The 112,053-nt window shown below is 64.7% G+C and carries 109 protein-coding genes, 3 tRNA genes and 1 pseudogene (2 of these 113 running past the window's edge); 61 read left to right on the top strand and 52 right to left on the bottom strand.

Annotated features, from left to right (window positions below):
• From ACWCOP_RS00860 to ACWCOP_RS00850, 3 genes are all read right to left on the bottom strand, one after another.
• Nucleotides 1-856, bottom strand: the 5' portion of a protein-coding gene (locus ACWCOP_RS00860; RefSeq protein ID WP_478249328.1) for an AMP-binding protein. It extends 4,580 nt beyond the left edge of the window; 856 of the gene's 5,436 nt are visible here — the first part of the coding sequence; the start codon lies at nt 854-856; its stop codon lies beyond the left edge, outside the window.
• 408 nt (nt 857-1,264) lie between these two features.
• Nucleotides 1,265-1,507: a hypothetical protein gene (locus ACWCOP_RS00855; RefSeq protein ID WP_478249327.1), complete on the bottom strand. Its 243-nt coding sequence runs from the start codon at nt 1,505-1,507 to the stop codon at nt 1,265-1,267.
• Between the two features lie 50 nt (nt 1,508-1,557).
• Nucleotides 1,558-1,905, bottom strand: coding sequence for an HPF/RaiA family ribosome-associated protein (locus ACWCOP_RS00850; RefSeq protein WP_478249326.1), 348 nt, complete (start codon nt 1,903-1,905; stop codon nt 1,558-1,560).
• A gap of 506 nt (nt 1,906-2,411) precedes the next feature.
• On the opposite strand from ACWCOP_RS00850, the gene ACWCOP_RS00845 reads away from it, so the two are divergent.
• The 5 genes from ACWCOP_RS00845 (at nt 2,412) to ACWCOP_RS00825 (ending at nt 5,141) form a co-directional block, all read left to right on the top strand.
• On the top strand, nt 2,412-3,635 hold the full coding sequence (locus ACWCOP_RS00845) for a tyrosine-type recombinase/integrase (RefSeq protein WP_478249325.1): 1,224 nt from the start codon (nt 2,412-2,414) through the stop codon (nt 3,633-3,635).
• Complete coding sequence (locus ACWCOP_RS00840) at nt 3,628-4,272, top strand: hypothetical protein (protein ID WP_478249324.1); 645 nt, start codon at nt 3,628-3,630, stop codon at nt 4,270-4,272. The genes ACWCOP_RS00845 and ACWCOP_RS00840 overlap by 8 nt, the downstream gene beginning before the upstream one ends.
• 91 nt (nt 4,273-4,363) lie before the next feature.
• Nucleotides 4,364-4,558, top strand: coding sequence for a helix-turn-helix domain-containing protein (locus ACWCOP_RS00835; RefSeq protein WP_478249323.1), 195 nt, complete (start codon nt 4,364-4,366; stop codon nt 4,556-4,558).
• Between the two features lie 76 nt (nt 4,559-4,634).
• Complete coding sequence (locus tag ACWCOP_RS00830) at nt 4,635-4,826, top strand: hypothetical protein (protein ID WP_478249322.1); 192 nt, start codon at nt 4,635-4,637, stop codon at nt 4,824-4,826.
• Between the two features lie 3 nt (nt 4,827-4,829).
• On the top strand, nt 4,830-5,141 hold the full coding sequence (locus tag ACWCOP_RS00825) for a winged helix domain-containing protein (RefSeq protein ID WP_478249321.1): 312 nt from the start codon (nt 4,830-4,832) through the stop codon (nt 5,139-5,141).
• Between the two features lie 686 nt (nt 5,142-5,827).
• Here the strand turns inward: ACWCOP_RS00825 and ACWCOP_RS00820 are convergent.
• Both ACWCOP_RS00820 and ACWCOP_RS00815 read right to left on the bottom strand, forming a co-directional pair.
• Complete coding sequence (locus tag ACWCOP_RS00820) at nt 5,828-6,322, bottom strand: CC0125/CC1285 family lipoprotein (protein ID WP_478249320.1); 495 nt, start codon at nt 6,320-6,322, stop codon at nt 5,828-5,830.
• A gap of 665 nt (nt 6,323-6,987) precedes the next feature.
• Nucleotides 6,988-7,077, bottom strand: a tRNA-Ser gene (locus tag ACWCOP_RS00815).
• A 277-nt stretch (nt 7,078-7,354) separates the two neighbouring features.
• Between ACWCOP_RS00815 and ACWCOP_RS00810 the strand changes: the two genes are divergently transcribed.
• The 13 genes from ACWCOP_RS00810 (at nt 7,355) to ACWCOP_RS00750 (ending at nt 18,192) form a co-directional block, all read left to right on the top strand.
• On the top strand, nt 7,355-8,020 hold the full coding sequence (locus tag ACWCOP_RS00810; protein WP_478249319.1) for a 50S ribosomal protein L21: 666 nt from the start codon (nt 7,355-7,357) through the stop codon (nt 8,018-8,020).
• 33 nt (nt 8,021-8,053) lie between these two features.
• Complete coding sequence (gene rpmA / locus ACWCOP_RS00805; protein WP_478249318.1) at nt 8,054-8,323, top strand: 50S ribosomal protein L27; 270 nt, start codon at nt 8,054-8,056, stop codon at nt 8,321-8,323.
• 128 nt (nt 8,324-8,451) lie between these two features.
• Entirely contained in the window at nt 8,452-9,018 is a 567-nt protein-coding gene (locus tag ACWCOP_RS00800) for a GNAT family N-acetyltransferase (protein WP_478249317.1), read from the top strand.
• Between the two features lie 18 nt (nt 9,019-9,036).
• Complete coding sequence (obgE, locus tag ACWCOP_RS00795) at nt 9,037-10,098, top strand: GTPase ObgE (protein ID WP_478249316.1); 1,062 nt, start codon at nt 9,037-9,039, stop codon at nt 10,096-10,098.
• Nucleotides 10,095-11,219, top strand: a complete 1,125-nt coding sequence (gene proB / locus ACWCOP_RS00790) for a glutamate 5-kinase (protein ID WP_478249315.1) — start codon at nt 10,095-10,097, stop codon at nt 11,217-11,219. The genes obgE and proB overlap by 4 nt, the downstream gene beginning before the upstream one ends.
• A gap of 88 nt (nt 11,220-11,307) precedes the next feature.
• A complete protein-coding gene (locus tag ACWCOP_RS00785) occupies nt 11,308-11,862 on the top strand; it encodes a nicotinate-nucleotide adenylyltransferase (RefSeq protein WP_478250709.1) in 555 nt (184 codons plus the stop codon).
• Nucleotides 11,863-11,913: 51 nt separating this feature from the next.
• On the top strand, nt 11,914-12,909 hold the full coding sequence (gene egtD, locus ACWCOP_RS00780; RefSeq protein WP_478249314.1) for an L-histidine N(alpha)-methyltransferase: 996 nt from the start codon (nt 11,914-11,916) through the stop codon (nt 12,907-12,909).
• Between the two features lie 102 nt (nt 12,910-13,011).
• A complete protein-coding gene (gene rsfS, locus ACWCOP_RS00775) occupies nt 13,012-13,353 on the top strand; it encodes a ribosome silencing factor (protein WP_478250708.1) in 342 nt (113 codons plus the stop codon).
• 11 nt (nt 13,354-13,364) lie between these two features.
• The gene (locus tag ACWCOP_RS00770) at nt 13,365-13,838 is read left to right on the top strand and encodes a 23S rRNA (pseudouridine(1915)-N(3))-methyltransferase RlmH (protein WP_478249313.1); all 474 of its coding nucleotides are present in this window, start codon (nt 13,365-13,367) and stop codon (nt 13,836-13,838) included.
• Nucleotides 13,835-15,094, top strand: a complete 1,260-nt coding sequence (locus tag ACWCOP_RS00765) for a murein hydrolase activator EnvC family protein (RefSeq protein ID WP_478249312.1) — start codon at nt 13,835-13,837, stop codon at nt 15,092-15,094. The genes ACWCOP_RS00770 and ACWCOP_RS00765 overlap by 4 nt, the downstream gene beginning before the upstream one ends.
• Before the next feature lie 36 nt (nt 15,095-15,130).
• Nucleotides 15,131-16,435 (top strand): S41 family peptidase, encoded by a 1,305-nt coding sequence (locus tag ACWCOP_RS00760; protein ID WP_478249311.1) that lies wholly within the window; start codon nt 15,131-15,133, stop codon nt 16,433-16,435.
• Nucleotides 16,436-16,564: 129 nt separating this feature from the next.
• Entirely contained in the window at nt 16,565-17,677 is a 1,113-nt protein-coding gene (locus tag ACWCOP_RS00755) for a divergent polysaccharide deacetylase family protein (protein WP_478249310.1), read from the top strand.
• Nucleotides 17,674-18,192: an RNA pyrophosphohydrolase gene (locus ACWCOP_RS00750; RefSeq protein ID WP_478249309.1), complete on the top strand. Its 519-nt coding sequence runs from the start codon at nt 17,674-17,676 to the stop codon at nt 18,190-18,192. Before ACWCOP_RS00755 ends, ACWCOP_RS00750 begins: the two co-directional genes overlap by 4 nt.
• A 122-nt stretch (nt 18,193-18,314) precedes the next feature.
• Here the strand turns inward: ACWCOP_RS00750 and ACWCOP_RS00745 are convergent, their stop codons facing one another.
• The 6 genes from ACWCOP_RS00745 to ACWCOP_RS00720 form a co-directional block, all read right to left on the bottom strand.
• Entirely contained in the window at nt 18,315-18,716 is a 402-nt protein-coding gene (locus ACWCOP_RS00745) for a F0F1 ATP synthase subunit epsilon (RefSeq protein WP_478249308.1), read from the bottom strand.
• Between the two features lie 135 nt (nt 18,717-18,851).
• Nucleotides 18,852-20,291: a F0F1 ATP synthase subunit beta gene (gene atpD / locus ACWCOP_RS00740; RefSeq protein ID WP_478249307.1), complete on the bottom strand. Its 1,440-nt coding sequence runs from the start codon at nt 20,289-20,291 to the stop codon at nt 18,852-18,854.
• Between the two features lie 65 nt (nt 20,292-20,356).
• Nucleotides 20,357-21,244, bottom strand: coding sequence for a F0F1 ATP synthase subunit gamma (locus ACWCOP_RS00735; protein ID WP_478249306.1), 888 nt, complete (start codon nt 21,242-21,244; stop codon nt 20,357-20,359).
• 79 nt (nt 21,245-21,323) lie between these two features.
• On the bottom strand, nt 21,324-22,856 hold the full coding sequence (gene atpA, locus ACWCOP_RS00730; protein WP_478249305.1) for a F0F1 ATP synthase subunit alpha: 1,533 nt from the start codon (nt 22,854-22,856) through the stop codon (nt 21,324-21,326).
• Between the two features lie 3 nt (nt 22,857-22,859).
• On the bottom strand, nt 22,860-23,420 hold the full coding sequence (locus tag ACWCOP_RS00725; RefSeq protein ID WP_478249304.1) for a F0F1 ATP synthase subunit delta: 561 nt from the start codon (nt 23,418-23,420) through the stop codon (nt 22,860-22,862).
• Nucleotides 23,421-23,743: 323 nt separating this feature from the next.
• Nucleotides 23,744-25,924, bottom strand: coding sequence for a primosomal protein N' (locus tag ACWCOP_RS00720; RefSeq protein WP_478249303.1), 2,181 nt, complete (start codon nt 25,922-25,924; stop codon nt 23,744-23,746).
• Between the two features lie 136 nt (nt 25,925-26,060).
• Here ACWCOP_RS00720 and ACWCOP_RS00715 point away from each other — a divergent pair, with 136 nt between their 5' ends.
• The 4 genes from ACWCOP_RS00715 (at nt 26,061) to ACWCOP_RS00700 (ending at nt 28,842) form a co-directional block, all read left to right on the top strand.
• The gene (locus ACWCOP_RS00715) at nt 26,061-26,759 is read left to right on the top strand and encodes a DUF484 family protein (protein WP_478249302.1); all 699 of its coding nucleotides are present in this window, start codon (nt 26,061-26,063) and stop codon (nt 26,757-26,759) included.
• Nucleotides 26,744-27,661 (top strand): tyrosine recombinase XerC, encoded by a 918-nt coding sequence (locus ACWCOP_RS00710; RefSeq protein ID WP_478249301.1) that lies wholly within the window; start codon nt 26,744-26,746, stop codon nt 27,659-27,661. Before ACWCOP_RS00715 ends, ACWCOP_RS00710 begins: the two co-directional genes overlap by 16 nt.
• A 253-nt stretch (nt 27,662-27,914) precedes the next feature.
• On the top strand, nt 27,915-28,535 hold the full coding sequence (locus ACWCOP_RS00705) for a hypothetical protein (protein WP_478249300.1): 621 nt from the start codon (nt 27,915-27,917) through the stop codon (nt 28,533-28,535).
• 1 nt (nt 28,536) lies between these two features.
• Nucleotides 28,537-28,842: a winged helix-turn-helix domain-containing protein gene (locus ACWCOP_RS00700; protein WP_478249299.1), complete on the top strand. Its 306-nt coding sequence runs from the start codon at nt 28,537-28,539 to the stop codon at nt 28,840-28,842.
• On the opposite strand, the gene ACWCOP_RS00695 is transcribed toward ACWCOP_RS00700, so the two are convergent.
• Together ACWCOP_RS00695 and lpdA are read right to left on the bottom strand one after the other, a co-directional pair.
• On the bottom strand, nt 28,839-29,405 hold the full coding sequence (locus ACWCOP_RS00695; protein WP_478250707.1) for a GNAT family N-acetyltransferase: 567 nt from the start codon (nt 29,403-29,405) through the stop codon (nt 28,839-28,841). The genes ACWCOP_RS00700 and ACWCOP_RS00695 overlap by 4 nt on opposite strands.
• A 100-nt stretch (nt 29,406-29,505) precedes the next feature.
• Nucleotides 29,506-30,909 carry a dihydrolipoyl dehydrogenase gene (gene lpdA, locus ACWCOP_RS00690; protein ID WP_478249298.1) on the bottom strand — a complete coding sequence of 468 codons (1,404 nt, stop codon included), beginning with the start codon at nt 30,907-30,909 and terminating at the stop codon, nt 29,506-29,508.
• A gap of 248 nt (nt 30,910-31,157) precedes the next feature.
• Between lpdA and ACWCOP_RS00685 the strand changes: the two genes are divergently transcribed.
• Nucleotides 31,158-31,445, top strand: coding sequence for a hypothetical protein (locus ACWCOP_RS00685; protein ID WP_478249297.1), 288 nt, complete (start codon nt 31,158-31,160; stop codon nt 31,443-31,445).
• Here ACWCOP_RS00685 and ACWCOP_RS00680 read toward each other — a convergent pair whose 3' ends face one another.
• Nucleotides 31,446-31,892, bottom strand: a complete 447-nt coding sequence (locus ACWCOP_RS00680) for a hypothetical protein (RefSeq protein ID WP_478249296.1) — start codon at nt 31,890-31,892, stop codon at nt 31,446-31,448.
• 233 nt (nt 31,893-32,125) lie between these two features.
• Nucleotides 32,126-32,596, bottom strand: coding sequence for an Hsp20 family protein (locus ACWCOP_RS00675; RefSeq protein ID WP_478249295.1), 471 nt, complete (start codon nt 32,594-32,596; stop codon nt 32,126-32,128).
• A 319-nt stretch (nt 32,597-32,915) separates the two neighbouring features.
• On the opposite strand from ACWCOP_RS00675, the gene ACWCOP_RS00670 reads away from it, so the two are divergent.
• Nucleotides 32,916-33,848 carry a class I SAM-dependent methyltransferase gene (locus ACWCOP_RS00670; RefSeq protein ID WP_478249294.1) on the top strand — a complete coding sequence of 311 codons (933 nt, stop codon included), beginning with the start codon at nt 32,916-32,918 and terminating at the stop codon, nt 33,846-33,848.
• A gap of 374 nt (nt 33,849-34,222) precedes the next feature.
• On the top strand, nt 34,223-35,470 hold the full coding sequence (locus ACWCOP_RS00665; RefSeq protein ID WP_478249292.1) for a beta-barrel domain-containing protein: 1,248 nt from the start codon (nt 34,223-34,225) through the stop codon (nt 35,468-35,470).
• A 73-nt stretch (nt 35,471-35,543) separates the two neighbouring features.
• Here the strand turns inward: ACWCOP_RS00665 and ACWCOP_RS00660 are convergent, their stop codons facing one another.
• The 8 genes from ACWCOP_RS00660 to ACWCOP_RS00625 form a co-directional block, all read right to left on the bottom strand.
• A complete protein-coding gene (locus ACWCOP_RS00660) occupies nt 35,544-35,738 on the bottom strand; it encodes a hypothetical protein (RefSeq protein WP_478249290.1) in 195 nt (64 codons plus the stop codon).
• Nucleotides 35,739-36,068: 330 nt separating this feature from the next.
• On the bottom strand, nt 36,069-36,509 hold the full coding sequence (locus tag ACWCOP_RS00655; RefSeq protein WP_478249289.1) for a hypothetical protein: 441 nt from the start codon (nt 36,507-36,509) through the stop codon (nt 36,069-36,071).
• 37 nt (nt 36,510-36,546) lie between these two features.
• Nucleotides 36,547-36,846 carry a hypothetical protein gene (locus ACWCOP_RS00650; protein ID WP_478249288.1) on the bottom strand — a complete coding sequence of 100 codons (300 nt, stop codon included), beginning with the start codon at nt 36,844-36,846 and terminating at the stop codon, nt 36,547-36,549.
• Between the two features lie 248 nt (nt 36,847-37,094).
• On the bottom strand, nt 37,095-37,472 hold the full coding sequence (locus tag ACWCOP_RS00645; RefSeq protein WP_478249287.1) for a hypothetical protein: 378 nt from the start codon (nt 37,470-37,472) through the stop codon (nt 37,095-37,097).
• Between the two features lie 135 nt (nt 37,473-37,607).
• The gene (locus ACWCOP_RS00640; protein ID WP_478249286.1) at nt 37,608-38,060 is read right to left on the bottom strand and encodes a hypothetical protein; all 453 of its coding nucleotides are present in this window, start codon (nt 38,058-38,060) and stop codon (nt 37,608-37,610) included.
• Nucleotides 38,061-38,235: 175 nt separating this feature from the next.
• Complete coding sequence (locus ACWCOP_RS00635) at nt 38,236-38,790, bottom strand: hypothetical protein (RefSeq protein ID WP_478249285.1); 555 nt, start codon at nt 38,788-38,790, stop codon at nt 38,236-38,238.
• A 189-nt stretch (nt 38,791-38,979) separates the two neighbouring features.
• Nucleotides 38,980-39,147, bottom strand: a complete 168-nt coding sequence (locus tag ACWCOP_RS00630; RefSeq protein WP_478249284.1) for a hypothetical protein — start codon at nt 39,145-39,147, stop codon at nt 38,980-38,982.
• 551 nt (nt 39,148-39,698) lie between these two features.
• Nucleotides 39,699-39,896, bottom strand: a complete 198-nt coding sequence (locus tag ACWCOP_RS00625; protein ID WP_478249283.1) for a hypothetical protein — start codon at nt 39,894-39,896, stop codon at nt 39,699-39,701.
• Nucleotides 39,897-40,109: 213 nt separating this feature from the next.
• Between ACWCOP_RS00625 and ACWCOP_RS00620 the strand changes: the two genes are divergently transcribed.
• The 3 genes from ACWCOP_RS00620 (at nt 40,110) to ACWCOP_RS00610 (ending at nt 43,975) form a co-directional block, all read left to right on the top strand.
• A complete protein-coding gene (locus ACWCOP_RS00620) occupies nt 40,110-42,221 on the top strand; it encodes a peptidase domain-containing ABC transporter (protein ID WP_478249282.1) in 2,112 nt (703 codons plus the stop codon).
• 187 nt (nt 42,222-42,408) lie between these two features.
• On the top strand, nt 42,409-42,750 hold the full coding sequence (locus ACWCOP_RS00615) for a YciI family protein (protein WP_478249281.1): 342 nt from the start codon (nt 42,409-42,411) through the stop codon (nt 42,748-42,750).
• Nucleotides 42,740-43,975, top strand: a complete 1,236-nt coding sequence (locus ACWCOP_RS00610; RefSeq protein ID WP_478249280.1) for an RNA polymerase sigma factor — start codon at nt 42,740-42,742, stop codon at nt 43,973-43,975. Before ACWCOP_RS00615 ends, ACWCOP_RS00610 begins: the two co-directional genes overlap by 11 nt.
• Nucleotides 43,976-44,457: 482 nt before the next feature.
• On the opposite strand, the gene ACWCOP_RS00605 is transcribed toward ACWCOP_RS00610, so the two are convergent.
• Complete coding sequence (locus ACWCOP_RS00605; RefSeq protein WP_478249279.1) at nt 44,458-44,745, bottom strand: hypothetical protein; 288 nt, start codon at nt 44,743-44,745, stop codon at nt 44,458-44,460.
• Nucleotides 44,746-45,119: 374 nt separating this feature from the next.
• Between ACWCOP_RS00605 and ubiB the strand changes: the two genes are divergently transcribed.
• The 11 genes and pseudogenes from ubiB to ACWCOP_RS00550 all read left to right on the top strand — a co-directional run bounded on the left by ubiB (nt 45,120) and on the right by ACWCOP_RS00550 (nt 52,916).
• Nucleotides 45,120-46,661, top strand: coding sequence for a 2-polyprenylphenol 6-hydroxylase (gene ubiB, locus ACWCOP_RS00600; protein WP_478249278.1), 1,542 nt, complete (start codon nt 45,120-45,122; stop codon nt 46,659-46,661).
• A 76-nt stretch (nt 46,662-46,737) separates the two neighbouring features.
• Entirely contained in the window at nt 46,738-47,019 is a 282-nt protein-coding gene (locus ACWCOP_RS00595; protein WP_478249277.1) for an AbrB/MazE/SpoVT family DNA-binding domain-containing protein, read from the top strand.
• The gene (locus tag ACWCOP_RS00590; RefSeq protein WP_478249276.1) at nt 47,016-47,453 is read left to right on the top strand and encodes a type II toxin-antitoxin system death-on-curing family toxin; all 438 of its coding nucleotides are present in this window, start codon (nt 47,016-47,018) and stop codon (nt 47,451-47,453) included. The genes ACWCOP_RS00595 and ACWCOP_RS00590 overlap by 4 nt, the downstream gene beginning before the upstream one ends.
• A 66-nt stretch (nt 47,454-47,519) precedes the next feature.
• A pseudogene (gene coaBC, locus ACWCOP_RS00585) lies at nt 47,520-48,700 on the top strand (bifunctional phosphopantothenoylcysteine decarboxylase/phosphopantothenate--cysteine ligase CoaBC).
• A 93-nt stretch (nt 48,701-48,793) separates the two neighbouring features.
• On the top strand, nt 48,794-49,282 hold the full coding sequence (locus ACWCOP_RS00580) for a hypothetical protein (RefSeq protein ID WP_478249275.1): 489 nt from the start codon (nt 48,794-48,796) through the stop codon (nt 49,280-49,282).
• A 151-nt stretch (nt 49,283-49,433) separates the two neighbouring features.
• A complete protein-coding gene (dut, locus tag ACWCOP_RS00575; protein ID WP_478249274.1) occupies nt 49,434-49,883 on the top strand; it encodes a dUTP diphosphatase in 450 nt (149 codons plus the stop codon).
• Between the two features lie 21 nt (nt 49,884-49,904).
• Nucleotides 49,905-50,501: a DUF2244 domain-containing protein gene (locus tag ACWCOP_RS00570; protein ID WP_478249273.1), complete on the top strand. Its 597-nt coding sequence runs from the start codon at nt 49,905-49,907 to the stop codon at nt 50,499-50,501.
• 20 nt (nt 50,502-50,521) lie between these two features.
• Nucleotides 50,522-51,379 carry a methylated-DNA--[protein]-cysteine S-methyltransferase gene (locus ACWCOP_RS00565; RefSeq protein WP_478249271.1) on the top strand — a complete coding sequence of 286 codons (858 nt, stop codon included), beginning with the start codon at nt 50,522-50,524 and terminating at the stop codon, nt 51,377-51,379.
• Nucleotides 51,380-51,413: 34 nt separating this feature from the next.
• On the top strand, nt 51,414-51,965 hold the full coding sequence (locus ACWCOP_RS00560; protein WP_478249270.1) for a hypothetical protein: 552 nt from the start codon (nt 51,414-51,416) through the stop codon (nt 51,963-51,965).
• Nucleotides 51,966-52,009: 44 nt separating this feature from the next.
• On the top strand, nt 52,010-52,489 hold the full coding sequence (locus ACWCOP_RS00555) for a VOC family protein (protein WP_478249268.1): 480 nt from the start codon (nt 52,010-52,012) through the stop codon (nt 52,487-52,489).
• Nucleotides 52,490-52,610: 121 nt separating this feature from the next.
• On the top strand, nt 52,611-52,916 hold the full coding sequence (locus ACWCOP_RS00550) for a hypothetical protein (RefSeq protein WP_478249267.1): 306 nt from the start codon (nt 52,611-52,613) through the stop codon (nt 52,914-52,916).
• Between the two features lie 51 nt (nt 52,917-52,967).
• Here ACWCOP_RS00550 and dapB read toward each other — a convergent pair whose 3' ends face one another.
• The 3 genes from dapB to dnaK form a co-directional block, all read right to left on the bottom strand.
• Nucleotides 52,968-53,783 (bottom strand): 4-hydroxy-tetrahydrodipicolinate reductase, encoded by an 816-nt coding sequence (gene dapB / locus ACWCOP_RS00545; RefSeq protein ID WP_478249266.1) that lies wholly within the window; start codon nt 53,781-53,783, stop codon nt 52,968-52,970.
• A 100-nt stretch (nt 53,784-53,883) separates the two neighbouring features.
• On the bottom strand, nt 53,884-55,068 hold the full coding sequence (dnaJ, locus tag ACWCOP_RS00540) for a molecular chaperone DnaJ (protein WP_478249265.1): 1,185 nt from the start codon (nt 55,066-55,068) through the stop codon (nt 53,884-53,886).
• Nucleotides 55,069-55,362: 294 nt separating this feature from the next.
• Nucleotides 55,363-57,291 carry a molecular chaperone DnaK gene (gene dnaK, locus ACWCOP_RS00535; protein ID WP_478249263.1) on the bottom strand — a complete coding sequence of 643 codons (1,929 nt, stop codon included), beginning with the start codon at nt 57,289-57,291 and terminating at the stop codon, nt 55,363-55,365.
• Between the two features lie 282 nt (nt 57,292-57,573).
• On the opposite strand from dnaK, the gene ACWCOP_RS00530 reads away from it, so the two are divergent.
• The 3 genes from ACWCOP_RS00530 to ACWCOP_RS00520 all read left to right on the top strand — a co-directional run bounded on the left by ACWCOP_RS00530 (nt 57,574) and on the right by ACWCOP_RS00520 (nt 60,367).
• On the top strand, nt 57,574-58,206 hold the full coding sequence (locus ACWCOP_RS00530; protein ID WP_478249261.1) for an alpha-ketoglutarate-dependent dioxygenase AlkB family protein: 633 nt from the start codon (nt 57,574-57,576) through the stop codon (nt 58,204-58,206).
• A 106-nt stretch (nt 58,207-58,312) separates the two neighbouring features.
• Nucleotides 58,313-59,905, top strand: a complete 1,593-nt coding sequence (locus tag ACWCOP_RS00525) for a PAS domain-containing hybrid sensor histidine kinase/response regulator (RefSeq protein WP_478249260.1) — start codon at nt 58,313-58,315, stop codon at nt 59,903-59,905.
• A gap of 99 nt (nt 59,906-60,004) precedes the next feature.
• Complete coding sequence (locus tag ACWCOP_RS00520) at nt 60,005-60,367, top strand: YMGG-like glycine zipper-containing protein (RefSeq protein WP_478249258.1); 363 nt, start codon at nt 60,005-60,007, stop codon at nt 60,365-60,367.
• 81 nt (nt 60,368-60,448) lie between these two features.
• Here the strand turns inward: ACWCOP_RS00520 and grpE are convergent, their stop codons facing one another.
• Nucleotides 60,449-61,168 carry a nucleotide exchange factor GrpE gene (grpE, locus tag ACWCOP_RS00515; protein WP_478249257.1) on the bottom strand — a complete coding sequence of 240 codons (720 nt, stop codon included), beginning with the start codon at nt 61,166-61,168 and terminating at the stop codon, nt 60,449-60,451.
• A 40-nt stretch (nt 61,169-61,208) separates the two neighbouring features.
• Entirely contained in the window at nt 61,209-62,276 is a 1,068-nt protein-coding gene (hrcA, locus tag ACWCOP_RS00510) for a heat-inducible transcriptional repressor HrcA (RefSeq protein WP_478249256.1), read from the bottom strand.
• Between the two features lie 122 nt (nt 62,277-62,398).
• On the opposite strand from hrcA, the gene rph reads away from it, so the two are divergent.
• Nucleotides 62,399-63,115 (top strand): ribonuclease PH, encoded by a 717-nt coding sequence (gene rph, locus ACWCOP_RS00505; RefSeq protein WP_478249255.1) that lies wholly within the window; start codon nt 62,399-62,401, stop codon nt 63,113-63,115.
• 47 nt (nt 63,116-63,162) lie between these two features.
• On the opposite strand, the gene hslV is transcribed toward rph, so the two are convergent.
• Together hslV and ACWCOP_RS00495 are read right to left on the bottom strand one after the other, a co-directional pair.
• Entirely contained in the window at nt 63,163-63,714 is a 552-nt protein-coding gene (gene hslV, locus ACWCOP_RS00500; RefSeq protein ID WP_478249254.1) for an ATP-dependent protease subunit HslV, read from the bottom strand.
• A gap of 26 nt (nt 63,715-63,740) precedes the next feature.
• Nucleotides 63,741-64,724, bottom strand: coding sequence for a complex I NDUFA9 subunit family protein (locus ACWCOP_RS00495; protein ID WP_478249253.1), 984 nt, complete (start codon nt 64,722-64,724; stop codon nt 63,741-63,743).
• A 222-nt stretch (nt 64,725-64,946) separates the two neighbouring features.
• Here ACWCOP_RS00495 and ACWCOP_RS00490 point away from each other — a divergent pair.
• Nucleotides 64,947-65,033 (top strand) — tRNA-Leu (locus ACWCOP_RS00490).
• An 83-nt stretch (nt 65,034-65,116) separates the two neighbouring features.
• Nucleotides 65,117-66,307, top strand: coding sequence for a tyrosine-type recombinase/integrase (locus ACWCOP_RS00485; protein WP_478249252.1), 1,191 nt, complete (start codon nt 65,117-65,119; stop codon nt 66,305-66,307).
• Between the two features lie 17 nt (nt 66,308-66,324).
• Here the strand turns inward: ACWCOP_RS00485 and ACWCOP_RS00480 are convergent, their stop codons facing one another.
• From ACWCOP_RS00480 to ACWCOP_RS00430, 11 genes are all read right to left on the bottom strand, one after another.
• Nucleotides 66,325-68,169, bottom strand: a complete 1,845-nt coding sequence (locus ACWCOP_RS00480; RefSeq protein ID WP_478249250.1) for a DEAD/DEAH box helicase — start codon at nt 68,167-68,169, stop codon at nt 66,325-66,327.
• A 195-nt stretch (nt 68,170-68,364) separates the two neighbouring features.
• Nucleotides 68,365-68,754: a hypothetical protein gene (locus ACWCOP_RS00475; protein WP_478249249.1), complete on the bottom strand. Its 390-nt coding sequence runs from the start codon at nt 68,752-68,754 to the stop codon at nt 68,365-68,367.
• A gap of 113 nt (nt 68,755-68,867) precedes the next feature.
• A complete protein-coding gene (locus ACWCOP_RS00470) occupies nt 68,868-70,523 on the bottom strand; it encodes a primase-helicase family protein (protein WP_478249247.1) in 1,656 nt (551 codons plus the stop codon).
• Entirely contained in the window at nt 70,516-71,118 is a 603-nt protein-coding gene (locus ACWCOP_RS00465) for a hypothetical protein (protein WP_478249245.1), read from the bottom strand. Before ACWCOP_RS00465 ends, ACWCOP_RS00470 begins: the two co-directional genes overlap by 8 nt.
• A 113-nt stretch (nt 71,119-71,231) precedes the next feature.
• Complete coding sequence (locus ACWCOP_RS00460; protein WP_478249243.1) at nt 71,232-71,846, bottom strand: hypothetical protein; 615 nt, start codon at nt 71,844-71,846, stop codon at nt 71,232-71,234.
• A 12-nt stretch (nt 71,847-71,858) separates the two neighbouring features.
• A complete protein-coding gene (gene brxL, locus ACWCOP_RS00455) occupies nt 71,859-73,919 on the bottom strand; it encodes a BREX system Lon protease-like protein BrxL (protein ID WP_478249241.1) in 2,061 nt (686 codons plus the stop codon).
• Nucleotides 73,920-73,928: 9 nt separating this feature from the next.
• Nucleotides 73,929-76,439: a BREX-1 system phosphatase PglZ type A gene (gene pglZ / locus ACWCOP_RS00450; protein WP_478249240.1), complete on the bottom strand. Its 2,511-nt coding sequence runs from the start codon at nt 76,437-76,439 to the stop codon at nt 73,929-73,931.
• 3 nt (nt 76,440-76,442) lie between these two features.
• Nucleotides 76,443-79,955 (bottom strand): BREX-1 system adenine-specific DNA-methyltransferase PglX, encoded by a 3,513-nt coding sequence (gene pglX / locus ACWCOP_RS00445; RefSeq protein WP_478249238.1) that lies wholly within the window; start codon nt 79,953-79,955, stop codon nt 76,443-76,445.
• Nucleotides 79,956-83,495, bottom strand: a complete 3,540-nt coding sequence (gene brxC, locus ACWCOP_RS00440) for a BREX system P-loop protein BrxC (RefSeq protein WP_478250706.1) — start codon at nt 83,493-83,495, stop codon at nt 79,956-79,958.
• A 12-nt stretch (nt 83,496-83,507) separates the two neighbouring features.
• Nucleotides 83,508-84,119, bottom strand: coding sequence for a DUF1788 domain-containing protein (locus ACWCOP_RS00435; protein ID WP_478249237.1), 612 nt, complete (start codon nt 84,117-84,119; stop codon nt 83,508-83,510).
• Complete coding sequence (locus ACWCOP_RS00430) at nt 84,119-84,739, bottom strand: DUF1819 family protein (protein WP_478249235.1); 621 nt, start codon at nt 84,737-84,739, stop codon at nt 84,119-84,121. Before ACWCOP_RS00430 ends, ACWCOP_RS00435 begins: the two co-directional genes overlap by 1 nt.
• Before the next feature lie 298 nt (nt 84,740-85,037).
• Between ACWCOP_RS00430 and ACWCOP_RS00425 the strand changes: the two genes are divergently transcribed.
• The 6 genes from ACWCOP_RS00425 to ACWCOP_RS00400 all read left to right on the top strand — a co-directional run bounded on the left by ACWCOP_RS00425 (nt 85,038) and on the right by ACWCOP_RS00400 (nt 90,250).
• A tRNA-Leu gene (locus ACWCOP_RS00425) sits at nt 85,038-85,124 on the top strand.
• A 415-nt stretch (nt 85,125-85,539) separates the two neighbouring features.
• Nucleotides 85,540-85,785 (top strand): hypothetical protein, encoded by a 246-nt coding sequence (locus ACWCOP_RS00420; protein ID WP_478249233.1) that lies wholly within the window; start codon nt 85,540-85,542, stop codon nt 85,783-85,785.
• 33 nt (nt 85,786-85,818) lie between these two features.
• Nucleotides 85,819-87,108, top strand: a complete 1,290-nt coding sequence (locus ACWCOP_RS00415; RefSeq protein WP_478249232.1) for a cadherin domain-containing protein — start codon at nt 85,819-85,821, stop codon at nt 87,106-87,108.
• A 102-nt stretch (nt 87,109-87,210) separates the two neighbouring features.
• Nucleotides 87,211-87,933, top strand: coding sequence for a response regulator (locus tag ACWCOP_RS00410; protein ID WP_478249231.1), 723 nt, complete (start codon nt 87,211-87,213; stop codon nt 87,931-87,933).
• Nucleotides 87,930-89,303: an ATP-binding protein gene (locus ACWCOP_RS00405; RefSeq protein ID WP_478249229.1), complete on the top strand. Its 1,374-nt coding sequence runs from the start codon at nt 87,930-87,932 to the stop codon at nt 89,301-89,303. Before ACWCOP_RS00410 ends, ACWCOP_RS00405 begins: the two co-directional genes overlap by 4 nt.
• A 107-nt stretch (nt 89,304-89,410) precedes the next feature.
• Entirely contained in the window at nt 89,411-90,250 is an 840-nt protein-coding gene (locus tag ACWCOP_RS00400; protein WP_478249228.1) for a hypothetical protein, read from the top strand.
• A 408-nt stretch (nt 90,251-90,658) separates the two neighbouring features.
• Here the strand turns inward: ACWCOP_RS00400 and ACWCOP_RS00395 are convergent, their stop codons facing one another.
• The 3 genes from ACWCOP_RS00395 to ACWCOP_RS00385 are packed head-to-tail and all read right to left on the bottom strand — an operon-like array spanning nt 90,659 to nt 96,281.
• The gene (locus tag ACWCOP_RS00395) at nt 90,659-92,077 is read right to left on the bottom strand and encodes an efflux transporter outer membrane subunit (protein WP_478249227.1); all 1,419 of its coding nucleotides are present in this window, start codon (nt 92,075-92,077) and stop codon (nt 90,659-90,661) included.
• Nucleotides 92,074-95,178, bottom strand: a complete 3,105-nt coding sequence (locus tag ACWCOP_RS00390) for an efflux RND transporter permease subunit (protein WP_478249225.1) — start codon at nt 95,176-95,178, stop codon at nt 92,074-92,076. The genes ACWCOP_RS00395 and ACWCOP_RS00390 overlap by 4 nt, the downstream gene beginning before the upstream one ends.
• Complete coding sequence (locus tag ACWCOP_RS00385; RefSeq protein WP_478249224.1) at nt 95,178-96,281, bottom strand: efflux RND transporter periplasmic adaptor subunit; 1,104 nt, start codon at nt 96,279-96,281, stop codon at nt 95,178-95,180. The genes ACWCOP_RS00390 and ACWCOP_RS00385 overlap by 1 nt, the downstream gene beginning before the upstream one ends.
• A 199-nt stretch (nt 96,282-96,480) precedes the next feature.
• Here ACWCOP_RS00385 and ACWCOP_RS00380 point away from each other — a divergent pair, with 199 nt between their 5' ends.
• On the top strand, nt 96,481-97,209 hold the full coding sequence (locus tag ACWCOP_RS00380) for a metallophosphoesterase family protein (RefSeq protein WP_478249222.1): 729 nt from the start codon (nt 96,481-96,483) through the stop codon (nt 97,207-97,209).
• On the opposite strand, the gene ACWCOP_RS00375 is transcribed toward ACWCOP_RS00380, so the two are convergent.
• Nucleotides 97,201-97,689, bottom strand: a complete 489-nt coding sequence (locus tag ACWCOP_RS00375; RefSeq protein ID WP_478249221.1) for a hypothetical protein — start codon at nt 97,687-97,689, stop codon at nt 97,201-97,203. The two genes, ACWCOP_RS00380 and ACWCOP_RS00375, sit on opposite strands and share 9 nt — an antisense overlap.
• 95 nt (nt 97,690-97,784) lie before the next feature.
• Nucleotides 97,785-98,171, bottom strand: coding sequence for a hypothetical protein (locus ACWCOP_RS00370; protein ID WP_478249220.1), 387 nt, complete (start codon nt 98,169-98,171; stop codon nt 97,785-97,787).
• A 204-nt stretch (nt 98,172-98,375) separates the two neighbouring features.
• Between ACWCOP_RS00370 and ACWCOP_RS00365 the strand changes: the two genes are divergently transcribed.
• The 5 genes from ACWCOP_RS00365 to rpoN are packed head-to-tail and all read left to right on the top strand — an operon-like array spanning nt 98,376 to nt 102,634.
• Complete coding sequence (locus ACWCOP_RS00365; RefSeq protein ID WP_478249218.1) at nt 98,376-98,990, top strand: ribonuclease D; 615 nt, start codon at nt 98,376-98,378, stop codon at nt 98,988-98,990.
• Nucleotides 98,991-99,002: 12 nt separating this feature from the next.
• Nucleotides 99,003-99,674 (top strand): LPS export ABC transporter periplasmic protein LptC, encoded by a 672-nt coding sequence (gene lptC / locus ACWCOP_RS00360; RefSeq protein WP_478249217.1) that lies wholly within the window; start codon nt 99,003-99,005, stop codon nt 99,672-99,674.
• Between the two features lie 13 nt (nt 99,675-99,687).
• Nucleotides 99,688-100,320, top strand: a complete 633-nt coding sequence (locus tag ACWCOP_RS00355) for an LptA/OstA family protein (protein ID WP_478249216.1) — start codon at nt 99,688-99,690, stop codon at nt 100,318-100,320.
• 35 nt (nt 100,321-100,355) lie between these two features.
• Nucleotides 100,356-101,126: an LPS export ABC transporter ATP-binding protein gene (gene lptB, locus ACWCOP_RS00350; protein ID WP_478249214.1), complete on the top strand. Its 771-nt coding sequence runs from the start codon at nt 100,356-100,358 to the stop codon at nt 101,124-101,126.
• An 8-nt stretch (nt 101,127-101,134) separates the two neighbouring features.
• The gene (rpoN, locus tag ACWCOP_RS00345) at nt 101,135-102,634 is read left to right on the top strand and encodes an RNA polymerase factor sigma-54 (RefSeq protein WP_478249213.1); all 1,500 of its coding nucleotides are present in this window, start codon (nt 101,135-101,137) and stop codon (nt 102,632-102,634) included.
• A gap of 250 nt (nt 102,635-102,884) precedes the next feature.
• Here rpoN and queG read toward each other — a convergent pair whose 3' ends face one another.
• From queG to ACWCOP_RS00325, 4 genes are all read right to left on the bottom strand, one after another.
• Nucleotides 102,885-103,997, bottom strand: a complete 1,113-nt coding sequence (queG, locus tag ACWCOP_RS00340; RefSeq protein WP_478249211.1) for a tRNA epoxyqueuosine(34) reductase QueG — start codon at nt 103,995-103,997, stop codon at nt 102,885-102,887.
• A 3-nt stretch (nt 103,998-104,000) separates the two neighbouring features.
• Nucleotides 104,001-104,678: an FtsZ-binding protein FzlA gene (fzlA, locus tag ACWCOP_RS00335; protein ID WP_478249210.1), complete on the bottom strand. Its 678-nt coding sequence runs from the start codon at nt 104,676-104,678 to the stop codon at nt 104,001-104,003.
• Between the two features lie 243 nt (nt 104,679-104,921).
• Nucleotides 104,922-105,797, bottom strand: coding sequence for a dienelactone hydrolase family protein (locus ACWCOP_RS00330; protein WP_478249208.1), 876 nt, complete (start codon nt 105,795-105,797; stop codon nt 104,922-104,924).
• 95 nt (nt 105,798-105,892) lie between these two features.
• Nucleotides 105,893-106,675 carry a thioesterase family protein gene (locus tag ACWCOP_RS00325; protein ID WP_478249207.1) on the bottom strand — a complete coding sequence of 261 codons (783 nt, stop codon included), beginning with the start codon at nt 106,673-106,675 and terminating at the stop codon, nt 105,893-105,895.
• Nucleotides 106,676-106,829: 154 nt separating this feature from the next.
• Here ACWCOP_RS00325 and ACWCOP_RS00320 point away from each other — a divergent pair, with 154 nt between their 5' ends.
• A complete protein-coding gene (locus tag ACWCOP_RS00320; RefSeq protein WP_478249205.1) occupies nt 106,830-107,699 on the top strand; it encodes a LolA family protein in 870 nt (289 codons plus the stop codon).
• Between the two features lie 64 nt (nt 107,700-107,763).
• Here ACWCOP_RS00320 and ACWCOP_RS00315 read toward each other — a convergent pair whose 3' ends face one another.
• Nucleotides 107,764-108,564 carry an undecaprenyl-diphosphate phosphatase gene (locus ACWCOP_RS00315; protein ID WP_478249204.1) on the bottom strand — a complete coding sequence of 267 codons (801 nt, stop codon included), beginning with the start codon at nt 108,562-108,564 and terminating at the stop codon, nt 107,764-107,766.
• 102 nt (nt 108,565-108,666) lie between these two features.
• On the opposite strand from ACWCOP_RS00315, the gene ACWCOP_RS00310 reads away from it, so the two are divergent.
• The 3 genes from ACWCOP_RS00310 to ACWCOP_RS00300 form a co-directional block, all read left to right on the top strand.
• A complete protein-coding gene (locus ACWCOP_RS00310; RefSeq protein WP_478249201.1) occupies nt 108,667-109,689 on the top strand; it encodes a cation diffusion facilitator family transporter in 1,023 nt (340 codons plus the stop codon).
• A 167-nt stretch (nt 109,690-109,856) separates the two neighbouring features.
• A complete protein-coding gene (locus ACWCOP_RS00305; protein ID WP_478249200.1) occupies nt 109,857-111,608 on the top strand; it encodes an alanine/glycine:cation symporter family protein in 1,752 nt (583 codons plus the stop codon).
• Between the two features lie 142 nt (nt 111,609-111,750).
• On the top strand, nt 111,751-112,053 hold the start of the coding sequence (locus ACWCOP_RS00300; RefSeq protein ID WP_478250705.1) for an alanine/glycine:cation symporter family protein. 1,170 nt of this gene lie beyond the right edge of the window; only the first 303 of its 1,473 coding nucleotides appear in the window; its start codon is at nt 111,751-111,753; the stop codon falls past the right edge of the window.

Below are 112,053 nucleotides of genomic sequence, written 5' to 3'. Positions count from 1 at the left end.
CCACCCCGCGCATGACGTCGGAGCGCTCCACGGTGACTTCGCCGGCCAGCGTCTCGTCCACGGCGCGCCGGATATGGGCCGCATCCGCGTCGGTGACGCCCAGCGCCGGATCGTCCAGCGTGGCGTTCAGGATGGTGCGGGCCACGGACACGGCGATGAAATTGTCCAGCGCCGGATCGGTATAGCTGGGCTTGAACGCCACAAGCTGGGCGTTGCGATAGCTGCCGTCGGCGGTGACCACGACGCGCGCGCCGGCGTCGGCGATGCGGTCCGACAGCGTCTTGTCGCTGAAGCCGCCGAACACCGGCGTGTAGAGGATCCCCATCCGCTTGGCCGCTTCGGTCCAGAAGATCTGCTCGGGGATGTTGGGCATGTTCAGCGCGATGCGGTCGCCGGCCTTCAGGCCCAGCGCTTTAAGCGCTAAGGCGCATTTCGCGCTCTCCAACAGCAGGCGCTTGCGCGACACCTCGTAGGCGTCCACCGGACCGCCGCGCCCGTCATTGTCGGACATGTTCCAGCGATCGCCTTCAAAGATCAGCGCCGCCTCGTCGCCATGGCCGGCCAGCACGTGGCGGTCCACCTCGTTAAAGGCGGCGTTGGTGAGCCCGCCTTCAAACCAGCGAAAATTGGGCGGATCATCGCCGTTGAAAGCGCGGCCCCAGGGCTCGAAGCTTTCCGGCAGGTCCAGATCAACCGCCGCGCCCGTGCGCGCGTCCCAGCCTGTCCAGCCGTTTTTCGCTGCATCGAAATACGCCCAGACGCCGGCATCGCCCTGGTCGGGCAGAAGCCAGCACAGATTTCGCTTGGCCAGATCGCCATGAAAGCGGCCGGGATCGTCAAGGCAGGCCTCACGCATGGCGCGCCAGGCGTCGGCGTTGACGATCGCGTTGCGCTCAGGCCCACTCGGACTCGTGACTGGATTACTCAGAACGCCTCTCCCCTTGACGACACCGACGCGCCATAAAAACAGCCGGCCGCGTTCGTTGATGCAGACGCGATCCGGCTTGAAAAAGCGCCGATAACAAAACGTTAGCCGAGGAAAAGCGGCGCGTCCATGGACAGCAAAGGCGGCGCCTTAATTTTTTCTAGTCTATTGGCTTTACAGTTGTTTTGGTCGCCTTGCGCGCGCTGAACCGATCAATACCTGACCGCAAAGTCCCGCGCGCACGCGGTTTCGCCCCCGCCCGCCTTGACGCGAGCGGCGGGGGTTTGCGGGTCTCGGACGAAAATCCGGGCCGGCGGCGCGCCGTCGTTCAGCAAGCCTCTATCGGCGCCGGGGACGGCGTCCGGGCAGGCGGCGATCGCGGCGGGACTCGCCGGCGTCGGGGCCAAGGCCCACGCCAGTTCCCGCGCGCGTCTCCCCGGTGGAGCCGCCAAGATCAAAGCCGGGGCGATCCACCGCGTCCGCCTCGGGCGCGGTGGCGGGCAGCACGGTGCGGGCCGGGGGAGTCCCGGTCGCCTCGAGGGTCTCGGAAGTCTCTGGGGCCTTGGGAGTCTGATCGGTCATGATCGGGGTCCTGCCTGACAAGGTGAAGGGAAGCGGGGCTCGGCGCGCGGTCAGTGCTCGCCGGTACGGATGGTGTCGCCGCCCTTGGCGTGACTGAGCTTGCCCAGCGTCGTCTCCAGGGCGCGCTGCAGCTTCTTGGCGGCCTCGGTATAGGCGCCCTTCAGCGTTTCGGCCTCGGCGCTGACCGCTTCGGGCTGGCGCCCCTCCAGCCGCGCTTCAATGAGGCAGCGCTTGTCGTGCCCGCCCCCCTTGTCGGCGTTCTCGTCGCTAAGATGGACTTCAACGCGGGTGATGTGCTGGCTATAGCGGTCCAGCCGGTTATGGACCTCGTCGGAAACTTTGGTGGAGAGATCCTCCCCGCCGTCAATATTCTCGTCGGTGTTCACCTGGATTTGCATGAGCGGCTCCCTTTATCGACCCGCCGCCCAATGCGGAGAGCCCGAAGAGGGAGACAGCCGATCAATGTGTGACGCCGGCGGCCATGACAGGAGGGGAGGCCGGCCGGCGATGACTTGAACCGCGGCAGGCGTCGGCTCCAGACTCATGGACCGGTGCCAGTGCAAAGCCTGAACCCGGCGTTGGTTCCTGCGGACGCCCGCCGCTCAGGTCGGGCGGGAGAGTGAGCTTTGAACAGACTGGGGTGGGCGCCCGGCGCCGGGCGCAACGGGTTCAGCGCGGAGATCTCAAGGGGACATCGGCGTTTTGGAAAACCGCTGGCGGAGAGGGAGTCCGTCAAACCGGCATTTCTCCATTTCTCCTCGCGTCCAAAAAAGCTAAGCAATTAAAGGGATTTCCGGCTTTTCTGTCTCGACACGTCCCAGCGCATTCCCCATAATCGCAGTTCTTTGTTGGGGCAGTTATTAGGGCAGATGTTGGGGCAGACGCCCCGCGCGAGGCGGAAACGATGGCCGGAAGCCGGATGCTGAACAAGATGAGCGCGCGCACTGTCGCCGCGCTTATGCGCGAGGACGCCAAGCCTGGGCGCCATGGCGACGGGGGCGGGCTTTATCTCAGCGTCGGACCCGGTGGCGCGCGGCGCTGGGTGTTCCTGTTCCGCTGGCGCGGCAAGCTGAAGGAAATGGGTCTCGGCTCGGCGCGCGCGGTTTCGCTCGCCAAGGCGCGTGAGGGGGCCGCAGACGCGCGCGGCAAGGTCGCGGAGGGCGTGAACCCCATCGCGGCGAAACGCGCCTCCACGGCCATTCCTGAGTTCGGAGCGTTCGCGGCGGACGTGGTCGAAAGCCTCGCCCCGCAATGGCGCAACCCCAAACACCGCGAGCAATGGAAAGCGACGCTGGAGAACGATGCGGCGGCGCTGGCGCATATCAGCGTGGACCGGATCGAAACCGAGGACGTGCTGGGCGTGCTCAAACCCATCTGGAGCGATAAGCCGGAAACCGCCTCGCGGCTTCGCGGGCGGATCGAACGCGTTCTCGACGCGGCGAAGGCCAAGGGATACCGCGACGGCGAGAACCCGGCGCGCTGGAAAGGCCATCTGGCGAATCTGCTACCGGCGCGCCAGAAGCTAACGCGTGGTCATCACCCGGCCATGCCTTATGCCGACATGCCGGAGTTTCTGGACGCCTTAAAAAAGCGCGAGGGCGTATCGGCGCGCGCGCTGGAGTTCCTGATACTCACGGCGGCGCGGTCCGGCGAGGTGCGCGGCGCCCGCTGGGCTGAAATGGATCTTGAAAAACACGTCTGGACCGTTCCCGCCGAGCGGATGAAGGCGGGCAAGGTTCACCGCGTTCCGCTCACGGCCGAAGCCGTCGCCATTCTGGAGGCCATCAAGCCGCTGACAGGCGGCGAGGCGGAGGCGCTGGTGTTTCCTGGAACCAAGGGCAAGGCGCTGTCTGACATGTCACTTGCGGCCGTTCTGCGCCGGATGAAGATACCGGCGAGCACGGCCAGCGTTCATGGTTTCCGCTCCAGCTTCCGCGACTGGGCGGGCGAGGCGAGCACGTTCCCGCGCGAGCTTGCCGAAGCTGCGCTGGCGCACGCGGTTGGCGATGCGGTGGAGCGCGCATACCGACGCGGCGATGCGCTGGAGAAACGGCGGCGGATGATGGAGGCTTGGGCGCGAACGCTGAATCCTCGGCCGGCGAAAGTAGTGCAGATTTTCCATGGATAAGCGACTTCACTTCATACGCGGTCTCGTAGCGGCCAACCGACGCCGAGTAGAGGCAACAGGTGAAGTCGCAAGTTCGATGGACGAGGCTGTGGAATGGCTCGACCAAGAAAATCCGCTTGCATGGCTGGAGGCGGTTCTAATTGCTGCCGAGGCTCGTAGCGAAATTCCTGACTGGGCGGCAGAAATGGCGACCGCCTTTGCATTCGATGCTCTCAATAGTGGTTTTCTCGGCGCCAAAGGTCGATCTAATAATGTTTTGAAGGCTGATATAGCTGCAAACACCGCCATCGTCAGGCATGATGCGGTCAAAACAATAATTTATGGAAATACCAATAAAGACGAGGGATTTGGATTAAAGGGAAGCGCCTTCCGATTATATCGCTACCTCCAAATTAACGAAGCGAGCATGAATGAATTTGAGAGGGTCTTAGAGCGTGATCCGCTCAAGGTGGTTTCTCATGCTTTTCCTATCGCAGAGAGACTGCTTGCTGGCACCCCCGCCCAGGGCTCAATACGCGCCATAGAGGAAAGCTATCGATCTGTTGAAATCGATTTCAACGCTGTTGCAGCTAAGCTCCTCCCTCATAGAGCTGCGGCATATATGTTCGCTCTCGAACGAGCACGCCAAAAAGACTGATTTAATCGGGTTGTTCAGCTGCGTTTCATGCATTCTATAGAAGTCCTCCTGAAGCCGCTGAGACGTTCAGCGGCGGAGAGTGGAGGGCACTATGCCAGACACCGCCCAGCGCGCCGCGTACTCGGTTCTCGACGCGGCCAATTATCTCGGCGTCTCGCGCTCGCAGATTTATCGCCTGCTTGCTGACGGCTCGCTTGATAGCTTGAGAATCGGTTCGCGGCGCCTGATCCGGCGCGATGCGATGGACGCGCTTTTGGAGCGGTCCGCCGTGACCAATCAGCCCTGAAATCTTGAAGCCCCAGCGCTGTTTGCCGCAGCGCCAGGGCGTGTTCCGAACAAACGTTGCATGGAGGTCCAGAACGATGGCGACCCTACGCCAGCGCGCCCGTGCGCGCAATCATCACGACTTGCCACTATTCCGCTTCGCGGCGCGGCGAGACGCTACCCGCCGCATGTCCTATGCCGAGCGCTTCGTACGCTCTCGCATGCCGTTCCGCCCGGACGCGACCGTGAGGCTCTACGCCGCACTTGCGGGCCTAAAAGGGGAGGACTAGCCGATGAGCAAGACCATTTTCGCGACCTTTCCGCGCGAGCGCGAGCGCGGGCGCCCCGGCGTCCTGTTGACCGGCCGCGACGCCTGGGCGCTAGAGAAGCTGGCGCAGGCCGGGCCGAAGGGCGTTACGCCCATCACAACGCCTGGCCCGCGCTGGTCCGCCTATGTGTTCAATCTGCGCCGCCTCGGTTTCAATATCGAGACGCGGAACGAACGCCACGGGCCGCCCTTTGCGGGCACGCATGCACGCTATGTCTTGCACGAAGTCGTTTCCATCCGGGCGCTCGCGCCTTCCAGCGAGGGAGGCGGCGACTAGGCGACAAGGGGGCGGGCCATGCGCTCGCCCCCAGCGCCTGCCGTATCCTGACAGATGACAATTTCACAAAGCGGCTGGCCAAGCCGCGAGCCTCCGCACGCCCGGATTTATGCGAGCTGGTATCGCCTTCCGGCGTGGCGGAGCCTTTGCAGCCGGGGGCGGGATTTGGTCTGCCACGTCCTCGCCGCGTACCGCCCGGACAAGCTGAACGCCTTTCAGCTATCAGACGCGGACGCTGCGGCCATTCTGGGCTGTTCGCAGAACACCGCACGCGCCGTGGTGAAGGACTGTCTGGAGCGTGGCTGGTTTGTCCTGGAGCGGCGCGGCGCGTTCACCGGGCCGAAGGGCGCGCGGGGGCGGGTGGTCTCGCTCGCCCGCTATCCAACCGAGATAAGAAAGGCGGAGCCCCAGCGATACGAACAATGGCGCCCAAAGAAAAATTCAACGGCGCAGAATTTGCGGTTTACCGTCTCGCCCTATCCCGGAGAACGGCGCAAAAATTGAGCCGTACGGGGCGCAAATTCTGCGGAGCGCAGCGCGCGGCGGAATCCGCGCATGCGAGGCTGAAAAGATTAGGCGGGGCAGGGTTGGACACGCTGGAGCGCAAGAGAGGATGCGCGGCGATTCAACCCGCCTATAGTTAGGCGCGTGCCAAGCGCAGCGCGGCGCAAGTAATGCAGTGGGCGTCAATCTATGTCGAGGTGTTCCGGCGCAATCTCGTTCCAGACATCATCAACCGCCAACGTCATCGCCTGCTCTTGCGCACTCAAGGCCGCAAACTGCTGCGGTGCAAAAAACATTACACGCATTTCGGCTTCAGGCTTGCTCACAGTGGAAGTGGTGGGACCGGTGATGTTGCCGCGGGTGTTACAGGTGCTTCCAAAGCAATTGGTGGTTCCAGAATAATTGTAACCGCCAGTCGTAATTGTTTCTGACCGATATCCGCTCTCGTCAGTGAGTAGGGCGAAGTGACTGAAGCCTTGCTCCCTACCAATTTCAGCGGCCCGCAGGAAGATAAAATCTTCAATTTGGCCGAGGCGCGAGAAAGCGTTGCCGCTAGCGCGGATCTGGTAGACTTGCTGGCCAACTTGTCGGTGCTCTACGCCCCCGGCATACCCCATCTCGCCGTATGTTGTGCAGGAGGCCGCAAATAGTGCGGCACCGATAGCCAACCAGCGCATTAACCTACCCCCACTCTCTGTTCCTGAAAACTGGAGGAACGATTACATCTAGCAGGCGATTAAGCAACCCGCCGCAAGCGAAGCACGCCGCAAGCCGGTGGCCTAGCGGACCGCGAGAGCTTTATTGGTCCACAGCGCCGTACCGGTCACCCTGAAAGTGAGGTGCCTTGTGATAACCTGGTAACAACAGACGATGGAGAAAGGCTCTCCAACCTGAAAGAGCCGCAAGCTCGACCTTTCGTCTGCAATACTCACTGTAGAGCCGTTCTCGGCATTCTTCACAGAGCACTTCCTGATAGTCGTTTGCCAACTCCGCCTCCCTATCTCACACGGGGACAATAGCACACACCAGCGCGAGGGGCGGCGCGGCGTGGAGCCCTTGCGTAGCGCAGCGACGCGACGCCCCGGGCTGAATAGGCGTAGAGCATTAAATTCCCGCATCCCCAATTCAGGATATGGGCGGCGTGCGAATCTCTAGACGCTGGAAAGCAGAGACCGGCGCGCGGGTCCGCGCTTCATAAACGCCCTGATTTTTGATCCGGCCCGTGAGCGAGTTTCGGGAACACTACGCGCACGCGCGCGAGACGCTGTTAGGGCATTTGTTGGGGCTGGACTATAGGCTATACCCCTAGCACCTTGTCTTAAATAGCGCTTTTAGAAAGCGCTGGCGGAGAGGGAGGGATTCGAACCCTCGGAACGCTTGCACGCTCAACGGTTTTCGAGACCGCCCCGTTCGACCACTCCGGCACCTCTCCGAGCGGAAGCGCGGTGTTTGGCCCATCGCCGCGGTGAAATCAAGAGGCTGCGGCGCCCGTTTTCATCCAGGCCAGGGCGCCGGGCGCATTGACTCTGCGCGCCTCGTACGACTATATCGCGCGCTCTCGCCTGCGCCTGGATTGTTCCGGGCGGGGCGTTGACGTGTTCACAACGCCGGATCGTATGAGAACCGGCGAAGAAAAAGGGCTCCGGCCGGGTGGTCTTCTTTTAGAGGGCGCGCTCGCGAAACGGATCCGAAATGAAAAGGACAAGGCCATGTACGCGGTCATCAAAACCGGCGGCAAACAATATCGTGTCGCTTCCGGCGACGTTTTGCGGATCGAGAAACTCGACGCCGAAGCCGGGGATGTCGTCAGCTTTGACGAAGTCCTCATGGTCGGCGGCGAAGGCGACACCACCGTGGGCGCGCCCCTGGTGAGCGGCGCGGCGGTGACCGCCAACGTGCTCGACACCCGCAAAGACAAGAAGATCAAGGTCTTCAAGAAGCGCCGCCGTCAGAATTATCGCCGCAACAAGGGCCACCGCCAGTGGATTTCCGTGATCTCCATCGAAGAGATCCTGAAGCCCGGCGAGAAGTCCAAGCTGTCGGGCAAAGCCAAGACCGCGAAAACCGCCGAAGCCCCCGCTGAAGCTCCCAAGGCCGATGCGAAGGCCGAAAAGCCCGCCGCGAAGAAAGCCGCCGCCAAGCCGGCCGCCGCCAAGGCCGCCAAGTCTTCCGCGGCCGACGATCTGACCCAGCTGACCGGTGCGGGCCCCGCCTTCGCCGCCAAGCTGCACGACGCCGGCGTGACGAGCTTTGCTCAGATCGCCGCCTGGAACGAAGCCGAGATCGAGCGCCTCGACGGCGAGATCCCCGGTGTGAAGGCCAAAGCCGAAAATGGCGACTGGGTCGCTGAAGCCAAGAAACTCGCCGGCGAGTAAGGCCGCGCGCACCGAATCTGAAGGGAGAGCACCATGGCTCACAAAAAAGCAGGCGGTTCGTCGCGCAACGGCCGCGACAGTGCAGGCCGGCGCCTCGGCGTCAAGAAATCCGGCGGTCAGCACGTGATCCCGGGCAACATCATCATCCGCCAGCGCGGCACGAAGTATTATCCCGGCGACAATGTGGGCATGGGCAAGGATCACACCCTGTTCGCGCTCACCGAGGGCCGCGTCGCGTTTCGCAAGAGGAAAGACGACAAGACCTTCGTGTCCATCGCCCCGCTCGCCGAGGCTGCTGAATAGGGCGATCGCACGATAATGGTCGCCTCACCCTTCAAGGGGGCGATCCGGTCCGATCACGGACAGTCGAAGGGGAGACGGGTCGCCGTCTCCCCTTTTTCATGCCCCTTCCCGCCTGACAGGAGGCCGGGATGAACACGTTGAAGACTGAAACGCCCGCTCCCACGACGCCGCCCGACATCATTCAGACCGAACGCCTGACCCTGCGCCCGCTCGCGCTGGACGATGCGGGCTGGGTGAGCCGGGAAAGCGGGCGCTATGAGGTGGCCTCCAAGCTCGCTTTCGTGCCAAGCCCGAACCCGGCGCTGGCCGCTGAAATGTTCATCCTCACCGCGCGCGCCAATGAAGCCAATCGCGGCGATCTCTTCCGCGCCGTGATCGACAAGGCGACCGGAGAGGGCGCCGGCCTGGTCTCCGCCACAGTTCGCGGCGACGGGCGGCGCGAGCTCGGCTACTGGTACGCGCCATCCTTCTGGGGCAAGGGCTACGCCACCGAGGCCGGGCGCGCCCTTCTGAATGTGGCGATCGCCATGGGTGCGCAGAGCTTCCACGCCGGCTATTTCGCCCACAATCCCGCCTCGGCGCGCGTCCTGGAGAAGCTGGGCTTCTCCCATGACGGCGACGAGACCCCGCAATTTTGCACCGCCGCCATGAAGAGCCTGCCTCACAAGGGCATGGGGCTCGAAATCACGCCCTGAAGGGTCTAAAGCTCCTCCATGAAATTTCTTGATCAAGCCAAAGTCTTCATCAAATCCGGCCACGGCGGAGCGGGCAGCGTCTCGTTCCGGCGTGAAGCCTATGTGGAGTTCGGCGGGCCGGACGGCGGCGACGGCGGCAAGGGCGGCGATGTCTGGGCCGAGGCGGTGGACGGGCTGAACACCCTCATCGACTACCGCTATCAGCAGCACTTCAAGGCCGAGCGCGGCCTGCACGGGGCCGGGCGCAACCGCACCGGGCGCGATGGCGAACCCACCGTGCTGAAGGTGCCGGTGGGCACCCAGATCCTGGACGATGATCAGGAGACCGTGCTCGCCGACCTCACCGAGATCGGCCAGCGCGTTCTGTTGGCGGGCGGCGGGCGCGGCGGCAAGGGCAACGCCCACTTCAAGACCAGCCGCAATCAGGCGCCGCGCATCTCCCAGCCGGGCGAGGACGGCGAGGAGCGCTGGCTGTGGCTGCGGCTGAAGCTGATCGCCGACGCCGGGCTCATCGGTCTGCCCAATGCGGGCAAATCCACCTTCCTGGCGGCGGCCAGCCGCGCGCACCCGAAGATCGCAAGCTATCCCTTCACCACCCTGCATCCCAATCTGGGCGTGGTGGAGATGGGTGATTCAAACCGCTTCATCCTGGCCGACATTCCCGGCCTCATCGAAGGCGCCCATGAGGGCGCCGGCGTGGGTGACCGGTTCCTGGGCCATATCGAGCGCTGCGCCCTTCTGGTGCACCTTATCGACTCCACCGGCGAGGATCCGCTGGACGCCTACCGCATCGTGCGCGGAGAGCTGGACGCCTATGGCGCCGGGCTGGAGGACAAGACCGAGATCATCGCGCTGAACAAGACCGATGCAGCCGATCCCGAAACCGTCGAGGCGCTGGCCGCCGAGCTCGCCAAGCGCACCGGCTGCAAGATCTATCGCGTGTCCGGCGTCAGCGGCGACGGCGTGAAGCCGCTTCTGGGGCTGATCTGGGACGCCGTCGACGGACGGCGCAAGGCCGAAGCCGCCGCCCGCGACGCCGCCGAGGCGCAGGCGCGCGGCGAAACCAGCTGGACGCCGTGACTACGGCCGCTGCGGCGCTGACGCGCGCGCGGCGCGTCGTCGTCAAGCTGGGTTCGGCCCAGCTCATGGATGCGCGCACCGGCGCGCGCACCGACCGGTTCGACGCCCTGGCCGCCGACCTGGCCGGCCTCAGATCGGCTGGCCGCGACATCGTGCTGGTGAGCTCCGGCGCCGTGGCGCTGGGAAGGCCGCGCCTGGGGTTTTCAGCCAGCGAAAGCCTGTCGCTGGAGCAAAAACAAGCCTGCGCCGCCGCCGGACAGGCCAGGCTGATCCAGATGTGGGACGCGGCGCTGGCCCCCCATGGCCTGCCCGCGGCGCAGGCGCTGCTCAGCCCCGCCGACACCGAGCACAGGCCGCGCTGGCTGAACGCGCGCGCCACGCTGGAGACTTTGATTTCGCGCGGCGCGGTCCCGGTGATCAATGAGAATGACACAGTGGCGACCGAGGAATTGCGCTTTGGCGATAATGACCGCCTCGCCGCGCGCACCGCGCAGCTTGTAGGCGCCGACCTTCTGGTGCTGCTGTCCGATGTGGACGGTCTGTATACTGACGACCCGAAAAAGGCCGGCGCGGCCCATATACCCGACATTCCCGAAATCACGCGCCAGATCGAGGCCATGGCCGGTCCGGCCCGGGCCGACGGCGCGGGCACTGGCGGCATGGCCAGCAAGATCGCTGCGGCCAGGATCGCCGTGGGGTCAGGCTGCGCCATGATCATCGCGCGCGGCGATATGGATCACCCCCTGGCCGCCATCGCGGCGGGCGCGCCCGCAAGCCTGTTTCACGCCAGCGTGAGCCCGGAAAGCGCGCGGCGCGCCTTCATCACCGGATCGCTGGCCGCGTCAGGCCGGCTGATCCTGGACGCCGGCGCCCATGCGGCGGTGTTAACCGGAAAGAGCCTTCTGCCCGCAGGCGTCACCGCGGTGGAGGGACGGTTTCGCCGGGGCGAGGCGGTGGTTTTGGCGGGGCCGGACGGGCGCGTCTTCGCAGCCGGAATCGCCGGTTATGACGACCATGAGGCGCGCGCCATCGCCGGGCGCCACACAACGGAGATCGAGGCCGCGCTCGGCTATCGCCGCGGCGCCGCGCTGGTGCACGCCGGCGACGTCGTGCTCGACTGACCGCCCGACACGTTGATCGCACATCAAGGAGCCCCGCTTGGCCTTTTCCGGACGCCCCGCTTTCAAGACTGAAGCTCTCTGCCCGGGCATGACGGTGGGGCTTTATGGCGGCACGTTTGATCCGCCCCACGCCGGCCATGTTCATGTGGCCCGCAGCGCCATGAAACGGCTGGGGCTGAACCGTGTCTGGTGGCTGGCGAGCCCCGGTAATCCGTTCAAGGAGAATGCGCCCGCGCCGCTGGCCGAGCGCCTCGCTCTGATCGAAGCCGCCGCGCCCGAACCCCGCATGGTGGCCAGCGGGCTTGAGGCGCATCTGGCGTCCAGCCGCACGGTGGATGTGATCGCCTGGTTGCAGGCGCGCCATCCCGGCGTCTGCTTTGTCTGGATCATGGGCGCCGACGGGCTGGCCGAATTGCACCGCTGGCGCCGCTGGACCGAGATCGCCCGGCGCGTGCCGATCTGCGTGGTGTCGCGTCCGGGATCCGGGCTCGCAGCCCGCCTTTCGCCGGCGGCGCGGCGCATGGCGCGTCATCGCCTTTTGCCCAGCCGCGCGCGCGCCCTAACTGTCACGGTCCCAGGGTGGACTTATCTCACCGAGCCGTTACACCCTCACGCATCGCGTGAGATGCGCGGATCGCGTTAGGTCCGCCCCCCTTCGCCCCCTTTTCCGCCCCAGAAGCGAGCCCGATCTTTCATGAGTGAGACAGCCAGGACCGGCGCCGACGCGCTGGCCTTTTACGAAGACCTGCATCCGTCCGCCGGCGATTTCAAAACCGACGTGCTTGCCGGGCTGTCAAAGCCGCAAAAGGCGCTACAGCCGAAATACTTCTACGACAAGGCCGGCTCCGAGATCTTCGACCTCATCACAGAGGCGCCCGAATACTATGTCATGCGCACCGAGCTCGCCCTTCTGGACGAAATCGGGCCGCAATTGCGCGAACGCGCCGGACGCGGCGCGGTGGTGCTCGAGCCCGGCGCCGGATCAAGCCTTAAGATCCGCAAGCTGCTCGACGTGCTGGATGCGCCGGCCGCCTATGTGGGCATGGATATTTCCGGTGAGCATGTGCGCGAGGCCTGCGAGGCGATCGCCGCCGACCACCCCGGCCTGCCTGTGGGGGCGGTATGCCACGATTTCACTCGCGATCTTGATCTGAGCGCGCTGCCGCTTCCGGAAGGACGCCGGATCGCCTTCTTTCCCGGCTCCACCATCGGAAATTTTGAACTGATCGACGCGCTGGCGCTGCTGAAAACCCTGCGCGGCTGGCTGCGGCCGGGCGACGTGCTGCTTATCGGGGTCGATCTGAGAAAAGACAAGGAGACGCTGGAGGCGGCCTATGACGACGCCGGCGGCGCCACCGCGGACTTCAATTATAATCTGGTCAGCCGGATCAATCTGGAGCTGGACGGCGATCTCGACGTGTCAGGGCTGAAGTATCGGGCTCACTGGAACCCGTATCGCTCGCGCGTGGAAATGTATCTTCAGGCCATGCGCGACATGGCGTTCACGATCGCCGGGCGCGAATTCGTGATACGCGAGCACGAAACGATCCACACTGAAAACTCACATAAATTCACTGTGAGCACCTTCCAGGACCTGGCGGTTGCGGCCGGTTTCTCGCCCACCCATGTGTGGGTCAGCGACGCTGCGCCATTCTCCATTCACTGGCTCGAATATGGTGACAAAGCGTGATATGAGGACTTCTGGTTCAACAAGGGAGCTTGGACGCTGTCCATAGAACTCAATCGCCGCGACACTGACGCCGGCCCGGCCCTCGACGCCGAGCCTGAAAGCCTGATCGCGGCCGATGCGCTGGAAGAGCTTGTGCTCTCCACGCTCGACGATGACAAAGCCGAAGACGTCGTCGCCATCGACCTTCAGGGCAAATCCTCGATTTGTGACGTGATGGTCGTCGCCACCGGTCGGTCCAACCGGCATGTGGGCGCCATCGCCGACCACCTTGTGCGCAAGCTCAAGGAAGCTGGTCACGGCCGCGCGCGGGTCGAGGGTCTGCGGACATGCGACTGGGTGCTGATCGATGCGGGCGACGTGATCGTCCATGTCTTCCGCCCGGAAGTGCGCCAATTCTATGATCTGGAGAAGATGTGGTCGGTCGCTCCTGGCGGCGCGGCCTGATCTGACGCTTCGTGCGCTGTGAAATCCGCGCCGTGGGCCGGTTGAAGGCTGCTCCGGAGCGCGTCCTGGTCGATGACTGGCTTGCGCGGGCGACTGTTCTGGGTCGCTCCCACGGGCTCGGCCCGTTCACCGAGCGCGAAACCGATCCCCGAAGCCTCAAAGACAAGACCGCAGAGACGCGCGCCCTCATTGATGGGCTGTCGCCCGGCGCGCTGGTCGTGGCCATGGACGAAACCGGCAAGGGCTTCAGCTCCACCGCCTTCGCCGAGCTTCTGGCCAGCTCCCGCGACGACGGCGTGCGCGAGGCGGCGTTTCTGATCGGCGGCGCCGACGGCCATGCCCGCGAGCTCCTGCCCGGCGGCGTGCGGCTTTTAAGCTTTGGAAAGGCGACCTGGCCTCACATGCTGGCGCGGGCCATGCTCAGCGAACAGCTTTATCGTGCGGTCACGCTGATCGCCGGAACGCCTTACCACCGCGAGGGATGATGCTCGCCCTGCTCGCAGCCGCCCTTTTGAGCGCCCAAGAGCCGCCGCAGGCCGAGCGCCTCGACGATCTGGAAACCCAGGCTGAAGACCTGCGTGAGCAGGCGCGCGCCCGCTCGCTGGCGGCCGAGGCCGCCGAGGCTGAGATCGCAGAACTGCAGCGCCGCCTGGTGGAGGCCGGCGAACGGGTGCGGGCGCGCGAGGCCGAAGCCGACGCGGCGGCTGCGCGCATGGCCGGGCTGGAGGCCGAGGAGGCCGCCCTGGTGGGGCGCCTGACCCAAGACCGCGCCGGGCTGGCGCGCGTGCTGGCCGCCCTTCAACGCATCGAAATGGCCGACCCGCCCGCCCTCGCCGTGACGCCCGACGATGCGGCCGAAGCGGCGCGGGCGGCCGGATTGCTGGCGCAGATCGCGCCGCAGCTGCAGGCGCGGGCGGACGCGGTCAATCGCCGCCTGGCCGAGCTTGCCGGGCTGCGCGATGAGCTGGAGGTCCGGGGCGTCCAGCTCATCACCGCGCGCGACGCCCTTGCAACGACCCGCCGCGAAGTGACCCGCCTGATCGAGGAGCGGCGTGCGGCGCAGGCCACGCTGCGCGCCGAAGCCGACGATCTGTCCCGCCGGGCGGCGCGCATCGCGGCTGAAGCTGGCGACCTTCGTGAGCTTGTGACCGAAATCCGGCGCATGGCCGCCGTGTCGCCGCGCCCGGCGCCGCGCCCTGAGCAACCAGATCTGACGCCGGACCTGACACCGGAGGGCGCCGGCTCAATCCCGACGCCGCGGCCGCGCCCGGTTCCCTATGAGCCCGGGGTTCTGGTGGACGCCCAGCCACTGACCGAGCCGGCGCAGACCTTGCGTTTTGCGGATATGCGCGGCCGGCTGCGCCCGCCGGCGCGCGGCGATCTGGCGGTGAGCGCCGGCGATCGCGGACCTGACGGGCTGCGGCGCGACGGGATCTGGTTTGAGACCAGCCCCGGGGCCCAGGTCAGCGCGCCGTTTGACGGCGAAGTGGTCTATGCCGGCCCGTTTCAGGACTTTGAAGGCGTCTTGATGATCAACACGCCGGACGGATACACTCTGGTTCTTGGCGGGCTGGGCCTTCTTTTCGCCTCCGAAGGCCAGTCTCTTCTTATCGGTGAACCGGTGGGAGTCATGCCGGACCGTGCAAATCCGGCTCCGATGCTCTATCTGGAGATACGACGCAGTTCGCAAGACGCCGCCGACCCCGAGGACTGGCTCCGGCCCGAATTTCGCAGAGGCTGAGACGCAACGCCAAGGGCGTGACCAAGGATGAACCGCATGCGCTTACATATCCTCGCCTCCGCAGTGATTTTCGGCCTCGGCGCGGCGACCCTCGCCGTGTCGGCCAAGGGCGATGACGGCTCGCGCGAGCAGACCTTCCGTCAGCTCGACCTGTTCGCCGACGTTCTGACACGGATCGAATCCGATTATGTAACCGATCCCGACAAGGCCGAGCTCATCGAGAGCGCCATTGACGGCATGCTCCAGGCGCTCGACCCCCATTCAAGCTATCTCAGCCCGGACGATTTTCAGGACATGCAGGTGTCCACCCGCGGCGAATATGGCGGCGTCGGCATCGAGGTGACCATTCGCGATGAGATGATCACCATCATCTCCCCCATCGCAGACACGCCGGGCGAGCGCGCCGGACTGGAATCCGGCGACCGCATCATCGCGGTGGACGGCGAGAGCATGCTGGGCGCGGACATGAATGACGCGGTGGACCGCATGCGCGGCCCGGCCGGTGAACCGGTGATCCTCACCATCGCTCGCGAGGGCGTCGATCCGTTCGACGTCACCGTGGTGCGCGACATCATCGAGGTGCGTGCCGCCACCTGGCGCATGGAGGAAAACGGAACGCCTTATTTGCGCATCACCACCTTCAACGAGCACACGACCGAGAACGTGGTGGCCGGCATTCGCGACCTCACTGAGGCCCATGGCGGCCCGTTGCCAGGCCTCGTTCTGGATTTGCGCTCCAATCCGGGCGGTCTTCTGGACCAGTCGGTGAGCGTCTCCAGCCTCTTTCTCGACGGCGGTGAAGTGGTCTCCACGCGCGGCCGCGATCCGCGCGACACCCAGCGCTATAACGCCGATCCCGGCGACATGCTGAACGGTGCCCCCATCGTGGTGCTGATCAATCAGGGCTCGGCCAGCGCATCGGAAATCGTCACCGGCGCCCTGAAGGACCGGGAGCGCGCCACCGTTCTGGGTCTCACCAGCTTCGGCAAGGGCTCCATGCAAACCGTGATCCCCCTGCGCGGCGGCCGTGACGGCGCGCTGCGCCTGACCACGGCGCGCTATTACACGCCGGCGGGCGTGTCGATCCAGGCCACCGGCATTCTGCCTGACATCGCCGTTTCAGGCCGGCGCATCGACCCGGATGCGCCCTCGCGCTTCACCGAGGCGGATCTTCGCAACGCACTAGGCAATGAGACCGGCGAGGAGCGCGCCGAGATCGACTCCGAAGCGGTGGAGCAGCCCCCCGAGGACTGGCCCGAGGATGAGGACTACCAGCTCTCGCGCGCCATGGAGGTGCTGCAAGCCATGATGACCCGCGATCAAGCGGCTCTGGAGCGTTAAAAACCGATCGCGCGCCGGACCTCAAGGGTTCAGCGCGCCATCGTTAACGCTTCTTTACGTCTGGCGGCGTTAAGCCTTTGATGTCGAATCGCGCGTCCTGTGCGCGCGTCCGAATCGAGGCGATTTTCCATGGCCGGACCGTCCCGCGATCCTTCGCCCTTGCGCGGCCCGCTGCTGGCGGGCCTTGGCGCCGCCATTCTGCTCGTCGGCGCGGCGGGCGCGCTGGCGTGGCTGGCCGGCGGCGAGCCCGGCCCCACCGGCGCCACCGCCGACATCTCCAGACCCGAACCGGTTGTCCTGGCTGACGCAGGCCCCGCCGATCCGTTCACCGAGAGCCACGCCGAAGGCGTGAGCCTTCCCGGCGTCACCGATACGGAAACCGCGCTTGAAGCCGCGCCGGTGGCGGTCGCGCCCCGCCCCCGCGGGCCCATGGCCCCCCTGGCCGGCCTTTACGAGCCCGGCCCCGGCGGTCCGCTTCCCGTCATCGCCGCCGACGGCCGGCGTCCCGACACGGCATACGCCAAGCCGTTCGAAGGGGTGGCCGACGCACCCACCATCGCGGTTGTCGTCGGCGGGCTCGGCCTGTCCGAGAGCCTCACCCGGCGCGCCATCGACACCCTGCCGTCCGAGGTGACGCTGAGTTTTGCAGCCTATAGCGACAATCTGCAGGACTGGATCGACGCGGCGCGCGCCGACGGCCACGAAGTGCTCATCGAGCTGCCCATGGAGCCGTTCGACTATCCAAACAACGACCCCGGCCCCCACACCCTGCTTGCCGAAGCCAGCGCCGCGGAGAACCGCCGCCGCCTGCTGACGCTTCTCTCGCGCGGTGCGGGCTATGCCGGTGTCGCCAATTATCTCGGCGCCCGGCTCGGCGCCGCCCAGGAGCCGCTCACGGCCGTTTTCGCAGATCTTGAAGGGCGCGGGCTATCCATCTTCCATGACGGGTCAGGGCGCCGCCCGGTGCTGGAAGGCGCGGCGACCGCCGCCGGCGCGAAGCTGGCGCTCGCCGACCGGGTGGTGGATGGTGATCCAGGCCCCGCCGCCATCGACGCGCGCCTTCTCGAGCTTGAGGCGCTGGCGCTGCAGAACGGCACCTCGCTGGGGTCCGGGTTCGCCTATCCGGCCACCGTGGACACCGTGGCCGCCTGGGCTGAGGATCTCGCCTCGCGCGGCTATCAGCTGGCGCCCGCCAGTTATGTCATGACCCTGCGCCAGGCCGAAGCCGGGCCGGAGACATGAGCGGCGGTAAAAGCGACGGCGCTACGGGCGCACCCGCCGACGCCTTTCCCGAACACCGCCCTAATGTGGGCGTGGTCCTGTTCAACAGCGCCGGGCTGGTCTGGGTCGGACGACGATACGCCACCACCGGCCCCCATAACTGGCAGTTTCCTCAAGGCGGCGTCGACCCGGGCGAGGACGTCGAGACAGCGGCCCTGCGCGAGCTTTACGAAGAGACCGGGATCACCAGAGATCTGGTGGAGAAGCTCGGCGAAATCCCCGGCTGGGTCGCCTACGATTTTCCGCGCGAGGTCCTCGGCCAGCGCAAGAAGAACCGCTGGAAGGGCCAGAAACAGCGCTGGTTCGCCTATCGCTTCATCGGCGCCGACAGCTGTTTCGACCTGAAAGCCGTCCCGCCGCAGGAATTCGACGCCTTCAAATGGGTCCCGCTTGAAGATACGCCCGAGCTTATCATTCCCTGGAAGCGGCCGGTCTATGAGACCGTGGCGAAGGGGTTCGCAGCGTTCGCGGGTTAGCGCAGCGGTCGCCGACTGACGGCGACCGCCAATTCAGCCCCTTTCTGATATCCGCCGTCCGCAATCAAAAAGCCCCGCTCCATGGAGCGGGGCTTTTTCGGTCTTCAGACCTCGCGCAAGGATTAATTGCGGATCGCGGTCATCAGGGCTTCGAGCTTGTGGACACGGTTTTCGGCGTCGCGCTCTTCGGCTTCATCGCGCGCCTGGCCCAGATCCTCGCGCGCTTCGGTTAGCTGGCGCTCCACCTCCGCGGGATCGATCTCAGTCAGATCGATGGCTTCTTCGGCCAGGATGGTGAGGCCGTCCGGCGTCACCTCGGCGAAACCGCCATGGATGAAGGTGCGCGTCACCTGCGCGCCGTCATGGATGGCGATAGCACCGGAGCGGATCGTGGACATGAAGGGCGCATGGCCGGCGAGCACGCCGAAATCGCCTTCGCTGCCCGGTACCACGACCATATCCACCTCACCGGCGAACACGCGCGCTTCGGGCGCGACCAGATCAAAGTGCAGCTTGTCAGCCATCGGGCTTCATCTCCCTGGACACCGAGGTGACGATAAAGGGTGAGGGAGAGCCCCTCACCCGATCGTCTCAGTACGGACAGACATCATGGATGCAGTCCGAAAGTTTCAGACCCGGCTCAGCGCCGGGTCTTGTCGCTACGCCGCGACGGCCGCGAGTTGCTCGGCTTTCTTCACGGCGTCCTCGATCGTTCCGACCATGTAGAAGGCCGGCTCGGGCAGGTGATCGTATTCACCGTCGCAAATGGCCTTGAAGCCCTTCACGGTGTCCTCGATCGGCACCTGGATGCCCGGCGAGCCGGTGAACACTTCGGCCACATCGAAGGGCTGGGACAGGAAGCGCTCGATCTTGCGGGCGCGGGCCACCACCAGCTTGTCCTCTTCAGACAGCTCGTCCATGCCAAGGATCGCGATGATGTCCTGCAGCGCCTTGTAACGCTGAAGAATCTCCTGCACGCGCCGGGCGGTCTGGTAGTGCTCTTCACCCACGATGCGCGGCTCAAGGATGCGCGAGGTGGAGTCAAGCGGGTCCACGGCCGGATAGATGCCCTTTTCCGCGATAGAACGGTTGAGAACCGTCGTCGCGTCCAGGTGGGCGAAGGTGGTGGCCGGGGCCGGGTCGGTCAGGTCGTCGGCGGGCACGTACACGGCCTGCACCGAGGTGATCGAACCCTTGTTGGTCGAGGTGATACGCTCCTGCAGCGCGCCCATGTCGGTGGACAGGGTCGGCTGATAGCCCACCGCGGACGGGATGCGGCCCAAAAGCGCGGACACTTCGGCGCCGGCCTGGGTGAAGCGGAAGATATTGTCGACGAAGAACAGGACGTCCTTGCCCTCTTCATCTCGGAAATACTCGGCCTGAGCAAGGCCGGCGAGCGCGACGCGGGCGCGGGCGCCCGGCGGCTCGTTCATTTGGCCGAACACCAGGGCGCAGCGCGAGCCTTCGGCCGAGCCGTCATGGGCCTTGGGGTCCTGGTTCACGCCGGACTCGATCATCTCGTAATAGAGATCGTTGCCCTCGCGTGTGCGCTCGCCGACGCCGGCGAACACCGAGTAGCCGCCGAAAAGCTTGGCGATATTGTTGATCAGCTCCTGGATGAGCACGGTCTTGCCCACGCCCGCGCCGCCGAACAGGCCGATCTTGCCACCCTTGGCGTAGGGGCAGAGAAGGTCGACGACCTTGATGCCGGTGGGCAGGATTTCCGCTTCGGTGGACTGCTCTTCAAAGGTCGGCGCCGAGCGGTGGATCGGGGCCATCTTGACGCCCTTGACCTCGCCGGCGTCGTCGATCGGCTGACCGGTGACGTTCAGGATGCGGCCCAGCGTCGCCGGGCCCACCGGAACCATGATCGGTGATCCGGTGTCAGTGACGTCCTGGCCGCGGCGCAGGCCCTCGGTGGCGTCCATCGCGATGGTCCGCACGGCGTTCTGGCCCAGGTGCTGTGCGACTTCCAGAACCAGCTTGCGGTCGCCGTTATAGGTCTCCAGCGCGTTCAGGATTTCGGGCAGCCCGCCTTCGAAGTCCACGTCCACGACCGCGCCGGTGACCTGCGTGATACGGCCCTTGAGATTGCTCATCGTGTCAGCCTCTCGTCTTTCTCGTTCGGCGGCGCGTCGGCCTGCCGGAAGTATAATGGTTCGCCCTAGACCGCCGCTTCGGCGCCGGAGATGATCTCGATCAGCTCATTGGTGATCTTGGCCTGGCGGCTGCGGTTGTATTGAAGGTTCAGCTTGTCGATCAGGTCGCCGGCGTTGCGCGTCGCGGAGTCCATGGCGGCCATCTTGGCCCCCATTTCGCCCGCCGCGTTTTCCAGCAGCGCCGACAGAATGACCGTGTTCACATAACGCGGCAGAAGCTCTGAGAGGATTGTCTCCTCGTCGGGCTCGTACTCGTAGATAGCGCCCTTCAGGTCGGGGCGCTCGATGCTTTCATCAATGGCGTCACGCGCCGGGATCAGGGTCTGGGCGCGCGGCTTCTGGCTGATCACCGAAACAAACTCGGAGCTGATCACTTCACAGACATCAAACGCGCCCTGTTCAAACAGAACACGCACCTTCTCACCGATGGAGCCGGCGACGCCGCCGTCGAGCTTCTTAACGTCTTTCAGCTCAACGCGGTCGACGATCTTGTCGGCGTGCAGACGCTTGAGCTGCTCATAACCCTTCTTGCCGACGGTGATGATCTTCACTTCTTTGCCGTCGGAAACCAGCGACGAGATCCGTTCGCGGGCCAGGCGCGCGATATTGGTGTTGAAGCCGCCGCACAGGCCGCGATCGGCCGTGCAGACCAGCAGCAGATGCACCTTGTCCTCGCCCGTGCCGACCAGAAGGCGCGGGGCTTCCGGTCCGTCCATGGCGTTGGACAGATTGGCCATCACCGCCGCCATGCGCTCGGCATAGGGTCGCGCAGCCTCTGCAGCCTCCTGCGCCTTACGCAGCTTGGCCGCGGCGACCATTTGCATCGCCTTCGTGATCTTCTGGGTCGATTTGACCGAGTTGATCCGGTTTTTCAGGTCCTTGAGAGACGCCATGGCGTGTCCTGACCAGCCTTTCCCATCCGGCGCCGGCGCGACCCCTGAAAAGGACCGCGCCGCACCTTGTTCGAGCCGTTTACGCGAAGTTCGCGGTGAAGGCGTCCAGCGTCTTCTTAAGCTCAGCTTCAGTGTCGTCGCTGAGCTTCTTTTCGGTGCGGATCGCATCGAGCATGGAGGACTTCTCGGCGTGAATGTGACGCAGAAGCTCGGCCTCATACTGGCCGACGCGTGAGACCGCCAGCTTGTCGAGATAGCCGCGCGTGCCCGCATACATGACCACGACCTGCTCTTCCATGGACTGCGGCGAGAATTGCGGCTGCTTGAGGAGCTCTGTGAGGCGTTCGCCGCGCGAGAGCAGCTGCTGGGTCGCCGCGTCCAGGTCGGAGCCGAACTGGGCGAAGGCCGCCATTTCGCGATACTGGGCCAGATCGCCCTTGATCTTGCCGGCTGCGGTCTTGGTGGCTTTGGTCTGAGCCGCCGAGCCCACGCGCGACACCGAAAGACCCACGTTCACCGCAGGACGAATGCCCTGGTAGAACAGATCGGTCTCCAGGAAGATCTGGCCGTCGGTGATCGAGATCACGTTGGTGGGGATGTAGGCCGACACGTCGTTGGCCTGGGTCTCGATGATCGGCAGCGCCGTCAGGGAGCCCGAGCCGTGGGCCTCGTTGAGCTTCGCGGCGCGCTCCAGCAGGCGGGAGTGAAGATAGAACACGTCGCCGGGATAGGCTTCACGGCCCGGCGGGCGGCGAAGCAGGAGCGACATCTGGCGATAGGCCACGGCCTGCTTGGACAGATCATCATAGATGATGAGCGCATGCATGCCGTTATCGCGGAAATACTCGCCCATGGCGCAGCCGGTGAAGGGCGCCAGGAACTGCATGGGGGCGGGGTCGGACGCGGTGGCGGCGACGACGATGGAGTAATCCATCGCGCCGTTTTCCTCGAGCGTCTTGACCAGCTGCGCCACGGTGGAGCGCTTTTGTCCGACCACTACGTAGACGCAGTAAAGCTTGGCGCTCTCGTCATCGCCCTGATTGACCGCTTTCTGGTTCAGGATCGTGTCGATGGCGATGGCGGTCTTGCCGGTCTGGCGGTCGCCGATGATCAGCTCACGCTGGCCGCGGCCCACGGGGATCATGGAGTCGATCGCCTTGATGCCGGTGGCCATGGGCTCGTGCACCGATTTACGCGGCAGAATGCCCGGCGCCTTCACGTCGACAATGCGGCGCTCGGCCACGTCCTTGAGGGGACCCTTGCCGTCGATCGGCTCGCCCAGCGCGTTGACGACGCGGCCCAGAAGGACCTTGCCGACAGGCGCATCGACGATGGAGCCCAGACGCTTGACGGTGTCGCCTTCCTTGATGCCCCGGTCTTCACCGAAGATCACGCAGCCGACATTGTCGCGCTCGAGGTTCAGGGCCATGCCCTTGATCCCGCCCGGGAACTCGACGAGTTCGCCGGCCTGGACTTCGTCGAGGCCGTAGACGCGAGCGATGCCGTCGCCCACGGACAGCACCTGACCGACGTCTGAGACGTCGGCTTCAGCGCCGAAATTCTTGATCTGCTCTTTGAGGATCGCGGAAATTTCCGCCGCCCGGATGTCCATGGCCTACGCCTCTTTCATCGTTTTGCGCAGTCCCTCAAGCTTGGACTTGAGAGAGGAGTCAAACATGCGCGAACCGACCTTGATGATCAGCCCGCCGATTATGTCTTCGCGCACCTCGGTGTGCACGTCTACGTCGCGCCCGAGCGCGGTCTTCAGCGCGGCGGTCAGCTCTTTGAGCTGAGCCGGGGTAAGGACGTCTGCGGTGACGACCTCAGCCGTCGTCGTGCCGCGTTTCTTGGCCGCAAGCGCCTTGAAAGCGCGCAGCAATTTGGAAATCTCTCCGGACCGGCCATTCTTCGCGACCACGCCCAGGAATCGGGCGGTCAGCGCGTTCAGCTGCAGCTTCTCAGCCAGGGCGCCCAAAACCTTGGCTTTATCGGCGAACTGGTGAACGGGGCTGATCAGCGCGCGGCGCAGCTCTTCGGATTCGCTCAGCGCTGAGCTGAGCGCATCAACGTCGTTTTCCACCGAAGCCAGCACATCGGCGTCTTCGGCCAGCTCGAACAGCGCGCGCGCGTACCGCTCGCCCATTTCACCTGTGATCGCGTCAGTTTGCGTGGTCACCTGGAACGCCGCTTTCTTCTCGTGACTTTGCGCCTTGTGAACCCGCCGGAACGGCGAACTCAAGCGCTTGTAGGAACTTGGCTTTTTGATCAGCACACGGCGTTCTCAACCGCGCGCGTCTCACAACCCGGCGCCGGACTAGCACAGGGGGGCGGGGGCGGCAACACCGTTCGGGCGCGGCGGATGCAAGGGGTCAGGTGTCCGGGCCGAGCTGGCGGAGCGTCACCGGGTCCTGGGCCGGATGAAGCACACTCAGTATGACGATGGGCCGCGGCTCGACCCGATAAATCACGACGCGCGAACCCACCAGACGGCAGCGGGCGCTACAAGAACGAATACGGCTCGATATCCACGCTCACCCGCACTGCGGCAGGCGGTTTGATGCGGGCGGTCCAGGCGCGCATGTATGCCGAGACGTCGACATTCCTGTCCGCCTGCACGAGGAAGCGCCGGCGATAGCGGCCGCGCACCACGCCCAGCGGCGCCTCGGCGGGGCCGAACACCTCCACACCTTCCGCCGCCGGGGCGGCCTTGGCGATGGCGCGCGCGGCATCGTCCAGGATCTGCGGGTCCGGCCCTGACAGGATCATCGCCGCAAGCCGGCCATAGGGCGGCAGTTTGAGCAGTTCGCGCATCATGCGTTCGGCTTCCAGAAACGCGTTGCGGTCGCCGTTCTTGAGCGCCTGCAGGGCTTCGTGGTCGGGCTTCCAGGTCTGCAGGATCGCCCGGCCCGGGCGGTCGGCGCGTCCGGCCCGGCCCGCCGCCTGCACCAGCGTCTGATAGGTGCGCTCGCCGGCCCTGAGATCGCCGCCGGCGAGCCCAAGATCGGCGTCCACCACGCCCACAAGGGTGAGATGGGGGAAGTTGTGACCCTTAGCGGCGATCTGGGTGCCCACCAGAATGTCGATCTCGCCGTCTTCCATGCGGGTGATGAGGCTTCGCACATCGTCGCCGGATTGGGCGGTGTCGGAGGAAAACACCTCCACGCGCGCCTCGGGAAAACGCCGCGCAGCCTCTTCGGCGACGCGCTCCACCCCCGGGCCGACGCCGATGAGCGTGTCTTCCTCGCCGCATTCGGGGCAGCGTTTCGGCTTGGGCATGGAGAAGCCGGTGACGTGGCAGACCAGGCGCCCGGTATAGCGGTGCTCCACCAGCCAGCGGTCGGCCTCAGGGCTCTTCATCTTGTGGCCGCAGGACTTGCACAGCACCAGAGGCGCGAAGCCGCGGCGGTTGAGATAGAGCAGCACCTGTTCGCCCCGCGCCAGCGTCTCCTCAGCCGCCTCCACCAGCGGCCCCGACAGCCAGTCGCCGCGCTCGGGCGGATACTGGCGCAGATCCAGCAGCTCGATCTCGGGAAGCACCGCGCCGCCCGCCCGGCCGGGCAGGACCACGTGGACATAGCGGCCGGCCTCGGCGTTCACCAGCGTCTCCATGGAGGGCGTCGCGCTGGCGAGAATCGCCACGGCGCCGAAGAGCTTGGAGCGCGCCACGGCGAGATCGCGGGCGTTGTAGGTAAGGCTGTCGTCCTGCTTGTAGGTGGGGTCGTGCTCTTCATCCACGATGATCAGGCGCAGATTGGGCATGGGCAGAAAGATCGAGGAGCGCGCCCCGGCGACGATTCTGGCGCGCCCCGACGCCGCCTCGCGCCAGGCGCGGCGGCGCTCCTTATCCGGCAGGGACGAGTGCCACAGGGCCGGGCGAGTTCCGAACCGCGCCTCGAAGCGCTTGGTGACCGCCTGGGTCAGGGCGATCTCCGGCAACAGGACCAGCACTTGAGCATCGGGCTCGCGGCGCAGAAGCTCGGCTATGGCTTCAAAATACACCTCGGTCTTGCCCGAACCCGTAACGCCGTCCAGCAGCGCCGCCTGAAATCCGCCCGCCGCCACCAGCCGGCGCAGGATGGCGGCCGCCTGCTCCTGATCGCGGTTCAGGGCGACGCCCGCAAGATTGGGATCAGGCGCATCAAAGGGGGGGTCGATCTCCACGTCCTCGGCCCGCAAGGCGCCCACTTGCGCCAGCCCCTTCACCACCGAGGCCGTGACGCCGGCCCGGCGCGCCAGCTCGGCCGCGCTCGCCGGACCGTCCTCGGCCGCCTGCAGCACCGCCCGGCGCGCCGGGGTCAGGCGAGCAAGCGTGACTCCGGTGGCGTGAAACACGGTTTCGGTGGGCGAGGGTTTCAGCGCGGCGGGACTACGCAGCACCGCGCGCAGGATCACGCCTGGCGGCTCCACCAGATAGCGCGCCGTCCAGTCGATGAAATCGCGTACGCTCTTTTGCAGCGGCGGACCCCCGCGCACACCGTCCAGCGGTTTAAGCGCCCTTGCTCCGTCATGGTCGCCTACGGCCCAGACGACGCCCGGCGCGACGCGCTTGCCCAACGGCGCCAGGACATGGTCGCCGGGGCGCACCTCCACGCCGTCTGGAATTTCGTAATCGAACGGCCCAGGCAGCGGCATGGAAAACAGGACGCTCGCCCGGCGCCGTGGCCCCAGCAGGTCCACCATACGCTCCGGATCAGATTCGCTTCGCGGCGAGCCTAGCAGATCCGCCAGGCCGGGCGTCAGGGTTAACGCATTTGAAAAGCGGCGCCGTGTATCTCCTTTGGTCTGATTTTGCTCCCCTCGCCCCATGAGCTTTTCCATGACCGACACGCCCGCCCACACCCACACCGCCGGACCCGCCGACGCTGCCGACGCGCTGGACGATCTGCGCGCGCAGCTTCGTTCCGACCCGGAGATCGTCACCGGCGATCCTGTCCTCATGGCCGCCGTGCGCGATGCGCTGGCGGGCGAAAGCGTCGTGGATCTCGCCCAGAGGGCGCGCCAGAAGCTGGAGGGCGAGCTTCGCCGGGTGCGCGCCACCAACACCGCGCTCATTGATCTGGCCAAGGCCAATCTCGCCGCCCAGGCTCAGACCCATGGCGCCGTTCTGGCGGTGATGGAGGCCGAAAGCCTGACCGCCCTGGACCGCAAGCTGTCCGGGCGCGCCGCCGGGGCGCTGGGCGTGGATGTGATCCGCGTCTTCATCGAGGGCCATGCGCCGCTGAAAGCCGGCGCAGCGATTCAGGGCTGCGCGCCCGACCTGGTGGATGCGCTGGTTGGGACGAAAGCCGAGCGTCTGGGCCCCGTGGACACCCGCTTCGCCGATGCGCTTTACGGCCCCATGGGGTCGGGCCTGCGCTCTGAAGCGCTGGCGCGGCTGGAGATCGGCGGCCGGCCCGGCGTGCTCTGCCTGGCCGCACGGGACGGGCGGGCCTTCACTCCGGATCAAGGTGCGGATCTTCTACACTTCCTCGCCCGCGCGCTGGAGCGCCGGATCGCGCCATGGCTGCAGGCTTGAGCCCCGGCGCAGCGCGCGCGGCCTTTCTCGACCATCTTCAGGGTCAGCGCAAAAGCGCGCGCACGCTGGAAGCTTATGGCCGCGATCTCGATCAGCTGTTTGAGTTTCTCAGCGGTCATCTTGGTCAGGCGGTGATGCTGAGCGATCTTGAAGCGCTCACCGCCGCCGACTGGCGCGCCTTCCTCGCCGACCGCCGCCGCGAGGGCGCGGGCGCGCGCACCCTGCAGCGCAAACTCTCCGCCATCCGCAGCTTTTTCGCCTACGCCCGCAAAACCTGGGGGCTGGCAAACCCGGCGCTCAGCCTGGTGGAGGCGCCCGGGGCGGCCCGCCGCATGCCGCGCCCGGTGAGCGAAACCGCCGCCAAGGCCCTGATCGCCGACGCCGGCGAGAACAGCGAGCCCTGGATCGCCGCGCGCGATGCGGCGGTGCTGTCTCTGCTCTATGGCTGCGGCTTGCGAATCTCCGAAGCGCTGTCGCTGACGGGCCGCGAGCGCGCCTTGCCGAAAACCCTCCGAATCGCGGGCAAGGGGGGCAAGACGCGAATCGTCCCGGTCCTGCCGGCCGTCTCAGAGGCAGTGGCGCGCTACGTCGCACTTTGCCCATTTGATCTGGACGCGGCCTCGCCGCTGTTTCGCGCCAAGCGCGGCGGCGCGCTGAGCCCGCGACAGATGCAGGCGGTCATGGAGACCCTGCGGTCCCGGCTTGGCCTGCCCTCGACCGCCACGCCCCACGCCCTGCGCCATTCCTTCGCCACGCATCTTCTGGCCCATGGCGGCGATCTGCGCGCGATCCAGGACCTCCTGGGTCACGCCTCGCTTTCCACTACCCAAATCTACGCCGAGGTGGACGGCGCCGCCCTGCAACGCATCCACGCCGCCACCCATCCCCGCGCAAGACGATAGGATCGGGTACCGGTTCGATCCCCGGCTTAAAGCCGGGGGCGAGACCGGGACCTACGGCGCTTGATGAGTGAGACGCTGAGCGGCTGGCGGGGCTGGTACCGCGTTCAACGCTTTAAAGCGCTGTAGATCCCGGTCTCCCCCCGACCTTCGTCCGGGGTGAAGCCGACAACCAGATAGCCTGAAAGGCATATCGACCGCTTGACGCTGCTCTTAGATCCTGTACTTTATTTTTTAAAGTGGTTTGGAGGATCACATGACCCAGAACGACATGCGCGCCGATCTCGATTACCTGAAGACCATGGCTGAAGGCGGCGCGAGAGCGCCGTCCGTGGGCGGCCGGTTCGCCCTGTGGTGGGGCGGCCTTGCAGGCCTGGTCCTGCTCACCCACTGGGCGATCATCACCGGGCGGCTGGACCTTGGCCATGGCGCACTCACCCCGCTCTGGCTTGGATTTCTCATTGTCGGCGGGCTGGGCTCGGCGGTGCTGGGGCGATCGATTCGCGGCAAGCCGGGCCTTGGCTCACCGGGCAACCGGCTCTCAGACGCGGTCTGGCCGGCCATGGGGCTGAGCACCTCGGTATTCTTTTTCGCGGTCATGGGCGCAGTGTTCACCGGGCGGCTGGATCCGGTGTTCTTCAACCTGATGCTGCCGGTGGCGCTGCTTGGCTATGCGATCGGCTGGATGAGCACCGCCTTCATGGTGCGCAGCTGGGCCTACGCCCTGCCCGCCGCGGCGGCGCTCATGGGCATGGCGGCCTGCCTGTTCGCGCTCACCGATCCGGCGATATACCTCATCGCCGCCCTCACCGTGATCGCCTCGGCGGCTGTCCCTGGAGCGATCCAGATGCTGCGCGAACCGCGCACGGTGGTGTGACATGGCCGAGTTTGACGCAGGCGGATTGGACGAAGTCATTCACGGCAAGCTGCGCCTGGGCGTGATGGCCTATCTTGCCGGAGTAAGCGATGCGAGCTTCGGCGAGCTCAAAGACAAGACCGGGGCCACGGACGGCAATCTATCCGCCCAGATGCGCAAGCTGGAGGAGGCCGGTTATGTGGGGATCAAAAAGACGTTCGTGGGCCGCAAGCCTCACACGCGCGCAAGCCTGACCCCGGCCGGCCGGCGCGCCTGGGCGGACTATCTGGCCCAGCTGGAGGTCCTCATTCAGGAAATGAAATCCTAGGCGTCGGCCGCGCCGGTCCGCCCGCGCTCATAGCGCACCTGAAGCACGCCGGCCCGGCTCTGCTCGCCGGCGTCTCTAAAGCCGGTCTTCTCCAGCACCCGGCGCGAGGCCGACAGATGAGGCTCGGTGAAAGCCAGCACGCGCTGGACCGCATTGTGGGAGAAAGCCCAGCTCAAAAGCCCGGTCACCGCTTCGGTGGCCATGCCCTGCTCTCGAAAACTGGCGGCCATGGCGTAGCCGATCTCGATCACGCCGTCTTCGTCAGGCGGGCCGAAGAAGCCGCCCGTACCCACCGCGCGGTCGAGCCCGCCCGGGGTCCATCCCATCAGAAACACCCAGCCGCGCCAGCCGGTCTGTTCGGGATGGCGGGTGAGCAGGTCCAGCGTCTCGGGAAGCTTGGCGGCGTCGTCGGCCACGGGCGGCCAGACGGATTCGCGCTCGGCGCCGATTTCGGCGAAGAAGGCGCTGCAATCCTCGATCTGGAGACGCGCCAGCTCTGCGTCCAGCGCCACAAGACGAAGCCTTGCGGTGCGGGTCTCCAGTCGATCAGCGCGTGCATTCATCACCAGCCCCCAAGGCTCCTCGGACGTCGGTCAGATACCAGACATTCGAGCAAGGATGTAAGCGGAAAACCCCTTCGTCACAGGAATTTTAAGATCACGCCTACATCTGCATCGTCCAGCCCTCCACGCCCATGGCCGCCTGGCGAATCGCTTCGGACAAAGTCGGGTGGGCGTGACAGGTTCTGGCGACATCTTCCGACGATGCTTTGAACTCCATGGCCAGCGCCAGCTCGGCGATCAGCTCCCCGGCGTGTGGCGCCACCAGATGGGCGCCGAGGATCTCGTCGGTCTTGGCGTCGGCGAGGATCTTGGCGAAGCCGTCGGTCTGGTGGTTGGTGCGGCCGCGCGAATTGGCCATAAATGGAAACTTGCCGATTTTGTATTCGCGACCCTGGTCCTTGAGTTGCTCCTCGGTAGCGCCCACCGAAGCGATCTCGGGATAAGTGTAGACCACGTTCGGGATCGCATCGTAGTTCACGTGCCCGGCCTTGCCCGCGATCGCTTCAGCGCAGGCCGCGCCCTCGTCCTCGGCTTTGTGAGCCAGCATGGCGCCGGTGGTGGCGTCGCCGATCACCCAGACCCCGTCCGCGGACGTCTTCCAGTGATCATTGGCGATGAAGCCGCGCTTGTCGGTCTCGATCCCCACGGTCTCAAGCCCCAGCCCTTCGGTGTAGGGCCGACGGCCGATGCACACGAGCACCACGTCGGCGTCCAGCACCTCCTCCTCGCCGCCCTTGGCCGCTTCGGTGGACACTTTCAGCTTGGTCTTCAGCTTTTCAACGCCGGTGACCTTGCGGCTGAGCTTGAAGCGCATGCCCTGCTTTTCAAAGAGCTTCTTGGCGGTCTTGGAGACCTCGCCGTCCATGGTGGGCAGCACCCTGTCGAGGTACTCGACCACGGTGACCTCCGAACCGAGGCGCCGCCATACCGAACCCAATTCCAGCCCGATCACGCCGGCGCCGATGAGCACCAGCTTTTTCGGCACTTCCTTAAGCGCGATGGCGTGGTCGGAGCTGACGATGCGCTCGCCGTCGATCTCTACGCCGGGCAGGGGCGTGACCTCGGAGCCCGTTGCGATGACGATGTTCTTGGTTTCCAGCGCCGTCACTTCACCGTTCGATCCGGTCACGCTCACCGCGCCCTTGCCGGTGATGCGGCCCGCGCCTTCAAAGACGGTGACCTTGTTCTTCTTCATCAGCCCGGCGACGCCGCGCGTGAGGCCGCTCACCGCCTCGTCCTTCTGAGCCATCATCTGCTTGAGATTGAGTTTCAGCGAGCCGACTTCGATCCCCATGGATTTGAAGGACTTGCCCGCGTCTTCATAGAGCTCGGACGCGTGCAGCAGGGCCTTGGACGGGATGCAGCCCACATTCAGGCAGGTGCCGCCCAAGGTCCCGCGCTTTTCAATGATCGCGGCCTTGAGGCCCAGCTGGCCCGCGCGAATGGCGCAGTTATACCCGCCGGGGCCCGCCCCGATGATCACAATGTCGAACTGGTCAGCCATGTTGAAAACACCGTCTGGAATGGGGCGCGCTTCGCGCCCTGAAGAGAGTTGGCCGCACCCTACTCCCGGCGACGCGCGGGTCAATGCGGCGAGGGTCGCACGAACGCAGAACCGGATTGCGAAACCTGGCGGGCGGACGGGGCCCCGCCCAGCCCGAAACGCAGCCCGAAAGCCAGCCCAGAAATCAAGTCGGAACCGCGCCAGGCAGCGTGCCATTGATCCCTCAAGAGCTGTTAGGGAATCCCGCCATGGCGACGAACACTGACACGACCGCCCCGGACACGACTGGTCCGGGCGCCGAGACGCCCAAACCGCCCCGTCGCACGCTGGCGGCGGGTATCTTCACCGGCGCCGCCATCGGCGCGGCGGTCGGGATCACCGCAGCCTTCACCCTCGTCCTGGCCCTTGGCGCGGTGGATATGGCCGGGCCGCTGGGCCGGCAGGCGTTCATCTATCTGGTTTTTGAAGCCGGCTTCGCCGGCGCCATTCTGGGCGGCGCCTTCACCGGGCTCATGCGCCTTGGCAACCGGCGCTGACTATTTCAGCCAGCCGCGCCGCTCGGCCATCCGCGAAAACCACCAAAGGCCCAGCAACGTGGCGAAGATCACCGCCGAGAAGACCACATTGCCCATGCCCATGATCTCCAGCGCGGCGGTGAAGCCGAAGATATAGACCGCGCTGATCACGAACAGCACGGCGGAGAGCGCAAACAGCGGCGTCGCCAGCTTCATGCGCACCACCAGCAGGAGGCTCGCGCCCAGCGCCGAAAACACCGCAGTAGCCCAGACCGCCACGTACCAGCCCGGAAACCCGTAGAAGTAGTCCAGCTGCGCCTCGGTGAACGCGGCCATGTAGGACTCCACCCGGTACTGGGTCATGATGTAGTCAAAGACCCCCATGGCGTTCCAGAGAACCGCCACCAGCGCCACGAGATAGAACCAGATCGGCGTCTTCGCCGCCGGCGTAACGCTTGCGTCCGTCATAATACCCTCCCTATTTCTGCTGGAATTCTACAACACGACGCGCTGGCCGCCTCGTTAAATTTCCTCGCACCGCCGGACCCCAGCCTCAGGCCCGGTCCGGCGAAACAAGAAAACGGCGCGCTCCGTGTGGAGCGCGCCGAAAGGATGGGGGAATAAGCAGGCCGGCGCCGACCCGATCGATCAGCCCAGGGGAGAAGCCGATGTCAGGGCCGGCGCCTGCGGTAAGCGCAAACCTAGGCGGCGTTCGCCTTCTTCGCGCTGATCAGTTTGGCGCCGGACTTGCCGTTCACGGCGATCTGGCGCGGCTTCTTCGCTTCGGGAATCTCGCGCTCCAGCTGGATCGAAAGCATCCCGTTGGCCAGCTCGGCGTCGCGCACATGGACATTGTCGGCCAGGTGGAAGCGGCGCTCGAAGGAGCGCTCGGCGATGCCGCGGTGGAGGAAATTGCGTTGCTCGGCCTCGTCGCCCGCCTGACGCTTGCCGGCGACAGTGAGGATGTTTTCCTGAACCTGCAGATCGAGGTCGTCTTCGGCGAACCCGGCCACCGCAAGCTCGATGCGGTATTCGTGCTCGGAAACCTGCTCGATATTATAGGGGGGGTAGCCCGCGGCAGGCTCCTGCTTGGCGGCGGTGTCGATCATGTCGGCGAGGCGATCAAAGCCGACGATCGTGCGGTAGAGCGGGGTGAAATCAACAGTACGCATGGATGATCCTCCATTGAAGCGATCATGAGCGCCACAAAGGCGCCCGGGGTTGCAAGACACCCGGCCCGCTCCGGACCATGAGGCCCCGGCGCGGCGCCGGCGAAACACGAAGCCCCTGTCGGCGGCTCCGTGACGAACGAGGTGGGTGTGCGATTTTCCCGGCGCAAGAGGTGCGCGCGAAAAATCGCCCGGCTCGGCTTTGGCCGGCTCGACTCTGGAGAGTGCGCGAGCCTGAGGGACGGGTTTGCAGCTGACGCTTGCGCCGGGCGCATGACTTGGTCTTTGCTGCGCGCTCCCTCATCCGGTCAGGAGACCCTTGATGCTGCGCACCGCCGCTTTCGTTTCGCTCGCCGTCCTGCTGACCGCGTGTTCTCAGCCTGCACCGGAGGCCAGCGGTCCGCAAACCGAGGAAACCGCAGCGCAAGTCGACGACAGCCCCGAGTCGGTTAGCGTCGAGGCGACTGCGCCGCAAACCCTGGCGGAGGCCGCCGCCGGCCCCTGGCGCGGCGAGCAGGCCCGCGCCCGTGACGAGGCGCGCAATCCGGTGGAGACGCTGGAGTTTTTCGCAATCGATCCGTCAGGAACCATCGTGGAGATCTGGCCCGGCGGCGGCTGGTACGCCGACATTCTGGCGCCCTGGATCGAAGCCAATGGCGGCACCTATGTGGCCGCCTGGCCGCCGGTGGATCCATCTAATGAGCGATCCGTCGCCTTCCGCGATCGCTTCCTGGAGCGGTTTGAAAGCCCGCTCTATGGCACGGCGGCGCTTGCACCGTTCGGCGCGAACACCGGCGCGCTGATGGCCGAAGGCTCCGCCGACGCCATCCTTACCTTCCGCAATGTCCATAACTGGATGGGAGCCGGCTTCGCCGAGAAGGCCTTCGCCGATTTCTACGCCGCGCTGAAACCCGGCGGCGTGCTGGGCGTGGTGGAACACCGCCAGCCCGCCAGCCTGGTGCAGGATCCGCGCGCGGCCACCGGCTATGTCCAGCAGGACTATGTGGTGAGCCTGGCCCAGGAGGCCGGCTTCGAGCTGGTGGGAAGCTCTGAAATCAACGCCAATCCGGCCGACTCCGCCGACCATCCCTTCGGCGTGTGGACCCTGCCTCCGGTGAACCGCACCTCCGCCTTCGGACAGCCCGCCGATCCGGACTTCGACACAGCGCCCTACGAGGCGATCGGAGAGAGCGACCGCATGACGCTATTGTTCCGGAAGCCGGATAGCGCTGAGACGGGAGAGGACGAGGGCTGACGACCCCTGGCGTCAGCCCTGGCCGTCACCGCCCGGACTGCATCGCAAGGCCTACCCGGGCGCCGGCGGCTAATAGAACGGCGGTCAAATGCATGAGGTTGAACGGCGCCCCGGCGCGAAAGAGCCAGCCGGCAAGACCGGCTGAAACCGCAATCGGCGGAAAAAGCTAGAGATCGTCTAAGCCGCAGGGCCATGTGTGAGATGCGCCTCAGCGTTGCACCGGGGCGCAGATACGGAATGAACAAGGCCTGTAGGGCCTTCAGACGACCTCGCGCGCAGCGCCACGGCACGCATTGAGACGTATTATCAGTCATCAAAACACTTCAAAGTTGCCGCCTTGCGCGCTAGTGTAAAAGCCGCACCAGGGAGCTCCCATGACCGATCTGTTTCGCCGGGAAGCCGTGGGTCACCATGCGCGAGGCCGACTGGACGGCACGGTGGTGCTGGCCGTGCCGCTTGCGGTGAGGCTGCTGGGCGGGCTAGCGGCGCTGATCGTGGCTGGCGTGGTGATCTTCGCTTGCGTGGCGAGCTATTCACGAAAGGAGACCGTGCCGGGCTGGCTGACGCCGGATCAGGGCGTGGTGCGCGCCTCGACGCTCGCGGGCGGCCGGGTGGAGGAGATCCTGGTCGCCGAGGGCGATGCGCTGCAGGCCGGCGATCCTATCGCCCGCGTACGCCTTGACACCGACACCACCGACGGCGCCGCCGGGGCGCGCATCCTCGACGCCTTGCGCGAGCAGACGGAGGCCGCCGCTGCGTCCGCGCAGAGCGAGATCGCCGCCATCGAGCACGAGACGACGCGCCTGACCGCCGCGCTGACCGGCCTCACCCGTGAGCGCGCCGAGCTTGCCCGTCAGATCGCCCTGCAGCGCGAGCAGGTGACCCTGGCCGACGAGCAGATCGCCCGCGCCGAAACCTTGGCCGAGCGCGGCTTTCTGTCTGGGCGCGAGCTGGATGATCGCCGCCAGCGGGCGCTCGCCGCCCGCCAGCAATTGGCGGCGCTGGAGCGTAATCTCGCGGCTGTTGACCGCCAGATCAGCGATGCGGAAGCGGGAATCGAAGGCGCCCCCTTGCAGATCGACGCGGCGCGCAATCGGGCGCGCTCGGCCGCGGCCAGCCTGCAGGAGCGGCTTTCGGCGCAAGGCGCCCGCACTGAGGCGCTGGTCACCGCGCCGGCCGCCGCCACCGTGGCGGCCCTGCCGATACGGCGCGGTCAGACCCTCACGGCGGGTGAAACCGTGGCTGTGCTGGTGCCCGAGGGCGGCTCGCTGGTGGCCGAACTGTACATCCCGTCCCGCGCGGCGGGCTTCATCGAACCGGGCCAGTCGGTGCGCCTGATGTACCAGGCCTATCCCCACCAGCGCTTCGGGGCCGGCGAGGCGGTGGTCACCCATGTCTCGCGCACGGTGATCGCCTCCGACGAGACCGCCATTCCCGGACTGCAGCTGGCCGAGCCGGTCTTCCGCGTCGAAGCGCGCCTCTCCACCGCCGAGATCGAAGCCTATGGCGAGGTGATCCCGCTGCAGCCCGGCTTGATGCTTAGCGCCGACATCATCATCGACGAGCGCACCCTGATCGAGTGGCTGTTCGATCCCCTGTTTGCAGCCGGACGGCGAGGATAGGTCGCGCGGCCAACGTAACGCCGTGGGTCTTGATCGGCGCACTGGCGGCGCTGCGGCCTGAAGCGGCGGGACCTTAACCCCGGCGCAGCGCCGCTTGCGCCCGGATCCGCCCGTAGCCGCGCACGGCGACCGCTCCGGCGCCCATGCCGGCCGCAATTGCGGCCAGGAAAAGCGGCCAGCCGAATGCGGCGAACACCACCGCAGCGAGGCTGCCGGCGAAAAGTCCCGCAACACAGGCGACGAAGATCACTTTCAAGGTGGTGTTCACTGGCAAGCCCCTCTTTTCTACATCCGGCTATGGGAACTAGGCCGCGACCTCGTGGTGGACCATGCCGGATCGCTACGCGATGCAGGTCCGGGACGATTTGGCGCAGGGCGCATCCCGAGCAGTTCTCCGCGTTCTCAAGGTTTAATGCCGATCGCGGCGCCGTGCTGCGCCGCCAAACAGGCCCGCGGCGATCGGCGCACCCGCAGACCGCCAGCGGCACACCAATCATGCCCTGTCTAACCCTGCAGTCGCCTCTCAAACGCACTTGCACCAACGCCGTCGAAGTCTCGAACCGCCGCCGTCAGGGCGATCTCCTTTCGTAAGACATCCTCACCAGGCGAGTCCGAATTTCAGGTACACTGTCGTAAGGACTGCGAATGACAAGAAAAGTGCGAAGCCGTGCGCGAGGATATCTGGCGGCGTCTGCATTCCAAAGAGGCTGTAGCCTCGGTCCTGCTCTTGGATCTGCGCATGAATTAACTCGACGCCGCCACGCTCACACACGATCCAGACGATCAAATGGTTGGCCAGATACCAGCCGTGCACCGCAACAAAGAACATAATCACGAGTTCGAAATCGGCCATCGCCACAACGAACGTCCCCAGCGCCAACGGCAACAGAAACAGCGCGTAAGGGCTGAAGGTCTCGGCCAATGCGCGCGCGAATATGTTCATTCCGTAGCGCAGGCCGAGACGCTTCACTAAATGGATCGTGATCGCTGTCTCTGCGAGGTAAATAAACGAATAAGCTAATTTTAGTTCGTTCAGCATGGCGGAATGGCGCGGACTTCCGCCCGCGCCGCCTGACTCACAGATTGTTCAGGAATTTGATGCCCTTCACGAGTGCTGTTGCGCCCCTTACGGCGCCCACCGCTCCGGCTCCGGCTCCAACGACTGTCGCGCCGGCAACGCCGAGCGCCTCTGACCCGGTTATCTGCCCGTCAGAATTCGCCTCCGAGTACGCCATGGCGCCGGCTGTTGCGCCGCCAACTACGCCGCCACCGATCGCAACCGCTGCGCCCAGTGGAGGCGCCGCTCCCGCCACCGCATCCACTTCCGCCATCGACAGCTCACGAACGCCGTCAAACTCTTGAACCATCGCCGTCATGGCGATCTCCTTTTCGCTCAGGTTTTACAACGCTGCGTGGCCACGCCTGCGAAGAATGAGCGAGCTGATCCTCGTGGGTCAAAGAAAATTAAATCCGCAATCATTGTGCGGAAAAATCGCAATACGGGCATATAGCTATCGTTCAAGCAATTTCTCGTAGCTTGCGCTTGAGTTTTTTATGGGGCGCGGTGAGCTTCAGAGCGACGCGCTGGATTTGCTCAACGGGCGGCGCACCCTCGCCCGAAGGCTCATCGCGTCCTGATCGCGCGGATCCATTCGCCGACAGCGCCGCCGACCGCGACCCCCAGCGCGGCGGCGATCCAGGCGACGCTTTCAAAGACCCCGAACGCTTCCGCGAGGATCGCCGTCGCGACATAGATTGCCGACGGAGCGAACACGTACACCCAGGCCAGCGAGTCCGGGACCGCCCGCCACGAATTGATCCTGTCTTTCGGGCCCGACGCGATGAAAAGCGCCATCGCGGACGCTGAAATCGTGGGCAGGATCACAAGCAGGTACACCGCATCCTCGACTGCCTCGCGACCCAGGCTGAAGACAAGCAGCAGGGCCGCCGCGCCCAGAGATGCGGCGGCCAGATCCGGATTGATGTAGGGACGTCTATTCAAGGGTGCGCCAGCCGGGATTGCAAACCGCCTCCGCGCAGGCGCGCCAAGGCCGCTTGCGATAATGCTCGCGGATCGCCGCCCGATAAAGCTCCCTGCGACTCCGCCAACCATCCTGTCGCCGCCCGAAGTGTCCTGTCACGCTCCCATGGCGGCGTTCCAGAGGACATGAAGTCCAAGCGCCGTCGCAACCCCGATAATCCAGCCGATACGCTTGCTGAGCGCCAGCATCACTGCGGTTAAACTTCCGTGGATGAGGAGTCCGAACAGGAATTCGAACGCCGCGAGCAGGGCGAAGGGGGCGGCTTTCGCCTCTTCGCTCCGGTATTGATCCGGAAAGAACGCGTTGCTGATCTCGACGACCGCAAAGCCCGCCCCGACGCTCCAGACAATCGTCCAGAATTTCAGGGCTTGCCGACCGGCCGCGTAGCGAAGCGCGGTAAATCGAACGCCTTCCTCGGTCGCTGCGTAAAACAGCAGAGCCGGCACGACAGGCTCCAGAACGGACGCGTAGACGGCGTATCCGATGAGCGTAAAGGCGGTCGCCAGCATGGCTGTGACAGCAAACAGCTTTCCGCTTTCACCCGCCACGCTCATGTACATCCGCGATATCCGAATTTGGTCTTGAGATGGGGGCGCCACCGCGCCTGCGGGATCCTCACCGTGGTCGCACTCAGGCGCCTGACACATAGCGCATCGCCACGCCCTGCTGGAAGACTGCGCGCCCGGAGCAAGCGCTTGAAACCGGGCGGCCTCATTAGCCTCGTCAATCTCCTTCCTCGACAGCTCCTGGACGCCCCTCGCCTGAGGCGTGCGCGCAGAGGGGACCGCGCGTCTCGACAATGCTCAGTGCGCGACCGTCGGGATCTGCACCGCTACAAACCAGATCGTCCAGGCCTGGCGTATCTCCGAAGCACCGCCTCCACGCGTCCGCTTCAGGCCTGACGACAACAGGGCCATCTGGCGCCCGGGCCCCGGACTCGCGCCCCAAAGCATGGATGACCGCCTCACCGAGATGACTGGGATCGACACGAAGGCTTTCAAAAAAGGTCGCCTCTCGCGCCTGAAGCGCCAGGATCGTGTCTCGTTTCCGCTTCATGGCGCAGACGCCTGCGCCGCAAAGCAGAGACGACGCCCAACCGGGAGGCGCGGAAAGATCGGAGATGAAGCTATGGAACCCGAGTACGGTCCGCCCTTCGATGCTTCGCCTGGCGACGCCCAGAAACAGATAATTCGCACAGCTGGACAGGCATCGATCATGGATGACGAGTGTGGCGCCGCTGGCGCGAACAGCCTCGGCGAGCTTGATCGCCTGGGTCACTGCGCCGCCCTCGGACGCGATGCGCACAGTGTGGACGCGGCAGTGCGCAAGCGCCTCCAATAGAGGGGCGACGGTCTCCGCCGTAATCAGGCCCTCAAAGGCGATGATCTCAGTGTCGGGGCATCCAGGCGAAGCAGATCAGGATGAAGGCGGCCGCGAGCACGGCGCCGAGCGATTCACGGTTCGTCATCACGCACCTCCTGCCTTGGACGGCGGAGCGCCGCTGATCCCCGCGATGAACCCGTCCACCGCAGACTCGCCATAGGTGAACAGCACGAACAGGCTGACCGCCGTCACGCACAGGCTGACGCTGGATAGCCGCACCTGGCGCGCCCCCGACTGAAGAATGAGTCGCATCACCAATTTCCCTTCATGGACTTGAACGCGCCTGAGTTCGGAGGCTCCTCAATAAGGCCTTTCTCCGGCTTGGAGAAGTGTGTTCCGCTTTTACTACCGCAGTTTTAACTGCCATACCCGTCTACCTCCGCGATTTCATCACTAAGGCGCTACCGCAAGGAGGAGGCATTCAGCCGGACCAGGCAATTTCTTCATGGCCTCCATCCGAAAAATTTATTCACGATTAAAGTAGAAATCACAAATAAAACCAATATGAAAGTAAAAAATTTTTCTGTTTTGACCGTGACTAGAATACTTTGTAATTTAAAAATGACCGTCGTTCAACCCAATTTGGATTGCAACGCCGGTCAATACACCCTAGTCGCTTCTTGCTATCAACCAACCCACATAAGCGTACACCGCGAATGTACCACTTGTCGGAGATTCGGCATACTTCGCTGCGTAGCCGACGGCGTACCCTAGGTCTTTGGCGATTTCTTGGCTCTCGCCAGCACCTGAGACCTGATTGATTTCACTCAAAGTTAGTTCGCGCATAATCTTAAATCATTTCCTTAATCGGCTTTTGTCGGTTCTTGGCCCGTGATGCCTTCGGCAAACCCGTCCAGAAACGATTCACCGTATGTACTCCCTACCCATGCGGCCGTCGCGCCAAGCGCCACGAGGGCCCAAACCGGACCACCCGCCACCGCATCCACTTCCGCCATCGACAGCTCACGAACGCCGTCGAAGTCTTGAACCATCGCCGTCATGGCGATCTAATTTTCGTTCAGGTTTTACAACGGTGCGTAGCCACGCAATAGAAGTATGGCCAATCGAGAGAAAACGGGTCAATAAAAAATTTTACCTTTGCGTGCTTCTTTTCGACCCGATGCGGGAATTTTAATAGACACATATCGCTTTGCGGGTAGGCTCTCTTCCGGTTGCAAACCGGAGTCCGGCGGTCGCGCCGCGCGGGGAAATCCATGAGCCGTCACGACGCGCTGGATCTGTTCAAGGGGCGCCGCCTGCCGGTGGTGATCGGGGCCGAGGCCGCTGAGTGCGGTCTGGCGTGCATCACCATGGTGGCGCGGTGGCATGGCCATGATGTGGACCTGAACGGGCTGCGCCAGCGCTCGGGGCTGTCGATTTCCGGCGCGAGCCTGCGCACGCTGATCCAGATGGGCGACCGGCTGGGCCTCGCCAGCCGGGCGCTGAAGGTGGATCTGGAGGCGCTGCCCAGGGTGAAGACGCCGGCGATCCTGCACTGGGATCTCAACCATTTCGTGGTGCTGGCGAAAGCCGGGCCGAAATCGGTCACCATCCACGACCCCGCCGGCGGCAAGCGCACCCTGAGCCTGGAGGAGGCGTCCAAGCATTTCACCGGCGTGGTCCTGGAGCTCAGCCCCGCCGACGAGTTTGAAAAGGTCGAGGCGCGCCAGCCGGTGAAGCTGACAAGCCTGTGGTCGAAGCTGGAGGGGTTCTGGGCGAGCCTCGCGCAGGTGCTGGCCCTGTCTCTGGCGTTGCAGGTTGCGGTGTTCGCCGCGCCGTTTTTCAACCAGCTGGTGATCGACGAGGCGATCGCGCGGGGCGATCTCGACATTCTGGCCGTGCTGGCGGTCGGGTTCGGCCTGCTGGCGGTGATCCAGGTGGGGCTGACGGCGCTGCGCGCCTACGCCCTGCAGGTGATCGGCCAGCTCATGGGCTATCAGATGATCGGCAATCTGGTGCGCCACCTCTTGCGCCTGAGCACCGGCTTTTATGAAAAGCGCCATGTGGGCGACATTCTCTCGCGCATCCAGTCCACACGGCCGATCCAGGACGCCCTCACCCGCGGCGCCGCCACGGTGGTGATCGACGGTCTGATGGCGGTGATCGCGCTGGTGATCCTGGTGTTCTACTCGGGGATGCTCACCCTCATCGTGGTGGCGGCTTTGGTGCTGAGCCTGCTGGTCACCTTCGCCTTCTATCCGGTCACGCGGCGGCGGTCGGAAGAGGCGATCATGGCGCAGGCCAGGGAGCAGACGCACCTGATCGAAAGCGTGCGCGCCTCGCGCACCCTCAAACTCATGGGCCGCGAGCCGGAACGCGAGGCGGCCTGGCGCAATCTCTTCGCCGAGACGGTGAACGCGAACTTCTCCGTCGCCCGGTTCGAGATCATCCGCAATGCGCTGCAGGGGCTGATCACCACGGTACAGACCATCTTGGTGGTGTATCTGGCCGCGCGCATGATCATAAACGGCGACGGGTTTTCGGTGGGCATGCTGTTTGCGTTCTTAAGCTTTCGCCAGACCTTTACCGACCGGGTGCTGGCCCTGATCAACGAAGCGTTCAATTTCCGGCTCCTGACCCTGCATCTGGAGCGTATCTCCGACATCGCCCAGTCGCAGCGTGAGCCGGTCCCGCCCAGCGAGCCGCCCGAGGACGCCCCGCCGCCGGCCGGCGCCATCTCCATGACCGGGATCTGGTTCCGCTATGGCGAGGGCGACCGCTTCGTGCTGGAGGACGCCGATCTGGAGGTGGGGGCCGGCGAGTTTGTGGCCATCACCGGCGCGTCGGGCGGCGGAAAGTCGACCCTGTTGAAGATCATGCTGGGGCTTTACGATCCCACCCGCGGGGAGATCCGCCTTGATGGTAGGCCCCCGGCGCTCACCGGGTGGCGCGCTTGGCGGCGCCATGTGGGGGTGGTGGCCCAGGACGATCAGCTGCTGTCTGGCACGCTTGCGGACAATATCGCCTTCTTCGACCCCGATCTGGACATGGCGCGTGTGCACGAGGCGGCGCAGGCGGCGCGCGTCCATGACGACATCATGCGCATGCCCATGCAGTATCTCTCTCTCGTGGGCGACATGGGCTCGGCTCTCTCGGGCGGTCAGCGCCAGCGCGTCCTGCTGGCCCGGGCGCTTTATCGCCGCCCCTCCATCCTGGTGCTCGACGAAGGCACCGCCAATCTAGATCAGGCCACCGAGGCGGAGATCGCCGACACCATCGCCGCCATGTCCATCACCCGCATCGTCGTCGCCCACCGCCCCGCCCTGGTGGAGCGCGCCGACCGGGTGATGCGTGTGGAAGGCGGGCGGGTGGTCGAGGGGCGGTAGGATATTTTTCTGCGACTATGTCGAAGCGCGATCGGCCTGCCCGTCATAGGATAGAGCCTGCGGGATCGGCCCGCAGCCGCCCATGACGAAGAGCAATCATGCAGCACGCCACACCCATCTATGAACAGCCCGGCGCGGTCGAGATGCGCACGGCCCTTTCCATGAACGATATGCTGGAGATGCAGTCATGAAATTCACCCTTCTTCTCCACGACGACGAACAGGCCTGGCTGTCCATGAACGACGCCGAGCAGGGCGCTGTGATTACAGAGCACATGGCCTTTACGGACGCGCTCATGAAAGCCGGCGCACTGGTCTCCGGCGAGGCGCTGGACTCGGCCGGATCGTCGAAGATCGTGCGCGGCGGCGTGGTGCAGGATGGCCCTTACGCCGACACCAAGGAGCAGCTGGGCGGCTTTTACGTGATCGAGGCCGCCGACATGAACGCCGCGGTGGCGTGGGCGAAGCGATGTCCCATCGGACCTCGAGGCGCGGTCGAGGTGCGCCTTGTTCCTGACTATGAAGGCTGAAAGACACGACCAGGCGCGGGCGGCGGCGGAGACCGCCGCGCGCAACGCCTATGGCAGGCTTCTTGCGATACTGGCGCGGCGGACCCGCGATCTTGAGATGGCCGAAGACGCGCTCGCCGACGCTTTTGCGAAGGCGCTCGAAGCCTGGCCGGAAATCGGCGTCCCGGAAAACCCGCAAGCGTGGCTCCTCACCACAGCCCGGCGCCGGCTGACCGATCTGGCGCGCCGCGTCGCCGTACGCTCGAAGGCCGAGCCGGAGCTTCTGGTTCTGTTGAACCGGATCGGCGACATGGAAGGGCGAGATGGTCTTCACGACGACCGCCTCGCCCTCATGCTCGCCTGCGCCCATCCAGAGGTGGACGAAGCCCTGCACACCCCGCTCATGCTGCAAGCCGTGCTGGGCCTGAATGCGGCCCAGATCGGCGCGGCGTTTCTCGTCTCGCCCGCGACCATGGGCCAGCGCCTGTCGCGCGCCAAGGCGAAGATTCGCGTCGCCGGAATCCCTTTTGAGACCCCTGGACCAGACGTGCTTGCGGCGCGGCTGCAAACGGTGCTGCACGCGATCTACGCGGCCTACACCGCCGGCCACGACCTCATCGGCGAGGAGCCTGGCAAGGCTAAAGACCTCTCCGGCGAAGCCCTGTTTCTCGCCGGCCTCGTCGCGCGCCTGGCGCCGGGCGACGCCGAAGCCCACGCCCTGTACGCACTGATCGCCCACTGCGAGGCCCGCGCACCGGCCCGGCGCGCCCGTGACGGGGCGTTCATTGCGCTTTCTGAGCAGGATCCCGCCCTGTGGGACGCCGGGCTGATCGAGCGAGGCGAAACTGCGCTGCACCATGCGCTGTCTCTGGCCCCGCCGGGCCGGTTTGCGCTGGAGGCTGCGATCCAGTCTGTCCACGCCGAGCGGCGCCGGACCGGGGCGACCCAGTGGCGCGCCGCCGCAGCGCTCTACGACAGGCTGGTGGAGACCGGCGCCGGGCTGGGCGCCCATATCGCTCGCGCCTGCGCCCATGGTGAGGCGTTCGGCGCCGAAATCGCCCTTCGGCTTCTCGACGCGCTACAGGACCTCAGCGCCGATCATCAGCAATTCCATGCGGCCCACGCCCACTGGCTCGCAGCATCGGGGCGCACAGGACAGGCGCGCGGCGCGTACGCCCGCGCCGCCGCGCTGAGCCCCGACCCGGCGGTGCGCGCCTTTCTTCAGGCGCGCGCAGCGCAACTTTAACGCCGCATCCCCCTCGCGAGGACCGCCCCGTCGCCCAAAACCTCACCCTCGTGTTTGGAACGCTCATCAATCTGGCGCGCCTTGGCCGCCTCCCCACCGCGTCTACTGCCTCCATCGACAGCTCACGAAAGCCGTCAAACTCCATCGTCATCGCCGTCATGGCGATCCCGTTTGCGCTTCACCAACCTTCTTTTCGTCACAGGGGAGCTTTCCCACTCAACTCCAAAAAAGCGCCGCCGCGCCATATGGCGCGGCGGCTGATTCAGGTGGTCCGGTCGAGTATGAGACTCTTGTAGGCGGCTAGGCTCAGAAGCGCTGCGATCAACGCCGCTCCCGCAATCTCCCATCCGGTCCAATACTGGAGAACAGTAGCTGCCAGAGCCATCCCGAACCATGTGGGAACCACATATCTCAAGATTGCAGTTCTGACCTCAGCCCAAACAGCTCCACTTAGACGGCTCATGTTCAAACTCCTCTCCAGATCAGGATACACCCATTACCTGTAGCGCATCTTCAGCAACGTGAGTGCTCAAAAAGGCGCCGCCCAGCAGGCGTCCGCCATTAGCCACGCCCGAGACGGGATTGATGACACCCGCTGCAGCACCGCCGAGACCACCAGCGATGATTGCGGTCGTACCACCTCCAGCGCTCCACGCTCCTGCGGCCCCGCCAAGGCCGCCAATTACGCCGCCAACCGCATTCGCGATCCACGCCCCACTAACCTCCTCAATCTCATCCATCGACAGCTCACGGACGCCGTCAAACTCCATCGTCATCGCCGTTATGGCGATCCTCCTTTTCGTTCAGATTTTGCAACGGTGCGTGGCCACGCATGCAAAGAATGAGCGAGCTGAGCCGGGGGGGTCAAGTCGAAAAAATCCCTATTAGTTGTATGCAAAAATTGTAAGGCGCGTATCCGCCTCACCCAAAAGCTTTTTTTAGAGTTTGCATTCTGAAATTTTTTTGGTGGCCCAGGTTTGGGCCGCCACGACACGCTGACCTGTTAAAAGGGCGCCGCGTGGCGGTGGTGGCGCCAACAACGTGCCCCGGTCCCAACCAGAGGCATGCCGCCACGCGCCCCCGCGCAGTTTTAACGCCGCATCCCCCTCGCCAAGACAGCCCCGTCGCCCTAAACCTCACCCTCGTGTTTGGAACGTTCATCAATCTCGCCCGCCTGGCCCGCGCCGCCTGGACGCTGGCGCGCCATGACGCGATTTTTCCCACGGAGTATCAGCAGGCGTTTCCCGCGCCCGCTCGGTTCCTGGGCAAGTTCGCGCGCCTGATCGCGATTCGTGATCGCGCCGCCAATCCCGGCGAGCGCCTGGCCCATGCGCTGGAACAGCTGGGGCCGTCCTATGTGAAGTTCGGCCAGGTCATGGCCACGCGCGCCGACGTGGTGGGCCCCGACTTCGCCAAGGGCCTGTCCCGGCTGCAGGACAAGATGAAGCCGTTCGGCCTGGCGCGCACCGAGGCGACGATCCGCGCCGAGCTGGGCGGTCAGGTGTCCGACTGGTTCACCGAGCTTGGCGAACCGGTGGCCGCCGCCTCCATCGCCCAGGTGCACAAAGCGGTCACCACCGATGGCCGCACCGTGGCGGTGAAGATCCTGCGCCCCGATGTGGAGCAGCGCATCAAGCGCGACATCTCCGCCATGCGCCTGGGCGCGAAACTGGTGGAGGGCCTGCTTCCCGCCACCAAACGCATGGAGCCGCAGGCGTTTGTGGAGACCGTGGCGCGCTCGCTCACCCTGGAGCTGGACCTGCGCCTTGAGGCGGCGAGCGCCTCGGAGCTGTCCGAAGCGGCGGTGTCGGCGCAGAATTTCTGGATCCCCGAGATCGACTGGTCGCGCACCGCCAAGCGGGTGATGACGCTGGAATGGATCGACGCGATCCCCTTGACCGACATGGACCGGGTCAAGGCGGCCGGGATCGACACGGAAAAGCTCGCCACCGATCTCACCGACGCCTTCCTGACCACGGCGCTGGAGCGCGGCGTGTTTCACGCCGATCTGCATGCGGGCAATCTCTTCGTCTCCGAAGACGGGCGGCTGTGGGCGGTGGATTTCGGCATCATGGGCCGGCTGGGCGCGGATGAACGGCGCTATCTTGCGCGCATCCTGCACGGCTTTCTCACCCGCGACTATGAGTCCGCCGCTGAGGCCCATTTCGCCGCCGGCTATGTGCCGGGCAGGTTCTCCAAGGCCGATTTCGCCAGCGCTCTGCGCGCCGTCGCCGAGCCGATCTTCGGCAAGACCGCCGATGAAGTGCCCATGAGCCGGGTGCTGCTGCAGCTGTTTGAAATCACCGACCTGTTCGACATGCATCTGCAGCCGCAGCTGGTCATGCTGCAAAAGACCATGGTGCAGGCCGAGGGCGTCTGCCGCTCGCTCACCGACCGGCACAATATGTGGAAGGCCTCCGCCCCGTCGGTAGAGCGCTTCATGCGCCGCGAGCTGGGCCCGGAAGGCAAGGTGCGCGACGCGATCCGCGATCTGGAGACCATGCGCGACGCGGTGCTCTCCCTGCCGGGCACGCTGGACCGCCTCTCCAAAGCCGCCGAGGCGCTTAAAGCCGAGCCGGCGGCTGGCGCCCAGGCGTCGCAGGAATGGACCATCCGCATCCTCGGCGCCGTCGTGATCGCCGGCGCCGCCGCCCTGATCACCGCGTTCGCTCTCGGCGCGATCTAGCGGCGCCGTTTGACCACCAACTTGACGGTAAGCACGCCTGTGCTTATATGAGATCTCCAAATGGATGGAGGGTTCCATGCGTGAGCGCGCCGGACACACTTTCGAGCATGAAACCAGCGGCGGCGAGCCCGTGCGTGAGACCCGAAAGCTGCGCAAGACCGGCAACAGCTATGGCGTGACCCTGTCGCGGAAGGCGCTCGATACTGCGGGCTTGTCGCCGGATACGCCAGTGGTCGTGCGCGCCGAAAAGGGCCGGGTCGTGATCTCCGCCGAGGGCGGTGTGTACGACCTAACCGTTGCGGCGGGCCGCGAGGCCATGGCGCAGTATCGCTACGCCCTGACAAAGCTTGGCCAATGAGCCCGCGCCTGCCCGACCGGGCGGGCTTTGTCGACGTGTTGGGAGAAATCCTCCACGAGACGACGGGCACGCCGCTGCAGTTTCGAGATGAAGGACTGCTTCAGTCCGCCTTCGCCAGGCCCGAGAATCGCCTCGCCTATGGCGATGAGGCGGATGCCTGTGCGCTGGCGGCGGCGCTAGCCTTCGGCCTCGCCAGGAACCATCCGCTGGTGGACGGGAACAAGCGCGCCGCCGCCGCCGCGTTTCTGATCACGCTCTTTCTCAACGGGTTGCGCCTCGACGCGTCCCAGAGCGCGCTGGTGGACACATTCACCAGTCTCGCCTCAGGCGCGCTGGACGAGGACGGGCTCGCCGACTGGGCGCGGGCGCGGATCGTGGCCGATGAAAGCTGGTTGGCGGACCCCCGACGCACCCGTGATCAGCGCGGCGGGTGACGGGCGGGCGCGCCGGGTCTAACACTGAGCGTCTCACACTGGCGGGTGAACCTGCGGGAGCGGCCCATGACCGGCAAGCGTATTCTTATCATCATCGGCGGCGGCGTCGCCGCCTACAAGTCTCTGGAGCTGATCCGGACGCTGAAGAAGCGCGCCATCGCCTCGCGCTGCATCCTCACCGCGGCGGCCAAGCAGTTCGTCACGCCCATGAGCGTCTCGGCGCTGTCGGGCGACAAGGTCTATGACGATCTGTTCTCGCTCACCGACGAGGCCGAGATGGGCCATATCGAGCTGTCGCGTTCGGCGGATCTGATCGTAGTGAGCCCGGCCACCGCCAATCTCTTGGCCAAGCACGCCTGCGGGATCTGCGATGATCTGGCCACCACCGCCTTGCTGGCCACCGACAAGCCGGTGCTCATGGCGCCGGCGATGAATGTGCGCATGTGGACCCATCCCGCGACGGTGCAGAATGTCGAGACTTTGCGCGGGCGCGGCGTCACCGTGATGGAGCCGGATGAGGGCGAGATGGCCTGCGGCGAGTTCGGCCCCGGCCGCCTGCCGGAGGTGGAGCGCATCGCCGACGCAATCGAAGCCGCCCTGAAGCACCACTGATGCGCGCGATCGTCACCGCCGGGCCCACGCTGGAGGCCCTGGATCCGGTCCGGTTCCTGTCAAACCGCTCGTCGGGCAAGCAGGGGTTCGCCATCGCCGCGGCCCTGCGCGATCAGGGCTTCGAGGTCACGCTGGTGACCGGCCCGGTGGCGCTGGACGATCCGGCCGGCATCACCACCGTGCGTGTGGAGAGCGCGCGCGACATGCTGGCCGGCGTCGAGGGCGCGCTGCCCGCCGACGCGTTTGTGGCTGTGGCCGCCGTCGCCGACTGGCGCCCCGCCCACAGCCATGACCGCAAGCTCAAGCTGGACAAGGGCGCCATGACATCGCTGGAGCTTGTGGAAAACCCGGACATTCTCAAGACGATCGCCAACCACCAGGCCCCGCGCCGCCCGCGCCTGGTGGTGGGTTTCGCCGCCGAGACCCATGACGTGGCGCGGCTTGCCCGTGAGAAGCGCCTGCGCAAGGGTTGCGACTGGATCGTCGCCAACGATGTTTCCGGCGACGCCATGGGCGGAGAGCACAACGCCGCCCTCCTGATCCGCGAGCATGACGAGCTGGTGATCGAGCGGGCCGCCAAGTCTGAAATCGCCGCCCGGCTCGCGTCGGAAATCCGCGCCGCTCTCACCGATTAGCCCTGCTTGCTGCGGCTGGTGACGGCTTCGGTTTGGCCCCGAACGGCTGGCCTGTTACGCTTCGCCTATCTGCAGCAACCTCATGGACGATCGATGAAGACTGTTTTTCTGGCCGCGTTCGGCGCGGCGGCGTTCACCGGCGCGGCGTCGGCGCAATGCTATGAAGTCGGCGCCGACGGCGCTGAGTACACCGAGATGAGCGGCTACGAGCTGCGCGAAGAGACCGCGCGGCCGGGCCTCATGGATCCGCCGCCCTTGTCTGAAGAGGCCGCCGGAATCATGTGCGTGCGCGACACGATCGTGCCCGACGCCAATGATTTCGAGCTTGTGCGCTATCGCGGCGTGCCGCTCTTCCTGCGCGACGGCGAGGGAGACGACGCGCGCGTCCTCGCGATCGGCTTCGTCGCAGCGGACATGAATGAGGCGGGCGAAGAGACCCCGCCGCAATATCTCGTTCGCCGCGTCCAGGGCGAACTGACCGAGGACGATATCGTCGCCATCACCGGCGCCCTTGAAGCCTTTGCGGACGCTGAAACCGCGCTCGACGCCTATATCGCCGAGCAGAGCGAGAGCGAAGACTAGTCATCGCGCCCGGCCATCGCGCCCGGCTGGCGGCCACCCGTCGGCCGGGCGCGCACCGCGCGATGCAGACGCATGCGCCTTTAAAGGCTGACGCGGCGGGAAATCTTCGTACTCTGCCGGCCTCGCCCGCCTTTTGAGGAGATTTCGGCCCGTGGTCACGCTGAAGGTCAAACCGCTCGCCCATTTCAAAGGTCTAGCCCTGCCGCGTTATGAAACCGCAGGCGCGGCCGGCATGGATCTGCGCGCCGCCCTGCCGGACGCCGAGCCGGTGGTGCTGGCGCCGGGCCAATGGCGGCTCATCCCCACCGGGCTCTCCATCGCCCTGCCGGAGGGCTTTGAAGCCCAGATTCGGCCCCGCTCGGGCCTGGCCGCGCGCCATGGCATCAGCTGCGTCAACACGCCGGGCACCGTGGACAGCGATTATCGCGGCGAGATCAAGGTCAACCTCATCAATCACGGCCCCGAGCCCTTCACCGTCACCCGCGGCGAGCGCATCGCCCAGATGGTCGTGGCGCCGGTGACGCAGGTCCAGTGGCTCGAAGTGGACGATCTTGGCGACACCGCGCGCGGCGCAGCCGGATTCGGCTCCACTGGGCGCTAAGGTCGCGGCTAGAGACGCCACGTGGCTCTGGAAGCGGCTGCTCGCCGCGCTATCCTGTCGAACATGGAACGCCGCCCTTACGAGACATGGCCGTCCGATCCGGCCGCCCCGCCCTTGTCCGGTGAGGCGCAGCTGTATCTGGACGCGGAAATCCGGCCGCACCGGTCGCTGGGACATCGCGGCTTCTACGCGCTGATGGCTGCGGTCGGGGTGATCAGCTTCATCGCCGGGACCGCCTTCATGGCGATCGGGGCCTGGCCGGTGCTGGGGTTTTTCGGCCTTGACGTGCTGGTGGTGTATCTGGCCTTTCGCTGGTCCTATCGCGATGCGCGCCGAGTAGAGACCATCAAGGTCACCGATGACGAGATTCGGGTCGCAAGATGCACGCCTTTCGGCCATCAGACCGCCTATCGCGTGCCGCTTGCATGGACGAGGGTCGAACTGGCCGGAGAGGGCGAGCCGGACGTGCAGGCCCGCCTTCACCACAAGGGCCGCAACCTGATCATCGGCTCCATGCTCAGCCCGAAAGAGCGCGAGGCTCTGGCCGGCGCCGTGGGCGAGGCGCTTGTGCAGGCGAGGCGCGGCGCGCCGCAAGAACCGGGTGGCGCCCCGGCCTGACGCTTGGCACTGTCACCGCCATGACCGACACCTCCTCTCCTCCCGAACTCTCCGCCAGCGCCGATTATGCGCGTATGGGCGCCGCGATTTCCTGGCTGTCCGAGCATTGGCGCGATCAGCCGGACCTCGACGCCGCCGCGCGCGCCGCCGGGCTTTCGCCGCACCATTTCCAACGCGTGTTCACCCGCTGGACCGGCACCAGCCCGAAACGCATGGTCCAGGCGCTTACCCACGCCAGCGCGCGAAAGCTTTTGGTGGACGGAGCGAGCGTTCTGGACGCCGCCTATGAAACCGGCCTTTCGGCCCCGTCGCGCTTGCACGACATCTTCATCGCCGAAGAAGGCGTGACGCCCGGCGAAGCCAAATCCGGCGGCGAGCGCCTCACCTTCAAAATCGGCGAGGCGGCGACCCCGTTTGGAACCGGGGTGTTCCTGATCGCGCCGCGCGGCCTGTCCGCCCTGGGGTTTGCGGACGAGGGCGCGGAGGACGCGGCGCGCGCCGACCTGACGGAGCGCTTCCCCTCTGCGCGATTTGAAGTGGATGATCGGCTTGCGGCCAGCTGGGCGGAACGGATTTTTGACGCCCGCCCCGGCGAGACCCGGTTGGACCTGGCGCTCTACGGCACGCCCTGGCGTCGCCAGGTCTGGCGTGCGCTGCTGCGCATTCCTGCGGCGAAGACCGTGAGCTATCGCGATATCGCGGTGGAGGTCTGCACCGCGAAGGCCAGCCGCGCCGTGGGCGCGGCGGTGGGCGCCAATCCGGTGAGCTTTCTGATCCCGTGTCACCGGGTGCTCTCGGGCGATGGCCGGCTCACCGGTTATCACTGGGGACTGAATCGCAAGCGCTGCATGCTCGCTTATGAGGCCGCGAGAGGTTAAATACCTCACTATGATTGGTCAGGGCTTCTATCTCGTGGGCGCGCTCGTCGCGCTGTTCATCGTCGCTTCGCTCACCCGCTGGGTGCTGGCGGTGCGGTCGCTTCGCGGTGACGCAAAGGCCGAATACGCCAGTCGGCTTGTGGACAAGCCCGCCACGGTGGCCTCGGTGTCCGAGGCCGAGTTTGTGGCGCTGTACGTGCGAAGCTTTCAGCCCCACGGCGCGCTCTACGCCGCCGGTGGCGCCGCCGCCGCCCTTCTGGTGAGCCCGCCGGCGCTGATCCTCGTACCGCTGGGCTATGACGCGATCTGGCGCGCAAACGGAGCCCCGTCCTGGGCGGGCCATACCGGCTATGTCTACATGTTCTCGCTGTTTTTCGCCCTTTGCTTTATCTGGGCGGCGGTGGCGGCGATCTTTGCGCGCCTGGCCCATTCCAAGACGCCGGAGCCGTTCCACCACGCCCTCGCCCGGGCGCGCGGCGAACCGCTTCCCAACGATCCCGGCTGGCGGCCCCGCCCCAAATGGGCGCGCCGCGTTCGACCGGACCCCGATCCTAAGTCAAGTCCCGATACGAAACCCGGCGCCTGACCGGCCCCGTTCTGTTTTTAAATCCCGCAAGGAGCGTTCCCGCAATGGAATTCCTGCACACCATGCTGCGCATCACCGACATTGAAGCTTCCCTTGATTTCTTTTGCGAGGGGCTCGGCTTTGAAGAGGTGCGCCGCACCGAAAGTGAAAAAGGCCGTTTCACGCTGGTTTTCCTGGCCACACCGGATGACCTCCACCGGGCCGGCGTGACGACCCCTGTCACCACCCCGCTTGAGGGTCCGCTGCCCACCGGCCTGCCCATGGTGGAGCTGACCTATAACTGGGACCACGAAGAATACGGCGAGGGCCGCAATTTTGGACATCTCGCCTATCGCGTCGCCGATATCTACGCTTTGTGCGCGCGCATGCAGGGCATGGGCTACACCATCGCCCGACCGCCCCGCGACGGGCGCATGGCCTTCCTTAGAAGCCCCGACAATATCTCCATCGAACTCCTGCAGCAGGGCGAGCCGCTGGAGCCCGCAGAGCCGTGGCTGAGCATGGAGAACGAGGGCCGCTGGTAGGCCGCCGGGAACCTGCTGAATCGGCTCTGCGTTAACCATAGACGAGAACGCAAGCGGAACATCACTTGACCCGATTCCATGTTCCGCTTATGTTCTCACGCGATGGGAACAGGAGCGTGATATGGCTTACGCCTCGAATTCTGACGGATACGCCCGCAATTCCGGCAAGCGCTGGCGGCGCGACGATCTGGCGGCCCTGCGCGACATGGTGCGCCGCGGCGCGCCCTTGCGCCTGATCAGCCTGCGTCTGGGCCGGCCCGATGCGGCGATCCGGTCCAAGGCCAGCGATCTGGGACTGTCAGTGAGCCAGACCAACGCCATGGTGGCCCCGCCGCCTACACGCACCCTGGCGCGCAATCCGCAGCGCGGCCCTGACCGCGACCCGGAGATGAACGCCCGCCAGCTGGAATTATTCGGCACGGCGTAGCAGACCCGCGCCGAGTCGCACCTCACGCAGCGGTGCTGCGCGCCGCATCGCTTATCCCAGCACGTCCTGCATGGAATAAAGCCCAGGCTGGCGATCTTTCAGCCAGAGCGCCGCCTCCACCGCGCCGCGCGCGAACAGGAAGCGGTCAAAGGCGCGATGGGTCACCGTCACTTCTTCAAAGGCGGAGAGAAAGCGCGCTTCGTGCTCGCCCACAACGCCGCCGCCGCGCAGCGACGCAAACCCGATCGTACCCATGGGCCGCGAGCCGCCGGTGCGCGGGCGGTCAAACTGCGCCACCGCCTCAAACCGATCGCCGCGCGCCGCAGCCGCCGCCTTGCCCAGGCTGATTGCGGTGCCGGACGGCGAATCCGCCTTGCGCTTGTGATGGGTCTCCACGATCTCCAGATCGAACTTGTCGGCGCTCAGCGCCCGGGCGGCCTCAGCCACAAGGCGCTCCACCACCGCTACGCCGAGGGAGAAGTTACTTGCCTGAAGCACCGGGATGGATTGCGCCGCAGCCTCGAGCCGAGCCTGCTGATCGGCGTCCAGCCCCGTGGTGCCGGTCACCAGCCCGACCCCGCCGCGCTCCGCCAGCCGCTCGGCCACCGCCGCGGCCACCGCCGGCGCGGACACGTCGATGAGAACGTTCGCCTCCGCCACCGCTTCGGTGAGGGCCACCACCGCTTCAACGCCGAAAAAGCCCTTTTCGGCGAGCTCGCCAAGATCGGCGCCCAGGTGCACGCTGTCCTGGCTCACCATACCACCGGTCAGCGTCGTGTCGCCGCGGCTGATCAGCTGATGGGCGATGGTCCGCCCCAGCCGGCCGGACACACCGCACACCGCGGCGCGAAGTTTTATATCAGACATAAGCGCGCTCCTTCGCTTCGCTTGTCGCCTGATCGTAGTGAAGAAAGCGGTAACGCGTCGCGCTCACCAAGACGGCGCTGAACACATTTTTTAAGACCCCCTACACCGCCTCGTCGTCACCGCGCACGTCGTTCCAGAAACGTTTGACCTTCTTGAAAAAGCCGTCGCTCTCCGGATTGCAACCGTCGCCGGAGATGTCGCAGAACTCGCGCAGGATCTCGCGCTGGCGCTCGGTAAGCTTGCGCGGAGTCTCGACGAACAGCTCCACGAACATGTCGCCGCGCGCGCCGCCCGTGTTCACCTTGCTCATGCCCTTGTGGCGCAGGCGCATACGCTCGCCGGTCTGGGAGCCGTCAGGGATGGTGATCTTCACCTTGCCGCCCTCGATGGTGGGTGCGTCGATCTCGCCGCCCAGCGCGGCGGTGACCATGGGCACCGGCGCCCGGCAATAGAGATTGGGACCGTCGCGCTCGAACAGCTCGTGGGGCAGCACCGAGATGAAAATGTAGAGATCGCCGCGCGGCCCGCCGCGCGCGCCCGCCTCGCCCTCTCCGGCCAGGCGGATTCGCATGCCGTCCTCCACGCCGGCGGGAATCTGGATACGCAGATCGCGCATCTTGCGCACACGGCCCGCGCCGTCGCACTCCTGACAGGGCGTCTCCACGTACTGGCCCCGCCCGCCGCAAGTGGGGCAGGCCTGCTCCATGGTGAAAAACCCCTGGGTGCGCCGGATCCGGCCCGCGCCCGAACAGGTCTCGCACGTGGTCACGCCGGTGCCCGGTTCCGCGCCGTCGCCGCCGCAACGCTCACAGGAGACCGTCGTAGGGATGCGGATTTCGGAATCCTTGCCGTGGAACGCCTCTTCCAGCGTGATTTCCATATCATAGCGAAGATCAGAGCCGCGCGCCGGCCCGGCGCGGCGACCGGCGCCGCCGCGCGCGCCCCGGCCCCGGCCGAAGGCGTCGCCGAAGACCTGCTCGAAGATGTCGGCGAAGTCGGCCGCCGAACCGCCGCCGAAGCCGCCCTGGCCGAACGGACCCTGCCCGCCGCCACCGCCCTGGCTGAACGCGGCGTGGCCCATGCGGTCATAGGCGGCGCGCTTGTCGGCGTCGGACAGCACCGAATAGGCCTCACCCACCTCCTTGAACTTGGCCTCGGCCTCGGCGTCGCCGGGATTTTTATCCGGGTGGTATTGCATGGCGAGCTTGCGATAGGCGCTCTTGACCGCCTTCGCGTCCGCACCCTTGTCCACGCCCAGGACGTCGTAATAGTCGCGCTTGCTCATTGGTCGGTACACATCCCGTTCGGCCCATCGCCCGGTCGCCATGGGCGGCGGGTGTCTTGAGTATCCCCCTCCCCATGTCGGGAGAGAGCCGGGGTGGGGTGAGGCGGTCCGGATCCGGACCCGCAATGGCTGGCGATCGCGCCCCCCACCCCGACCCTGCCCCGTTTGGGGAGGGAGCGAGGATGACGCGAGCCTTCATGGTCCAAACGCTTCTCCGGGCGCCAGGCCCGGCCGAAGCGATGCGGCCCCGCCCCGGGGGTCGGGACGGGGCCGCGTTATCACGAGACCGCGTGCTTAAGCGCTTTTCTTCGTGTCGCTGTCGCCGTCATCGTCCTTCACCTCGGTGAATTCCGCGTCGACGACGCCCTCGTCGTCGTTGGATGCGCCTTCACCGCCCTGGGGCGCTTCGCCCCCGGACTGCTGGGCGGCGTACATCGCCTCGCCCAGCTTCATGACGGCCTGTTGAAGGGCCTGGGATTTCTGCTGGATCGCCTCGACGTCTTCGCCGTCCTTGACCTCCTCCAGCTCCTTGACCGCGGTTTCGATCGCTTCCCTGTCGGCCGGGTTCAGCTTGTCGCCGAACTCGGTGACCTGGGAGTTGGTCTGGTGGACCAGCGCCTCAGCGGTGTTCTTGGCGTCCACCAGCGCGCGGCGCTTTTTATCGGAGTCCGCGTTGGCCTCGGCGTCCTTGACCATCTGGTCGATGTCGGCGTCCGACAGGCCGCCCGAGGCCTGGATGCGGATCACCTGCTCCTTGCCGGTGGCCTGGTCCTTGGCCGACACGTTGACGATGCCGTTGGCGTCGATGTCGAAGGTCACCTCGATCTGCGGCATGCCGCGCGGGGCCGGCGGGATGCCGACAAGATCGAACTGGCCGAGCATCTTGTTGTCGGCTGCCATCTCGCGCTCGCCCTGGAACACCCGGATCGTCACGGCGGTCTGGTTGTCGTCGGCGGTGGAGAAGGTCTGCGACTTCTTGGTCGGGATCGTCGTGTTGCGATCAATGAGGCGCGTGAACACGCCGCCCAGCGTCTCGATCCCCAGCGAAAGCGGGGTCACGTCCAGCAGCAGCACGTCTTTCACATCGCCCTGGAGAACACCGGCCTGAATCGCGGCGCCCATGGCCACAACCTCGTCGGGGTTCACGCCCTTGTGCGGCTCACGGCCGAAGAAGCCTTTCACGGCTTCCTGGACTTTGGGCATGCGGGTCATGCCGCCCACCAGAACAACGTCGTCAATGTCGGAGGCCGACACGCCGGCGTCTTTCAGGGCCGCCTTGCACGGATCGATCGTGCGCTTGACCAGGTCTTCCACCAGGCTTTCCAGCTTGGCGCGCGACAGCTTCATGTTCAGGTGTTTGGGACCAGACGCGTCGGCGGTGATGAAGGGCAGGTTCACCTCATAGGAGGTGGCGCTGGACAGTTCCTTCTTGGCCTTTTCGGCCTCTTCGCGCAGGCGCTGGAGCGCCAGCTTGTCCTTGCGCAGATCAATGCCCTGGTCCTTTTTGAACTCGTCGGCGAAGTATTCAACGATGCGCAGGTCAAAGTCTTCGCCGCCCAGGAAGGTGTCGCCATTGGTGGCCTTCACCTCGAAGACGCCGTCGCCGATCTCCAGAACCGAAACGTCGAACGTGCCGCCGCCCAGGTCGTAAACCACGATGGTGCGGTTATCGCCCTTGTCCAGGCCGTAGGCGAGCGCGGCCGCGGTGGGCTCGTTGATGATGCGCAGCACTTCCAGCCCGGCGATCTTGCCGGCGTCCTTGGTGGCCTGACGCTGGGCATCGTTGAAATAGGCCGGAACCGTGATGACGGCCTTCTCGACCTTCTCACCCAGATAGCTCTCGGCGGTCTCCTTCATCTTCTGGAGGATGAAGGCGGAGATTTCGCTAGGCGCGTACTTCTTGTCGCGGCCCTGAACCCAAGCGTCGCCATTGGCGCCCTCGACGATGGCGTAAGGCACCATGTCCTTGTCTTTTTTCACCGTCGGATCGGCCATGGTGCGCCCGATTAGGCGCTTGATGGCGAAGAAGGTGTGGTCGGGGTTGGTCACCGCCTGGCGCTTGGCCGGCTGGCCGATCAGGCGCTCGCCGTCTTCGGTGAAAGCGACCACGGAGGGTGTGGTGCGCATCCCTTCGGCGTTTTCGATCACCTTCGCGCCGTCGCCGTCCATGACCGCGACGCAGCTATTGGTGGTCCCGAGGTCGATTCCGATAACCTTGCTCATGGTGTCTTCAGTCTCCTTGTTCCGGCGGGGCGGGCGGATGGCCGGGGCCCGAAGCGCTCCGGCGATGCGAGGGCCGCCCCCCGACTTGACGTCTGTTACTGCACAAAACGGCCGGGACGAGCCCGGAGCAAATCTCAAAATTTCACGCGGACTTTATGTCCTTGCGCGTCACGTGGCGATTTAGGAAGGCGAGCGGGGGCGCGCAAGGGCGAACAGGAGAATCGTTTTCCTCACCGCCGTGCGCGGTTAGGCTTTGGCGACCCTTGCGCCACACGGTTCTCCATGCCCTCCACACGCTTCACCCCGCCCGCCGGCTTCAAGCTGCTGCCTGAACGCCTGCGCCGGCCCGAGCAGGCGTCGCTTGTGAACGCCGTGCTGGCCGGGATCGCCGAGAGCCCGCTCTACCAACCCGCCATGCCGCGCACCGGCAAGCCGCTGTCTGTGCGCATGACCAATTTCGGGCCTCTGGGCTGGATGACCGACAAGGACAGGGGTTATCGCTATGAGCCCGCCCATCCGGTCACCGGCGAGCCCTGGCCGGCGATGCCCGCAACGCTGCTGGACCTGTGGGACGAGGTCGCCGGCTGGCCCGATCCGCCCGAGGCTTGCCTTGTGAACTGGTACGGTCCGGACGCGCGCATGGGCCTTCACGTGGACAATGACGAAAGAGCGGTGAATGCTCCGGTGGTTTCCGTCTCGCTGGGCGACTGGGCGCGCTTTCGTCTGGGCGGCCCGTCGCGCAGGGACCCGACCGCCTCCTTCATCCTGAACTCCGGCGACGTGGTGGTTCTGGGCGGCGCGGCGCGGGCCTGTCATCACGGGGTGGACAGGATCTATCCCGGCACGTCCACGCTTCTGCCGGAAAGCTGGCGGCCGGGGCGCATCAATCTCACCTTGCGCCGCGTCACGCCGTGAGGCGGCGGCGAGGAGCTACAGGCGCGATGCAGGCCGGATATGGCGCAAACCGCGAAGTCATCGTAACGTCGTCACTATTGATGAACACGTTCAGCAAGGCGCCGCCATGGATTTGAAGACCCTAGTGGCCACGCTTGGTGACCATGTGCTCGATTCGGTTCTGATCACGGAAGCCGAGCCGGTCGACCTTCCTGGCCCGCGCATCGTCTGGGTCAACGAAGCGTTCACACGCACCACCGGCTACACGCTCGACGACGTGATCGGCAAAACGCCTCGCATTCTGCAAGGCGCGGATGTGAACCGCGAAGCGCTGGCCACCATCAGCGCGGCTCTGAAGGCCTGGCGCCCGGTGCGCCAGATCCTCAAGAATTACACCAAGGACGGCGAGCCCTTCTGGATCGAGCTCGACATCAAGCCGGTCGCGGATTCCAGCGGCTGGTATTGTTACTGGCTCGCGGTTCAGCGCGACGTCACCGACCGGGTCGAACAGGCCGAAGCCCTGCGCCAGGCGCGCGACGAGGCGCGCTCGGCCAACCGGCTGAAATCGGAGTTTCTGGCCAATATGAGCCATGAAATCCGCACCCCTCTGAACGGCGTGCTGGGCATGGCCCAGGTGCTGTCCTTCACCGACCTGGATGAACGCCAGCGCCGTGCGGTGGACACCATTCTGGCGTCCGGCCGATCCTTGCTGGGCCTCATAGAAGACGTGCTGGATCTTTCACGGGTCGAGGCCGGACAGCTCAGCCTGTCGCCCGAACCGTTGACGGCGCGCGAGATGGTGGAGCAGGCCGGCGAGGCGGTCCGCGGCGTCTGCGTCCAGAAGGGGCTGACCCTTCGAATCGAGCCCGGCGACGGTGCGGACACGCCCTTCATGGCCGATCCGCGCCGCACCCGTCAGATTCTCGTGAATCTCGCCGGCAATGCAGCCAAGTTCACGATGAGCGGCTCCGTGGTGATCGCCTCCAGAGTCGAGGATCGAGCCGGGGATCGGCTTCGGGATCAAAATCGGGATTCGGCCCGCGGCCCGTCCATGGTCTTTGAGGTTCGCGATACAGGACCCGGCGTACCCCCCTCCCTGCGCGCGGCGATATTCGAACGCTTCCGCCAGGGTGAGGCGTCCTTGTCGCGCGACCATGAGGGCGTCGGGCTGGGTCTCGCCATCGCAAACGAATTGGCCGCTCTGGCCGGCGGCGCGCTGGAGGTGGATGACGCACCCGAAGGCGGCGCGGTGTTCCGCGTGATCCTGCCGTTGATCACCGCCGACCCGGTTGTAACGCCGCCGCCCCGGACGGCCGGTGCAAGCGAGGCCGCGCCGTCACCGGCGCGCCACGCCCTTCTGGTGGAGGACAATCCGGTCAATCGCGAGGTGGCTGAAGAGGCGTTGGTCCTGCATGGCTGGCGGGTCAGCTCGGAAGCCCGCGCCGAGCCGGCTCTGAAACGGCTGCAGAGCGAGGCCTTCGATCTGGTCATCATGGACCGGGAGATGCCGGGTTTGAACGGCGAGGAGGCGATTCGTCTCATCCGCGCCATGGGCCCGCCGGTACGCGATATTCCCATCCTCATGGTCACCGCCCACGCCATGGCCGGCGCGCGAGAAGCAGCTCTGGCGGCGGGCGCCGACGACTATCTGGCCAAGCCGGTGGTTCTCGATCAGATGGTGGCGGTGGCCGCAAGGCTTTGCGAGCGCACGGCGCGATAGCCGATCTCGTTCAGCCTCAATTCAGCCTCGATGGTTTCTGATAACCGCCATGTAACGGACCGCAGGGGTCCGTCCCGTTGCTTTTCAAGGGAGTTCGCCATGTTCCGCAAGCTCGTTCTACTCGCCGCCGCGCCGCTCGCCTTGAGCGCGTGCGCCACCAATCAGGGCGTCCAGGGCGCCGCCATCGGCGCCGGCGCCGGCGCGCTCGCGGGCGCGGTCATCGGCAATAATGTCGGGTCCGGCAACGCCCAGACCGGCGCGCTGATCGGCGCGGGCCTCGGCGGCGCCGCCGGCGCCGTGGTGGGCTGCAACCGCCCCGGCGGCTGTGGGCATAACGCCAACAATCCCAACCATTCCGAGCTGTATTACGATCAGTATTCGGGCCGCTACTGGTATGAAGACTACCGCAACGGCTCCACCTGGTGGCAGAACGGCGAGGCGCGCACCGCCGCGCGCCGCTAGGGCCTCAAACGCCCGGCAGACATGAAAAGGGCGGCTCCGACGGGGCCGCCCTTTTTTATGCCTTGAAGTGTGTGCGCGCCTTTAAGCGCTCACATCCACGCCGCCGCCCGCGCCGCTCTGAGGCGCATCCGGCTTGTCCTGGGATTTGCCCTGACCGCCGCCGCCTTCAGCGGGACCGGCGCTGACCACCACCATGGCGGCGCGCAGGGTGCGCTCGCCGATGACATAGCCAGGCTGCATCACATGGGCCACGGCGCCCTTGGGCTGGTCGGCTGGCACCTGTGCGGCGGCCTGATGGTGATTGGCGTTGAACGGGTCGCCGGGGCTCGGCTCGACCTTCTTGACGCCGTGGCGCTCCAGCGTCGCGACCAGGCGGCGTTCGGTGAGCTCGACGCCTTCGATCAGCGTGGCGAAGGCCGGTCCGGCGCTCCGCTTGGCGTCGCCGTCGATGCTCGCAAGCGCACGGGCCAGATTGTCAGCCACGTCCAGCATGTCGCGCGCAAAGCCGGTGACGGCGTATTCGCGCGCATCCTTCACGTCACGCTGGGCGCGCTTCTTGGTGTTCTCCATCTCCGCGTAGGCGCGCAGGAGCTTGTCGCGGGCCTCGGCGAGCTGGGCGTCCGGATCGGGTTCGGGCGCCGCCTCGGCGAAATCATCGCCCCGGCGTTCCGCCTCGAGCGAATCGGGCTGCTCGTCTTCGCCCAGCGGCGCGTCCGCGCCGGTGCGCGCAGCCTCGCTCTCGGGGGACGCCGCGGTGGCGGCGTCGGGATTGGTGTCGGGTTTTGCGTTATCCTGGGTCATGGGAGGCTAGATCAAGTCGATGGGTCAAAAGGTCAAGGGGTCATCGCCCGCCGGCGATCAGCTTGCCCACCACCTGGGCGGTGTAATCCACCAGCGGAATGACGCGCGCATAGTTCAGCCGGGTCGGCCCGATGACGCCCAGCGCGCCGATGATCCGGTTGTCGCGGTTGCGATAGGGGGCGACGATGACGCTGGAGCCGGACAGCGAGAACAGCGGGTTTTCAGACCCGATGAACAGGCGCACGCCCTTGCCCGACCGCGCTTCGTCCAGCAGCGCCAGAAGGCCCTCCTTGCGCTCGATATCGTCAAACAGCAGACGCACGCGCTCCAGATCCTCGGCCGCCTGCACCGCTTCAAGAAGGCGGCCCTGACCGCGCACGATGAGGGTGCGGCTTTCCGGTCCGCCCCAGTCCGCCAGGCCCTGCTCCACGAGGCTGGACGCGGCGCCGTCGAGCTGAGCGCGCTTGCTGGCGATCTCCTCGGCGATTTCTTTCAGAGCTTCAGCCAGGGTGCGCCCGCGCAGCCGGGAGGAAAGATAATTGCCCGCCTCTATGAGCGCAGCCGGCGGCAGCCCGACAGGCGCGCGCATGAGCCGGTTCTCCACCCCGCCGTCCTCGCTCACCAGAACGGCGAGGATTTCGGTGGGCGACAGATTGACGAACTCCACATGGCGCAGCGGCGCATCGGCTTCCGCGCTCGCCACAAGGCCGGCGCCTCCGGCCAGGCCCGACAGAAGCGCGGAGGCTTCTGACAGAACTTCTTCCGGCCGGCGCCCGGCGGCGCTCACCCGGTCCTCGATATCGCGGCGCTCCTCGCTGTCCAGATCGCCGATCTGCAACAGCCCGTCCACGAACAGGCGAAGCCCGGCATGGGTGGGCATGCGCCCGGCCGAGGCGTGGGGCGCGCTCAGAAGCCCGGCTTGCGCCAGATCAGCCATGGTGTTGCGGATGGAGGCCGGCGACAGGGTCAGTCCGCTGGTTTTCGACAGGGTGCGAGAGCCCACCGGCTCGCCGGTGGCCAGATACGTCTCCACCAGCTCGCGAAACAGCCGGCGCGAGCGCGCATCCAGAGCCTGTAATCCGGTAACCGGGCGGAGTGGGTCGTCCATGCCTCAAGAGGTAGTCGCGTCGGCCCGCCTTAGCAATGCGCCCCGCTGGCGCCGCCCCGCCCGGCTTGACCGGCGCGCGGATCAGAGTAGCAAGGCCAGCAACAGTGTTCAGGAGATCCCCCATGCGCCCCGATGGCCGCCAGCCCGACGCCCTTCGCGACATTCGCTTTGAAATGGGGTTCAACCCCTACGCCGAGGGGTCCTGCCTCGTGAAGTGCGGGAATACCCATGTGCTGTGCACCGCCAGCGTCGACGATCACACCCCGCCCTGGCTGCGCGGTCAGGGCAAGGGCTGGGTGACGGCGGAGTATTCCATGCTGCCGCGCGCCACCCATACGCGCACAAGGCGCGAGGTGACCGGCGGCAAGGTCTCCGGCCGCACCCAGGAGATCCAGCGCCTGATCGGGCGGTCCTTGCGCGCCTGCATCGATCTCAAAGCCCTGGGCGAGCGTCAGATCCTGATTGATTGCGACGTGCTGCAGGCCGACGGCGGCACGCGCACCGCGTCCATCACCGGCGCCTGGCTCGCCCTGAAGCAGGCGGTGGGCTATCTGCTGGAGGAAGAGGTCATCAAGACCGACCCGGTCCACGCCCAGCTCGCCGCCGTGAGCTGCGGGCTGATCTCCGGCGAGGCGCGCCTGGATCTGGAATACGAGGAAGACCGGATCGCCCAGACCGACGCCAATTTCGTGCTCAGCGCTCAAGGCGGCGTCATCGAGGTGCAGGCCACCGCCGAGGACCGCCCCATGGCCCCCGAACAGTTCGACCAGCTCTTCGCGCTGGCCCGCAAGGGCGTGTCCGAGCTCTGCGCCAGGCAGACCGCCGCCCTGAAGGGCTGAAGCGCGCATAAAGCCCGACGATCTTCAGCCGGCGGCGAGTCCGCCGGCTAAAGCGTCTCGATGGTGAGATTATTGTTGGAGTAGATGCAGATATCGCTGGCGACCTTCATGGCCTTGCGGGCGATGGTCTCGGCCTCGTCCTCATACTCCATCAGGGCGCGCGCCGCGGCGAGGGCGTAATTGCCGCCCGAGCCGATGGCGGCGATGCCGTCTTCGGGCTCCAGCACGTCGCCGGCGCCGGTGAGCACGAAGCTCTCATCCTTGTCGGCGACGATGAGCATGGCCTCCAGCCGGCGCATATAGCGGTCGGTGCGCCAGTCCTTGGCCAGCTCCACGCAGGAGCGCGCCAGCTGACCGGAATGGGTCTCCAGCTTGCCTTCCAGGCGCTCGAATAGAGCAAAGGCGTCGGCGGTGGCGCCGGCGAAGCCGGCGATCACCTTGCCGCCGGCCAGCGGGCGCACCTTTTTGGCGGTGGCCTTCATCACGGTGTTGCCGATGGAGACCTGGCCGTCACCGGCCAGGGCCACCTTGCCGGACTTGCGCACGCATAAAATCGTGGTGCCGCGCCAGCCGGGAAATTTCGGCTCTTCGCTGCTCATGTCACGGGCCTTTCTAAGGGCTTGACCTAATTGCGCTCGTTTTCTTCGGCGAACTGGCCGCCTTTGCGATAGCGTTCCAGATAGGCGGGCACGATGGATTCGATGCTCTCACGCTCCACGCCGAAATCCTTGATCGTCCCGAAATCCTTGCCGGTTTCGCCCACCACATTGTCGGTCTTGAGCAATTTCACCTGATCGCGGGTCAGGAAGGGCTGCACGAAGGGCAGTTTGCCGGTGAGCTCGCCCATCAGGCCCATGCCGCCGGCGGCCAGGAAGGGAATCGGCAGCAGAATCCGCTGGCGGCGCGTGGTCGCCATGATGAATTCGAGGATCTCCTTGAAGGTGTAGATCCCCGGCCCGCCCAGCTCATAGGTGCGCCCGCGCGCCTCATCCATCTCCAGCGCCTTCACCGCGCATTCGGCCACATCGTCGCAATAGACCGGCTGAAACTTCGTCTTGCCGCCGCCGATCAGGGGCAGGGCCGGCGCGAAGCGCGCCATGTCGGCGAATTTGTTGAAGAACTGGTCTTCCGGGCCGAACACGATGGAGGGGCGAAGGATCACCGCGCCGGGAATCGCCGCCTGCACGGCCTGTTCGCCCAGCGCCTTGGTCCTCGCGTATTTCGATTTCGAGTCCGCATCGGCGCCGATGGCGGAGATCTGCACCATGCGCTCGATCCCGGCGGCCTTGGCGGCCTCGGCGATCAGCCCGGCGCCCTTGGACTGCAGCGCGTCAAAGCTCTGCTTGCCGTCCTCGGCCAGAATGCCCACCAGATTGATCACCCCGTGGGCGCCGTCCACCGCGCGCTCCACCGAGGCGCGATCTTTCAGATTAGCCTGCACCAGCTGGATCTGGCCCACCACGCCCATGGGGCGCAGATCACCCGCCAGATGGGGGCGGCGCGTGGCCGCGCGCACCCGGTAGCCGGCCTTGGCCAGGCGGCGCACCACATAGTGTCCGATGAAGCCGGACGCCCCGAACACGGTGATCATCTCGTCGCGCAATTGCATGGTCGGCCTCATCTTTGAAAATAGCGGCGACGCCGCATCGCCCTATCAAAGGCGTCACGGGCTGATATAGGGAGTGCGCGCCGATAGACCAAAAAACCCCGCCCCTGTCCATGCAGGCGAAGCGCGGCGTGTACCCCCCGATACACATTGCAATGCACATGACCCGCGCCTGGCCGTTGACAGGGCACGGCCCGGCGCACTATCACCCGCGCTCCCACACCTGCCCAGGTGGCGGAATTGGTAGACGCGCCAGCTTCAGGTGCTGGTTTCCGAAAGGAAGTGGAAGTTCGAGTCTTCTCCTGGGCACCACAGCTTGCGCTAAAAGCGTGAGATGGAACAATGGCTTGGGGGTTTTGAGCCGGTCTCTTGGTACACCGCGAGGTACACAAGAGATGGTCGGCCCTTCCCAAATCCCTTTTCTGACAGAACGTAACGGCACGCTGTTTTTCCGTCGGCGCGTTCCAGCGCGCTTCCGAGATCGCACCGGCTTCCATGAATGGAAACGGGCGCTGGGGCGGGAAACCGCAGACAGCTCCCGCATTCGCCTCGAGCTGCGGGTCCTTACCGAGGCCACAGACGAGGCGCTTGCCCGGCTTGAGCGCGGCCTCCCCGTAAGCTCCAGTCTCCTCGAGGCCGCTCTGGCAGCCCTGTATCCGGATCAGAACAAGGCGACGCTCCTCACGATAGACGACGCGGTGAGAGCGTATCAGGCGGACCGCGGCCTTACGTGCCTGCGCAAGCCGGAGCAGGTGGCTGTCGACCAGTTCAAGGCGATGATCGGCGAAAAGCGCATCTTCGAGATCAGCCGCTCCGACGTTCGGCGCTGGGTCGATCTCTTGCGAACCAAGCGGGGCCAGTCCGGGACCACGATCCGGCGGCGCATCGGGGCCATGAAAGCGATCTTCAGCCTCGCGGCGGAGGAAGCCGATTTCGCCGGGATCAATCCATTCCGCTCGGCGCGCATCGCTGGAGCTGAAGAGGGCGGTTATCGGCTTCCCTTCGAGCGCGATCACCTCAAGGCCATCGACGCCTGGCTCCAAAGCGGCGCCGGAAAGAAACCGACCGGACAGCTGATCCGCCTCATCCGACTGACTGGAGCGAGGCCCCTGGAAATCGGCGGCCTGGAAGCCTCTGACCTCAATCTCGTCGGCGAAATACCGTCTGTCAGCATAAGGCCGAACGCCAACCGGGGTCTGAAGACGCGTAGCTCCCAGCGCGTCCTACCATTGATCGGAGACGCCTTGGCGGCTGCGAAAGAGCTTAGAGAGCATTGCGATACAGGTCCCCTCTTTCCGCCCAACTGCCACGCGACCGGCACACTATCAGCTCGTCTCAACAAGGCGCTTCGCGCAGCTGGTGTGCCAGCCCAGCGTGAGTTTACCGCCTACTCGTTCCGGCACACGATGGAAGAGGCGCTTCGGCTTACTGACGCCTCATTCGAGGTCCAGCAGGCGGTGCTAGGCCATGCGCCTCGAACGATGACCGATCGCTACGGAGCGAAGCGGGTGGCGCTGGGACGGATCCGGCTGTCACTGATTGAAGCAGAAATCCACCTTTTTGCGCTCTCGAACAAATTCAGTTGAAAAGCAGGTAACCGACGTCACAATGTCCGGTGAAAAGGTGATCGACTTATCTTGAAAGGGTGCAAGAATTTTCCTGGCCTATTTAGCAACTTGCTCATTGCGTCAATTGAATTAACCCAGCGATTTTCTAGGTCTTTTGATGACAGCGTCATAACAAGATGCGTTTTCGCTCGTGAGGCGGCTACGTTAATAAGGCGGCGGCCATTATCGGAATTTAGAAAGCTCCCCGCGGCATCGACCGGGTCGAAAACAACGATCGAAGCCTCGGCTCCCTGCGACCTATGCACCGTGCTCACTTTGACCCGTCGCGCTTCGCCACCCATCAGGAGGCGCTTCAATAGAGCGCGTTGAGCTCTGAATGGAGTTAGCACCAAAATCTCATCCACATCTGTGTACGAGCCGCAGAATTCGTCCACGACGTCGCGCACCACCATGGCGGACTCCAACCGGATCATGCCGCCGTACTTCTTTGACCATGTTGAATCAGCTTCGATACGCTCGATAAGTACCCGCGGAACCTCTCGGCCGTTTATAAAATGGGAGCTTCGCTCGTGCTTCCAAATCGCATCACATCGAGCCCGCTCACAGACCTTAAGTCTCGACTCGTAAAAGGTGCTGGAAACAGTTTGGCAGATTCCGACCGCCATCCGCGACTGTTCGTCGAGCAATGTCGACGGCGCATTGGACCAACCTTCGAAGATCGTACGAGCTAGGGCCCTCTGGACGGACGGCTCTCTCGACTGAACAACGGGGGCGAGCTGATTGGGATCACCAGAAAAATATCCCCGGCCGCTGAGGGTAGCCACGGCCAACGCAGTCGGAAGCGGTATCTGACTCGCTTCGTCGCAGACTAGGAAGTGCCACTGCTGCGCCCGAAGAATGGAATACCATTGAACCGCGCTCGCTGTTGTAAGACCAACGACCCGAGCGTGATGAGATATTGACTCGACCTCTGCCCGCAGATCTTTCCGCGCCGCCTCGACAGCTGACTTCCAGGCCGCGTAAGCTTCAACATCCTTTTTTGAAGGCTCATCAGCCTCCAAGAGCGCCAGCTTCACTCCTGCTTCATAAACCCCAGGAGCTAGGAGGTCCTGGTGGTCGCTGTATCGATTTATGTCGAACCTTGTTCCAAGGCGCTTCATTGACGGAAGAAGCTCTGACCTCCCGAGCCTCTGACACCAACCCGCTACTGACAGTAGTGCCCCGTCAACCGCGGTATTCGTTGGGCCCAACAAAATAACCCGCGCGGCGCTATGGCGAGTGATCATGCGAGCGATCAATGCTCCAACAGTGTAGGTCTTACCCGTTCCTGGAGGCCCAATGAGTAGATGTGCCGGCTCGGCATGCGCCTGCACCGCTTTTGACTGTCCGGACCTTAGGACATCATACTCCGCAGGTAATGGAGCCGTTTCAGCCGATGACGCTGACCGATTTGGCCTTGATAGAGCTGCCATTGCCTTCAGCCGGATCTCGTCGGCAGACCAGAGATCCAGGATCGGCGTGATGAAGTCACGCTGAAATAAGTGAATTGAGGTCCCCGCCTCTGGCGGCTCCCCCTGGCAAAATCGAAGCGTTAGAACGCCTTCGTCGGCATCGACGAAAAAAACCTCAGCCCGACCTTGGCTAATGTCTTCGCCCCAAACCGCACGCGCGCCCTCCAAATTTTCATCGATTGCTTGCGACGCCCTTCCCGGCTTTGGTACAATCAAAATAACGATGTGGATACCGCTCCGCCTCGCACTTGCAACAACATAGCCTAGGCCTTTTGCGACGTGATCGCGCTCGCTGCGCAGCGCGTCGATAATCTTGCGACTTCCTAAGTCGAGGGGCCTTTTAGCACTCGCGCCATCCTGCTCGATCACGTTTGACTCCACAGGCGCAATTGCGGCACCCACCAACAAATTCGCATACATCCACTCCCCTTAGTCTATCTTTCTAAAATTGTAATCGTGTAAACCAGTACCTGTTTAGGGGCACCACAATTTTTCCAACGTGCAAAGCGAACGGCGCGCCGCTAGGGCCGCATACACATCGGGGGCGGTCTGAAAATTTCAGTACTATTTCACCGGCAGCGGGACCGGCTTTCGTGGTCGATGCCGTAGCGGGTAGATGTTCCAGCCTTGAAGCTGGCGCGCGACCTTCCAGGTCCGCTCCTCGGTGTCTAGCGGCTTGGGGAAGATGTACCGCTCCCGCAGCCAATCCCGCATTACCTCCCACGGCTGAATGCCGCGTCTCCACGCTTCGATTTCATAGATTGGGTAGTAGGTGCGATTGCCGCGAAAGCATTCGGCGGGCGCTGGGGCGGGGCCGGAATCGCGAATCCGCCAGTTGGCTAAGACCTGGATCGAGACACCTAGCAGAGCCGCAAGCTCGCGGCTGGAAAGCACGTCCCAAGGCGTGAGGTTCAGCTCTGCAGAGCGAGCGGAAGCCTCTTTTTTTAGTTTCATCTGTCTCACAACTCACTGTCTCACCTCAAATATTCTTCATGAGAAGAAGAATGGTATTATAATAAGAAAAATCGGGGTGTGACAGTGGGAACTGTGACACCCCGATTTCTCGACTAGCTGCGGATCAATTCCTTCCGGATCTCCTCGGGATCAGCCTGCAGCCACTTAACGTGGTCGCGGATGACCCAGAGGCGGGGTCGTGTCCCGTCATGGAGGCGGACCTGGGTCGGGTAAGGTTTATGGCCCAGCGACCGCAACGCAGCGCCGACGGCAGCGTGCGACGGCTTGCGCTCGCCGTAATCATGGGCGGCAAAACCAACCGCTTCGAGGGTCACCAGATCCTTGGAAAACACGCCTTGCTCCGCCTCGATGAGCGCCTCGATCTTTGTTTCGATCGGAGCTCGGGTATCCGCGATAAGGTCGGCCTTTGCAGCGGTCATCGGCGGGCGGGCATCGGGCCTGAACCCGCTGATGTCGCGGTTCAAAAGGTGATCCTTGAACGCACCCGCTTCCATCCCGTTGATCGCTTCGAAGAGCTCATCGTAGTAGGCCGCGGGCTGCGGGGTCATTTCGGAGCGGACAACGAAGAAGCGCCGGTCGTCAGTAGCAAGGCGTGTCGGGATCTGCTCATTAGAGAAAGCCAAAAACCCGCGCGGCGTCGCCGCCTTGTAGGCCTGGATATGCTTCTCTTCGGCCGTCGCCGTCTCGTTGGTGATCCAGTCCTTCAGCTCATTGTAGAACTTAAGACGATCAGTTGCCATAAGCTCCTCAAAAATCAGGACTTGCAGATTCCCCCAGCGCGCCTTGAAGCGGTCTTCCGCCTCGGAAGGCCCAACTTCCTTAGCGTTTTCGCTGCCAACGAGGAGCTTGAGGAGAAGACCAATCGCCGACTTGCCGATCCCCTGACCACCGATAATCAGAATGACATGCTTAATTTTCACGCCCGGTTTCTGAACCAGATGAGCGAAGTAGTCGATCACGTGCTCACGCTCTACGGGGTCAGGGAGCAGGTAGGTCAGGTGCTGGTAGATCTTGCCATAGTTCCCGTGCACCGGTTCGATCCCGGTATCCCGCCAGATGTTCAGCACGCGCGTGCCATTCTCGAGGAGGATCCCGGTCGGCTGTCCAGGACGGTAGACGATGCTCTCCACCTTTCCGGCGAACCTCGATTTCACGATCAGCGTCGTGATCTTCGACTTCGGCGACAAGTGGCTGAACTTCTGCTCAAAGGATTTGTCGGTGTAGCGTTCGCCGGTTTCCACGTGCGCAAACAGCGGCGGATTAACGACCGCCACATATTGACTCATAATCTCGACCACTGCGTCCGGCAGATGCGGGAGAGCCATCGGGCTGTTAACCGTCCCGAAGAACGCGCATCCCCTGCACGCCTCGCCTCCCGTGACCTCGTCCATGCGCCGGCAAGTCGGCGGCTTCATATGATGGCGGGCCTCGTCGAATTTTCGGTCGGCTTCGGTGTAGTCATAGTTAGAGTAAGCCGAGCTGATCTGATGAAACAGCTGACGGCCGTTTTTAATGCGGTTGAAGAGCTGGGCGAGGGCGACCCACTGGTCATACACATGGTGGGCCGCCGTCTCTGTCAGGTGGTGCGCAGCCTTACAGCCGCGCTGGATGTTGGTGAACGGAACATCCTGAGGCTCGTTGTCGACCACTTCAGTCTCGCTGAACAGCATCAGCTGTCTCGGCTTGGACGGCCCGATGATGGTCTCGACGATAAGGTGCAGTTCTTCGATCGTGTAGTGCTTAGACATTGATGATCTCCACGGGCTTTGGGGGAGTGGTCTTGTGGTTGAGGGTCCCCGGCATGCGGGTGACGCGGGCGAGGTCACTGGTGTTGTCAAAGCGCCAGCCGCGGCGTTCGAGCGCGGACTTACGCAAAGCGGCGTGGAAGTCCCTCGTCGCCTTGGCGTAAGCCTCACGATTGGCGTCTGTCGTGAAGACTGCGGGCTGAGGATGCAGCCAGTCGAGATAGAGGCCGTTCCCGGAAGACCGGATCTGCGTCGGCCGCTCGATCCCGGCTTCGTCCAGCCACGTAACCACCTCACCCAACGTGCGGGGAAGCGCGCTCTGCTTGTGGACCTTTGGATCGTCGCTGAAGAGGTCGGCGTCGAACATGATGCCCGGCGACGAGCCGACATCCTGGGCCGTGCCGCGTCCCGCCGGCCGGCGCATCAGCGGGCACCAGCCGAAGTAAACGTCGCCGTACGAGCTGAGCTCAATGAGCCGCTCTTCGGCGCGGTCGAGATCGGCGGTGGAATTAAACTCGGTGATGCCGAGCGTCTTGCTCCAGATAGCGAGGAGGTGATCCGCGGGAGCACCGCGATAGAGATTGGTCAGATAGGACACAGGCAAAAGCCTTTCTGTTGCTTCACGCCCAATCGGCGCGGAGCACACAGAAAAGGATTACCCCCGTGTCAGAGAAACAGAGCTCGTCACTGTCTAGTCACTGACAATTCTGACTAATCTGACAGCCGCAGCGACTGGCGTGCAAGCGCCACAAAATTGAATCGGTTCTTGAAGCTCGTATTTGACTTTGGAGCCCAATGGCCCATTTCCTCGGCGCGATCCCGTATCACGTCGTAGAAATTTTCGGCGCTTTCGAATTGGTGATTCCGCGACAGATCTTTTGCAATCTCTAGGATCTCATTCCACTTGGAGTTTTCTTTAGGGCCTGGTTTGTTTGGCTCGGACTTTCGCGGCTCCCGGTATGCAGCACCTAAAAGTTCTTCCAGTTTTTCACGGGCAAAGCCAACATCGGAGTACCATTGGTTGCGCGGTTCTGGTAAGTCACGGCTCACTGTTTCAAAGCTCAACCGACTTTGATCCCAATACCAATCAGCCGCTGCCAGCTCGCCGGGGTGAATGACATCCTCGTGATGCTTTATTGGTCTTATCTCTTCGTCTAGCTGGTGATGAGGAGGGGACAGCTCAACGAAACAACCGCGGACTTCGATATCGCCGGCCGACGCGAGTCTCATGAGCGCCTCTTTAGCCTCATCGTGAAATTCGGGTTTGATCAGATCGGAAAGCGCCTCAAAGAGCGTGATCCGGCTCGGCGGCGGTAGAATTGGCATGGTTGGTGCGACCTATACTTTGACGAAAGTTACCCCAAAAGCCTTGCAGGCACGTGCCTCTTGGAGCCGGTTTGCGAGGTTGAACGCATCGCGGTTGTCGAACCTTTGGTAGATATCCAGTCCACGGCCAAGCAAGATTTTCCAGCCTGTGTCGGTCTCAATGCTGCGATCATGGATCGCCTCGTCGAACTTCCACTCAAGATCGATCCCGTGCGGCGATACGTTCTCGGCGATCCGGTGAAGATCCTCTTCTTGCCGTTCTGCTGTTTCGGCGTCCCGTCCTGTCACCAGCCGGACAGAGATCTCGTCTTCCGGCTGTTTCTGGATGATCAGCAGCTCCAGGAATTCCGTGAGGTTTCTGAGCTGATGAAACATCCTCAGGTAGGGATCCTGAACTGTAATCACCGTTGCGCCGCTCAAATAGCTCCCGAAGAGATTGGCAAAGGTGATGCCGCGCTGGTTCTCCTGGATCTCGCGGTGCTCTGGCTGAAGCTCTGCCGGCTCGGCGGTCACCTTTGACTGGCGAGCTTCCGTCTTCTGCTGGGCTGCGTTGGCAGCGGCCGCGTCGCTCGGTTCTTCGCCGCCATCGTCTTCATCGGTAGCGGTGCGGTGATAGAAGAGCGGATACTCCTGTTCCTCTAGCGTCGTCACCCTGCGCTTCGAGCCGTCTGGCTTCGAAAATGAGAAATCGACCTTGGGATAGGTGGAGTCGATCCGCATCAGTTGATCCTTCACCCGCTTGCGGCACTCCACGGCGAAAGCAAGGAGTTCCTCGATCTCATCGTGTGTAGCGCCGCCCCCCGGAAACAGGATCTTCATCAGGCCGGAGAAGGTTTTGTGGACCGCATCCCGGTCGCGGGTCGAGATGTCCGATGAAAGTTCGAACAGATCTTTGTACTGATCCGAGAAGTCCTGTCCGCGAAGGTGCCGGAGTATCTCAGCGAGGTAGTCGACGACAAACCCGTAGCCGTCTGAGAACATCTCTCCTCGAATGACATCAACTTCCCAGCCTGGAATGTATGCATGCAGGCGATCGATGAAGGCGGAGTCGTAGTATTTCTCCGGCACCTCGTCGAAAAGGTCTGTGTGCTTGAGCATGTAGGGAACGGTGTGCTTCGTGTTCCCGATGAAGACCATTGACGCCTCAGCCCCGAGCGTCTCCACGCCTCGGGAGAAGCTCTTGTTGGCCATGTAGTTCTTCATGATGTCGACGAGCGCCTTGTCGACCTTCTTCTGTCGGCCCGCGAATTCGTCGAACGCCACCACGTCCCAATATCCGACCAAGCCGATCTTCCCGGACGAATTGTTGACGAAGAGCTTCGGGACAGTGACCTCCCCGCCGGAGATCAGGATCCCGTGGGGCGAAAACTCCGAGAAAATGTGGGACTTACCGGTGCCTTTCGGCCCTAGCTCGATGAGATTGTAATTCCTCTCAACGAACGGGATGAGGCGTGCCAGCTGGATAAATTTGCTTCGCCGGCCAAGCATTTCGGGATCAAAGCCGATGCTCTGAACCAGCAGATCGATCCATTCATCAGTGTCGAATTCACCGCGCGCGGCGAGATAGCCCTCATAGTCGAACTTTGAGAGCTGGATCGGTTTCAGCGAGCCGAGCACCCAGGGCGAGACGTTCTTGTCCTCGGTGTACTCGTATTCGACGTCGGCGATGCACCAGACACCGCTGACGAGGAGCTTGGGGTGGGCTTTCACCGTGGCTGAATCGACAAGGACGTTCTTGATCCCGAGATTTGCGAAAGCAGCCTCGTAGGTGTCCTTTTTGTCGTTCAGCGCCACGCTGACCTTGTCGATGACCTTGTAGCGGCCTTTTTCCCGGATATTCGACCGCACAAGCCCCGCTTCATTGCGGTGCACATAGTGGTTCGCCAGGATCTCCTTCACCGTCTCGATCCCGGAGTTGATCGAAGCTTCGTCGCTTGTCGCGCAGTACTGGCCCAGCAGGTATTCCAGCACGTAGGAGGGAACGATCGCGTTGCCCTTCACCGTCTTCACGAGGTCCTTGCGGACCACCAGCCCAGCGAAGTGCTCGTTGATCTTGGTGTCGAGCGGCGTCATGCAAATCCCCTAAAAATCAAAATCGCTCTGACGGCGCCGCAGTGAGTAGCGCACCGACTTGTATTCCTTGAACGTGCTTGTGCCCTTGTGCCGCTCGCTCAGGCGAAGCTCAACATCCTGATTGTTGTAATCGTCGGAGCGTTTGCTCAGGAGCAAGCGGATCTGGGACTCGCGGTCCCTGGGATCCTCGGATTCAACATCGAAGCGCAGCGGGTGCTCGTCGGAGAGCAGAGCACCGTCTGGGGCGTAAAGTCCGATCTTCAGGTCGCGAGGCCGAATTTTCTCATCAACCGGATCGCGCTGGTAGAGCCTCACGCCCAGCTGATTCGTCGTGATGAGCCGGCTCTCTCCAGACAGGATCTCGACCTCAACCAACTCCACATCGCTCTCCCGCGATTTGGATACGGTCAGGATGGGAATGATGATTTCCTGTAGCGCCGCGCCGCCATGCACAAAGCGCGAACCCGAACCGCTTCGGCGGAGCCGGTTAATTGATTTCGGGATCTGAACTTCGAGATCGCCTTTCAGCCCCAGCGCCTCAGCCGAAAAGGTCGTCGTGCTCGGGTTGGCATCGAGACCCCTTCCCAGCGCAAAGCGGCGATTTGGGAAGGTGACGTCGCGGCCGGTCACGCCCGTGGCCGCGTAATCGCTTTCTTCGACCTTGCGGGCCTGGAACAGGAAGCCGTGGTCGGCGGTGATCAGAACCCGGCTTGCGTTGGCGGACATGAGCTTGCGCACCGCCGCTTCAAGATCGCCGAACGTCTCCTGCGCCGCCTCAAAGACCTGGCGCTCGGTGCCGGGCTTGTCGCCGATTGCGTCGATCCGGTCATGATAGATGAAGACGACGTCGTGATCGCGCACCAGCGCGCGGGCCTCATCCTTCACCATGCCGATCAGATCTTCGAACTTAATCGCCTTGCACCGGTCTTCGCCGGCGCCAGCCACCAGGATCTTTTCGCGGTTGATGAGCCCGCTCGCCGATTGCCCGTCGACCAGGACCTTGCTGTCATCTTGAACGGATAATTCTTTGTGCGGCAGCAACGCCGCCATTCCCAGCTGGGTGTAGCTGGGCAGCACGCTAAGGCCGGGCTCCAGCTCCGCGCTGAACTTGTCCATGGCGCGGATCCGGCGCTGCAGCTCCTCGCCGATTTCATAGCGCATCGCGTCTGAGATGATGACGCAGACTTTCTGCCCACGCTGACGCAGAGCCCGGATCTTCGTGCTGTAGAAATCGCTCTGCATCGTCACCGCGGTCGTCGTCCACCGTTCAACCGCATCCACATGCGCCTGCCAATTATCGTTCAGCGTCAGGAGGAATTGGTTGGAGTACCGGTTTTCCACCTTGGTGCTGAGTTCAGACAGAAGGCTCGTCGCCTGCTTGGCTTGGTCAGCGTTGTGGATGAAGGCCCGGTAGAGCTGGTCGATCTTGTACCAGCGTTCAGCGTAGAGCCGCAGGCCCTCATCGAAGCTTCTCACGTCCAGCGATGTCTGGGACAGTTCATGAAAGAAGCGCGCCGCGGCGAGAATGGCCTCATAGACCGGCTTGTAAGTTTCGAACCAATGGGCGCTGCGGCGATCGCGCACCCAGCGTTCCACCTCGCCATGGGCCACGGTTTGCTCGGCGACCTCGTGCACCATCGCGACGATGATCTTGCGGTCGATCTCCTCGAACTGATCCATCTTGATCAGCTGCCGAAAGTCACGCGGCTCCAGGTCGCGCGTGATGTCGAGGGCGCCGGCGTATTCCGCGGAGAGGGTTTCGAATGCAGCGGCGCTGGTGCGGGTGTTCTTCCATCGCTTGAAGCAGACCTGGGACTCGGCGCTCAAATCCGACCGTTCTCCAAGATCCAGAGCATAGGAAGACCGGAACAGCGTGATGGCGAAGTCGGCGACGCTGGGCGTCTCGGTCGTATAGCCGAAGCGTTCGGCCAGTTGCGTCCAGAGGAAGTCGGTGAGCTTGCACCGCTCAAGCAAGCCCATGGCCCGCTCGAGATCGTCATCGCCTTTCGCCAGCTCGTGGAGCAGGGCTTCGACAATGGTTTCCAGATCCGGATGTGCGCCGAGACACGCAGCGAGCATTTTCAGCTGGACCCGCAACCGGCCGTCCTTCGGCTGAAGGCTCTCCTTCAGCGCGTCATAGCGGGCGGTCGAGCGGAAGAATTCCTGATGCGCTTCCAGAAGGCTGGCGAACGGTCCCGGCAGGCCCAGCTCGTCCAGCCACATCTGGATCTTGTCGGTGCGGAATTGGCCATGGGACAAAAGGACGTCGAGCAGCCAGTTGTCCATGTCCTCCGGCTGCGGTCCGCGCACATAGACCAGAAAGTGCTGCTTCGGCTCCACGCGCAGCATGCGGTGCTTCAGCGCGAATTCGTTATTGCGCACCTCCACCGCCTCAACGCCGGGCAGATCCAGCGCCGCGAAATCCTCGGTGAATTCCTGCGCGGCGTCGTACCAGAACACGATCTGCCGTTCCGGCGTGTCGAAGCGGGTGTTCAGGGCGTGTTCGAGCTTCTCGCGCATGTCCTAGTCCGACAGCCCCTTGATGGGCTTCAACGCAGCGCCGAATTTGGGGTAATTTGCTTTCACCCCGTCATCGAGATCGATCTCCACGCGCTGGGTCGCCAGCGGATAGAGCACGTCGCGCTCATAGGCTTCCAGCTCGGCGAGGATCTTTGCGGTCGCGTCGATCTCCTTGGCGGCTTTCGTCTGGGCCGACGCGCCGGCGCCGGGATCGGCCTGGACGCTTTGCTGCTGCGCGCGATGGGCTTCCAGCTTTTTGATGTATTCGCGCAGATACTCGTTCAGCACGACGCTCACCGTGTCGGACCGGTAGCGGTGCACATAGATCAGCGCGTTGAAGCTGCCCTTGGGGCTGGAGAACATCCAGTAGATCGGGCGCTTCTTGTAGCGCCTCACATGGTCGTCATAAAAGTCGCGCAGGAAGAATTTGCGCAAATCCTTGCCGATCGAGTCTTCAATGAAGCGCAGATTTTCCGCGAAATTATCGTCGCCGAAGGTCACGCGCAAAAATTTGCGGAACCGCCCGGTGATGTCGTCCGGGAACCAGTCCCCGTCGAGGATGGGGATGACATTGTCGTCGTCCGGCAGGAAGGTCGGTTGCGGCACGCGCTTCAGATAATCCTCAAGCGTCTCGCCCTGATTGGCGAGGATCAGGCCGGGCTCGTCCAGGCTGTAGCGTCCGAACATGCAGCCCACAGCGTAGGAGAGAAATTCCCGCATAGTGTCGGCTTCCAGCCGCTTTTCGCGGTCATCCGCGGAGGTCTTCACGCCATAGCGATAGGCGGGGTTGCAGGTAAGCGTGATCTCCTCGATCGGCGCCTCGGGGGTCAGCTCGTCTTGCAGGCCATAGGCGTCGATGAAAATGCGGTTGTTCTCTTCCTCCAGCCGCTTCATCTCGTCGGTCATGCCCTGCCAGTGGGCGCGGAGGCGAGCATAGGCGGCCTTGAGCGTCTCGCCGCGATGATCGGGCGAGAGCAGCGGGAGCGTGGTGAAATCCCAGGAGGTTTCGAAGGCGTCCCAATCGGATTTGGCAATTCTGACCAAGGCCGATGCTGGAGTCTTCTCCTTTAGATTCTTAACGCCCCCAGGAACCGGAACACGATCAATGTCTCCGCTTTGGAAAGCCATAGTCGGGTTCAAAACCTTGAGCGTTTCCTGCGCAAAACGTGAGTTCAATAGAGCGACGCCGAACTCCTCCGTCACCTCGTTAGACAACGAAAACGCGGACATTCCATTCGTATCAAAAACAAAGCCATTCGGCCTGAACCGTGTGCATAGAATGCCGCTTATCGATGTGAGGCTCCATGTGATGGCGGGCCTGAACATGAAGGCGAGGTTCTTCAGAGTTGAGAGCCGATTTCCATCGTGGTCCTTGAACTCCTTGAGCGGTTCGCCGTTGTTTTCCCAGTTGATCAGAAGATCATGATTGCCATACCACTTTCGGGCTTCGCCACCCTTGCTGTAAGGAAACCACTTCTTGGTTGAGCTGAAATCACCGCTCAGCCTTTGGGTGCAATCCGTTTTGCACCATGCTGGTTCGTGCCAAGACCGAACGAACCTGTCATTGTTTCCTGTTGCAAGGCCTTGTTTCGCAGTGAAATATTCATTGAATGAGGCATTGTCCGAGAAGGTCGACGTGAACTTATCGCTAAGCCAATAGGCCATTGGAGTGCTTGGAATTCGAAGCAGATCACGCTGATGGGTTCGAAACGAGTTGTAGTCGAATTTCAAATAAAGCCGCTCAATCTCTTCAGGCCTTCGGACGTTTACTTGATTTTCAAACAGGCGACGGTACACCGCTGTAGTTTCATTCTTGGGTGGCGCGCTTTGGACAGTGAACGCCACTGTTCCGAAATCTGGACCGAAAAGACCACGCCCAAGCTGAAGGAGACTGGTCACGCGTTGTTTTTTTAAGAGATGTCGTCTGATGTCTTCGTAGCTTCCCAAGAACATCCACGAAGGCAAATTGATCATTGACCAATATCCATTTGCCAAATTCAAACTGAAACACCGCTCCATGAAGCAGGTCATCAAATCAGACTTTCCAGCGGGGAACTCTTCCTTAAGCCAGTTCTTCAGGCGCGGGTTCATCCCTTTCCCGCCCATATACGGCGGATTGGCCACCACCACGTGATACTTGGGCGACAGCGCCTCTGCCATACGCAGCACAGCGACGACGCGCTCCTGCACCTCCTTCAACAGCAGGTCGCCGCCAAAATCCCGTGCCTCGACCACCCGCAGCGTCTCTGCCGGGTCGCGCAGCTTCGGCACGATCAGCGAGCCATAGTTCTTGGCCTGCTCGAACTGCAGGAGCGTCTCGCGGAACTCATCCGTGAATAGGTCACGCCCCACCACGGCGGCCACGTCCTGCATCTCGGCCGGGCTGAAGGCCACGTTCTGCAGAACGACGATGCCGGGCTTTACCTCCATCCGGAGGAACCGCCGCCGCCCCAGCTTCGCCGCCGCCTTCATCGCCAGCGCAAAGGCCGCCAGCGCCCCCGCGCGGTCGTCGATCTCCACCCCGGTCAGGTTATGGGTTAGGATCAGCGCAGGGATCTCGACTGGGTCGTAGCCCTCTTCCTCGTAGATCGCGTAGAGCAGGTCGAAGGCATAGGTCAGCATGTGCCCGGATCCGCAGGCCGGATCGCAGAGCTTGATTTCCTCCGGCTTGCCGATCTTCAGAAAGTCCGTCTCTGGCTCCTCCGGCGCGATGTAATAGTCCATCCGCTCGGCGAGCCTCGAGCCAGGCCGATTCAGCAGCCAGAGCCGCCCCAGCGAGTTTTCCACCAGGTAGCGCACGATCCAGTGCGGGGTGAAAAGCTGCGTCGCCGCTGGGATGTTTTCCGCTGTGATCTTCTGGTTCTTGTTGAGCCCGGCGAAGACCTGATCCTTCTTCTCCGAGATGTAAAACTGGTAGAGCCAGCCAATGATCTCGACGTCCTGGCAGGCCTCTTCGGTCATCACTTCGCGCAGGCGGGCCAGCACCGAGTCACCGGCGAGGAGACCGGACGGCATAAGCAGCTCGGAATAGTCGGCGATCTTTTCAAACAGGAACGGCAGGGCGCGGTGCCAATCATTGCAGGCCGCCACCAGGAGGAGCCGATAGGCCTCATCCTGCGGCGCCGAACTCGACGCCGCCCCGCTCAAGAGCGCCATGACCCGCTTCGCGGTCGCCTCCGGCACGGTCGCCGTATCGATATGCCCCGCCATGGCTTCGGCGAGGATCTGCGGCTGGGACTGCCCCTCCGCCGGCGAAACGACACGCAGCGGGTTCAGGCCGTTGGCGTCCATGAAGCGGAGCGCGCCTAACCGGTTGAACCAGGTGTAGGCGATTTTCTCGATCACCGCAGGTTCACCCAGCGCGCGGATCTGCGTTTCCAGTTCGCCGACGGCTTTGGGGTTTTCACGGCGCGCGGCGCTGTCCGCGGCCAGCACCGAGCGGAGCTTGACCGTCACCTGATCGATGAGAAGCGTGCGGGCTTGCGGCGCAACCTTCTTGAGCTTCGAGGTATCCATTTACAGCGAGATCCGTTTGCCGGAGCGGACTTCCTCGATCAGGCGCTTGCGCAGCGCCTCGATATAGCTCTCGACGTCATTTTCAGTGGAAAGAATGGGCTTAACGCCGGACGGCTTCACCGAGCCGATCGGCACAAGCGGCGCTGACTTTGGCTGCGGCGCCACCGTTGTTTTCGCCTCATCGTGGTCAAACGCGGCGCCGCCGCGCTCCCCGACTCCGGAGGAAGCCGGGGACGGCGCCGGCCCGCTGGGACGTTCCGCCCGCCCCAGAAGATCGGGATAAACGGTCCGCTTGAACTCCTCGACGGTCCGGTCGGCGAGCGGGATGCTGTCAGTAGCGGCGATCCGCGCCTCGACGGTTGAAAAGGCCCGCTCAGCGTCCGCCTGAACCGCCGCGAAGTTATCCGCCCGCTCCAGATACTCTTTCAGCTTGGCGATTTCCTCCAAAGCCCCGGTGCGCGCCGCACCCAGCGCCTCGTCGATCTTGGCCTTCAGGGCGTCGATCTCAGAGCGCAGCCGGCGCATCTTGTCGCCCTTGAAGCACTCCAGGTCCTCCAGAATGGTTCGGATCGCGTCTGCGGACGCGTCCGGCACATAGTCAAGATTGGTCTGCTGGCGCTGCAGGAAGTCGTGGCCTTCGTCGAAGATCCGGCCCTGTTCGCCGTTGAGGAAGGTTTTGATCGGATCGATCACATCTTCCTTGGCGTCCAGAAGCGCGTCTTGCCGGCTGGACAGCTTGGCGTACAGATCCGTGACGCCAAGCTGAGAGGCGTCCGCGATTATCCGGGCGACAGGCTCAAGCCGAGCCGCGAACGGATACCGATCAGCACTGCGCGCCAGCGTGCGGAGCTGCTCTGCTTCCTTCTTGAGATCCGCCAGGGTTTCTTCGGCCAGCGCCTTCGCCTCCGACGCCTTCGGCATCGTCCCGAAAAACTCCGAATAGAATTTCTTCAGCCCGGCGATCTGGCCCTGGGTGAATTCGACCTGGGGCTCCAGCACGATGCTCGCAAAGTCATGCGTGTTCCGCAGGCCCTTCCCGAAATCAGCCGCGTTCAGGCTTTGGCTGTCCTTCTTCGCATCGATGCGCCCCCGCGCGTAGAGCGCCGCCAGCTGAGCGAGGATCGCGACCCGCGGCCATCCGTACGGCGCTTTCTCAAACTCCTCGATGACCGATTTTACGGTCGAGCGAAGCGCCTGCTTTTGCTTCATGCGGATATGATTGAGGACGCTCTGCTCCGCCTCCGGCATTCCAGCCGCATCCGAGGCGAACAGCCCGTCGTCTTTTTTCGCCAGCGCCTCCGAGATGTGGCCTTCCGTATACGTGACGCCATGCAGCTGTCCGAGGCTGGTGTAGACCTTGTCGATAAGGACGTTGAAAGCGCGGAAGATCCGCGTCTGCGCATCCTCTCCACCAATGTCCAGTTCTTGACCGCGGGCGAACAGCCGCGCCTCCGAGAGCAGGCGCTTGCCATGAAGCTCCAGCGCACGCTCACGCTGGCCGATCTGCTCACGCTTGTCGCCGATAATGCGCTGCAGGATCGGCTGGTGCGGCTGCGAGGTGGCCTGGCGGACGTACTTTTCCGTCTTCTTGAGTTGCCCGAGATCCTGAATGAAGCGCGGATCCTCGGGAAGGACGACGCATAGCTCATTGCCGTTGAGCGTCTGCATCCGAAACCGCTCGATCGATGCGCTTTCCTGGTGGTACGGCGTGACGATATTGATCTCCAGCTCGTAGGGGCGACCGGAGAGCTGGTCGTCGATCTTGCGCGCGAATGGATAGTCGCCGCCGGTGGCGTCGTGACGGATTTTCCCCGTCCGCAGCCCTATGCCGAACAGCAGATCGACAAGGGCCTGGGTGATCTCCGAGGTGTCGATCTCGGTGTTCTTGATCTCGTCCTCGACATCCTTCTCTTCGTCAGTGAGGAATTCATAGAGCGTGCCGTTGCGCTGGATGTAGGTCTGCTGCTCAAGGATCGAGAGCGCCTCCTCAACCTCGCGAAGGAGCTTCGCCGCATCCCCGTCAAAGCGTGTCCGCACCAGAACGCAGATGTTCTCCAGCGTCGGCTTGAACTGCTTGACATATTTCACCAGGAAGAGGGCCTTCAGAATGCGCCGCGCCAGCTCATTGGAGAGATTTCTCTCCGCGAGCTGAATTGAGGTCTGAACGCTGGCCTTCAGCGCCGACCGGATCCCCTCGTACATGAGATCGAACGGCGCCACCGCGCCGAGTTCGAGATCCTTGATATTCTTGGCGACCTGCTGGAACACGCCGAGCATCGAACGCTCGCCAACGGAGGCGTGCCGGCCTTCGAAAGCGTTGTGGTCCGACAGCTCCCGGATGGCGAGCTGAAACAGCTCATACTGATAGGGCAGGAACGGGTAGCTTGCGATGAAGTGCTCGCGATCGCGATAGCCCTTCAGCTGAACCGAATTTTGGGAAAAGCTGAACAGCGTCCGCATATCGTTCTGGTAGGCGTCAAAGAGCGCGCCGACAGGCTCTTCCGCTTCCGGCTTCTTCTTCAGAAGACGTTTTTGGATCACCTCGGCAACGTTCGCGCTGGTGAGCGGCATGCGGGTGGAGAAGCGCGCCTGGATCTTGGAAAAGTCCAGCGATTGCTGCTTCGTCATGTCACCGACGATTTCGGCCATCTGCTGCTGAGCCGTAACGATTATCCAGGCCCTGCCACGGCATTTCGTCGACAGCGACTCCGCAACGGTCTGCAGGTTTGTCATGAGCTTCGTATTGTCGGCCACGTACTGGCCAACCTCGTCGACGAAGAAGTTCAGCCGGAAGTCCTTGCCCTGGCGCTCGACATACCGATTGATCTGCTCGGCGAAGTCCTCGATCGAGACCTTGTAGCTCTCACGATATTTCTTCAGGACCTCTTGCGCGTCCGCTACGTCGCCACCGGTCGCAGTCGCATAGGCGGCTGCAATCGCCCTGTTTTCAAGGATGTGTTGCTCGCGCCCGCGGCCCCAGGACTTGCCGGCGACCTCTTGGTAGGCAGCCTTGAACGCGTCGTACTGACCGTTCTCGTCCAGATGGCGCTCAAATTGCGCGACATGGCCCTGCTTGCCGTAATAGCCGCAAGCCTCATCGAAAACCTTTTGGAAAACCGCAAGAAGCGCATCGACCTGCGTCTTCGTGATGACGTCAGCCTTTTGGTCGATGTTGAAAAGAATGCTTTTAGACGGGATCTCCGCCGCCCGCTCCAGGTCCGCGCGCAGAAATTTGTTGTCCTTAACCTTGTCGCGAAACACGTCGAGCGCCGACTTTCCGTCGATTGCCCGGTTCTCGAGCAAGAGGGCCAGCATTTTCAGCAGGTGTGACTTACCGGATCCAAAGAAGCCGGAGATCCAAACCCCATTGTTGTTCTCAGCGTTGCGATAGGCCTCCAGGAAAACCCCGAGGTGCTTCTCCACCTCATCGGTGATCACATATTCCTCCAACTCGTGGAGGAGCCCCGCATCGTCATCCGCCTTGATGACGCCCTCAATGCGACGGTCGACGGGCTTTTCAAATATCGTTTCAAGATTCATCATTACTGCTCGTCAGGCCTCGACATGAAGGATGTTGAAAGCGCGGTAGTATTTGTCATCGTGCAGGGTCCCGAAGAGGTCGAGTGATGCTCCGCTCGCAAGGGCGTGCTCGTACCGGCCGGGAAAGAACATCACAGTCGGAAAGTCCTTCGCGACGCTCTGCAGATTGTTCAGGACGTTATGGGATCGGATGAACGGGAAAACCTCGCCGACCCCGGTGAGCAACATGACCTCGGGATTAGTCTCGACAATCCGGTGTCTGATGGCGGGTATGAGGTGCTCCTGCGGATCAAGGACGCCCTGCAGCAGCTCTTTCAGCTCCGCCTTACTGATCTCCGCCTCAGCCTCGATCACCTGGTCCCAGATTCCTCGGTCCTGGAGGATGCTCAGACACAAATCATAGAGGCTCAGCTCGAGCAGATTGATCCCATTGTCCTTCAGCTGCCTTACGAGCAACCGATAGACCTGCAGGATCTCGCGCTGGCGCTCGATCGGGTACGGGCAGATGAAAAAGGGAACTTCGTTGTTTAAGCTTTCCATCCGCAGAAAGCGTCTGGAACTCATCACGCTCTTTAGATGATCAAGAAGCTCGTGAGGCTCGTAATCGTCGGTGCGGATCGCCATTAGGTTCGCTCTCGAACGCCGGGAAAAAACGCAAGCTCCGCGGTGTTCCCCGCCTCAATTAGCGCACGCACGGACGCCGGGAGAAGGTACGGCACGATGGAACCATCATCCGCGATTATTCCGGCTTCCCGCATGTATCGAAAGAGGATCTGCCTCAATTTTTTCAGAGTGGTTTCTGAGAGATCCGCCAGAGCGTCGTTCCACTGAGACTTAACGGCAATGAAAGCGTCAAAGTGTTCGTAGCTTAAAGCAGACCGGAAATTCGCAAGCCGCTCGGACAGCACCTCGACCGAAAACTCGTGGATTAGCGGGTAAGCGCGGCACAGAGCAAGCCAGAGTAGCGCAGTGCGTTCGGAATTCCCGCCTGAGCGCAACAGCTCCAGCTCGTCAGCACGCAGCACCGCAAGCCGGGTAACAAGCTCTCGGACGGTCCGGGTGGTCGATGAAGTGGCGTTAAACTGGGTGAGACCATCCTCGGCCGCTGCCTTCTTAACGGCTTCCCAATCGCCAAGGCGCTCATAGATCCCGGCAAGCTCAACCGACGCGGCCACGAACAAGCCGCCGGTCGAAAACGACAGGCGATAGCCGGCTTTCGCTTCTGAGCCGCCTCTTAGCGACATTTCCGCTCCGATCCGATCCGAGCGCGAGCGCTCACCACAGCCTTGGGTGCAGGACTTTATCCAGATCGGTGAGGAACGCTAGGGGGCTCATGGGGCCGCCTGCAGGCAAGCGGTTGAAACCATGAGGTTGCCAACATCTTTCTTGTGTGAGGTAACCCCGCTTCACCAACCTGCGCGCCAAGCTCAAAAGGCCGCAGACACCAGATTGCGCTTGGGTACACAGCTGGGTACACAGGGACCTCAAATTCATAGAGAGACCGGCTCGAAATTCGGCTTCTTCACCCCGGCTCCCACACCTGCCCAGGTGGCGGAATTGGTAGACGCGCCAGCTTCAGGTGCTGGTTTCCGAAAGGAAGTGGAAGTTCGAGTCTTCTCCTGGGCACCACAGCTTGCACTCTAAGCAGCTGTTTCTGCAGGACATTCTTTCGATCGGATCGCGCCGCAGGTACAAACCTCGGTACAAAAGCGGTCCAATGTGATTTGCCTTGAAGCACCTGAAACTTCCCCTGAACCGCCGTTCAGGTATCGTCACGCGCGGCCCAAGGACGGTCGCGCCGTGCGGACGGACCTACCGGGATTCAAGAAGACCTTCGACGCGCCCAGCAACGCGGCGGCTGTCCGGACAGCCTTAGACACCGACCGCGAGTTCCGGCGGGTTGTCGCCGCCGCCCGTGCGACCGCCGGCGTCCGTCAACAAGACCGGAATGTCGCCGAAGATGGCGCTCACTGGTTCGAGAAACCGCCCAGAACTCGAAGCGGTCGTGATGCCCCGTGAGACGCACGAGGCGTACGGAGCGCCCATGATCCTCGAAGAGACCGGGGCCGACTTCGCGCGCGACCGCGTCCTTACTGAGGCTGGAGGCGGCGAGGGATTGAAGGCTCTCGGCCATCGTGTCGCGCTCACGATGGAGGAGGACCTGACGCTTGAGGCGCTGAAGAGCGGCAAGTCGCCCATGCTATCGGCCAACGACGGCATTATTCCGCAACAAATCATCGCGAGCCGTCCAAAGAAGGGCGAAGCTCAAGGCTCAAATTCTCCGCAATGACACTGGGTCAGGTGACCTGCGGCTTTGAGGAGGATGAGCATGAAACTTGCAAACCATTGGAGCTCTCAGATCAAGCGCCGCGTGCTTCAGGCGGGTGCAGGCGCACTGAGCCTTGTCGCGGCGGCAGCCTGTAGCGGTGGAAGCGGGCCTGCGGCCGAGCCTGTAAGCCCCGCCAATTCCGCGCCGCGAATCACGGGGAGCCTCGCCATCACCGTCAGTGAAAACATGACGGAGGTCGGCGCCGTGTCCGCCACTGACGCCGACGGCGACATGCTCACCTACGCCCTCGCCGGCGGTCCGGACGCTTCGGCGTTTGAGATCACGTCAAACTCAGGGGTGATCCGGTTTGTTCAGAGCCCGGATTTCGAACGTCCTGATGATTCCGACGGCGACAATGTCTACCATTTCACCGTGAGGGTCAGCGACGACGCCGGCGGATCGGCCAGCGCGGACTTCGCGGTCACTGTCTCAAACCTGCCTGACACGCGGTATCTCGAGCCCATCTTCACTGGAACCACCATTTCGCCGGACATCGTCTATGCCCAAGGCAGCGATGACTACGTGCTGAACGTGATCACGCCGCAGGGAGACACCGAAACCAGCCGTCCGCTCGCTCTTATTGCAAGCGGCGGCGCATTCGCCTTTACGAGCCGGTTCCAGGTCCAGCCATTCGCTGAGGCCTTCGCGCGCGCCGGCTATGTAGCTGCGATCATGGACTACCGCACGCTGGGCCGGATGGCCGAGAGTCCATTGGAGTTCCGGCTCGCCGGTCAGGACGCCAACCACGACATGATCGCGGCCTTGCGCTTCCTGCGGGCGAACGCGGCGCAATACGGCATTGACCCTGAAACAGCCATCGTCGGCGGGACCTCCGCCGGGGCGTTCATGGCGCTCGGCCTGGGCACGCTGGATCCCGATGATCCGCTCGAGCAGGACCTCATCGACTATGTGAGCACGCGTGGCGGGGTTTACGGGAATGTCGGCGCGCACCTCGACCAGTCTCCCCATGTCCAGGGTGTCTGGGCGATCTCCGGCGCCGTCCCGGGGCTCGACAAGATCGATCGGGACTCCGCCCCGGTCTACGCCGCTCACAACGAGCTCGACTCCGTCGCGCCCTGTGGGACCTTCACCCTTACCGGCACGCAGTTTGAAGCCTCTGGCACATGTGATTTCGTGCCGGTGTTTGAAGATCTGGGCGTTCCTGTCGGCGCTTTCATCGTCCCGGATGATACTGGGCATGTGGACTTCACCGAGGAGGAGTATCGTCAGATCATGGCCGAAGCGCTCCAGCTCTATTACGAAAACGTATTGAGCGTTGATTGAGGACCAATGCCGGTCGTGCGAATGATTGCAGCGCGCTCGCCAGTGCGGGACCCGCAGGTGAGGCGGTCCCGCGCTGGGCCTCGTTGAAAGACTGAATGCTTTATGGAACAGGCCTATAAAATTCTCATCGTCGATGACGACCCTGAGATTTTGCAGCTCCTCGCCGGCATTCTGGAGCGCAACGGCATGCAGCCGCGCACGGTGAACTCGGCGTCCGAAGCGGAGCAGGCCCTGCGCGCATTCGATGCCGATCTCATGGTTCTGGACCTGATGATGCCCGGTGAGGATGGACTGTCATTCTGTCGCCGTCTGCGATCAGTCTCGAAAATTCCGGTCATCATGCTGACCGCGTTGGGGGATGATATCGACCGCATCATCGGGCTGGAGCTGGGAGCGGACGACTATTTGTGCAAGCCGTTCAACCCGCGCGAGCTCGTCGCCCGGATCAGGTCCGTTCTTCGACGATCGGCAGAAGTGGCAGACCCGCCGGTCCGCCCGAAAAAGGCCTACCGTTTCGGATCTTTCACGCTTTCGCCCGATCAGCGCGCGCTCCGGGACGAGGATGGGGAAGCTATCCAGCTGACGTCCGGCGAGTTCAGCCTGCTCCTCGCCCTGGTGGAGGCGGCGCCTCGCGTCATGACCCGCGACCAGCTTCTGGATCTGTCGCGAGGCGCGGTGGCGAACCCCTTCGACCGCAGCATCGATTCACTGATCAGCCGGATAAGAAGCAAGATAGAGCCTGATCCGAAGTCTCCGGCCTTGATCAAGACCGTCAGGAACCTTGGCTATGTTTTCGCCGAAGATGTGAAGCGTGTCTCCCTATGACCCTCCGTCAGATCAGGCCATGGTCGTCGATCGTGTTCCAGGTGGCTGCGGCCACGCTGATCATCCTCATCATCGTGTTCTGGGGCATGGTCGCCGCGTTTCAGACTCCGCTGGCGAACAGCCTGTTCCCGCCCGCCTTGTCAGAAAATGGGGCGAGCATTGCAGAACTGGTCAGCGCGGTTGAGGATACGTCCGGGACGCAGACGGATCGGATCTTGTCGCTCTATTCGAGCTCAAGACGGGGCGCCGCGATCAGTTCGGGGAGCGAGCCGCGCCTGGACGCTCACCCTGAATTCGCCGCCGCCCTGATCGCCGCTGCTGCGCCGCAAACGACGGTTCTGGAAGGCCGCGATATTGGTTTTCAGGTGCTGAACGGCTTCGCATTACGCCAGCAGCTCGCAGACTTCGCGGCGGTCGAGATGCGTCCTGCGACGGCGCTGCATGTGGCCGTGCCCTTGCAGGACGGGTCGATTTTGAATGTCTGGCTCGCGCCGGTGCTTTCGATCGAGCAGCCTTCGGCGGCCCGTGTCGGGCTGGGGCTTGTCGTGTTGACCTTCGTCCTGACGCTCAGCGTGGCGCTGGCGGCGGTCATTCTTCGGCCGATCCGGCGTCTTGAGAGAGACGCCGAGGAAATCGCGCTGGGGGACGGCGGCGCTGAAGTTTCGGAGACAGGGCCTATAGAGCTGCGGCGCATCGCAGCGGCGGTGAACCGGATGCGCGCGCGCCTCTCGGCCCTGGTTCAGGAGCGAGAGGAGATCATTGCATCCATCGCCCATGACATCCGGACCGGTCTGACCCGGATCCGGCTTCGGCTCGATGACCGGGAACAGATTACGCGCTCGGAGATCGAAAGCGACATGGTGCAGATGGAGGCGCTCATCGCGGACATGCTGGTCTATGCCCGCGCCGGAAGCCCGCACACGCCCCGCGAGCTGATTGATCTGCCCGGCCTTGTCAGGAAAGTGGTCGCAGCAGCGCCCTATCGCGTGAACCTTGCGGTGAATTCGGGCGACAGCTTCAGAATCATCGGCGATCCGGTCGCCCTGCGCAGATTGTTGGACAATCTGCTGGAGAACGCTCATCGCCACGGCCGCTCCCCTGTGATCGTGACCATCGCCGGCGGCTCTCATGGTCTCGACATAACGGTTGAAGACGACGGACCCGGCATGCCTGATGAATTTCTGGGGCGCGCCTTTCAACCCTTCAGCCGGGGCGAGCGGTCACGCAGCCGGTCGACGGGCGGAGCGGGATTGGGGCTGGGGATCGCCAGGGCCGTGGCCGAGGCGCACGGTGCGTCTTTGACACTGCGTAATCGGCCGTCCGGCGGTCTGGCCGCAATGATCCATGTCCCTGCTGACCTCGCCATGTGAGCTGCGTCAGCCTGGCAATATTTCAAGACATTATTCAACGCGCCAGCGAAACCGGCTCGACATCTCCCGTGCAGGCTCGAGCCAGGTTCAAATCCTGGAGAGCGATCATGTTTCAAGCTTCAAGTTTCACTGCGGCGGTGTTGCTGATCTCAGCCGGTGCGGCTGGCCCGGCCAGCCCGGACGGCGCAATTCTGTCCGCCTCATTTGGGGCCGACAACGCCTTTCCGGCTGGAGCGAACCGTCTGGTCTGTCGTGGCGCGGTCGGGCGTGACGGGATGCCGGTGGTGTTTTCCGAGGAGCTGGAACGCACGCCGCGCCCAGACGATTTCCGGGTAACCAGCCCCTCTGGCGAGGAGCGCCCGGTCACCTGCGTGACCTTCGATCCGGCTGATGATCCCGGCGAGCGTCGCACCGCACTGCTGGTCGGCGAGTTCGGCGGACCAGAGGACCCGCCTGCACGTGTGGAAGTGATCCGTCCGCTCCGATCAATGGATCGCAGGACTGGCTTCCACGGCGCCTCTGCGAGCATCGCTCCGCTGGAGGCGGGACCGTCGATCGTCATGGCCGAACAGGTCTCACGCTCTGATTGGAAGAATGCAGACGCCGGCACGCCCATCCCTTGGGGAGGCGGGACTGCCTGTCCGTGGGAGGGTACCGAACAAATCGTACGGGTGGTTTGGAGCGGCGGCGTCGTACGCCCGGACCGGACCGAAGTCGGCGACGAGGAGCGCGAGGCCTATACGGTGACGCTGCGCCAACGCAATGGCCGCCTTCTGAATGTGACGCCCTTCGCCTTCGGGGACCTGAACGATGGCGACAATAATCACGAGCTTTGCCTGCAGGAAGCCGGCGTGCCTGTTGCAGTGAGTTTCGAGCAGGATCGGCTCGCTGATCCCAACGGCGACCTGAATGTGGAAAGCCGCGTGCTCATCCAACGGGCGCGATAGGCGGACTCGCCCGGGCGAGCTTGATGACTGATGCGTCAAGTCCGCGTGTCTACTGGGTGGATGGCGTGGTCCCGCCGGCGGAAGCATCGCATCTGATATTGAATGGAGGGGCCTTGGAAGGTGGTGCAGAAATTTATCAGCCCGAGCTACAAACCCCGCTGGCTCACCCGATGCACCGAAAACGAAAAATGATCTTAAAAAACTGCAATCACTGTGCTGTCGTAGACGCAAAAACGCGGGTCGGTCTTGGCCAAAGCTGCGGGCGGACGGCCGCCCTCGCGGATCCTGCGGGGTGCGGGGTGTGTTCCGGTTTCGCTGCGCCCTGCTTTCGGCCTGACCGGCCAGTGCGTGGTCGCGCTTGCAGTCCGGGTGTGTATGTTTGGCGTGTGTGGACGTGTTCTAACTTCGCTACACGCCGCCTGCGGTCGGACCGTTGCGCATATCCGGCTCCGGCTCCATCGCCTCCGCCCCCAGCGCCGCATAGAGATCAATGATCGCCTGGACCAGTTCCGCGTCGGCGTTCACCGCCGCTTCGCGGCTGTCGATGAGGGTGCGCTGGGCGTCGAGGATGTCGATGAAGGTGGCCAGGCCCTCGCGGTAAAGGGCGTTGAGCTGGTCAAACGCGCGTTCGCTGGCGGTGACGGCGCGGGAGAGCTCGCTGCGCCGCGCTTCGATCGCGTCGATGCGCGCCAGGGCGGTCTCCACATCGGCCACGGCGACCAGCACCGCCTGCTCATAATCGGCCAGCGCCGCAGCGGCGAGCGCCTGCGACCGCGTGACGTCAGCGCGCCGGGCGCCGGCGTCGAACAGCGGAATATCCACCACCGCCGCGATTTGGGCGGTGATCGTGTCGGCGAAATCCGAGGCGTCCAGATCGGCGGTGATGGAGCCCGGCAGCGAAAGCTGCGGGTAGAGCGCGGCGCGCGCCACGCCGACGCGCGCCAGCGCAGCCTCCAGGTCGGCCTCAGCCGCGCGCACATCGGGGCGTCCGCGTAAGAGCGCAGCCGGAACGCCGGGCGCGATGTCGCGGGTGAAGCTCGGGATGGCGTCTGGCTCCGGTGCGTCCCAGTCGCCCGCAGTGCGCCCGGACAGGACCGCCAGCGCGTTCAGCGCCTCGGCCCGCGCGATGATCAGCGTGCCGCGCTGGGCCTGGGTCCTCGCGAGATCAGCCTCGGCGCGCTGCACGTCGAGCCCGGCCGACAGGCCCGCTTCAAAGCGCTGGCGCACGATTCGAAGGGTCTGGGTCTGCAGATCCAGAGAGGTCTCCAGAAGCGCAAAGCGGGCCTGCGCCCGCGCCAGAGCGAGATATTGCGAGGCGATGGAGGCGGCGGTGAGCCGGCGCACATCGGCGGCCAGCGCCGCTTGCGACGCCGCATCGGCGCGTGCCGCCTCGATGGCGCGGCGCTGACGGCCGAACAGATCCGGCGTGAAGGATAACAGCGCCGCAGCAGCCGTTCCGGTGTCCAGATCCCCGCCGCCGGGCTCAGTGCGCGCGTCGAGGGACGCCTCCCCATCAAGGCGCGGGAAAAGCCCGGCGCGCGCGGCCGTGATCTGAGCGCTCGCCGCGTCCAGCCTTGCAAGCGAGGCGGCGACATCGCGGTTTTCCTCAAGCCCGGTCTCGATGAGCGCGGTGAGGACAGGGTCGTCGAAGCCGGTCCACCAGACGGCTTCCGCCGCCTGGCTGGCGGCAGACTCGCCATCCGGCGCCTCGGCGTAGGCCGGCGGCAGGTCCGGCGCGGCGGCGTGCGGTTCCGGCTTTGGCCCGGCGGCGCAGGCGCTCAGGACGCTTCCAAAGAGCGTGGCGGCGAGCACGGCTGTGCGCGTCATGATGCAGCGCCCTCGCCTTCCACCCGGTCCAGCTCGGTTTGAAGGTCCTTGAGGCCGGCCTCGCGCGGCCGGCCAAGCCGGGCGATCCCCAGATACACGACCGGGGTGAGGTAGAGCGTGAACAGCCCCGACAGACCGAGCCCGGCGAACACCGTCCAGCCGATGGCCTGACGCGCCTCTGCGCCCGCGCCGGCGGAGAGGATCAGCGGCACCGCGCCCAGCACGGTGGAGATCAGCGTCATCATGATCGGGCGCAGGCGCACTTTGGCCGCCTCGGCGATGGCGTCACGCACGCTGTCGCCCTCGGCGCGGCGCTGGTCGGCGAACTCCACCATCAAAATCCCGTTCTTGGCCATGAGCCCGATGAGCATCACCAGCCCGATCTGGGAGAAGATGTTCAGCGAGATGCCGGTGAGGAACAGGGCGTAGATCGCCGCCGCCAGCCCGAACGGCACCGTGAGGATCACCACAACGGGGCTGGTGAGGCTTTCAAACTGGGCGGCCAGCACCAGGAACACGATCACGAAGGCGAAGAGATAGGTGTACAGAAGATCACGCGAGGTCTCGCCCAGCGTCTCCGCCTCGCCCTGCAGGATCATCTCGATGCGGTCGGGCAGGCTCTGGTCCGCCAGGCGCTCGATCTCGGCCACCGCGTCGGCCAGCGGCACGCCCGGCGCGATGTCCGCCTCAAGCTCGATGGCGCGGCGCTGTTCGGTGCGGTCCAGCTCGGCGGCGACACCCTCCTCCACGAAGGTCGTGAGGCTGGAGATGGCGACAAGATCACCGGCGTCGGAGCGGACATAAAGATTGCGCAGATCGGACGGATCGCGGATCGCGCTGTTCTCGGCGGTGAGGAAGATGGTGATGGCCTGATCGCGCACCGACAGGTCCACCAGATCATCGCCGCCCACCATCACGCGCAGGGTCTGGGACAGGTCCTCAAGCGAAACGCCCAGATCATTGGCCCGGCGCCGGTCGATGCGGATGGAGATCTGCGGCTGGGTGGGTTGATAGGACAGCTCCGCGTTCGCCAGGATCTCGCTTTCGGTCTCGATCAGCTCCACCAGCGCCCGTCCGGCGGCGTATATGTCTTCATAGTCCTGGCCGGTGAGCGCCACTTCCAGACCGCTGCGCCGGCCGCCGCCCACGTCCAGACTGCCGCGCCCGAACACCGAGACGCGCGAGCCGGGGATGTCATCAAGCGGGCCGCGCAGCGCCCCGATCAGCTCTTGCTGACTCATGTCCCGCTCGTCCCACGGCGCCAGGGTGGCGGTCATGCCGATCCGGTTGGGATCATAGCGCCCCACCACCGTGTAGAGCGAGCGGATCAGCCCTGAGTCGATATAGGGCTGGAGCACCGCTTCGATCTCGGCGGCCTCCCGGTCCATGTATCTCAGATCCACCCCGTCCGGGCCGGAGGCGAAAATCGACACCTCGCCGCGGTCTTCTTCGGGCACCAGCTCGCGGTCCACCGTCATCACCGCAAGCACCGCACCGACCACCGCGGCGAGCGCGATCATCACCGTGATCCAGGGCATGGCGAGCGCCGCTTTCAGGCTCTTCTCATAGCGCCGCACGATACCGCCGCCGAATGCGTTGAGGCGCTTCTCAACGCCCTTCGGCTCGCCGGCCATGGACAGGCGCGCGCCCAGCGCAGGCACAAGGGTGAGCGCCACGAACGACGAGATCGTCACCGCAAGAGCCAGCGTAATCCCGAATTCGCGAAACAATCGCCCGGCGGTGGAGGGCAGGAAGGAAATCGGCACGAAGACCGAGACCAGCACCGCCGTGGTGGCGACCACAGCGAAGAAGACCTGGCGCGTGCCCAGCACCGCAGCGGCCTGGCGCTTGACTCCCTGCTTCTGGGTTCGCTGCATGTTTTCAAGCACGACGATGGCGTCATCGACGATCAGCCCGGTGGCCAGGACCAGCGCCAGCAAGGTGAGGATGTTGATCGAAAAGCCCAGAAGCCAGATGCCCGCAAGGCTGCCGATCAGCGCGGTGGGAATGGCCAGGGACGGGATCAGCGTCGCGCGCAAGGAGCCGAAGAACAGCCAGATCGTCGCCACCACGATCAGCGTGGTGAAAGCCAGCGTGATCAGCACCTCGCGCACCGAGCGCTCGATGAACACCGCGTCGTCGGAGGTGATCACCAGCTCCACGTCATCAAAGCGCGCATTCATCTGATCCACCACTTCGCGCGCCGCCTGGGCGATTTCGATGGTGTTGGACTGGGCCTGACGCAGCACGCCGAAGCCGATGATGGGATTACCGTTCAGGCGCACGAAACTGGTGGCGTCGGCGGGGCCGAAGAACGCATCCGCCACATCACCGACGCTGGTCTCGCCGGAGATGACCACCTCCTTGATGAGCTCCGGCGTGCCGGCCACGGCCTCGGCGCGCACCAGAAGGCTTTGATCCAGCGCGTTGAAACTGCCCACCGGCACGTCGTAGGGCGCCTGCTCCAGCGCGTCGGCCACGTCGGCCACGGTGAGCCCGAAGCGCGAAAGGCGCAGCGGATCGATCACCACGCGCAGCTGACGCTGCCGGGTTCCGAACAGGGTCACCGCCGCCACCCCGTCAATGGCCTGGAAAGCCGGGGCGATGTCGTTTTCAATGCGCTCGGTCAGCACGGCCTCATCAAAGACATCGGCCACCAGAGCCACCTGCAGGACGGGATCGGCGTCATTGTCGGCCTTGACCACGTTCACATCCTCCACCCGGTCAGGCAGCTGCCGCTCGACGCGGCTCACCGCCTCACGCACGTCGGACGATGCGGCGTCCAGATCGGTTCCGGGGCGGAACCGCACCCGGATTCTGGTGGAATTCTCCTCGCTTGAGGAGCGGATATCGTCCACGCCGGAGACCCGCGCCACGGCGCCCTCGAGCACGCGGGTGACCTCCGCGTCCACGGTTTCGGGTGCGGCGCCGGGATAGCTTGCAGTCACCGTAAGCACCGGACGGTCCACGTCGGGCAGTTCGCGCACGTCGATGCCGAACAGGGCCGCGAGCCCGGCGATGACGATCAGAAGATTGGCCACGCACGCCAGAATCGGCCGGCGTACCGAAAGCCCGGGCAGGTCTCCGAGTCCCGACGCCATCAGCCCGCCTCCGCCGTAGAGCCGGAGCCGGACGATGGCCGGTCGGGCCCGGGCGCGCCGTCGGCTCCGGACGCAACATCGGTCACGGGCGTGCCCTCACGGACCTTCTGGACGCCCTCGACGACGATGGGCGCACCTTCGGCCAGATCGGCGCGCACCAGCACGCGGCCAGGCTCACGGGTCACGATGGTGACGGGGCGCCGTGTGGCCTGGCCGTCTTCGATCGCCCAGACATAGGATCCGCTGCCGCCCCACAGGATCGCGGTTTCGGGCACTGCGGGCAGCGCCTCGCCCAGGGTTTCAAACCGCACCCGAAAGCTCATGCCCGGGCGCAGACGGTCGTCCTCATTGGCGATCTCGGCGCGTACGGTGAAGACCCGGCGATCGGGATCAATGCGCGAGTTCACGGTGCGCACGGTGGCCGTTTCCGGGCTCTCGGGCCTGGAGAACGCCGTGACGGGGATCGTATCGCCGCGCGTGACCTGGCCGAACACTTCCTCGGGCACGTCGAAATCGATCCGCAGGACCGAGCGGTCGTCAAGATTGGTGATGACGGTGTCGGCGTTGATCCGCGTGCCTGGATCGATGTCGGTGAGCCCGGTATATCCGGCGAACGGTGCGGTGACCCGGCGCTTGTCCAGCGCCAGCTGCGCGCTTTCCAGATCAATGCCCGCCGCGTCCAGCGCGGTGCGCGCCTCATCGATCTGGGCTGCGGACACCGCGCCGGTATCCTCGATGCGGCGATAGCGCTCCAGGAGCTGGCGGGCCTGATCCACTTCCACCTGGGCCAGGCGAACGGCCAGGCGCTCCTCCTCGGATTCAAGCTGGATGAGCGCCGTCCCGGCCTCCACGCGATCGCCGGCCTCGAACAGGATTTCAGTCACCTGGCCGCTGGTTTCGGGATAGATCACCGCACTCTGGCGCGCCCTGGCCGTGCCCACCACTTCAACCCGCCGGGTGGCGCGCTGGTAGGTGACGCGTTCGGCAATGACTTGCACCGCCTCTTCGCCGCCCACCTCGCCGGGCCGGGCCGCGTCCTGATCTTCGCACGCCGCAAGCGCACTGGCGCCCGCCAGGGCGGTGATGACGGCTCGAAGGCTCATATTTCCCCTGCCATTTTGCTGTGCGGCGTCGCGCGGCGGCCCGGCGAGAGGGTAGGATTCCCGCCGCGAGTCTCAAGTTCTGCCGTGTTTCCGATGCGGAAAGAGTCTGTTTTCACGCCTGCCGGCGCACACACGCGGCCCTCCGGCGGCGCGCTGAATCAGCTTGCAACAAGCCCCCTACGGGCGGAGTCTTGAAGCCATGATTTATTACGCCATAGGCGACGTACATGGCTGCGCCGCCGAACTCGACCGGCTCCTTGATCTCATAGCGGCCGACGCATCATCGCGAGCGGACGGGCGCGCGTGGCGGATCGTCATGCTCGGCGACTATGTGGACCGCGGGCCCGACAGCAGGGGCGTGATTGAACGGGCCATGGCGCTGGACGCGGACGGCCATGTGGTGCTGCCGGGCAATCATGAACAGCTCATGTTCAATGCGCTGGCGGCGAGAGGCGACCACCGCGAGAGCCGGGCGCAGGACTGGTGGCGCAATGGCGGCGAACAGACGCTGCGCAGCTATGGCGCCGACGCCGGGCCCGGCGGTGAGCTCTGGCGGCGCCTGGACTGCATTCCGGACGCCCATTGTGATTTTCTGCTGACGATTCTCGAGGACCGCTTGGTCTATCACCGCGACGATTCTGACGGGCTGTTCTTCGTCCATGCCGGGGTGCGCCCCCACGATAGGCTGGCCGAGACCGCGCGAGAGGTGCTCTTGTGGTCGCGCCATCCCCGCTTCATGGCCGCCGACGGGGCGCTGTGGGTGGAGGGCTTGCGCGTTGTCCACGGACATACGCCGGTCGAGGCGCCGGCCGTCCACCCGCATCGCGTCGGGCTGGACACAGGCGCGGTCTATGGCGGCCGCCTGAGCGCCGGAGTGTTTGTCGACGGCGCGCTCGAAGCGGTGCTCAGCGTGGCGAGGCTAGCCTAGCGGACCTTTCGCCGCCCACGCGGCGAGTTTTTTTCGGGCCTCGTCGGAGGCCTCGGCCTCCCGGCCGGGGATAATGGAGTGCTTGCGTTTCGTTCCTGGCGCAATGAGCACCAGCAACCAGTCCGAAATGGCGATCAGGTAACCCAGGACCACAAGCGCGCCCACCGGCGCCAGAATGTAGAACAAGGCGCCTTGGACCGCCATCATCCAGCAGAAAAGCAATATCGCGATCCCGACAGCCAACCCGCCCATATGACCCAGCAACGCTTTGTTGTGGGCCGCGCGCATTTCCGCGTTAAGCTTGCCGCAGGCCGGGCAGGGCGCGACGCCCACGCCATTCTCCACAGCGTCCCGGACCTTGGCGTCAAATTTTTCGCTGTCGTATTCGTTTAGCTCAAGCGTATGAAAATAATAGTATTCCGTCTGGCATGCCGTGCAAATCGCATTGCGCCGTAAGTCAGCTTTGAATTTTCTGGCCATAAGATCCCACCCCATGTCACCTTGCTTGAACTTAAGCCGGGTCTGAAGCGCCAGACAAGTCCGCGGGGTAGACCCTGTCGTCCAGGGGCTGTCGTCTAAAGCGCCGCGATGACCCAGTCGCGGGCCGCGTCCAGGGACGAGAAGGCCTGCACCCGCACCGCATAGGGAAAGCTCACCGTCTCGAGCAGCATCAGGGCTTCGTTGCGGGCCTCGCAGGAAACGAAAGCGCAGCGCTTCGGCGCGATTTCGTCCAGCGCCTGCTCGACGGACTCGATGAGATCGGCCGGCGCGTAGGCCGGCGTGGAGCCGCGGGCGTCGAGGATCACCGCATTGACGGCGCGGCCCTGCGTGGCGTGGCGGGTTTTCGCCAGCCCGGCGTCAAGGTCGCCGCAAGTCACAACACCCTGAAAACTTAATGTCAAAAGGCCGGCGCCCGCTTCGAAACTGACGTGGACGGAGCGCGAATGTGTGGAGGCGTCCATGTGGGCAAGGTCTCATGGTGGCTTTTGAATAGGTTCAATTGCAGCCGGGGTATGGGACACGCCCGTGCGTCCGAAAACCCCCGCCTGCAGTGCAGCCGCCATGCAAAAACGCCCGCGCGTTGACGTGGAGACGCGAAAGCCTGATACGTTGTCGCGCCTTGCGGGGGCGCTCCGTGCCGTCAAGCCTGAACTGCGATTCGCTTCATGACCATTCATTTGCACAAGGGCGATCTTCCCGCCGGTCTCGATCTGGGCCGCCGGGTCGCCGTGGACACCGAGACCCAGGGCTTGTCTCTGGTGCGCGACCAGGTCTGCCTGGTGCAGCTGTCGGCCGGGGACGGCGACGCCCATATCGTGCAACCCGACCGGGCGTCCTATGACTGCCCTAATCTCAAGCGCCTGCTGGCCGATGACGGGGTGGAAAAGCTGTTCCACTTCGCCCGCTTCGACGTGGCGGTGTGCCTGCGCGATCTGGGTGTGGAGACCACGCCGGTCTTCTGCACCAAGATCGCCTCGAAACTGGTGCGCACCTATACAGATCGGCACGGGCTGAAGGATGTGGCGCGCGAGATCGCCGGGGTGGAGCTGTCCAAGCAGCAGCAGAGCTCCGACTGGGCCGCCGCAACCCTCACCGACGCTCAGCTCGCCTACGCCGCCTCGGACGTGCTGCACCTGCACGCCATCGCCGACGGGCTCGCCGCGATGCTGGAGCGCGAGGGCCGCATGGATATGGCGCGCGCCTGTTTCGATTTCCTGGCGACCCGCGCCAGGCTGGATCTGGCCGGCTGGCAGGACACCGACATCTTCGCCCATTCGTGACGCGAGAGGCCAATGACCGCCCAGACCGCCGACTTCGCCGAAACGTCCCTGATCGGACAGCGCCGCGCGCGTTCGCTGGCGGGCGCCCGGCGGCGCACCGGCCTGGTGCGGGGTCTGCGGGTCGTGCTGCTGGCGGTCATGGCTGCGCTGGCTCTGAATGCGGTCTTGCAGATCGTGCTGTCCGGATCCGGCCAGCCCGATCAGCCCGCCATCGAGCTGACCGGCGGCGAACGCATCGTCAATCCGCGCTTCGTGGGCCGGGACGAAAGCGGCCAGCCTTTCGTCCTGACAGCCCTGTCGGCGGCGCGCCGCGGCGGCGGTCTGGGCGCGATCGCAGATCTGGATTCGCCCTCGCTGGACTACGCCCTGTTTGAAGCCGACGCCGATCGGGCGTCCCAGGTGCTCGCCGCCACCGGCGTATTCGACGAGACCGAGCAAAGCCTTTTCCTGCGCCGGGACGTGGAGCTGACCACGCGCTCTGGCTACACGCTCAACACCCACTCGGCCCTGATTCGCCTTAATGAAGGCGTGATCAGCGGCGAGGACGGCGTGTACGGCGAAGCGCCCTGGGGGGCGGTGCGCGCCGGACGGTTTGAAGTTCGCGATGACGGCCGCAGGATCGTGCTGGAAAACGGCGTGCGGACCAGGCTTTATATGAACGACGAGGCCGGGGACGCGCCTTGAGGAGGGCCACACCATGTACCGCACCATAATCGCCGCCGCCGTTTGCGGCCTGGTCTTCACAGGCGCCGGGCTGGCGCAGATCGCGCCGCGGGCGCCCGCGTCCGGTCCGATCGACATCAGCGCGACGAACTTTGAAGGGTTCGAACGCGAAGGCCGGCTGGTCTATGAAGGCGATGTCAACGCCGTGCGCGGCGACACGCGCCTGCGCGCCGACCGGCTGGAAGTGTTCTTCGCCCCGCGCGACGGCGGCGGTTTCGGCGGGATTCGGCGGCTCCTGGCCGATGGCGACGTGTTCTACATCACCGGCGCCGAGATCGCCCGGGGCGACAGCGGCGTCTACGATCTGGAAACCGAAACGATCACGCTGGAAGGCTCGGTGGTGCTCACCCAGGGCTGCAACGTGTCCACTGGCGAGCGCCTGGTGGCCGATCTCAACGGCGGCGCGGCGCGACTGACCGGCGGCGGAACCGGCGACACTGAGCGGGTGCGCTCGGTCTTCTTTGAGGACCCCGCCCAGGACGGCGTCATCCCGCAGCCCGGCGAATGTGTGCAGCCGGACGTCCCCGGCGACGGTCCAGAGCCGTTTGACGGCGAGGACGGGCCGGGCGCCGACCTCGCTCCGCCCGCGGACCAGACCGGAAACTGACCGCTTCACCAATTCTTAGCCTCAAGGAGGCCAGTATGGCTGATACGGCGAGCAGGTCGGCCGCGCCCGCGGCCCCGGCGTCCGAGAAAGACGGCGTCCGCGTCGAAGGTCTGGCGAAAAGCTATGGCCGGCGCGCGGTGGTCAAGAACGTGTCCCTGTCGCTGAAACGCGGCGAGGTGGCCGGGCTTCTCGGACCCAACGGCGCGGGCAAGACCACCTGCTTTTACATGATCACCGGCCTGATCAAGGCTGACAGCGGGACGATAATGCTCGACGGCGAGACCATCACGGAGCTGCCCATGTACCAGCGCGCCAGGCTGGGCATCGGCTATCTGCCGCAGGAAGCCTCGATCTTCCGCGGATTGAGCGTCTACGACAATATCGCCGCCGTCGCCGAGATCGTGGAGCCTGACCGAAAGCGCCGTGCGGCGCTGGTGGACCAGCTCATGGAAGAGCTGCACATCGAACACATCAAGGACAGCCCGGCCATGGCGCTCTCCGGGGGCGAACGCCGCCGCGTGGAGATCGCCCGCGCGCTCGCCGCCCAGCCCAGCTTCATGCTGCTGGACGAGCCCTTCGCCGGGATTGATCCTCTGGCCATCGCGGATATCCGCGACCTGATCGAGTATCTGAAAGGCCGCGGTATCGGCATTCTGATCACCGACCATAATGTGCGCGAAACGCTGGAGATCTGCGACCGCGCCACGATCATCCATGACGGCGAGGTCCTGTTTGAAGGCGCGCCGGACGATGTGCGCGGCGACGCGAACGTGCGCCGTTATTATCTCGGCGAGCGGTTTCAGTAGGAGGGGACATGGCGGGGCTCGGACAGAAACTCGAGGCGCGCCAGGGCCAGGGGCTCGTCATGACGCCCCAGCTGCAGCAGGCGATCAAGCTGCTGCAGCTCAACAACATGGAAATCAACGCCTTCGTCGAGGAAGAGCTGGAGCGCAATCCGCTGCTGGAGCGCGACGAGCGCACCGACGCCGCTGAAGCAGAGCGCGCCGACCCGGAAAGCGCCGCGAAGACGGAGTCTGATGAGTTGAGCTTTGACGCGCCGGGCAAGGCCGACGAGGCCTTGGACGCCGACCGCGAGGCCATGTACTCGGATTCCAGGTCCGACATGTCCGGCGCCGACGCCGGCGGATCGGTGGACTGGAGCCGCGCCGGCAAGGGCGGCGGCGGATTTGACGGCGAGGAGTTTGACGCCGCCGCCAATTCCAGCCGCGAGAAGACCCTGCGCGAACACCTGCACGACCAGCTCGCCGTGCTGGCGCTCGCGGCGTCCGACCGCATGATCGCCGCCCATCTCATCGATCTGGCCGAAGACGACGGTTATTTCCGCGCCGATCTGGACGAGACCGCCCAGCGCCTGGGCGTCACGCGCTCGGAGGTGGAGGCGATCCTGGACCGGCTGCAGCAGTTCGAGCCGGCCGGCGTGATGGCGCGCAATCTGCAGGACTGTCTGGCGCTGCAGCTCAAAGACCGCGACCGGCTGGACCCGGCCATGGCCGCCCTGGTGGACAATCTTCCCTTGCTGGCCAAGCATGATTACGCCGCGCTGAAAGCCGCCTGCGAGGTGGACGCCGAAGACCTCACCGACATGATCGCCGAATTAAAGCGCCTGACGCCTAAGCCGGGCCTGGGCTTCGGCTCCGACCCCACCCGCGCCGTGGAGCCTGACGTCACCGTGCGCGAGCGCCCCGACGGCGGCTGGGCGGTGGAGCTGAACACCGACACCCTGCCGCGCGTCCTGATGAACAATCGCTACGCCGCCCAGATCGGCCGCGCCGCGCGCACCGAGGACGAGAAGGTCTTCATCACCCAGTGCGCCCAGAACGCCAGCTGGCTGGTGAAGAGCCTGGACCAGCGCGCGCGCACCATCCTGAAAGTCTCCAGCGAGATCGTGCGCCAGCAGGACGCCTTCTTCGCCAAGGGCGTCGCCTGGCTGCGCCCGCTCAATCTGAAGACCGTCGCCGACGCGGTGGATCTGCACGAGAGCACGGTGAGCCGGGTCACCTCCAACAAATATATCGCCACGCCGCGCGGCCTGTTCGAGCTGAAATACTTCTTCACCTCCTCCATCCCCTCCGCCGACGGCGGCGAGGCCTATTCGGCCGAGGCGGTGCGCTTTCGCATCAAGGCGATGATCGACACCGAAACCGTGGACGAGGTGATGAGCGATGACCGCATCGTGGAACGCCTGCACGCCGACGGCGTCGAGATCGCAAGGCGCACCGTCGCCAAATACCGCGAAGCCATGAACATCCCCTCCAGCGTCCAGCGCCGCCGCGTCATGAAGGGGGTGGGGTAGCGGGCGCTCTGTCCCTCCCCTTCGTTCCACCCTCATCTGCGAGGTGCGACCTCGGACTTGATCCGGGGGAGGCCCGAAGGACCCACTGGATCAAACGCCGTGCGTCCTTCGAGGCTTTTTGCTTTGCAAAAAGACGCCTCAGGATGAGGGAGGTTGGGCGGCTGTGATCTCTGTCCCTCCCCTGGATGGGGAGGGTGTCAGGCGGAGCCTGACGGGTGGGGTGAGGCCGCAGGCGCCCGCGCCAAAACCCCTAAACGCCCCATTCGGCGCGCACGTCCGAATCCCCCTCACCCGCCGCCCGAGCGCCGCGCTCCGCCGCGAACCGGGCGTCATCAAGGCGGGAGAGCGCCCACACCGCCGCGCCGCGCACCAGGGCGCTGTCATCCTCCAGCCGTGGCAGAACCGAAGACACGAGCGCGGAATCGCCGGAATTTCCCAGCGCAATGAGCACGTTGCGGACAAACCGGTCCCGCCCGATCCGCTTGATGGGCGAGCCGCTGAAATACGCCCGGAACGCCGGATCATCCAGCGCCGCCAGCTCTGTGAGCTTCGGCCCCCTCAAGGCGTCGCGCGGGTGGAACGCGGTCTCCTGCGTTACTCGCGCGAACTTGTTCCATGGACACACGGCGAGACAGTCGTCGCAGCCATAGATGCGATTGCCCATGGCGGCGCGAAACTCTTGCGGAATCGGGCCCTTGTGCTCGATGGTGAGGTAGGAGATGCAGCGCCGCGCATCGATCTGGTAGGGCGCGGGAAAGGCGTTGGTGGGGCAGACGTCAAGGCACGCCCGGCACGAGCCGCAATGGTCGGTCTCGGCTTCGTCGGGTTCAAGCTCGGCCTCGGTGAGCATGACGCCGAGAAACAGCCAGGAGCCATAGCGCCGGCTCACCAGATTGGTGTGCTTGCCCTGCCACCCGAGGCCTGATTTCGCCGCCAGCGGCTTTTCCATCAGCGGCGCAGTGTCCACGAACACCTTCACGGCGTGGCCCGTCTCCCCATGAAACGCGCGCGCAAAGCGCTTCAGCCGCTTTTTGATGAGGTCGTGATAATCCTTGTTCTGCGCATAGACGCTGATCGCGGCTTCGTCCTTGCGCTCCAGGATCCTGAGGGGGTCGTCCTCCGGCCCGTAATCGAGCCCCACCACCACCGCCGATTTCGCTTCCGGCCACATGGCGGTGGGCCGCACCCGCCGCTCCAGCGTCTCCGCCATCCACGCCATGGTCCCATGGCGCCCCTCGCCCACAAAGGCGCGCAGGCGATCTTCAGCCTCCCACGCCTCATCGGCCCGGGTGATGCGCGCTTCGGTGAAGCCGGCGTCCAGCGCCAGGGCACGGACGCGTTCGGCGAGGCTCGCCGGAGTCATCTTCTAAAAATCCAGATCCTGATAGCCGTTGGCCGGCGGCATCCCCGGCAAACGGTCGGCGAGCAATCCCCGAAACGCCGGGCGGCACTTGATGCGCTCATACCAGGCCTTCGGGCCGGGAAAATCGTCCCACGGCACATCGCCCAGATAATCGATGCAGGAGAGATGCGCCGCGGCGACAAGATCGGCCAGCGTGTAGCGCGGACCGGCGAGGCCGTCGCGGGCGTCCAGCAAGCCGGTCATGTAATCGAGATGCCAGCGCAGAAAATCGCGCCCCGTGCGGATCGCCTCCATGTCCGGCGCGCCGAGGCCTTGCATGCGCTTTTCCAGCTTCTCATGGAGCAGGAAGGCGTTCACCTCGGCGTCGAACTTGCGGTCGAACCACTGGGCGATGCGGCGCGCCTCGGCGCGCTCCACCGGGCCGCCGGGAAGGAGCGGCGGGTCCGGCTTTATCTCTTCAAGATATTCCAGGATGGCGCGCGCATCGGCGATCGCCGCCCGGCCGCCCGGCGCATCATCCTCCAGCACCGGCGGAACCCCCGCCGGATTGAGCGCGGTGAGGCCTTCCGGCGCCTCCCAGAACTTCCAGCTCTCCAGCTCAAAGCTGAGCTGCTTTTCGCTAAGCGCCAGGCGGACCTGACGCGACCAGGGATCAAGGGGCCAGTGGTGCAAGATGCGCATGGCGCCACCCTAGCCCCGTTCGCGCCCGCGCTTAAGCGGGGCGCGCACTCAGCAGCGTCCCTCACCCTCACCGGGTCCCGGTTTCATCCCCGGACGAAAGGTCCGGGGGGAAGACCGGGATCTACAGCGCTCAAAGAATTAAACGCCATACCAGCCCCGCAGCCCGCTCGGCATTTCACCCCTCAAACGCCGTAGATCCCGGTCTCGCCCCCGGCTTCACGCCGGGGATCGAACCGGGACCCCTCACGCCGGCTTCGGATTCAGCCGCCGCTTCAGGAACGCCACGAACTGGGTCTTCGCCATGGCGGTGGCTTCGCTGTCATAGCGCAGCGAAGACTGCGGGTGATGGTCGGGTTCGTCAAAGGCGTGGGTGACCCCGCCATAGATGGACCAGCGCACTGAGGCGCCGTCTTTTTTGGCCTGTTCAAACACCGCCGCCGCGTCGGCTTCGCTGGCCATGGTGTCGTTCTCCACCAGGATCGCCTCGATAGGGCCGGGCGGCTCAATGGGCTTGCGGCGCACCAGCGCCGGGCCGGAGGCGTAGGGATAGATGAGGAAAACGCCCGTCACGCCCTTGAACGGCGCATCGGGCGCGCGGGTCATCCCGTCGGGCGCCTGGCCCGCATGGTCCAGCGCCAGGGCGTCGAGAATCGCCCACGCGCCGTGGCTCCAGCCGGCCAGCACCAGGCGCTGGGGATCGATGCGCGGATCATCGCGGGCGATGTCCAGCGCGGCGTAGAGATCACCCGCGCGCTCGCGCCCCCACAGCACCCGGCCGGTGCACACCTGGGCCAGCGCCATCTCGTAATCGATCCCGCGCGGGGTAAGGCTGTCGACGATCATCGCCGCGCACCCCGCCTTCACCGCCGCCTCGGCGTAGGCGTGGCTGACCCTTCGCACCCCGCCGCAGCCGTGCAGGAGGATCACCAGCGGATGCGGCCCCTCGCCCGGCGGATAGAGCATGGTGACATAGGGCTCGATCAGGGCGCGCCGGCGCTTGTTCTGCAGCCGCGCCAGATGCCGGCCGGTGAGCCGGCGCCACAGCGTCCACGCGATAAAGCCGGCGAACGCGATGAGGACCGCGCCGAGCCCGCCTGCTATCCAGAACGCCGTTTGCATCACCTGTCCTCACCGGCCGTCCTGCGGGGGCCCTTCGCGCCGGCCTGTCCCGACTAAAGCCCCAGCCGGCCGCCCGGTTCAAGCCGGGTTGAAGCTCAGGCGAAGACCGTGACCATCTGACGGCCCTTGGCGACGCATTGGCCGGCGGTGTTCCAGATCGTCATGTCCTGGGTGGAATGGCCGCCCGCCGCGTGATCGGCCCGCGCCTCCAAAAGCCACCAGCCGTCCTCGGTGCGCGGCGCGTCGCTGAGAAAATCGATCATCCAGGTCATGGAGGAGAGCGGCGCAAACCCGGGCAGCGTCACCGCCACCGCCGGCGGCAGGGCGTCGGCCAGGCACAGAAGCGCGAGGGGATGATCGCGCGAGGCTGGATCGCGGTGGCGCACCCAGCTCAGCTCATAAGGGTTTTTCGACGCCATGAAGGGTCCGGTGTCGCACCTCCAGAGAAACTCCAGCTGGCCGGTGAAGGCCGGTGCTTCCGGGGGAAAAGCCAGCGCCCGCTCGCCGGCCTTCGGCGGCGCCGCTGGCGCGGCGGGGCCGGGCTGGTTCAGCGCGCTCTTGCGGCTCGCGGAGAAGGTAAAGAGGGCTTCGACGCCGGGGCCCTGCTCGCTGGACAGGCGCGCGCGGATGCTGGCGGCGGTGCGGCCGGCGCGCAGCTTTTCAGCCACGACCTCCACCCGCCCGGCGCTGGGGCCGACAAATCCGATCAGGGCGCTGCGTAAGGGACGGCCCTCGGCCAGACGCTCAGCGGCGGCCAGGCAAAGCGCGCTGGTCATGCCGCCATAGCCGGTTCGCCCCTGCGTCCAGGCCTCAGGAAGGTCGAGGCTTAGGCCTTCAGCCGAAAATGACGCGTTTGTAATGGTTTCGGCGAGGGACATGAGAGGCCTTTCGGTGCGGGTAAACAGCGTTCACTCGCCAGCCTACAAACGCGAAAGCGGCTTGGCAAAGCCTTGCGCGCAGGAACGCGATGCTGCAGCGAATATGAACGGGTTGGCCTTTAAGACGCCGCGTTCCACGATTAGATCTTGCTCCATGAACATGACCGCTCTTCTCCTCTCCACGGCCCTGGCTTTCTTCACCGGAGCGCAGGACGCCGCCCCCAAGCTGGCCGAACTGGCCAGGTCGGACGCTTTCGCCATGACCACGGCGCAGGAGACCGACCCCGCAGCCGAATCGCAACCCGGGGATCAAGCCGAGCAGCCCGCCTCCGAGCAGCCCCCCATGGAACAGGCGGTGGAGCCCGAGCGCGAACGTGTTGAACCGCAAGGCGAAACCGAGGCGCTCGATCCTCTGCCCGAACCCGAAGCGGTGGACTCCGCCTCCGCGGAGGTCCAGGCCGATAGCGGCGCCCGCCGGGCGGCCGCCTGGTTTGACGGGCTGGAGACCCTGCGCACGCGCTTTATCCAGACCGCCCCGGATGGAACCCTGAGCGCCGGCGAACTGTCGCTGCAGCGGCCGGGCCGGGCGCGGTTCGACTATGACGATCCTTCACCCATCCTTCTGGTGGCCGACGGCGCCACGGTGGCCATCGCCGACTTCCAGCTGGAGACCATCGACCGGGCGCCCATCCGCAACACGCCCATGCGCTTTTTGTTGAGCGGGACCGATCAACTCTTTGAATCCGTGACCGAAGCCGGGCGCTCGGGCGGACGGCTTTATGTGACGCTGGTGGATCCTGACGCCGAGGTGGACGGGCGCCTGACGCTGGTGTTCGACGACCCAGATCCGTCGGCTCCAGCGGGCGAGATGGCGCTTGCCGGCTGGTTTGCGGTGGACGCCATGGGCGGGCTCACCGAGGTCAACCTCACAGAGCTGGAGCGCGGCGTGAGCTTTGATCCGCGCCTGTTCATCCTGGACGATGAAGACGTCATCGCCGACGATCGCCGCACGCGCCGCCGCTAGGCGTTCAGGGCGAAACGAAGACTGAGAAGCAAAAGGGGCGGTCCGCCGGGGCCGCCCCTTTTGTTTACAGCGCCCACCAGAACAGAAGGCCCGCCAGCGCCAGGCGGTAGAGCACGAAGGGCAGAAAGCCGATCCGGTCCACCACGCGCATGAGCACCGCGATGGCGGCCCAGGCGGCGAAGAAGCTAAGGCCCGCCACGATCAGTCCGTCGGTCAGCGAGGCGCCTGGCGTGGCGCCGCGGGCAAGCTCGATCCCGGCCAGAAGGCCGAAGGCGGCGATCACCGGCACGGCCATGAGCATGGAGAAGCGCGCCGCTTCAGCGCGCGTCATGGACAGGGCGCGCGCCGCGGTCATCGTCACGCCCGACCGGCTGGCGCCGGGGATCAGGGCGAACATCTGGGCGATCCCGACAAGGAACGCGCCCTTGTAGGACAGGGTCTCAGGAGTCTTGATCTGCTTGCAGTAATGGTCGGCGAGCCAGAGCGGCAAGGCGAAGATCAGCGTCGCCCAGGCGATCACCAGAGGATCGCGCAGGGCGTCGGCGAGACCTGAGATATAAAGCACGCCGCCCGCGATCAGCACCGGCGGCGTGGCCGCCGCGATCAGCAGGACCAGCCGTCCGCCTTGCGTGACCCGGCCTTGCAGCAAGGCCAGCTTGCCGGTGACGATCCCGGCGATATCGCGCCGGAAATACACCAGCACCGCCAATAGCGTGCCCAAATGGGCCATGACGTCGATGAGCGGCCCCTGATCGGCGGCGCCCGTCACCTCCGGCGCCAGGATCAGATGGGCCGAGGACGAAATCGGCAGGAATTCGGTGATCCCCTGCACCAGGGCGAGGATCAGGAGCTGGACGAGACCCATGGGCGCCTTACTTGTCGTGAGACTGCAATGCGGCGCAGAGTGCGCCGGAGCGCTCGCCGCGCCAAGACCGCCTTACCGCATTTTCGCAGAACGGCTTGTTTCATGCCCCATGACGCCCTCGACGCCGGCCCCGGCCGGATGCATCCCAGCAAGGCGCGCAAGATCACCGGGCGCGTCACCGCTCTGTCGGTGAGCGTCGCTGCGATGCTGGTGGTCGCCAAGCTCATCGCCTGGTGGCTCTCGGGATCGGTGGCGATGCTGGCCTCTCTGGCTGATTCCGCCCTGGATCTGGCCGCCTCGCTGACCACCTTCTTCGCCGTGCGCTATGCGGCGAGTCCCGCCGATGACGAACACCGCTACGGCCACGGCAAGGCTGAAGCGCTGGCGAGCCTTCTGCAGGGCATGCTTGTGGCGCTGTCAGCCGGGCTCTTGATGCGCGAGGCGGTGGTGCGATTTCTGGATCCCGAGCCGATCTCGGCGACCACAACGGCCCTGTCGGTGATGGGATTGTCCATCGCGCTGACCATCGGCCTTGTCTGGGCTCAGGCCCGCGCGATCAAGCAGACTCAGTCGCTGGCCGTCTCCGGCGACCGGGCGCACTACGTGTCGGACCTCGCCGCCAACGCCGCGGTGATCGTGGGGCTGGTGCTGGCCGGAAGCTTCGGCATGGACCGCGCCGACCCCATCGTCGGCTTCGCGGTGGCGCTGTGGCTGTTCTGGACTGCGTTCGGAGTGGGCAAGAACGCCTATGAGGCGCTGATGGACCGCGAACTGCCCGACGCCGACCGGCGCCGCATCATCGAGCTGGCCGGCGACGATCCCAAGGTTCTGGGCGTGCATCAGCTGCGCACCCGCGCCTCGGGACCCTTCATCCATATCCAGATGCACATGGATCTTGAGCCCGACCAGAGCCTCACCGCCGCCCATGAAATCGTGGTGGGCGCCGAGCGCCGGGTCATGGCCGCCTATCCGGCCGCCGACGTGCTGATCCACCCCGACCCGGAAGGCCGCGCGGAGCCCCATGGCAACCGGTATTTCCGGTCGGAAAGGTCGGCCGACGAAACCGGCGGCGGCGCGCAGGACCGCGCTGAGGCGCCGGCCTCGCAAGACCCCGCGCGCGATTAAGCGGCTTAAATTCAGGTAAATCATTTGGCGAGGCTGCTTCGCGCGGCTAGGCTTGCCCGTTCATGCGAGGGGGAGGATTGCGTGTCGGCCAGGCTGACCTTGGCGCGCGTCCCGTTCGACCACGAACCATCGCCGCGCCACGCGGCCGCAGACAAGAGCGACGCACCATGGAAGCCCTGCAATCCATACTCGGGACCATTGACGGCTTGATCTGGAGCCCGGTTCTGGTCCTGCTGCTGTTCGGGACCGGCCTTTACCTGACGATCGGCCTGAAACTCATGCCGATCTACCGCCTGCCGGCGGCCTTCGCCATGATGTTCTCCAAGCCCAAGGAAGAGGACAAGAGCGAGGGCGAGATCAGTCCGCTGGCCGCCCTGTTCACCGCCCTGTCTGCGACGATCGGCACCGGCAACATCGCCGGCGTCGCGACAGCGATCACGCTGGGCGGTCCCGGCGCGGTGTTCTGGATGTGGATGACGGCGCTTGTGGGCTCGGCCACGAAGTACTCCGAGGCCGTGCTGGCGGTCACATACCGGGAGGTGGATGATCGCGGCGAGCATGTCGGCGGGCCGATGTACTACATCAAGAACGGGCTGGGGAAGAACTGGATCTGGCTGGCCTGGGTGTTCGCGATCTGCACCGCGCTGGCCGCGTTCGGCACCGGCAATCTGGTGCAATCCAACTCCGTGGCGGCCCTGTTTGATTCCAATCTGAACCTTTCGGGCCTGGGCCTGCCTGAGCAGTTCTCACTGTTCGGAAACACCTTCTCCACCACCAAGAATGTCGTCGGGCTGGTCCTGGCGCTGCTGGTTTTCTTCGTGATCGTGGGTGGGGTGAAATCCATCGCCAAGGTCGCCTCAGTTCTCGTACCCTTCATGGCGATCGCCTATGTGGTCGGGTCGATCATCGTTCTGGTGGCCAACGCCGACGCGGTGCCGGCCGCCCTGGGCTCGATCTTCACCGGCGCGTTTTCAGGCAGCGCCGCGGCCGGAGGCTTCATCGGGGCGGCGCTGGCCGCCGCGATCCGCGAGGGCGCCAACCGGGGCAGCTTCTCCAACGAGGCGGGCCTGGGCTCGGCGGCGATCGCCCACGCCAGCGCCCAGACGCGCAACCCTCATCGGCAGGGCTCCATCGCCATGCTGAGCCCCTTCATCGACACCATCGTCGTGTGCACCATGACGGCGCTGGTGATCCTCACCGCGGTGGGCAGCTTCCAGTACAATCCGGCGCGCGCCGCGCTCGGCCAATGCGAGGCGGCGGGCGCTCTCACCGCACCGGAAGGCGGCACGATCGCCGGCCTCTATCTGGCCGCCCCGCAATCGGATCTGCCGGGCCGCGCCGATGCGATTTCCGGCGGCGGCGAGCAGGTGCTTGCAGCCCTGCAGGCCTGTCAGGCCTCGGGCGTCGAGATTGAGCCCCTGGCCTTTGATGCGGCGGTGGACGCGAGCGTGCTCGCCGAGACCGAGCGGGTCTGGCAGTCGGGCATCGCTTCGGCGGCCGACGTCACCGCGCAGTCCTTCGGCGCGGCGCTTCCGGGCGGAGAATGGATCGTCACGATCGGTTTGATGGTGTTCGCTTTCACCACGATCCTCGGCTGGGCGCTCTATGGCGAACGCGCGCTGGAGTTCATGGCCGGCACCAGGCCGATCTTCGCCTACCGGGTGATGTGGTGCGTTGTGGTGTTCGTGGGGGCGGTCTGGACCAATGATCTGGCCTGGACGGTGGCCTCCATCGGAAACGGCATGATGGCGGCGCCCAACCTGCTCGCCCTCCTGCTTCTGTCGGGCACAGTCTTCGCCATCGCCAAACGCCATGGCGCGCGGCCGGGCGACAAGGGCGGCCACAAGCTGGAGGAGAGCGAGACGCCGACCCCGGCGCCCGCCGCCTCCGACGACATCCCGGAACCGCCCAAGTCCTGAGGCGGCGCGGAGCGCCGGATCGTCAGCCAATAAGGGGCCGCAGCGCAATGCGCATGCGGCCTCTTTTCCTTTTCGCGCCTTGCAGTAATCTCGCTTGCAATATTTCTGACAAAGAGCGCGGGGGAATGGGGTGTCTCAGTTCATACAGGGGCTTACGGCCCTGATCGATAACGTGTCCAACTTCATCTGGGGCGGCACGTGGAACGGCGCGCAGCTTCTGCCCGTCGGCATTCTCGCCGTGGTGCTTCTGGGCACCGGGCTTTATTTCATGCTGCGTCTGGGATTCCGGCCGCTGCGGCGCTTCGTTCCGGCGCTGAGCGAGCTCTGGGCCGGCCGAAAAGCCCAAGGCAAGGACGGCGACATCACGCCGTGGCAGGCGCTCTCCACCGCGCTGTCGGGACAGGTGGGCACCGGCAACCTGGCCGGCGTCGCCACCGCGATCTCG

This window comes from Apolloniradiicaulis salifontis, from assembly GCF_053756655.1.
Note: the sequence above shows the minus strand (reverse complement) of the source record. Positions and strands in the feature narration are given on the sequence as shown.

Bases quoted from the DNA above. Each gene is read 5' to 3' on its own strand.
- ACWCOP_RS00680 (WP_478249296.1), bottom strand. From the start codon at position 31,892: ATGACGGACGCAAGCGTTACGCCGGCGGCGAAGACGCCGATCTGGTTC.
- atpA (WP_478249305.1), bottom strand. From the start codon at position 22,856: ATGGACATCCGGGCGGCGGAAATTTCCGCGATCCTCAAAGAGCAGATC.
- ACWCOP_RS00315 (WP_478249204.1), bottom strand. From the start codon at position 108,564: ATGGGTCTCGTCCAGCTCCTGATCCTCGCCCTGGTGCAGGGGATCACC.
- ACWCOP_RS00325 (WP_478249207.1), bottom strand. From the start codon at position 106,675: ATGTCCCTCGCCGAAACCATTACAAACGCGTCATTTTCGGCTGAAGGC.
- lptC (WP_478249217.1), top strand. From the start codon at position 99,003: ATGACCGCCCAGACCGCCGACTTCGCCGAAACGTCCCTGATCGGACAG.
- dapB (WP_478249266.1), bottom strand. From the start codon at position 53,783: ATGTCTGATATAAAACTTCGCGCCGCGGTGTGCGGTGTGTCCGGCCGG.
- brxC (WP_478250706.1), bottom strand. From the start codon at position 83,495: ATGAATCTTGAAACGATATTTGAAAAGCCCGTCGACCGTCGCATTGAG.
- ACWCOP_RS00580 (WP_478249275.1), top strand. From the start codon at position 48,794: ATGAAGACTGTTTTTCTGGCCGCGTTCGGCGCGGCGGCGTTCACCGGC.
- ACWCOP_RS00625 (WP_478249283.1), bottom strand. From the start codon at position 39,896: ATGACGGCGATGGTTCAAGACTTCGACGGCGTTCGTGAGCTGTCGATG.
- ACWCOP_RS00415 (WP_478249232.1), top strand. From the start codon at position 85,819: ATGAGCATGAAACTTGCAAACCATTGGAGCTCTCAGATCAAGCGCCGC.
- ACWCOP_RS00435 (WP_478249237.1), bottom strand. From the start codon at position 84,119: ATGGCGATCCGCACCGACGATTACGAGCCTCACGAGCTTCTTGATCAT.
- ACWCOP_RS00850 (WP_478249326.1), bottom strand. From the start codon at position 1,905: ATGCAAATCCAGGTGAACACCGACGAGAATATTGACGGCGGGGAGGAT.
- ACWCOP_RS00460 (WP_478249243.1), bottom strand. From the start codon at position 71,846: ATGCCAATTCTACCGCCGCCGAGCCGGATCACGCTCTTTGAGGCGCTT.
- ACWCOP_RS00830 (WP_478249322.1), top strand. From the start codon at position 4,635: ATGGCGACCCTACGCCAGCGCGCCCGTGCGCGCAATCATCACGACTTG.
- ACWCOP_RS00710 (WP_478249301.1), top strand. From the start codon at position 26,744: ATGGCTGCAGGCTTGAGCCCCGGCGCAGCGCGCGCGGCCTTTCTCGAC.
- brxL (WP_478249241.1), bottom strand. From the start codon at position 73,919: ATGACGCCGCTCGACACCAAGATCAACGAGCACTTCGCTGGGCTGGTG.
- ACWCOP_RS00470 (WP_478249247.1), bottom strand. From the start codon at position 70,523: ATGTCTAAGCACTACACGATCGAAGAACTGCACCTTATCGTCGAGACC.
- dnaK (WP_478249263.1), bottom strand. From the start codon at position 57,291: ATGAGCAAGGTTATCGGAATCGACCTCGGGACCACCAATAGCTGCGTC.
- ACWCOP_RS00825 (WP_478249321.1), top strand. From the start codon at position 4,830: ATGAGCAAGACCATTTTCGCGACCTTTCCGCGCGAGCGCGAGCGCGGG.
- ACWCOP_RS00735 (WP_478249306.1), bottom strand. From the start codon at position 21,244: ATGGCGTCTCTCAAGGACCTGAAAAACCGGATCAACTCGGTCAAATCG.
- ACWCOP_RS00385 (WP_478249224.1), bottom strand. From the start codon at position 96,281: ATGAGCCTTCGAGCCGTCATCACCGCCCTGGCGGGCGCCAGTGCGCTT.
- ACWCOP_RS00390 (WP_478249225.1), bottom strand. From the start codon at position 95,178: ATGGCGTCGGGACTCGGAGACCTGCCCGGGCTTTCGGTACGCCGGCCG.
- ACWCOP_RS00650 (WP_478249288.1), bottom strand. From the start codon at position 36,846: ATGACGGCGATGGTTCAAGAGTTTGACGGCGTTCGTGAGCTGTCGATG.
- ACWCOP_RS00835 (WP_478249323.1), top strand. From the start codon at position 4,364: ATGCCAGACACCGCCCAGCGCGCCGCGTACTCGGTTCTCGACGCGGCC.
- ACWCOP_RS00845 (WP_478249325.1), top strand. From the start codon at position 2,412: ATGGCCGGAAGCCGGATGCTGAACAAGATGAGCGCGCGCACTGTCGCC.
- egtD (WP_478249314.1), top strand. From the start codon at position 11,914: ATGAGTGAGACAGCCAGGACCGGCGCCGACGCGCTGGCCTTTTACGAA.
- ACWCOP_RS00375 (WP_478249221.1), bottom strand. From the start codon at position 97,689: ATGGCCAGAAAATTCAAAGCTGACTTACGGCGCAATGCGATTTGCACG.
- ACWCOP_RS00750 (WP_478249309.1), top strand. From the start codon at position 17,674: ATGAGCGGCGGTAAAAGCGACGGCGCTACGGGCGCACCCGCCGACGCC.
- hrcA (WP_478249256.1), bottom strand. From the start codon at position 62,276: ATGGACGACCCACTCCGCCCGGTTACCGGATTACAGGCTCTGGATGCG.
- ACWCOP_RS00495 (WP_478249253.1), bottom strand. From the start codon at position 64,724: ATGCAATTGCGCGACGAGATGATCACCGTGTTCGGGGCGTCCGGCTTC.
- ACWCOP_RS00305 (WP_478249200.1), top strand. From the start codon at position 109,857: ATGGAAGCCCTGCAATCCATACTCGGGACCATTGACGGCTTGATCTGG.
- ACWCOP_RS00380 (WP_478249222.1), top strand. From the start codon at position 96,481: ATGATTTATTACGCCATAGGCGACGTACATGGCTGCGCCGCCGAACTC.
- ACWCOP_RS00840 (WP_478249324.1), top strand. From the start codon at position 3,628: ATGGATAAGCGACTTCACTTCATACGCGGTCTCGTAGCGGCCAACCGA.
- ACWCOP_RS00310 (WP_478249201.1), top strand. From the start codon at position 108,667: ATGCCCCATGACGCCCTCGACGCCGGCCCCGGCCGGATGCATCCCAGC.
- ACWCOP_RS00420 (WP_478249233.1), top strand. From the start codon at position 85,540: ATGATCCTCGAAGAGACCGGGGCCGACTTCGCGCGCGACCGCGTCCTT.
- ACWCOP_RS00395 (WP_478249227.1), bottom strand. From the start codon at position 92,077: ATGACGCGCACAGCCGTGCTCGCCGCCACGCTCTTTGGAAGCGTCCTG.
- ACWCOP_RS00685 (WP_478249297.1), top strand. From the start codon at position 31,158: ATGGCGACGAACACTGACACGACCGCCCCGGACACGACTGGTCCGGGC.
- ACWCOP_RS00855 (WP_478249327.1), bottom strand. From the start codon at position 1,507: ATGACCGATCAGACTCCCAAGGCCCCAGAGACTTCCGAGACCCTCGAG.
- ACWCOP_RS00705 (WP_478249300.1), top strand. From the start codon at position 27,915: ATGACCCAGAACGACATGCGCGCCGATCTCGATTACCTGAAGACCATG.
- ACWCOP_RS00615 (WP_478249281.1), top strand. From the start codon at position 42,409: ATGAAATTCACCCTTCTTCTCCACGACGACGAACAGGCCTGGCTGTCC.
- ACWCOP_RS00405 (WP_478249229.1), top strand. From the start codon at position 87,930: ATGACCCTCCGTCAGATCAGGCCATGGTCGTCGATCGTGTTCCAGGTG.
- ACWCOP_RS00400 (WP_478249228.1), top strand. From the start codon at position 89,411: ATGTTTCAAGCTTCAAGTTTCACTGCGGCGGTGTTGCTGATCTCAGCC.
- rph (WP_478249255.1), top strand. From the start codon at position 62,399: ATGCGCCCCGATGGCCGCCAGCCCGACGCCCTTCGCGACATTCGCTTT.
- ACWCOP_RS00590 (WP_478249276.1), top strand. From the start codon at position 47,016: ATGAGCCCGCGCCTGCCCGACCGGGCGGGCTTTGTCGACGTGTTGGGA.
- ACWCOP_RS00700 (WP_478249299.1), top strand. From the start codon at position 28,537: ATGGCCGAGTTTGACGCAGGCGGATTGGACGAAGTCATTCACGGCAAG.
- ACWCOP_RS00370 (WP_478249220.1), bottom strand. From the start codon at position 98,171: ATGGACGCCTCCACACATTCGCGCTCCGTCCACGTCAGTTTCGAAGCG.
- ACWCOP_RS00555 (WP_478249268.1), top strand. From the start codon at position 52,010: ATGGAATTCCTGCACACCATGCTGCGCATCACCGACATTGAAGCTTCC.
- atpD (WP_478249307.1), bottom strand. From the start codon at position 20,291: ATGAGCAATCTCAAGGGCCGTATCACGCAGGTCACCGGCGCGGTCGTG.
- fzlA (WP_478249210.1), bottom strand. From the start codon at position 104,678: ATGCGCATCTTGCACCACTGGCCCCTTGATCCCTGGTCGCGTCAGGTC.
- ACWCOP_RS00670 (WP_478249294.1), top strand. From the start codon at position 32,916: ATGCTGCGCACCGCCGCTTTCGTTTCGCTCGCCGTCCTGCTGACCGCG.
- pglX (WP_478249238.1), bottom strand. From the start codon at position 79,955: ATGGATACCTCGAAGCTCAAGAAGGTTGCGCCGCAAGCCCGCACGCTT.
- ACWCOP_RS00760 (WP_478249311.1), top strand. From the start codon at position 15,131: ATGCGCTTACATATCCTCGCCTCCGCAGTGATTTTCGGCCTCGGCGCG.
- dnaJ (WP_478249265.1), bottom strand. From the start codon at position 55,068: ATGAGCAAGCGCGACTATTACGACGTCCTGGGCGTGGACAAGGGTGCG.
- obgE (WP_478249316.1), top strand. From the start codon at position 9,037: ATGAAATTTCTTGATCAAGCCAAAGTCTTCATCAAATCCGGCCACGGC.
- ACWCOP_RS00810 (WP_478249319.1), top strand. From the start codon at position 7,355: ATGTACGCGGTCATCAAAACCGGCGGCAAACAATATCGTGTCGCTTCC.
- ACWCOP_RS00530 (WP_478249261.1), top strand. From the start codon at position 57,574: ATGCCCTCCACACGCTTCACCCCGCCCGCCGGCTTCAAGCTGCTGCCT.
- ACWCOP_RS00430 (WP_478249235.1), bottom strand. From the start codon at position 84,739: ATGTCGCTAAGAGGCGGCTCAGAAGCGAAAGCCGGCTATCGCCTGTCG.
- ACWCOP_RS00610 (WP_478249280.1), top strand. From the start codon at position 42,740: ATGAAGGCTGAAAGACACGACCAGGCGCGGGCGGCGGCGGAGACCGCC.
- ACWCOP_RS00765 (WP_478249312.1), top strand. From the start codon at position 13,835: ATGATGCTCGCCCTGCTCGCAGCCGCCCTTTTGAGCGCCCAAGAGCCG.
- ACWCOP_RS00365 (WP_478249218.1), top strand. From the start codon at position 98,376: ATGACCATTCATTTGCACAAGGGCGATCTTCCCGCCGGTCTCGATCTG.
- ACWCOP_RS00525 (WP_478249260.1), top strand. From the start codon at position 58,313: ATGGATTTGAAGACCCTAGTGGCCACGCTTGGTGACCATGTGCTCGAT.
- ACWCOP_RS00620 (WP_478249282.1), top strand. From the start codon at position 40,110: ATGAGCCGTCACGACGCGCTGGATCTGTTCAAGGGGCGCCGCCTGCCG.
- hslV (WP_478249254.1), bottom strand. From the start codon at position 63,714: ATGAGCAGCGAAGAGCCGAAATTTCCCGGCTGGCGCGGCACCACGATT.
- ACWCOP_RS00565 (WP_478249271.1), top strand. From the start codon at position 50,522: ATGACCGACACCTCCTCTCCTCCCGAACTCTCCGCCAGCGCCGATTAT.
- ACWCOP_RS00630 (WP_478249284.1), bottom strand. From the start codon at position 39,147: ATGCGACTCATTCTTCAGTCGGGGGCGCGCCAGGTGCGGCTATCCAGC.
- ACWCOP_RS00550 (WP_478249267.1), top strand. From the start codon at position 52,611: ATGGCTTACGCCTCGAATTCTGACGGATACGCCCGCAATTCCGGCAAG.
- rpoN (WP_478249213.1), top strand. From the start codon at position 101,135: ATGGCGGGGCTCGGACAGAAACTCGAGGCGCGCCAGGGCCAGGGGCTC.
- ACWCOP_RS00755 (WP_478249310.1), top strand. From the start codon at position 16,565: ATGGCCGGACCGTCCCGCGATCCTTCGCCCTTGCGCGGCCCGCTGCTG.
- ACWCOP_RS00485 (WP_478249252.1), top strand. From the start codon at position 65,117: ATGGTCGGCCCTTCCCAAATCCCTTTTCTGACAGAACGTAACGGCACG.
- ACWCOP_RS00665 (WP_478249292.1), top strand. From the start codon at position 34,223: ATGACCGATCTGTTTCGCCGGGAAGCCGTGGGTCACCATGCGCGAGGC.
- ACWCOP_RS00355 (WP_478249216.1), top strand. From the start codon at position 99,688: ATGTACCGCACCATAATCGCCGCCGCCGTTTGCGGCCTGGTCTTCACA.
- pglZ (WP_478249240.1), bottom strand. From the start codon at position 76,439: ATGCGCGAGAAGCTCGAACACGCCCTGAACACCCGCTTCGACACGCCG.
- ACWCOP_RS00595 (WP_478249277.1), top strand. From the start codon at position 46,738: ATGCGTGAGCGCGCCGGACACACTTTCGAGCATGAAACCAGCGGCGGC.
- ACWCOP_RS00475 (WP_478249249.1), bottom strand. From the start codon at position 68,754: ATGAAACTAAAAAAAGAGGCTTCCGCTCGCTCTGCAGAGCTGAACCTC.
- lptB (WP_478249214.1), top strand. From the start codon at position 100,356: ATGGCTGATACGGCGAGCAGGTCGGCCGCGCCCGCGGCCCCGGCGTCC.
- ACWCOP_RS00820 (WP_478249320.1), bottom strand. From the start codon at position 6,322: ATGCGCTGGTTGGCTATCGGTGCCGCACTATTTGCGGCCTCCTGCACA.
- lpdA (WP_478249298.1), bottom strand. From the start codon at position 30,909: ATGGCTGACCAGTTCGACATTGTGATCATCGGGGCGGGCCCCGGCGGG.
- ACWCOP_RS00745 (WP_478249308.1), bottom strand. From the start codon at position 18,716: ATGGCTGACAAGCTGCACTTTGATCTGGTCGCGCCCGAAGCGCGCGTG.
- ACWCOP_RS00605 (WP_478249279.1), bottom strand. From the start codon at position 44,745: ATGGAGTTTGACGGCGTCCGTGAGCTGTCGATGGATGAGATTGAGGAG.
- ACWCOP_RS00800 (WP_478249317.1), top strand. From the start codon at position 8,452: ATGAACACGTTGAAGACTGAAACGCCCGCTCCCACGACGCCGCCCGAC.
- queG (WP_478249211.1), bottom strand. From the start codon at position 103,997: ATGACTCCGGCGAGCCTCGCCGAACGCGTCCGTGCCCTGGCGCTGGAC.
- ACWCOP_RS00695 (WP_478250707.1), bottom strand. From the start codon at position 29,405: ATGAATGCACGCGCTGATCGACTGGAGACCCGCACCGCAAGGCTTCGT.
- grpE (WP_478249257.1), bottom strand. From the start codon at position 61,168: ATGACCCAGGATAACGCAAAACCCGACACCAATCCCGACGCCGCCACC.
- ACWCOP_RS00330 (WP_478249208.1), bottom strand. From the start codon at position 105,797: ATGCAAACGGCGTTCTGGATAGCAGGCGGGCTCGGCGCGGTCCTCATC.
- ACWCOP_RS00720 (WP_478249303.1), bottom strand. From the start codon at position 25,924: ATGGTGGACCTGCTGGGGCCACGGCGCCGGGCGAGCGTCCTGTTTTCC.
- ACWCOP_RS00675 (WP_478249295.1), bottom strand. From the start codon at position 32,596: ATGCGTACTGTTGATTTCACCCCGCTCTACCGCACGATCGTCGGCTTT.
- ACWCOP_RS00715 (WP_478249302.1), top strand. From the start codon at position 26,061: ATGACCGACACGCCCGCCCACACCCACACCGCCGGACCCGCCGACGCT.
- ACWCOP_RS00655 (WP_478249289.1), bottom strand. From the start codon at position 36,509: ATGCTGAACGAACTAAAATTAGCTTATTCGTTTATTTACCTCGCAGAG.
- ACWCOP_RS00320 (WP_478249205.1), top strand. From the start codon at position 106,830: ATGAACATGACCGCTCTTCTCCTCTCCACGGCCCTGGCTTTCTTCACC.
- ACWCOP_RS00785 (WP_478250709.1), top strand. From the start codon at position 11,308: ATGACGGTGGGGCTTTATGGCGGCACGTTTGATCCGCCCCACGCCGGC.
- ACWCOP_RS00520 (WP_478249258.1), top strand. From the start codon at position 60,005: ATGTTCCGCAAGCTCGTTCTACTCGCCGCCGCGCCGCTCGCCTTGAGC.
- ACWCOP_RS00410 (WP_478249231.1), top strand. From the start codon at position 87,211: ATGGAACAGGCCTATAAAATTCTCATCGTCGATGACGACCCTGAGATT.
- rpmA (WP_478249318.1), top strand. From the start codon at position 8,054: ATGGCTCACAAAAAAGCAGGCGGTTCGTCGCGCAACGGCCGCGACAGT.